Here is a 113,472-nt window from a genome sequence, read left to right as displayed (position 1 = left end):
GCTGGCCGAGGTGACGACGCTGGCTCTGCTGATCGTGTTTGCTATCGTCAACGCGGCGCTGATCGGGGTGAAGCGCAAGATGGGTCCGGCGGAGTTTTCGGTTTCCCCGCTATGGCCGTGGCTGGGGGTTGTTCTATCACTGGGCTGTTTCACGGCGGCCATTGCGGGAGACTTGTTGTGAGCATATCGCTTCTTCTGGGCTTTTTCTGGGTTCTGGCCGCGACCGTGGTCGCGATGCTGCCGATGCGGCGGCAAATGGTGCCGGGGCTCGTGCTTCTGATCGCGGCACCTGTGCTGATCGGGTTCATCGGCTATCAGCACGGTGCGATTTTCGCGGTGCTGGGGCTTTTCGCCTTCGTGTCGATGTTCCGCAATCCGCTGCGCTATTTGTGGAAGCGCGCGCGCGGGGAGCGGCCGGAATTGCCGCCGGAGCTGCGGCGATGAACGGCTCTCTGATCGCATTGTTCGTCTGGTTGCTGACCGCCAACGTGCTGGCGATGATCCCGTCGAAGGATAACCACTGGCGCCGGGCCTATGGGCTGATCGGGCTTGGGGTGCCGCTGCTGGTCTGGGTGTTCTGGGAAAACCCGGTCTGGGTCGGGCTGCTGGCCCTTTTAGCTGGGATGAGCGTGCTGCGCTGGCCGGTGATCTATCTCGGGCGCTGGGTGCGGCGCAAGGCTGGGCTGTGAGGCACCGGCCGGGGTCTCGGAAATCAGTTGCCCGACGGGTTTCGCACCTCCATATCTTGTTGTAAGAGGCGCAAAACGACACGAGCGGTGCCCCATGATGGAAATACCCGAGGTGAGGGGAAAGCTGATTCCCGGCAAGGCTCTGAGCGAGCTGACCTGGCTTCGGGTAGGTGGACCGGCGGACTGGCTGTTCTTGCCGGCGGATGTCGAGGATCTGGCCGATTTTCTCGAGGCGCTCGATCCCGGGGTGCAGGTGTTTGCGATGGGCGTCGGCTCGAACCTGATCGTGCGTGATGGCGGCCTGCGGGCGGTGGTGATCCGGCTGGGGCGCGGCTTCAGCGGGATCGAGATCGCGGGCAATCGCGTGACCGCAGGCGCCGCGGCGCTCGATGCCCATGTGGCGCGCAAGGCGGCCGAAGCCGGGGTCGACCTGACCTTCCTGCGTACCATCCCGGGCTCGATCGGTGGCGCGGTGCGGATGAATGCCGGTTGTTACGGTTCTTACGTGGCCGATGTGTTCGTCGAGGCCACGGCCGTGACGCGGGATGGCGAGATCGTGGCCCTCACCGCCGATCAGTTGAAGTTCCAGTATCGCCAGACCGAACTGCCCGAGGGGTGGGTGATCGTAGAGGCCACTTTCGAGGGGCCCGCTGGTGATCCCGAAGAGTTGCACGCGAAGATGGCGGACCAGATCGCCAAGCGTGATGCGACCCAGCCGACAAAGGAGCTTAGCGCCGGCAGCACGTTCCGAAATCCGGCTGGGTTTTCCTCGACCGGCCGCGCTGACGACACCCACGAACTCAAGGCCTGGAGGGTGATCGACGAGGCCGGTATGCGGGGCGCGACCATCGGTGGAGCGCAGATGAGCGAGAAGCACTCGAATTTTCTGATCAACACCGGGCAGGCGACCGCTGAAGATCTCGAAGCGCTCGGAGAAGAGGTGCGGAAAAGGGTTTACGAGAAAAGCGGGATCACGCTAGAGTGGGAAATCATGAGGGTCGGCGAACCGGCCCCGGATGAGTGACAGGCAAAACGACAAAAAATTTCAACGAAGGGCCACCAATAAGGCCCGTTGACGATGAGGCGGTGAAAACGGGTATGTCGGGCAGGGCAACCCCCAGTGTGGCAGTTCTGATGGGCGGCTTTTCGGCCGAGCGCGAAGTGTCGCTTGCGACCGGGACAGGCTGTGCCGAGGCGCTGCGCAGCGAGGGGTTCGACGTGACCGAGGTCGATGCCGGGCGCGATCTTCCCGCCGTGCTGGCCGAGCTGAAACCTGACGTTTGTTTCAACGCGCTGCACGGCCGCTGGGGAGAGGATGGCTGCGTGCAGGGGGTGCTGGAATGGATGGGGATCCCTTACACCCATTCAGGTGTTTTTGCCTCGGCGCTTGCGATGGACAAGGAGCGCGCCAAGGCTGCCTATGTCGCCGCCGGGCTGCCGGTGGTCGACAGCCGGCTTGCCTGCCGCGACGAGATCGCGGCGCGGCATGTGATGGAACCGCCTTACGTCGTCAAGCCTTATAACGAAGGCTCGTCGGTCGGCGTCTATATCGTGCACGAGGCGGCGAACGGGCCGCCGAAACTGGCCGCGGACATGCCGGAGATCCTGATGGTTGAGCAGTTCGCGCCGGGGCGCGAGTTGACGACGGCGGTGATGGGCGACCGGGCGCTTACGGTGACCGACATACTGACCGATGGCTGGTACGACTACGACGCCAAGTACAAGGAAGGCGGTTCGCGTCATATCTGCCCGGCCGAACTGCCGCAGGAAATTTTCGCGGCCTGCCTCGACTATGCCGGGCGCGCCCACGAGGCGCTGGGCTGCAAAGGTGTCAGCCGCACCGATTTCCGCTGGGACGAGGCGCGCGGGCTCGATGGGCTGGTGCTGCTGGAAACCAACACCCAGCCGGGCATGACGCCCACTTCGCTGGTGCCGGAGCAGGCCGAGGCCTGCGGCATGACCTTTGGCCAGCTGTGCACCTGGATTGTGGAGGATGCGTCATGCAACCGGTGAAAAGCGACAAGCGCGTGGCCAAACACGATCCGGCGCCGAGCCGCTGGGCCTATCGGTGGCACCGGCTGTGGCTGACGCCCTTGTTTCGCACGTTCGTTCGGGTCGGGGTGCCGTTCACGGCTGCGCTGATCGGAGGCACAGTCTATTTTTCGGACGAGACACGGCGTGACGCCGTCTTGCTGGCGATTGCCGATCTCAGGGCCGATATCCACACGCGCCCCGAATTCATGGTGCAACTGATGGCCGTGGACGGAGCCAGCGAGGGCGTCAATGAGGATATCCGTGACATCGTACCGGTGGATTTCCCGATTTCGTCCTTCGATCTCGATCTCGAGATGATCCGGCAGGACATCGTTGGTTTGAACGCGGTGAAAGAGGCAAGCGTGCGCATCCGCAACGGCGGCGTGCTGCAGATCGACGTGGTCGAGCGCCGGCCGGTGGTGCTGTGGCGGCACCGCGACGGGCTTGAGCTGGTCGATGCCGAGGGCGTGAGCCTCGGTTTGCCGGAGGAGTCGCGGCCCGACCTGCCGTTGATCGCCGGTGACGGAGCCGACCAGGCGGTGGACGAGGCGCTGCGGATCGTTGCGGCAGCGCGGCCGCTGGCGTCGCGGCTGCGCGGTTTGGTGCGCATGGGCGAGCGACGCTGGGACGTTGTGCTGGATCGCGGCCAGCGGATCATGCTGCCCGAGCAGGAGCCGGTGCAGGCGCTGGAGCGGGTGATCGTGCTGTCGGCGGCTCAAGACATGCTGGCGCGTGACCTGGTGGCGGTGGATATGCGCCTGAAACAGCGCCCGACCATTCGGATGAACCAGGGCGCGCTTGAGAACTGGTGGAAAATCCGTGAGATAGCGGTAGGGACAGACTGAAAATGATCGAGCTATACGAATCCCAGCGGGCGATGCGTAACATGCGCAAAGCGGCGATGCAGCGTGGCGTGGTGGCGATTCTGGATGTTGGCAGTTCCAAGATTGCCTGCCTGGTGCTGCGGTTCGATGGCGCCGAGCCGGCCAGCGGTGAGGTCGGGTCTCTGGCGGGGCAGGCCGGGTTCCGGGTGATCGGGGCGGCAACGACACGGTCGCGCGGTGTGCGCTTCGGCGAGATCGAAGCGATGGTCGAAACCGAGCGCGCCATCCGGACCGCCGTTCAGGCGGCGCAGAAGATGGCGCAGGTGCGGGTGGATCACGTCATCGCCTGTTTTTCAGGTGCCGAGCCGCGCTCTTATGGGCTGGCTGGTGAGGTCGATCTGGAGGGGGCCGTCGTGACCGAACAAGATGTCAGCCGCGTGCTGAGCGCCTGCGACGTGCCGGATTACGGCCATGGTCGGGAAGTGTTGCATGCCCAGCCGGTCAATTTCGCGCTCGACCATCGCTCGGGACTGATCGATCCGCGCGGTCAGATGGGGCTGCGTCTGGCGACCGACATGCACATGGTGACGGTGGATGCCGTCGCGGTGCAGAATCTGGCCCATTGCGTGCGACGCTGTGATTTGGAACTGGCCGGGATCGCGAACTCGGCCTACGTGTCGGGCGTGGCGTCGCTGGTCGAAGACGAGCAAGAACTGGGCTCGGCATGTATCGACATGGGGGGCGGCTCGACCGGTTTGTCGATCTTCATGAAGAAACACATGATCTATGCCGATGCAGTGCGCCTGGGCGGCGATCACGTGACATCGGACATTTCCATGGGCCTGCAGGTGCCGTTGACGACGGCGGAGCGGATCAAGACGTTCTATGGCGGGGTGGTGGCCACTGGCATGGATGACCGCGAGATGATTGACCTTGAAGGCGACACCGGCGACTGGGAACATGACCGGCGCACGGTGAGCCGGGCTGAGCTGATCGGCATCATGAGGCCGCGGGTCGAGGAGATTCTGGAAGAGGTGCGCGCCAGGCTGGATGCTGCCGGGTTCGAGCATCTGCCGAGCCAACAGATCGTGCTGACCGGCGGTGGTTCGCAGATTCCGGGGCTCGACGGGCTGGCGTCGAAAATTCTAGGCCAGCAGGTGCGGCTGGGCCGGCCGATGCGCGTCCATGGCCTGCCGCAGGCGGCGACCGGACCGGGGTTTGCCAGCGCGGTGGGAATGTGTCTTTTCGCAGCCCATCCTCAGGATGAGTGGTGGGATTTCGAACTGCCGGTCGACCGATATCCGGCGCGGTCGCTGCGCCGGGCGGTGAAATGGTTCAAGGATAACTGGTGAAGGCTGGTGCAGCTGTATCGAACCGGTGCGCGGCGTGCGCTCCAGATCGCGGCAAAGCGCCTTCGACGCCGCTGACGCAGTTTTCTGCCAGCTTTCCGGGGTTCGATTTTGAGTGGTCTGAGGAAAATCTCCGTGGTAAGATAATTATAAGTCGCCCGTGATGAGGCGGCGAAGAGGGTCGAGCAGATGACCCCACAACATGAGATTGCGACTCGCGCGCGGGCGAACCGCGCCCGCGAGCTAAGGTGCTTTTTGTGTCATCAGGGGGAAATTCCGCAATATGTGGAAGGGTCGGCGAAATCCCGCGTGAATCGCTTGAAAATACCGCAATATTTTGTGGCTGAACTGTGTTTTTTGGGTGACGATTGCGCTGCCATTCGTTAAGAATAGACAGGACAAGGCAGACAATCCCTGTGCGTTCAGGGGCAGATATCAGGCGGACAGTATCTATGACATTGAACCTCACCATGCCCGGACATGAAGAGTTGAAACCCCGTATCACGGTATTTGGCGTGGGGGGGGCTGGCGGCAACGCGGTCAACAACATGATCGCCAAACAACTTGATGGCGTTGAATTCGTCGTCGCCAACACTGACGCGCAGGCGCTGCAGCAAAGCCATGCTGCGGCCCGGATCCAGATGGGTGTGAAGGTGACTGAAGGGCTGGGCGCAGGCGCCAAGGCCTCAATCGGCGCTGCGGCCGCGGAAGAGAGCATCGAGCAGATCGTTGATCACCTGGCCGGCGCGCATATGTGCTTTATTACCGCCGGCATGGGCGGCGGCACCGGCACCGGGGCGGCGCCGATCATCGCGCAGGCCGCACGCGAGCTGGGGGTGCTGACCGTCGGCGTCGTGACCAAGCCGTTTCAGTTCGAAGGCGGCAAGCGGATGAAGCAGGCCGAAGACGGGGTCGACGCGCTGCAAAAGGTGGTCGACACACTGATCATCATCCCCAATCAGAACCTGTTCCGCCTGGCCAACGAAAAGACCACCTTTACCGAAGCGTTCAGCATGGCCGATGACGTGCTTTATCAGGGTGTGAAGGGTGTGACCGACCTGATGGTACGGCCCGGCCTGATCAACCTCGACTTCGCCGACGTGCGCGCGGTGATGGACGAGATGGGCAAGGCGATGATGGGCACCGGCGAGGCCGACGGCGAAGACCGCGCAACCCAGGCCGCCGAGAAGGCGATTGCCAACCCGCTTCTGGATGAGATTTCGCTGAAAGGCGCCAAGGGCGTGCTGATCAACATTACCGGCGGGCACGATCTGACGTTGTTTGAGCTGGATGAAGCTGCCAACCGTATCCGCGAAGAAGTCGATCAAGACGCCAATATTATCGTCGGCAGCACGCTTGACATCGAGATGGAAGGTGCGATGCGGGTCAGCGTCGTGGCCACCGGCATCGACGCCAGCGAGATGGCGCATGACGTGCCGCTGCCGCGCCGGTCACTGGCTGAGCCGCTGAAACAGGTGGTGATGGCGGAAGCTGAGGAGATCGACGAGTTGCCCGCGGCACCGCAGGTGGCGGCGCGCGCGACTGAGGAGCCGTCGCTGTTCGAAGAGCTCGATGTCGAAGCCGCTGCCGCCGAGGATCAGATGGAAGACATCTTCGCCGAGGAAGCCGCGGAGGTTGCCGTGGCCGAAGATGACTTGCCGCCGCCGGCCTATCAGCCGCAGGTCGCAGCGTTCCGGCCGCAGCCGGATGCACTCGACGCCGAGCCGGAAGAGTTCGTCGCGCCGAAGTCGCCGGCACCGGGGACCCCGAGCCCGGACGCGATGGCCCGGCTGCGGGCCGCCGTTCAGCGCGCACCGGCCTCTTCGGGCCGGGTTGCTGAGCCCCAGCTGCAACCGCAGGAACAGCAGGCTGAAACCGCCGAACGTCCGCGTTTCGGAATCAACTCGCTGATCAATCGGATGACCGGTCACGGCCAGGAGCAGCAGCCGCAACAACCGCGGCAACAGCCCGCGGTACAGGCGCAGCCGCGGCAGCAGCCGAGCGTCCAGGCCCAGGCCAGACCCGCCAGCGCGGCGGATGAAGCAGAACAGGAACGGATCGAAATTCCCGCCTTCTTGCGCCGACAGGCGAACTGATTACAGCGTCTGACCCCGCGTCACGGTTTACAGACAACCCGCCCGATTCTGGGCGGGTTTTTGTTTCATTACAGTCGGTTATGCGGTGCAGTGGCGGTAAATCGCCGAGTGTCGCGGACACTGTTTCAGGGCCGTTACAAAGCGTGAATTGAGGCAGGCAGCTGCTTCCCTTAGATTTACGGCAAATGCGGAATGGGGACCGCGCAGAACAGAGGTTCTTCGTGCAGACGACGATCAAATCACCGGCCGCCTTCGAGGGCATTGGCCTGCATTCCGGCAAGCCGGCTCGGATGGTGATTCATCCCGCCTCGGCGGAACACGGCATCTGGTTCAAGCGCACGGATATCCGCCTGGGCGACGCCTTGGTGCCGGCGCGCTGGGATGCGGTGCATCAGACACCGCTCTGCACCAAGGTCGAGAATTCCCGTGGCGTCAGTGTTTCGACCATCGAACATGTGATGGCGGCGCTGGCTGGGTGCGGTGTGCACAACGCCCTGATCGAGATCGACGGACCGGAAGTGCCCATCCTCGACGGTAGTGCTGCGGCGTTTGTCCGCGGCATTCTGGCACGCGGCGTGCTGCGACTGGTGGCTCCGGTACGTGCGATCGAAATTCTGCAGCCGGTTGAGGTGCGCCGCGGCGATGCCTGGGCACGGCTGGATGCGAGCGACCGGCTGAGCATCGATTTCTCGATCGAGTTCGCGGATGCCGCCATCGGGACGCAGCAAAAACGACTGGACATGTCGAACGGATCGTTCGTGCGCGAACTGAGCGACAGCCGGACTTTTTGCCGTCGGGCCGATGTGGACGACATGCGCGCCAATGGTCTGGCGCAGGGTGGAACGCTGGAAAACGCGGTCGTGGTTGAAGGGGACAGGGTGTTGTCGCCCGGCGGGCTGCGCCATGCCGACGAGGCCGTGCGCCACAAAATGCTGGACGCGCTGGGCGATCTTGCGCTGGCCGGTGCGCCGATCCTAGGCGGCTATACCGGGCACCGCGCCGGCCACGCGCTTACCAACGATCTGCTGCGAAAGCTTTTCGTCACACCGGCGGCGTTTCGTATGGTGGTCTGCGATGCCGTAACCACGGCGCGCCTGCCCGGAGTCGGGGTCCATGCCGGCGAAATTCCGGCAGTTGCCTGAGTCAGGCTGCGGTTTTCGCGCATCGCCCCACAAGATTTTGCGATCCCACGGCAATTTGACCACAGGGAGATGCTTCAAAGGCGTTTTGCCCCGGAATATTCTGTGCTAGGAGAAGCAGGACAAGAAAGGGCGGACGGCCCAAGGGTTTGTTCGAACGAAGGGTAAGATCGGGCATGACAGGCGGTAAAGGCAGCATTTTCCGCAAAGGTTTGCTTGGTGCAGCGGCAATTGCGCTTGCGGTGTCGAGCCTGTCGGGCTGCGGCACCGCGGAAGCGGTACGCCGAGGCGATATTCCGATCGAGAATTACTCGGCCGAGCAGATCTATGAGAGGGGCGAGTTCGAGCTGAACCGGCGCCAACCGTCGGAAGCGGCGCATTTCTTCGGCGAGGTCGAGCGGCTCTACCCGTATTCCGACTGGGCCAAGCGCAGCCTGATCATGCAGGCCTATGCTTATCACCAGGCCAAGGACTACGAGAACAGCCGCGCGAGCGCGCAGCGGTACATCGATTTCTATCCAACCGACGACGATGCCGCCTATGCCCAGTATCTGCTGGCGCTGAGCTATTATGACCAGATCGATGAGGTCGGCCGTGATCAGGGCCTGACTTTCCAGGCCCTGCAGGCGTTGAGGGTGGTGATCGAGCGTTACCCCAACAGCGAATTTGCCCGTTCGGCGGTGCTGAAATTTGATCTTGCCTTCGACCACCTGGCGTCGAAGGAGATGGAGATCGGGCGCTATTACCTGCGGCACAAGCACTATGCCGCGGCGATCAACCGGTTCCGTGTGGTGGTCGAGGATTTCCAAACCACGACCCACACCGCCGAGGCGCTGCACCGGCTGGTCGAGGCCTATCTGTCGCTGGGGCTGACCGACGAGGCGCAGACCGCCGGCGCGATCCTTGGCCACAACTTCCGCAGTACCGACTGGTACGAGGACAGCTACAAGCTGCTGACCGGCCGGGGGCTTGAGCTCAAGGCGGCGGGCGACAACTGGCTGCGCAAGGTCTATCGCCAGATGATCAAGGGGCGGTGGCTCTAGGGAATGGTGGGTTTCACCCACCCTACGGGGCGGTCTGATGCTGCGCAGCCTTGAAATCCGGAACATGTTGATCATTGACCGGCTGGCGCTGGAGTTCCAGCCGGGCCTGAACGTCCTGACCGGCGAGACCGGAGCGGGTAAATCCATCCTGCTCGATTCTCTGGGGTTTGTTCTGGGCTGGCGAGGTCGCGCCGATCTGGTCCGCACTGGTGCTGAACAGGGCGAGGTAATGGCGGTATTCCAGCTGCCGCCTGACCATGACGCTCACCCCATTCTGGAAGAGGCAGGGCTGCCGGCATGCGACAGCGGCGAACTGATACTGCGGCGGGTAAATGCCCGCGACGGGCGCAAGACCGCATGGGTCAATGACCGGCGCGCTACCGGAGAAGTGCTGCGGCAGCTTTCGGAGGTGCTGGTGGAGTTGCACGGCCAGCATGACGATCGCGGGCTTCTGAACCCGCGCGGGCACCGGGCGCTTCTGGACGAATTCGCCGGGGCAAGCGACGCACTGGCAGAGGTGCGCAGGGCCTGGAGAGATCTCGGTAACGCACGGAAAAGGCTTGAGAAAGAGAAAGCTGCAGTGGAGGAATTGCGGGCCGAGGAGGAGTTTCTGCGGCACGCGGTGGGCGAGCTTGATGAGCTCGATCCGCTGCCTGGCGAGGACGAGGCCCTGGATGCGCAGCGTCGACGAATGCAGGCCGCCGAGAGGGTGCGCGCCGATATCGGCAAGGCGCTTGACGCTATCACCGGCAGTGACGGCGGAGCCGAAGCCGCCGCTGGCGATGCGCTGCGCTGGCTGGAAGGGGCGGCGAGCGAGATGGAGGGACTGCTCGATGACCCGATGGAGGCTCTGGCGCGAGGCCTGAATGAGCTGGCTGAGGCCGGCGACGGGATCGCCCGGGCGCTGGAGGCGCTGGAGTTCGAGCCTTATGCGCTGGAGCAATGCGAGGAGCGGCTGTTTGCGATCCGGGCGTTGGCCCGCAAACACGGGGTGCAGCCGGACGATCTGGGCGATTTTGCCGGAAAGCTGCGCGCGCGGCTCGATGCGCTGGACCGGGGGGACGCCGATATCGCGGAGCTGGAGAAGGCGGCCAATGCGGCACAGTCTGTTTATGACCGGGCAGCCGAGGCCTTGAGTGCGTTGCGGAAAACGGCGGCTGCGGCGCTGGATCGGGCTGTGATGGCCGAACTGGCGCCGCTGAAGATGGAGCGCGCGATCTTCACCACCGAAATCGGGGCAGCCGAGCCCGGTCCGGAAGGCACGGATGCGGTTGGTTTTTCCGTAGCGACCAACCCGGGAGCGCCGGCCGGGCCGATTGCACGGATTGCTTCGGGAGGGGAACTGAGCCGGTTCCTGCTGGCGCTGAAGGTCAGTCTGGCGCAGGAAAGCAGCGGCGTGACGATGATTTTTGACGAGATCGATCGCGGTGTCGGCGGTGCGACGGCGGATGCGGTCGGTCGCCGTCTGGCTGCGCTGGCTGAGGGTGGGCAAGTGCTGGTTGTGACCCATTCGCCGCAGGTCGCGGCACAGGGCGGGCACCACTGGCGCGTGGAAAAACGCGTGGTGGGTGAAGCGACACTTTCAACCGTGGTGCCGCTTGATGCAGCGCAGCGGGTGGATGAGATCGCCCGGATGCTGTCAGGTGACACGGTCACCGACGAAGCCCGGGCGGCGGCGGAGCGGCTGATCGGCTGAAACCGGCACAGGGTCAGCCCGACTCGCCTAAAAAAGCCCCGCAGCGGATGCCGCCAATACATCGCGACAGCGCCGTTGCGGGGCTCACACACTCACGGTCGGAGACCTGTTTGGAAATACGCGCTCCGGCTTGAACCGGGCCGCTGTCTGAATGAAACGGTTTCGGGCCGCTTGGACCAATCAAATTTCTTACGATTCGCAACATGCCAAGGACGCGGTGATCTGTCATACCCCAAATGGGGTAAAAGGCTGAAAATCAGAGGTTTTTCTCTGTCAGATCAAGCACGTCGCGCCACTTTCTGAAAAACAAAAGCTGCCCTGCGTCCGTATAGGTTGAGAAATCGATCCAGGGATAGTCGTTTCCAAGTTCTGCCAGCGTGGCCGGCGGGGTCTGAGGATCCTGCGTGCCGTTGAGGAAGAAGACCGGACTGCGTCCGGCGGTGCGTCTGATCGGTCCCGACCAGTCGGTGGTTTCCTGTTCGGTGACCTCGGCGGCAAAGGCGGCATGCGCGGAATGGTCTTGCGACAGGCAGACTTCCGATCCGACCACCATGGCCTCGAACACTTCGGGCATTTCGAAGGTTTCGACATCGGCGGGCGACCCGCCATAGACTGCATGAATGAATTTTCGCTTGCCGAGCCGACGGGCGAGCGCGAATCCGGCCTTGACCATGAAGGGCAGCAGATGCGGTGTATAGCGCGCGCCAGCGAGGATGAAGCGATGCCACTTGTGCATCCGCTCGTATTGTTCGGCGCGGGTCAGCGGTAAAATGCCAGAACAGGCGATCAGAGCGGTGACGCGTTCAGGGTAGGCATCGTGGAAATGCGCCGAGAAATAGAAATCACCGCCGAGCGAGATGAACGGGCAGGAGGCGACTCCTAGATGGTCGAGCAGGTGCCGATAGTCGTCGATAATCGTGGTGGCGAGGTTAGTGCCGCGGGGCAGGGGCGTGGATTGGCCGAATCCGGCGCGGACCGGCACGATCACTTTGATGCCACGGCGGGCGGCCTCGGCCTCTGCCGATGCGGGCCAGCGGGTGAGGCCGTAATCCTGTGGCCCGAAAAAGCAGGGCCGACCGGCCGGATCGCCAAGGATGAGATAGTCGAACCGCCGGCCGTCCGGCAACATCAGCGTGTGATAGGGGCGGGGCAGCAGGGTCTCGAACCCCTTGCTTTCGGCCGGGGCCTTGGCGGCGGCATCCTGGGTATAGGTGGCGATGTCCATGGTCGCGAGCGTGAGCCGCACGAGTTCGGCCTGGGAGCGGGTTTCGGTCTTACCGAGGATCGACTTGATCTGGGCGCGCACCGTATCGACGGAGCGGCCGCGCTGGTCGGCGATGTCCTTGATCGAGTGGCATTCCGACAGGGCGCGCAGCACCTGGGCCTCGGCATCGGTGAGATTGAAAACCGACTTGAGGAAGGCGTCGAAACCGGTTGGCCAGATCAGCTCGGAGGTGACGGCGACGATGAAGGGTTCTTCACCTTCGGGGCGCAGCAGCCGTAGCTGGAACACCACGAGCCGGGATCGGCCCCGCAGCCTGGCGCGGAACAGGAGGGCGGGGTCTTGATTCGAAGCGAAAAGCTGTCGGACCTGCTCGGTCATCGCGCCGAGGTCTTCGGCCTCGAGCGGCAGCTCGGAAAGGGACGTTCCTGGGTTGAGGCGCAGCACCTGGGCCGCCGGCGAGTTGAGAGCACCGAGGGTGAGATCGCGCTTCACGGTGAAGGCGGCCGCAGTTTCGAACTGCTTGAGAAAACCTTCGGGACTGGTGTCAGTGACGCTACTGGCGGACAAGCTGTCGAGCACCTTCGAGGCCCGGCGGAAATGGCTTTCAAAGTCGATGGCGGTGAATGCGATCGGCTGATCCAGTCCATTTGCCCGGCGATAGGGGCTGATCATGGTTTCCCACTGGTCGAGCAGGTCCTCATAACGGCCGGGATCGATCGCGACTTCGTAGAGCCGGTCGATCACGTCCTGGGCCAGGACGTTGGGTTTGGTATCGTCCTGTGCGTTTGCTGGCGGCTTCACGTTCATGCCTTGCGGTTCCCGATTTGACCTTTTGGTAAGATATCGAGGTGACGCGGGGCGTCAAATCCGGTTTTCCTTACCCAGAGGTCCGGCGGAGGATACGCCCGCTTTTCAGGCAGTTGGTCGGATCAGTTGCGCGGCGGAACCATCTTGCCGGGGTTCATGATGTTCAGCGGGTCGAGCGCCTGCTTAATCGCCCCCATCACCTGCCAGCCGTCACCATGCTCAGAGGTCATGTAGTTCAGCTTGCCCATGCCGATGCCATGTTCGCCGGTGACCGTGCCGCCCATCGCCAAGGCTCGCTCGACCATGCGGTTCGAGGCCTCTTTCACGCGGGTGAACTGCGCCTTGTCTTCGGCATCGAACATGATGACCGAATGGAAATTGCCGTCGCCGACATGACCGAGGATCGGACCGAATAGGCCGGACGCGGCGAGGTCGGCGGCGGTTTCGTTGACCGCGTCGGCGAGCCGCGAGATCGGAACGCAGACATCGGTGACCAGCGATTTCCATCCCGGTCGGGCGGCGTAGATCGCATAGGCACCGTTGTGGCGCATGGTCCATAGGGCGTGGCGGTCCTCGGGCTTAGTGGCCCAGTTGAAGCCGTGGCCGTCATGGTCGGTGATGATATCACTGAATGTTTCAGCCATTTCTGCGACGCCTGTCTTGGAGCCGTGAAACTCGACCATGAGGTGCGGGCATTCTGGCATTTCGGCCCCGGCATAGGCGTTGAACGCCTTAACGGTTTCGGTATCGAGCAGCTCGATCCGGGCCATGGCCAGGCCCATTTGGATGGTGTCAATCACCGCGTGGACGGCGTCGTCCACCGTGTCAAAGGCGCAGATCGCCGCGGTGATTGCCTCGGGCTGGCCGTGCAGCTTGAGTGTAAGTTCGGTCACGAGCCCCAGCGTGCCCTCGGAGCCGACCATGAGGCCGGTTAGGTCGTAACCTGCCGAGCTCTTGCGGGCGCGGCTGCCGGTGCGGATGATACGCCCGTCGGCCAACACCACTTCGAGCCCCATGACGTTGTCGCGCATGGTGCCGTAACGCACCGCCGTGGTTCCCGAGGCCCGCGTCATTGCCATGCCGCCCAGCGAGGCATTGGCGCCGGGATCGACCGGGAAGAACAGGCCGGTGGCGCGCAATTCCTCGTTCAGCTCCTCGCGCGTCAGGCCGGGTTGCACGGTAACGTCCATGTCGCCCTGACGGACCTCGATCAGCTTGTTCATCCGCGCGAAATCAACGACGATTCCACCCTGCACCGCCTGCGCTTGGCCTTCGAGCGACGTGCCTGTACCCCAGCCGACAACCGGCACGCGATGGCGAGCGCAGATCCTGACCAGTTCGGCGACCTCGGCTGTGGTTTCTGGATAGGCCACAGCGTCGGGCGGTGTCAGGGGAAAGTAGGTTTCCGAGCGGCCGTGCAGCTCGAGATCGGACTTGGAGCGCGTCAGGCGTTGGCCTAGTAATGTGGAAAGCTCGGCAAGGGCATCCTGGATCTGCATCGTTCCCCCCGGTTTGACGCTGTCCGGAAAGCCTATGCCAAGCGTGGGCCGTGGGAAAGAGGAGGCCGTTCCAATTTGATTAAAATGCGGGATATCAGAACGATATGACGCGCTTTCTCTCGTTCCTGCGTCAGCGCTTCGAGGCCGCCCGGGTCGATCTGGGCCGGATCGTCATGGTGTTGCGCGCCAAGGGGCCGAGCCAGGTGCAATTTTGGTTCCTGGCGCTGCTGATCGGGATCGGCGCGGGATTCGCAGCACTGTTCTTTCGCAAGGGGATCGAGGCGTTGCAGGCGTGGGCCTATGGCACCGGCGACACTGCGCACATTCATTCCTTTGCCGCAACCCTGCCGTGGTACTGGCTGGTAGTGATCCCGGCGGCGGGCGGACTGGCGGTGGGGCTGTTGATGCATTTCTTCACAAATGACGGGCGGGTGCGCTCGGTCGCCGACGTGATCGAGGGGGCCGCGATGTACCAGGGCCGGGTCGAGCGCCGCGCGGGTCTGGCGTCGGTCGCGGCGTCTCTGATCACGCTTAGCACCGGCGGTTCGACCGGGCGCGAGGGGCCGGTGGTGCATATGGCGAGCCTGATCTCTACCTGGGTAAGCAACCGTATTCATGCCGGCGGGATCACCGGGCGCGACCTTTTGGGCTGTGCCGTGGCCGCCGCGGTGTCGGCGAGTTTCAACGCGCCGATCGCCGGCGCGCTCTTTGCGCTTGAGGTGGTGCTGCGGCATTTTGCGGTGCATGCTTTTGCGCCGATCGTGATCGCCAGTGTGGCCGGCACCGTGATCAACCGGTTGGCCTTTGGCGACGTGACCGAGTTCACGCTGCCGGGCACATCGGCGCTGGAGTTCTACGTCGAGCTGCCGGCCTATCTGATCCTGGGGGCGGTCTGCGGGTTGGTGGCGGTGGTGTTGATGCGGGGGATCTTTCTGGCAGAAAGCGTCGCGAGCCATTTGCAGGGGCGGATAGGGTTGCCGCGATACCTGCGTCCGGCAGTGACCGGCGTGATGCTGGGAGGGATTGCGATCTGGTTCCCGCATATCATCGGGGTGGGCTACGAGACGACCTCGGCCGCGCTGACCGGGCAACTGGTGCTGCACGAGGCGGTGGTGTTTGCCGTGCTCAAGGTGATCGCGTTGGCGATCACCATGGCCGGCCGGATGGGCGGCGGGGTATTTTCACCCTCGCTGATGGTCGGCGCCCTGACCGGGCTGGCCTTCGGGCTGATCGCGACGGCGATCTTCCCCGAGGTGTCGGGATCGCACACGCTATACGCGCTGGCTGGCATGGGGGCAGTGGCGGCCGCGGTCCTGGGGGCACCGATTTCAACAACGTTGATTGTGTTCGAGATGACCGGCGACTGGCAGACCGGACTTGCGGTGATGGTCGCCGTGTCGATCTCGACCGCACTGGGCACGCGGCTGGTGGACCGGTCGTTCTTCCTGACCCAACTGGAGCGGCGCGGTGTGCACCTGGCCGCCGGGCCGCAGGCCTATCTGTTGGCGATGTTCCGGGTGGCGAGCCTGATGAAGCCGCTGGACGACCGCGAATGCCCCGAGGAAGAAGTGCTGTGGGAGATGGTTGAGGACGGAACCTACGTCGATGCCAATGCCACGCTTGAGGCCGCAATGCCGATTTTTGAACGGTCCGGGGCGGTCTTTCTACCGGTGCTGAGCATCACCGGGGAGGATCGCAAGCCGGAACTTTGGGGCGCGCTGTGGCATGTTGATTCCCTTAAGGCGTACAACCAGGCGCTGGCCGCGACTGCGGCAGAGGAGCATTCTTGAGTTCTTGCATCTTCTGATTGCGATTATAGGCTTAACTTCAGGTTGTTCGGTCTTGGTTCATTGAGGGGTGCCAAATGGATGGAAAAGAATCAATTTCAAACCAAGTGAATTTCGGCGCGGTCGGTGTTGCCGTGTTCGTTGACGGTGAAAATGTGAATACGGGACCGGCCGCCGAGATATTGCGAGGTGTTGGGGGAGCCGCCAAGGCAGCGATCCGACGTGTCTACGGCAATGCCCAGCAATTGGCGAAATGGTGTGATGCGCCGGGTTTCAGAGCGGTGCACACCGGCAGCGGCAAGAACTCGGCCGACGTCCGGCTGGCAATCGACGCGGTGCATGCTTCACATCAGGGCGGCATCGCGACTTTCGTGATTGTCACATCCGATGGCGATTTCAGCCATCTGGCGCATCACCTGCGGGAACGCCATTTCACGGTGATTGGCATCGGTGAGCCTAAAACGCCCAACAGCTTTCGCGCGGCCTGCAGCCGGTTTATCGAGATAATTCCCATAGGCAGTGCTGCGTCTGGAGAAAAGAACCTCGACGCGATGGACAGGAAAGTGCGCGACGCCATCCAAAAGAACGGTGATCGGCATGGCTTGCCGATTCACAGGTTGGGCCCGTTGATGAGTAAGCATGGCACGAAGATCAGCACGCATCCCGACCGGACTTGGCGCAATTACCTGACGAAAAGAACAGATATTTACCATTGCGATAAAAGGGGGCCCAAGGCGAAAGTCAGGTGGATCGGTGGCTAGACCCGCTCTACCGTCACCTGATCGCCGGTGTAGAACGCTAGGTGATCCTTGATGCGGGCAACCTCTTCGGTGGGGTTCTCATAGCTCCACACGGCATTTTCCAGGGTGGTCGACTTGGTGACGATCGAGAAATAGCTGGCGTCGCCCTTCCACGGGCAATGGGTGCTGTGGTCGGTGGCGTCGAGGAAGGCCATGGCAATGTCTTCGCGCGGGAAATAGATCACCGGCGGGTAATCGCCTTCTACCAGTTCCAACGCGTTTTTCGTCTCGCCAAGCACGGCGCCGCCAGCGCGGACGACCCAAGTGCCGGGTGCGGCGGTGACGGTAATTTTCGGTGCCATGTGGCGTCTCCTCCCCAATAGGTGCCACTCCGGTTCGCGCGGGATTGTCGCGCAAACATGTCAGAGGGGCTGCGTGGCTTGCTCCAACCATAGCCGAGCGGATTCGGAAACCCGAGGGCTGATTTTGTCGCGGCAGGCCGCGTGATAGCGATTGAGCCAGTCAATCTCGCCCGCGTCCATCATCGCCGGCAGGATCAGACGGCGGTCGATGGGCACCCAGGTGAGGGTCTGGAAATCAAACATCTCACGGTCTGGATCGGCGCCGTCGAGGGACGCGGCTTCCTGCACCACGATCAGGTTTTCGATGCGGATACCGAAGGCGCCTTCGCGGTAGTAGCCGGGCTCGTTCGACAGGATCATGCCGGGTTTCAGTTCGACATGGGAAATCCGCGAAAGCCTCTGCGGGCCCTCGTGGACACAAAGATAAACGCCGACGCCATGGCCAGTGCCGTGGTTGAAATCCTGGCCGGCGAGCCAGAGGTGGTAGCGTGCCAGAGGGTCGAGATCGCGGCCGGCCAGCCCCTTTGGGAAGCGGGCGCGGGAAATCGCGATCATGCCTTTCAGCACGCGCGTGAAGGCGCGGCGCTCCTCGTCGCCGGGCGGGCCCACGGGCAGCGTGCGGGTGATGTCGGTGGTGCCATCGATATATTGCCCGCCACTGTCCACCACGATCAGCTGGCCCTGTTCCAGCCGGCTGTTCGATTGCTCGGTCACCCGGTAGTGCATCACGGCGCCGTTGGGTCCGGTGCCGGCGATGGTTTCGAAAGAGATGTCGAGCAAGGCGTTGGTGGCGCGGCGGTAGCCTTCGAGCGCGGTCACGACGTCGATTTCGGTCAGGGACCCGACGGGCTGCGCATCGAACCAGGTGAGGAATTCGACCATCGCGGTGGCGTCGCGCAGATGCGCCTCGGTTGTGGCGGTGATCTCGGCCCGGGTCTTGCAGGCCTTGGGAATGAGGCAGGGGTCTTCGCCGAGGCTGATGGGTTTGTTTTCTTCCTGCAGGGCGTGCAACACGGCGACTGGCGCGGTCTTGGGGTCGAGCCGGGCAGAGCCGGTGAGCGAATGCAGGGCCGGCAGAAATGCCGATGGCGGGCGGATCGTCACCTCGGGCCCAAGATGGGCCCTAAGGGAATCGTCGACCTTGGCCTGGTCAGTAAAGAACGCGACATGGCCGTCATTGCGCAGGATGGCAAATCCGTGCGGCACCGGATTGCGGGGTATGTCGGTGCCCCGGATGTTGAGCAGCCAGGCGATGGAATCGGGCAGGGTGATGACCGCGACCGAAACGCCGGAGTCGCGCAGAGTCTCAGCCAAACGGGCGCGCTTGGCCCCGTGGGGTTCGCCGGCCAGTTCGGCGGGATAGGGGGTGATACGGCCCTGCGGTGGCGCGGGTTGATCGGACCAGATGCGATCGACCAGGTTTTCGACGGGTTTGAGCGTGATGCCCTTGGGCGCGCAGGCTTTTTCCAGGGCCTCGATCTCGTCGGGCGTGTGCAGCCACGCATCATAGCCGACGGTGCCGCCCTGCGGCAGGTGCTGGATCAGCCAGTCTTTGAGCTTCGTCTCGGGCCAGTTCACGGGGGTGAAATGCTCGAGATCGACCTGGCGTTTGACCTGTGTGCGATAGCGCCCATCGACGAAAACCCCAGCGATATCGCGCAGCACGGCGCAGAAACCGGCCGAGCCGGTGAAGCCGGAGAGCCAGACCAGCCGCTCATCATGCGGGGCGACGTACTCGCCCTGGTGGGCATCAGCTCGGGGCACGAGGAAACCAGATAGATGGTCACGGGCCATCTCGGTCCTGAGCGCGGCCAGCCGCGGCGGACCCTGGTCAGGGCGAGCGGTATCCTGGAACGTCTGAAACATCGGGCCTCCCTTGCCGTTTCGCGGTATTGAGCCGGGAATGCCGGGCTGGTGCAAGGGCGAATACCACCATGCGGGGACAATAGGCGCCGACGCGGATCATGGCAGACCGCTCGCTGTCGTCGGTTTACATCGGCACTGGATTAAAGTCCGTCCGCCGGCGGTCCAAAGGGGTTTTCGGTGTCGTGTGATGGAGAGCGGCGTGACAGCGGGATCATTCTGGGCGGACCGCGCCTCGAAGGTTGTCGCACGCGTCTGCGTCAGATCGGCTGGGCGCCTTCACAACTTTCTGGCTCAGCTCGCCTTCCTGATGCCGAGGAAGCGGGCGCGGGCGCGCGGATCGTGGTCGAAGAGCGCGGCAAGCTGTTCGGTCATGGCACCGGCGAGCTGTTCGACATCGGTGATGGTTACCGCACGATCATAATAGCGCGTCACGTCATGGCCGATACCGATCGCCAGAAGCTCGACCCATTTCTTCTTCTCGATCATCGCGATCACGTCGCGCAGGTGTTTCTCCAGATAGTTGGCGGGGTTCACCGACAGGGTCGAATCGTCCACCGGGGCGCCGTCGGAGATCACCATCAGGATCTTGCGGGCCTCGGGCCGCATCGCCATGCGGCGATGCGCCCATTCCAGCGCCTCGCCGTCGATGTTTTCCTTCAGCAGCCCTTCCTTCATCATCAGGCCGAGGTTCTCCCGGGCCCGGCGCCAGGGGGCGTCGGCGCGCTTGTAGATGATGTGTCGCAGATCGTTCAGGCGCCCGGGTTGCTGCGGCCGGCCCGTGCCCAGCCATTTCTCGCGACTCTGGCCGCCTTTCCAGGCGCGGGTGGTGAAGCCGAGGATCTCGACCTTGACGTCGCAACGTTCCAGCGTCCGCGCCAGCACGTCGGCGCAGATCGCGGCGATCGAGATCGGCCGGCCACGCATCGAACCGGAATTGTCGAGCAGCAGGGTCACCACGGTATCGCGGAACTCGGTATCCTTCTCGATCTTGAAGCTGAGCGGTGTGGTCGGGTTGGCGACGACGCGGGCCAGCCGGCCGGCGTCGAGGATACCTTCCTCGAGGTCGAACAGCCAGGAGCGGTTCTGTTGCGCCTGCAACCGGCGCTGGAGCTTGTTGGCGAGCCGTCCGACCGCGCCCTTCAGTGGTTCGAGCTGTTGGTCGAGATAGGCGCGCAGCCGTTCCAGTTCGGCCGGTTCGGCCAGATCCTCGGCGGCGATTTCCTCGTCGAACTCGGTCTCGTAGGCGCGATAGTCGGGATCAGCGTCGGAAAGCGGCGCGGGCGGCGGTGGCTCGAGCGGCGCCTCGCCGTCGGGCATGTCGGCCTCTTCGCCCATCTCTTCGTCGGCCATCTCGTCCATCGAGACCTGGGCCTCGGCGGCGTCCTGTTGTTCGTCCTGGGTCTGCTCCGGGTCGGCTTCGCCGGTCTGGTCCTGCGACTGTTCTTCGCCGCCCTCTTCGTCCTGCTGGTCCTCTTCGGACTGATCGTCCTCGGAGTCGTCCTCGTGGTCTGGCGCGTCGGGATCGTCACCCAACTGGTCGCCATAGCCGAGGTCCTCGATCACCTGGCGGGTGAAGCGGGCAAAATCGGCCTGGTCGGCGAGTTTCGCCTTGAGTCCGTCCAGCGTGCCGCCGGCCTGTTCCTCGATAAACCCCTGCCAGAGATCGACAATGTTCTGCGCCCCGGGGGGCAGGTCACGACCGGTGGCGAGCTGTCGAATGAGGTAACCGGCGGCATTGGCCAGCGGCGCCTCGGCCCGGTCGGTGATCTGGTCGAAGCCGGCGCGGGCGGCGTCATTGGAAATCTTGACGTCGATATTGCTGGCGGTGCCGGGCATGTCGCGGGCGCCCATCGCCTCGCAGCGGGCGGTTTCCATCGCTTCGAAAATATCGCGTGCCATGTCGCCCGCGGGGGCATAGCGGGCATGGGTGGCGTTGTCGTGATACTTGTGCCGCAGCGCCAGCGCGTCGGCCGTGCCGCGGGCCAGCAGCACCTCGTCACGCGTCATCCGGCGGCTGACCTGCGGCAGGCGCATGGCGTCGCCACTGAGCCCCGACGGATCGACCGTGTAGGACACCGATAGCTCGGGATCGTCGGCCATCACCTTGGTGGCCTCGGCCAGCGCCTTTTTAAACGGATCGGCGGGGTTTTCGGTAGGCTTTTTCATTCCGCTCACCAATCATTCCCGTCGAATGCCGAGGATACCATCCCTATGGCATAGTCGTGCAGATCAAATTTCTTAACCCGCGGTCCGTTGTCAATCTGGCCTACCTGATCGCGAAACCCGAGTACGGGTTTGAAGGGCTTTTCGGACAAACGGATTCGGCCCTGATCGAATATCATGGCCAAACAAAAAACCGCCGTCTCGATGAACGGCTCTGCCTTCTTCTCTGACATACCGTTTTCGACAAGCGCTTTCTTCAAATCGAGTGCATAGGTTTCTAAGAATGCCATGCAGAGATGCTCATAGTCGGGCTTGGTATCTGTTTTCCAATCTACCATGCGCCACTCACCCCAAACTCACGCTGGCGGCGCTTTCGGGCAGTTCCTCGTCGAAGCAGCGCTGGTAGAATTCGGCCACGGTCTGGCGTTCCAGCTCGTCGCATTTGTTCAAGAAAGTCACCCGGAAGGCATAGCCGACATCGCGGAAAATCTCGGTGTTCCAGGCCCAGTTGATCACCGTCCGCGGCGACATCACGGTCGACAGATCGCCGTTCATGAAGGCGGTGCGCGTGAGGTCGGCGACGGTGACCATCTGGGCGACGGTCTGGCGGCCCTTCTCGGTGTTGAAATGCGGTGCCTTGCCAAGCACGATCATCGTCTCGGCATCGTGGCTGAGATAATTGAGCGTGGCCACGAGCGACCAGCGGTCCATCTGCGCCTGGTTGATCTGCTGCACCCCGTGATAGAGCCCGGTGGTGTCGCCTAGGCCCACCGTGTTGGCGGTGGCGAAGAGGCGGAAATACCTGTTCGGCGTGATCACCTCGTTCTGGTCCAGCAGCGTCAGCTTGCCGTCATGCTCCAGCACCCGCTGGATCACGAACATCACGTCGGCGCGGCCGGCGTCGTATTCGTCGAACACGATGGCCGTCGGGTTCCTGAGCGCCCAGGGCAGGATGCCCTCGTGGAACTCGGTCACCTGCTTGCCGTCCTTGAGCTTGATCGCGTCCTTGCCGATGAGGTCGATCCGGGAAATATGGCTGTCCAGGTTGACCCGCACGCAGGGCCAGTTAAGGCGGCTCGCCACCTGTTCGATATGGGTCGATTTGCCGGTGCCGTGATAGCCCTGAATCATCACCCGGCGGTTGTGGGCGAAGCCGGCGAGGATCGCCAGCGTGGTGTCCGGGTCGAACTTGTAGGTGGTGTCGAGATCGGGCACACGCTCGCTGCGGTCGGCAAAACCCTTTACTTTCATGTCGCTGTCGATGCCAAAGACATCGCGGACCGAGATGTCCTCGGTCGGTTTCGCTGCTGGGTCGATCATGCCGTCCGCCATGTTCCGTCGTTCCTCGTCGGTCGCGTCATCAAAAAACTGCGCCCGTGGTGCAACAATTCCGGGCCAAGGGCAAGGGGCGGGCCGAAATGACGCGGGGGCGGGACCCGACCGGGCGCCGGACGGGTCGTCGCGGCCCATGTCTGCGGACTGGAAACTTTCTCCGAAGTCAGGTCTTATCCACCGACCAGGGCGTGTGCAGGGAAACGACATGGCGCAAAGGTTGGACCGTTTGCGGGAGCTCTACGAAGGCCACAGCGCCGCGGCGCACAGGTTCCGCTATGGGCTTCTGGTTTTCGACATGGTCACCATCCTGTTCGTGATCGTGACTTCGTTTTTCGAGCACACAAGGGCGGTCGAACTGGCTGATCTGGCGTTCGGGGTGCTGATCCTTGCCGATTTCGTGTTGCGTTTCCTGATCGACCGGAAAAAGAAGAGCTTTTTCCTGCGACCGGTGATCTGGGCCGACATGGTGGCGATGGTCAGTTTCATCGCCCCGATCGCCGGTGAGGGGTTCGGTTTCCTGCGGATCCTGCGCACCCTCAGACTGTTTCATACCTATCAATTGGCCTCGCGGCTGAGGCAGGATTTCAGCTATTTTCGGCGGCACGAAGACGTCATTCTCGCGACCGTCAACCTGACGGTTTTTCTGTTCGTGATGACCGGGCTGATTTATGCCACGCAATATGGGGTAAACCCGGAAATCCGCAACTATGCTGACGCGCTTTACTTTACCGTGACAACGTTGACCACCACCGGGTTCGGCGACATCACCCTGCACGGTACTGGCGGGCGGCTTTTGGCGGTGGTGGTGATGATCGTGGGCATCACGCTGTTCCTACGGCTCGCCACGGCGCTGTTCCGGCCGCCCAAGGTACGCCACAGCTGCCAGACTTGCGGGCTGAGCCTGCACGACCCCGACGCGGTCCACTGCAAACACTGCGGCGCCACGCTTAAGATCGAGACCGAGGGAGTGCTCTGAGACCCTTGCCGCTCGCGCCGGCTCACGTTCGCGCGATTTTGACCGTCGCCCTGTTGTCAGGTTGCGTTGGCGTGTTGACAGTGCGGCCAAGTGAGGGAGATGTGTCCATGAACAGACGGTTTCTGGTTGGCAGCGCGTTGGCGGGATCTGCATTGACGATAATGGGCCTGAGCCCGCAGCGGGCGCGGGCCTTCGAGGTGACGCGGACCGACGCCGAGTGGCGTGCGATGCTGACGCCGCTTGAATACAAGGTGATGCGACGGGAAGGTACCGAACGCGCCTTCACCTCGCCGCTCGACAAGACCTATGCGGCGGGCACCTATCACTGCCGCGGGTGCGAGCTGCCGCTCTATTCCTCGAAGCACAAGTTCGACAGCGGCACCGGTTGGCCGAGCTTCTGGCAGGCGCTGCCCGAGGCCATCGGCACCAAGCCCGACCGCACCATCTGGGGCGTCCATACCGAATGCCATTGTCGCCGCTGCGGCTCGCATCTGGGCCATATTTTCGACGATGGACCGAAACCCACCGGCAAACGGCATTGCATCAACGGCGTAAGCCTCGTGTTCCGGCCCGCGTGAGAACATCGACGAAAATACTGAAGAAATCCGAAGGCCACCGTGCGGTGAGGGGTACGTGTCGCAGAGCCACCCGTGTCGGTCTTGGTGGCGGCCGCCCGGGTCGACGCTCCGTGTGACGACCGCAGCAGAACATCCACGTTGGTTTCGGGCAGAAACGGACCGGCATATTCCATTGGTTTAGGACGTTGAGCCTAAGTTTATAGAATTATTCCGGCCGGCGGGCGATGCTGGAAAGGTCATTGTCCTGACCCTTTAGGCCGTGACCCATTGGCGGCAGGATGCCGGGCTGATCCAACGGCTGTCCCCCAAACAGCCTGACCGGGTGTCCTGTCGCCATCCCATTACCCGGCACAGATCAACAGGAAGCACCGGCTTGCGCGGCGGTAGACCCGCGCGTTTTCAGAGCATGCTGCTCGGGAGGCGCCGGGCGCACCACGGCGCCGTAGGATGGTGGTGCCAACCCTACTTGAAGTTGCGGCTGTCCTTGATCTGGTCCCAGGCCCAGACGACCTCTTGCAGCTGCTCTTCCTGGCTGCGATCACCGCCGTTCATGTCCGGGTGCAGCACCTTGATCAGCGCCTTGTAGGCCTTGCGCACCTCGACCTTGGTGGCGGTGTCCGCCACTTCCAGGATCTCGACGGCGCGGCGCTCGGTCGGGGGCAGGCGGCGGGAACCGGTGCGGGTTTTGCCGGGGTTCTGCGTGGCGTTGCCGCCCAGCACCTGGTGCGGATCCTCGATTCCGAGCCGCGCCCAGGCGCGTGCCTCGGGGTCATTCATTGGCTTTGTTTCACGCTCCCAGACCTTGTCCTTCGACATCTGGGCGTTGAGTTCGGCCTCGGTGGTGCCGTCGAAGAAATTCCATTTCAAGTTATATTCGCGGACATGGTCCTTGCAGAACCAGAAGAAATCGTCGAGTACGTCCGGAGCTTTGGGCGCTCGGTACTGGCCGGGCTCGGTGCAGCCGTCCTTCTCGCAGACGCGCGTCGAGGTTTCCGAGGCGCCGGACATACCGCGGCGGCCGCGCGGGTTCTTTTTCTTGGCCGTCGAAACGGACATATCGAAACCGAATGGATCGGGTTTGGATGGCATTTTCTGACACCTTTGCGACGCGCTTTTAGACTCGGACCCGGGAGTTTAGCCTAAATGGCGGAAACCGGAAGAGGGGAAAGGGAAAAAATGGGGAAGGATTCGGAGATCCGCAAGGCCCTCGAGGCTGCGTTTTCGGTGCAGTCGCTTGAAATCGTGAATGAATCGCACCGTCATGCCGGCCATGCCGGCGATGACGGTTCAGGCGAGAGCCATTTCGCGGTGCGCCTGCGTGCGCCGGAACTTGCCGCGATGAGCCGGGTTGAGCGGCACCGGGCGGTGCACCGGGCTCTGGGGCCGGATCTGGTGGCCTCGATCCACGCCCTGGCCCTCGACCTCGGCTGAGCCGGGTCAGTCGCGACGGCTGGTTTCGAAAGCCGTGGCTTCTTCCGGCTCGGGCGCGGGTTCGCCTTCTGACCAGGCGCGGGTTTCGTCTCCGGCGGCCGCCTCGGCCTCGGATGGCGTATCGGTGTCGGGTGCGGGGCGGTCGGCCGTATCGCTGGGCGCCGGGTCGTCATCGGGTGTGACCGACTCTGTCACCGCGAGGTTAACCGCGGCTTCGGGGTGCGCGCGGGGGCGGCGGAAGACCAGCAGGTCGCGGTAGACGGTCTGGGCCGAGGCGAGCCCGTGGCGCTCCTCGGAGGCGAGTGTTTCGGCCCGCAGGAATTCCCACCCGGCGCCGGCCATGTCGTTCATAAGCGTCTGAATTGCATAGGCAAACCGCGCCTCGGCGCTTCTCACGCCTTTGCTCTTGAGCCCTTTTCTCGGGGCGGGGACGACCTTGTATTCGTACTGCGTCATGCTGGCAGACCCATCAATTGCGACCGCGGTGTCATAGCAAGGCCCGGCGGTTAAGGAAAGCAAAGGTTAAACCGGCGGCCCGGCGGGTTAACGTGCCATGATCCGCGAAACCCGGCGGTATGGCGCCCTAGCTGGCAGGCTGGCTGGCACCCTGTCTGGCGCGCGGACGCGTAACGGTTTGGTCAGAGGTGGGTTAACCCGGCGCACGGCGGACGGGCGCGGTGATCCGGTCCTCGGCGGCAAGGCGCGTTTTCAGGTGTCTGCCCGCAGTCGGCGCGGTGAGGTGGCCGCCAACCTACGTGCGCCGGATGCCGATCGGGTGGCCGACATGCTGCGGGCGGGGGAGTTGGCTGTGCTCGGCGAAGAGCGCCTCGAACTTGGCGTGGATGTCGGCGGGCATTGGCACGACTTTCGGCCCGGACTGGTCGACATGCAGGCCGAGGCCTTCGCCGGTGGCGGAAATCCAGCCGTCGTCGTGGATGAGCTCCTGGTAGAAGTGGAAGCTCTTGGGGCTCCAGTCGAGCAGTTGGTAGGAGACACGCACGCGGTCGCCGGCATGCAGTTCGCGCACGTAACGCATGTGGTACTCGGCGGAATAGGTGGTACAGCCGGTGCGCTCGCGATAGTCGGGGCCGAAACCCAGCCGGTCCCAGAGCTGGTCGACGCCGCGATCCATCAGCACGTTGTAGAAGGCCATGTTGAGATGGCCGTTGTAGTCGAGCCACTGGGTCTCGACCTGCATCGGTTCGGACAGGAAAGGTTTTGCCATGGGTTGCCTCAGAACGGTTTGACGACCACCGCCCAGAGGATGGCAATGGCGGCGATGACCGAGACCTCGTTGAAGATGCGCAGGAACAAGTCGGATTCGCGGAACTCGCCGCGTTTGGCGCGGATCACGAGGACGCCGGTCCAGATGTAGTGGACGGCCAGCAGCGCGACGAGTCCGAGCTTGACCAGCGTCCAGGGTGCAAAGCTCCAGATCGACCAGGCCAGCCACAGGCCGGTGATGACGCCGATCACGGCGAGCATGGCGGAGAAGCGGTAGAGCCGGATGGTGAGATCGCCCAGCGGGCCGAACTCCGCCACACGGGCATATTCGCGCTTCCAGTAGATCAGGGCGCGGGGCACGGCGAAAACGCTGGTCATCCAGCCCATGACGCAGAGGATGTGAATGATCTTCAGCCAGTCCATGGCCGCATGAATGACCCAAGCCCGGGCCGCACGCAAGAGCCGGTGCCGAGGCCGGCGCGAGACCGGCGGATTTTTCGATTCATTTAAGCAATTTTTCACGCCTCGAGTCGCAAGCTGGGGATGGAACGAATGACGACCTCAGAAGGAGTGACGGAGATGCAGGCCTTGATTCTGAACGATGACCGCAGAGCGCAGGCGGCGACGGCGATGGCGCTGTTCAAGCGCAATTTCCAGGTGGTGACGGCCGAGGATGTCGACACCGCGTCGGCCTATGCCGATCTGGGGGTATTCGACCTGGTGGTGATGGCCGAACGGGTCGGGGATCGGTTGAGCCACGCGGTGGCGCTGTCGGCCGAGCTGCGCAACCCGGACGTGACCACGATGGTGGTGACGCCGCGGGCGGATGCGGACGTGGACGAACTCTATGATCTTTTACCGTCGCTCTATTGCCTGCTGGGCGAGGACCTGTCGCCGGAGCTGATGGCGAAGATGGCGGTGGCCGGCGTGGTGGGCAGCCTCGCGGTGGCCGACCGCGGGCGGTCGGGCGTCGATCTCGCGGGTCGGGACGCGGCGGCAGGGGCCGGTGCCGGTCCGGATCGGGCGGTTGATCGGACGGGAGCGATGACTTCGGCAAAGGTCGCCGGGTCGGACGCCGACAACCGCGTGGTTGTCGCCGCCTGAGCGGCGGTGTCGGCGCGGCCGCGTATCATGTTGCGGCCGGCGCGGTCCGGCGGGAGGCCGGCACGGCGCTCGCGCTGGCGCACATCGCCCCGCCCGCCGTCCCGCAGGGTGCGTCACCGCCTTGGGATTGGCCGTGCCGAAAGTCCGGGTCACCATTGATTTGCGTCATGTAGCGTCACGACCGGGCATGGTAAATTAGGGTTTTGGAAGGAGGCGAGACATGAGACGGACATCAATCCTCGGTCCGACGCGATATTTCGGAGAAACCTCTGACATTTCGGATGGTTGGGCGGCAGTCCGCCGGATTGTTGCGGTTTCGGTCCTGGCGGTCTTGCTGCCGTTGGCAGTGTTTGCCGAGACCCGAACTTATGACCTTAACGGGTTCAACGCGGTCTCCGCGGCCGAGGGCATTCAGGTCTTTGTCGACGTCGGAGAGGCGTTTTCTGTGGTCGCGGAAAGCGACGATGTCGCCCAGCTGGACCGTCTGGACCTGAGCGTGAAGCAGAGGGTCCTGGTCGTTCAGATGGAGAGCAAGCTGTTCACGCTGCGGCGCAAAAAAGGCTGGAAAATCACGGTTCGAATATCCATGCCCGAGATGATCACGGCCAATTCGTCATCGGGAGCAAGTCTGACGGTTGATGACATGGAAGGTTCGGCCCTCGAACTTGTCGCATCAAGCGGTTCGAAGCTGCAGGTTGCCAGGCTTTCGGGAGATCGGCTTGTCGTTACATCTTCCAGCGGCTCGTCGATCGAAGGCGATGCCGGGTCCTGTGAAACGCTCAAAGCGGTGGCATCCAGCGGGGCAAAGATAGATCTCGAGGGCGTCGAATGCGGTAAGGCCGAAGCGATCGTGAGCAGTGGCGCCCGGGCCGTCGTCTTCGCTGACGATGCGATTGAAGCCAACGCGTCGAGCGGTGGAACGGTTGTCGTGCACGGTGCGCACACGAGTATCGACATCAACGCGACCAGCGGTGGCGACGTGGTTTTTCCTTAGATCCTTAGAAGGCCAGCCGGGTCGATAGAGCGCAGTTACCCGGCTCACAATCCGAGTTTCTGCTGCACCAGCTGGTTGACCGCCTTGGGATTTGCCTTGCCGCCGGTGGCCTTCATCACCTGGCCGACGAACCAGCCGGCGAGCTTGGGGTTGACCTTGGCTTTTTCCACCTGGGCGGGATTGTCGGCGATGATCTGGTCGAGCGCGGCTTCGATCGCGCCGGTGTCGGTGACCTGTTTCAGGCCTTCGGTCTCGACGATCTCTTTTGGATCGCGGCCCGATGTATAGGCGATTTCAAAGACGTCCTTGGCAATCTTGCCAGAGATCGTGTCAGCCTTAATGAGTCCGATGATGCCGCCGAGCTGGGCGGGTGAAAGCGGGCTTGAGGAGATTTCTTTCTCGTCCGTCTTGAGACGGCCGAAGAGCTCGTTGATGACCCAGTTGGCGGCGAGTTTGCCGTCGTCACAGGCGGCGACCACGTCTTCGAAATACCCAGCCGAGTCGGTATCGGCGGTGAGCACCGAGGCGTCATATTCGGTCAGGCCGTAATCCCCCATGAAGCGGGCCTTCTTCTCGTCGGGCAGTTCGGGGAGGTTGGCGGCGATGTCATCGACCCAGGCCTGTTCGATCTCCAAAGGCAGCAGGTCGGGGCAGGGGAAGTAGCGGTAATCATGCGCCTCTTCCTTCGAGCGCATCGAGCGGGTCTCGTTCTTGTCCGGGTCGTAGAGGCGGGTTTCCTGCTCAACCGTTCCGCCGTTCTCGACGATCTTGATCTGGCGGCGCGCCTCATACTCGATCGCGGCCTGGATGAAGCGCATCGAGTTCATGTTCTTGATCTCGCAGCGGGTGCCGAGATGCGAGAAATCCTGGGTCTCCATGTATTTTTCATACTGGCCGGGGCGGCAGATCGAGACATTGACGTCGGCCCGCAGGTTGCCGTTCTGCATGTTGCCGTCGCAGGTGCCGAGGTAGCGCAGGATCTGGCGCAGCTTGGTGACATAGGCCGCCGCCTCTTCCGGGCCGCGGATGTCGGGGCGCGAGACGATTTCCATCAGCGCGACGCCGGTGCGGTTGAGATCGACGAAGGACATGTTGGGGTCCATGTCGTGGATCGATTTGCCGGCATCCTGTTCGAGGTGGATGCGCTCGATGCGGACCTTGCGGGCCACACCCGGCCCCATGTCGACCAGGATTTCGCCTTCGCCGACGATCGGCTCGTAAAGCTGGGAAATCTGGTAGCCCTGCGGCAGGTCGGGATAGAAATAATTCTTGCGGTCGAAGGCGGACTTGAGGTGAATCTGCGCCTTCAACCCCAGACCGGTGCGCACCGCCTGTTCGACGCAAAACTCGTTGATCACCGGCAGCATGCCGGGCATCGCGGCATCGACGAAGGCGACGTTCGAATTGGGCTCGGCGCCGAATTGGGTCGAGGCGCCGGAGAACAGCTTGGAGTTCGAGCTGACCTGGGCGTGCACCTCCATCCCGATCACCAGTTCCCAGTCGTGCTTGGCTCCGGAAATGACCTTGGGCTTGGGCGGTTCATAGGTGAGATCGAGCATCTGTCAGGCCTCTTCGCTGTGACGAGACGCCTTCTAGGACAGGGGCGGGTTCGGGGCAAGGGGCGGGGACGGTTTCACCGAGCCGCAGCGTCGATTTCAGCGCCATTTTCGCCGAAACGGATGGTGGCACCGGCCTGGAGCTCGTCGGAGAAGGCCTGGGCCACATACCACAAGGTTTCGTCCTCGCCGCCCCAGACGGCCGGAAGGCCGATATGCAGGTAGTCGGAGACCACCATGCGGAAGCCTTCGCCCAGTCGCGCCCGCAGCGCGGTGACGGCGCGGGCGGTGTCATCGTTGTCAGGGGCGATTGGCCGGGTCTTCCACGCTCGGTGGAGCTGCCAGGCGACGCGGTTGACGAGATGCTGTGACGGCGTGCGCTCGAGCAGGTCGCGCAGGCCGTCGAGGAAGAGATCGGCGTCGCAACGGGCGAGCACCTCGGCGTCGGCCTCTTCCATCGTGCCGAGATAGAGCAGGGGATAGGCGGCGCGGCCCAAGGTGTCTTCGGACCCGGCCACCGCCCGCAGTGCGGCGTGGTCGAGTGCAGCGGCGTCGGCGCCGAACCAGCGCGGCAGCAACTGGAAGCCGTGCAGCAGGTAAGGGTTGATCGATTGCGGATCGAGATCGGCCCAGTCGGCGAACCAATCCTCGATCAGCGTGCCGGCCTGCGGATGGCAGGCGAACAGGTGGTATTGCGCCAACGCCAGCGCCGGGGAATAGCGTTCGATGGCATCGAAGGGGGCCAGCACCTCGGCGGCGCGGGTGAAATGGCCGATGAAGCGTTGTTCGTCGATTGGAGAGATGTCGACGGCGTAGCCTTCGCCCCGCCAGTGCCAGCCGAGCCCGATATGGGCCATGGCAACCGTCGCCGCCATCAGGTGGTTGTCGGGGTGGTCGTCGAGCCCATCCTCGAAGGCGTCGATCAGGTCTGAGCGGACAACGACCGCGCCGGGGTCGGGGGTGGCCACCTCGCGGATGGTCAGCAGGGCCTCGGTGACGAGGCTTGACCGGCCGGGGGTCTGGCGGCGCGCGCCTTCCCAGGCTTCGAGGCGGGCCAACAGGGTGTCCCAGTCGTGCCGGTCGACCAGATCGCGGATCTCGTCCAGGCGCCGTTTGCGGTCCTGCGCCTCGGTGTCTTCGGCCAGCGGCAGCAGCAACTGCGCGCGCAGCTGGTCGGCATCCGGTTCGTAGTTCGTATCGGTGACGATCAGGCGGATGGTGCGATAGATCACGACCGGTAGCACGATCAGGTTGCGCGCCAGGCGCGCCAGGTATCGGGTGATGGCGACAAGGGTCCAGGCGGTTTGGCGGGCGGCTGTCAGCATGGTCCGGTCCGGGATTCGGTTTTCGTCGTGAAGACCATGCCCGCAGGATGTGGCGACATTCGGGCCGGGATCGGGCGTTTTTCTCTATGGTGGAGCGGCGACGGGTGGGCGCTCGCCCTGATTGCGAAGCATGGGGGTTTCGGCAGCCGGATGCGGCCACGGGGCAGGAATTCCAGACTGTCCCACCCGCGCCGCAAATGGTGAAATGGGGACATTGTCTGGAAGGATAAGCCCATGAAATTTCATCACAAGGTCATTGCGACAGCTTTGGGGTTCAGCTTGATCGTGGCCGGGGCGCGGGTGCTGGCCGGGGGACCGGACATCATGGAAGACTTGACCGACCCGGGATTCTGGGTGGCGTTGGGTGAACACCTGGTCGGCGCGCAGGTGCACGGCTGGTGCCGATGCTCATAAGTTGTCGCGGTTCAAACTGGTTTTCATTTCGATAGTTGATTCAGGTTGCGCCATTCACATCGGGGTGTAGAAGCGCAGCCCGTGGGGCGAGAAGGCAATGGTCGTGCCGCGCATGATCTCCTCGGCGAAGTGGCGGGCGATGGCGTGGCGAGCGGTGACCAGCCCGCGCCGCATCAGCGTCTTGCGCATCGGCAGCGGCGCGCGGGCATCGGGCCCCATCGCTGCCTGCGCCCAGACTAGCGGGTGCAGCTCGTAGAGGTATTCGGACAGGATCCAGTCGAGAGTTGCGTGCACGTGGCGGCGGATATCGCGTTGGATGTCGGGGGCGCCTTCGGGTAACCGGTCGGGGGACATCGAGATCGCCGCATAGGCCGCCAACAGGTTGGCGAAATGCTGGCCCGGGCGGTTGGCGAGGATGTCGCGCATGCCGTCGAGGAAAAAATCGGTGTCGACGATCCGAGCGGCGCTGGGATCGACGGTGAGCGCGTCCATGAACACCCAGGCATAGGCGCCGTTGCCCCAGGTCGACTGGGTCGCGGCGGCAATGCGGCGGGCCTCGAGTTCGAGCTGGTCATAGGCGCCGTGCCAGCGCGGCAGCAGGTGCACGCCGAGGGCGCGCATCGGCCGCGGGTTGCCGGGATCGAGGGTGATGAGCTGTTCGTATCGGTCGGCGAGCTTGACCGCCGGCAGCGGCCGGCCGGCCAGCAGGGTACAGCGAGCCGCAGCGAGCAGCGGGGCGTCGGGAATGACCGAGTCATACGCGCCGAGGATCTCGGCCGCCCGATGGAAATGGGCCTCGAAGAGACGCAGGTTGCGCTCGGGGATCTCGTGCGGCCAGTCGCCGCCGCGCCAGACCCAGCCGATATCGGCATGGGTCAGCGCCACGATCACCGCCAGTGGGTATTCGTCGGGGTATTCGCTGAGCATCTCTTCGAAGGCCTCGATGCCGTCGAGCACCGGGCTGGCGCCGTCGAAGATCGCGTCTTCCATATAGTGCACCACGTCGGCGCGGGCGCCGTAGCACAGCAATTCGGCGTGACTCATGGCGCAAGGGGTGGCGTCGCGGTTGCGGTCGACCTCGCGGATCAGCCGGGCAAGCTCGTCCCAGCGGTCCTGGCGGGCGAGGAACTGGCCGTAATCCTGCACGGCGGCGCGTGAGGTTTCCTCGTCGCTTTCGCTTGCGCAGGGCAGGATGAGCTGGCGTTCGAGCCGTTCCTGGAGTTGCTTGTCGAGCTTGTCGCCGGCGCTGAGCGCATCGCCCAGCTTCTGGCTGGGATCGCGGGTGCGGCGGCCGGGAAGGCGCTCCTGCAGACGGCCCGGCACGGATTTCAGCGCGCGCGTCAGGCTGTCGGGCAGGGGCAGGGATTTCATACGGGTCTCCGGGATACCGTCTACGGAGCGTGACTCTGCCGTTCCATTCGGGCCAAAAAGCGGCGCGGCGATGGGATTTTCCGGGAAATCCTTGTGCAGTCCTGAGGCAGCGCTGGTTTCGCTCTGCCCGGGGCCTTTGTCCGGGGCACGCCGACGCGCGGCGCGGGAGCGGCGTTTGAACGAAAACAAGAGGTTAATGCAGGCTCTGAGCCGCCTGCGTTAAAATATTGCAATTGCGTGGAAAATCGGTCTTGATGGGGCGATGATCTGGGGGATCGACATGCTGCGGGCCAGCCTGACGGCGGCCTGGGTGGCGCTGTTGCTGCCAGCGCCCGTCTTGGCCGAGGCCGTAGACGGGCACGACGTGTTGCGCACCGAAACCAAACCCGGGACACAGGGGCAAGGTGCCGCCCTGGCCACGGCCGGCCGGATGCTGGCGGCGGAACCGGAGGCCCGCGCGGTGCTGCGGCCGCGCCAGCGTCGGGACGCGGTGCCGCAGACCCGCTGGATGCACCGGCCCGAGGCGACGCTCTGGACCCGGGCGGCGCTGTCGGCGATGAAGGATCACGGGACGCCGCTGGTCGAGATGGTGCCGGGCGACATCGGGTATTGGTGCCCGGCCTACCGGCAGGCCGGGCCGGATCAGCGTGGCGCGTTCTGGGTGGGGTTCCTGTCGGCGCTGGCCAAGCATGAAAGCACCTATCGCCCGGACGCGGTGGGCGGCGGCGGGTTGTGGTACGGGCTCATGCAGATCCTGCCCTCGACGGCGCGCCTCTATGGTTGCCGGGCGCGCTCGGGCGCGGCACTCAAGGACGGGGCGGCAAACCTGAGCTGCGCCATCCGGATCATGGCGCGCACGGTGCCGCGTGACGGGGTGATCCACGCCCATTCGACGAGGTTCAAGCGCCGCTGGCGCGGCGTGTCGGCGGACTGGGGGCCGATGCGGTCGGTAAGGAAACGCGACGACATCGCGGTCTGGCTGCGGCAGCAGAGCTATTGCCGGCCGCTGGAAAGTCTGCGACCGCGCCTGCGGCCGGCGGGATTCAGCGCCGTACCCGCGAGCAAGGCGCCAGGCCGCGGCGGGGTGCCGGGCTGACGCGGGTCGGGCGGCCAACTCCGCGGCGTTTCTGGACATCCGGTGCGGCTTGTGAGAAAGGGCGCGCAAGACCCAATGGAGGCAGTCATGGTCACCACACGTTTTGCCCCGTCGCCCACCGGTTACATCCATGTTGGCAACCTGCGCACCGCCTTGATGAACTTCCTGATCGCCCGCAAGGCCGGCGGGCAGTTCATCCTGCGCATCGACGACACCGACCCTGAACGGTCGCAGGAGAAATTTGTTGACGCGATCAAGGAGGACCTCGACTGGCTGGGGCTGCACTGGGACCGGGTCGAGCGGCAGTCGGCACGGCTGGATCGCTACGAGGCCGCGGCGGAAAAGCTGCGCGGCATGGGACGGTTCTATGAGTGTTTCGAGACCCCGACCGAGCTGGATCTGAAACGCAAGAAGCAGCTCAACATGGGTAAGCCGCCGGTCTACGACCGCGCCGCGCTGGCGCTGTCGGACGAGGAGAAAGACCGGTTGCGCCAGGAGCGCGGCGGCTATTGGCGGTTCAAGCTAGCTCACAAACGGATCGAGTGGCAGGACGGCATTGCCGGGCCGACCTCGATCGACGCGGCCAGCGTGTCGGACCCGGTGCTGATCCGGGCGGATGGACAGGTGCTTTATACTTTAGCGAGCGTGGTCGATGACACCGAGATGGGGGTGACACATGTTGTCCGCGGCGCCGACCATGTGACCAACACCGCGACGCAGATCCAGATCATCGAGGCGCTGGGCGGCAAGGTGCCGGAATTTGCCCATCACAGCCTGCTGACCGGGCCGCAGGGCGAGGCGCTGAGCAAACGTCTGGGCACGCTGGCGTTGCGCGACCTGCGGGCGCGGGGGGTGGAGCCGATGGCGCTGCTCAGCCTGATGGCGCGGCTGGGGTCGAGCGACCCGGTGGAGTTGCAGACCGATATGGGGGCGCTGATCGACGGCTTCGACATTTCCCGGTTCGGCACCGCGCCGACGAAATTCGACGAGGGCGACCTGTTCCCGTTGACCGCCAAGGTGCTGCATACATCCGGTCTGGACGAGGTGGCCGAGGACGTGGCGGCGGCGGGCGTTCCCGGCGACCTGGCCGCACCGTTCTGGGCGGCGATCCGCGAGAACGTGGAGACGCGGGCCGACATTGCGACCTGGTGGGCGCTCTGTCGGGATGGAGCGGAGCCGGTGATCGACAAGGAGGATTCCGAGTTCGTGGCGCAGGCGCTGGAGATGCTGCCCGACCGGCCGTTCGATGGCACCACCTGGGGGCAATGGACGGCGGCGGTAAAGGAGGCCACGGGGCGCAAGGGCCGGGGCCTGTTCATGCCGCTTCGGAAGGCGCTGACGGGGATGGATCACGGACCGGACATGGGCGCGTTTCTGCCGCTGATGCAGGTGATCCGGGCACAGGGCCGACAAGCCAACTGATCGAGAACACTGGAAAGCGCAGGGTGATGAACTCCGCGCTTTCCGAGCTTTTACGGCAGGAAGACCTGGCGAACCCGGATCGGTGAATCAACGATGCCGACCATTTTTTCGTTCCCATCGAAAATATCGGCAAGCTCGGCAATATCGCTGGTCAGGTTCATCGTTCCGGACAGCGGCTTGCCCAGCCCCGTGCTCATTACCACGTCCATCAACTGATCATATTCAAAGATCCGCGAGACGGTGGGGTCGGCATTGGAGAACATTCGCGTCTTGGCGTTCTGCCAGACCGGACGGCCCGACGTGAAGGTCAGTGTCATTTCGAGTTTGGTGCCGTCTCCCAGGGCCACGGACCAGTTTTCGCTCCTGTCACGCCCGGCATTGGACGGACCCGAAGTTGAAGACATACGCGAAATATCGGCGACCGATGCGTTCCTGTACGGGTCGTAATCCGGGTTTGTCGTATACAGTCGGAGAATGTACAGGCGCACACTGTCTCCCTGTTTGGCCAACCCAAGAAATGCAAGGCCACGGTGGGTGAACAGATCAAGTGGCTTACCCTCGGCATCGCGCCCGAGCACGCGGTCTTCAAAGATCATGAGAAGATTGGCACCTTTCAACGCGCCGTTGGGAAACGACACTGAGGTCCACCCTTCCGGAAGCCGTGACTGCACGTCTTCTGCATCAACCTCGAAACCGACTAGCACACGGCTGTCGATATTGGAGCCCTCCAGTGTTTGCGCGGCAAGACCGGTGGCAATCGCGGCGAGGGCGAAAAACCCGGTCACCAAGCCGGTCAGTATTTTTTGTTGAACGCGTTTCATGACATTTCCTCCCGAATAGACATTCTCCGCCTAACCCCCCAAGAACCCTGATCCGGTTGCCGTTATCGTTAAACCGCCCGCCGGTTAGACTGTAGAAAAATTCTAAGCCTCGCGGCTGCGGCCTGTCGTTGACATGGCGCAAGGCGCGGTTTTTCGGTGCCGCGCCACGCGGAAGTGACTTGCCTTTCGGGTTCCGAGCCGCCTTGCTGGCCAGAACAGGCGGGGCGATGGCGGAACACCGGCGGGGCGATCGTGAACGAAAAGGCCAAGTTTCTCGAAGGGTCGCTGATGCGGCATATCGCGGTGATGGCGCTCACATCGTCGGTGGGGCTGATGGCCGTGTTCCTTGTCGATCTCGTCGACATGGTGTTCATCTCGTGGCTGGGCCGCGACGAACTGGCGGCGGCCGTGGGTTATTCCGGGGCAATCCTGTTCTTCACCACCTCGTTCGGGATCGGCATGGCAATCGCGGCCGGTGCCCGGGTGGCGCGGGCGGTCGGGGAGGGCGATATCGCGCTGGCGCGGCAGCGGGCCGCGACCTCGCTGATCTATGCTTTCGGGCTGGGAGCGGTCTTCGCGGCCGTAGTCTGGTGGCAGATCCCGGCGCTGGTGGCGCTTCTCGGGGCGAGTGGGACGACATTGGCGCTGGCCCAGGGCTATCTGTCGATCATCGTGCCGAGCCTGCCCTTCCTGATGTTGGGCATGGTGGGCGGCGCGATCCTGCGGGCCTATGGCGATGCGCGCCGGTCGATGATGGCCACGCTTTACGGCGGGGTGGTGAACGCAGTGCTCGACCCGATCCTGATTTTCGGGCTGGCTCTCGACCTGAAGGGGGCGGCGCTGGCGACGGTGGCGGCGCGGCTGACGATCGCGGCGACGGCGCTGATTCCGGTGTTCCGCCATCATGGCGGGCTGGAACGGCCGACGGCGCGGGCCTTCACGGTGGATTTCGGCGGCCTGGCGGCGATTGCCGGGCCGGCGGTGTTGACCCAACTCGCCACGCCGATGGGGCAAGCTTATGTCACCCGCGCCATGGCCGCCTTTGGCGAGGATGCGGTGGCGGGGCTGGCGATTATCAGCCGGCTGCTGCCGGTGGCCTTCGCCGTGATCTTCGCGCTCAGCGGCGCGATCGGGCCGATCATTGGCCAGAACTACGGCGCCCGAAAGATGGGCCGGGTGCGGCGGGCCTTCCGCGACGGGGTGTTGTTTGCCGGCGCGGTGGTGCTGGCGGTTGCGGCGCTGTTGTTCCTGCTGCGCGCCCCGATTGCCGACCTGTTCGGCGCGGAAGGCGAGGCGCGACGGCTGGTTTACCTGTTCTGCGGGCCGATTGCGCTTTTGTATTTCTTCAACGGCGTGATCTTCGTGGCCAATGCCGCCTTCAACAACCTGGGCCGTCCGTTCCTGTCGACCTGGGTGAACTGGGGGCGACATACGCTGGGCACGGTACCCTTCGTGATGGCGGGCGCCGCTTTGGTCGGGGCGCCGGGGGTACTGATCGGGCAAGCCGTGGGCGGCATCGTGTTCGGGGCGCTGGCGTGGCTGCTTGCACGGCGGATCATGGCCCGCGAGCGCGGTCGCGCCGCGCCGGGTGACGACTATGCGCGGCAGGGACGGTTGCTGGCGCTGTTCAGTTTCAAGCGGTAGGGGCTTGGCCGGATGACCGGTCAAGGCTTGAACGGGGGTCGGAGCGCCCGGGCCCGGCGCCGATGGACGGCGCCGGACTGTTCTCGTACGCGATTCGCGGGATCAGCCCAGAAGAGCTTCGAACGCGTCGAGGTGATAGACCGACCCTTCCAGCAGGTTTTCGTAAACGCTGGCCAGCTGGGTCCCTTCGACGTTGTCGATGGCGGCGGCGATGTCGATCATGTCTTTTTCCTCGATGATCACGCCGACCTCGAGCGCGGCGGTCAACGACTCGCTGCCCATTTCGATCAGTGAATCGTAGAGCTCTTGAAGTTCCTCGTTCTCGAAGCTGCCGGCCTCGGCGAAGACGAAGTCATCGACGTCGATCCCGAGTTTCTCGGCCTGCTTGATCAGCGCCTCGAAATGGCGGTCTTCCGACTCGGCGATGTTTTCGAAGATCGGCAGGCCGTAGAGATCATAGAAATACTCGTAGACATCGCCCGCGAGTTTCTCTTCCTCGATCATGTAGATCAGTTCGGCGATGGCTTCGTCGCTGTAGGTGACCGATGTGATTCTTGCGGTCGTGTCGGTCGTGTCCGTGGTGACGGTCACGATCTTGTCGGCCGTCTCGGTGTCGTCAGTGGAAGAGCCGAATCCGGTTTGCCTGTCCTGGATGCCGTACTGGCTGTATTGACCGTACTGATACAGGGCGCCGGCTTTGTTCATTACTGCCATAGTCATTGGATTACCTCTTTGATTCCTTTCGGCAATCGCGCGTTTCCTGATATCTCGACTTTCTAATGTGTTGGCTTGGCGGCTGAAAAGCTGATGATCCGTAACTGCGCCGGAATCCGCTTTTTGCTCGGCGGGAACAAGCCGAGGCAGGGTCGAGTCTTATCGTCGCAGGAGGAGAAACCGGCAGTCAGTGGCGAGGGGTATCAGACCGGGTGTTGGTCGATAATCCGCACCTTCAGGCGGCGGAGATGGGCATCGACAAAATCGCGTTCCTCGGCGGTCAGCTGCTGGTGGCGGGGATAGACCGGGGCGGCGCGGTCGTCCATGACCGGGGCGTCCCAGCCCGCGGTGGTGTCGAAGAAGCGCCGGGCCCCGGCTTCGCCGAACGCCCGCAGATAGCCCTGCACCACCACGTCGACATAGCTGAGCAGCACCGGGTGGGCTTCGTCGGGGCGGCCGTGGGCGTCGTTCGGGATGGCATAGATCGCCAGGGTCGGGCGGTGGTCGAGCGCGTGGTCCACATCGTCGCAGGCGCGTACCCTGGCATAGGCGTGTTCGCGCATGTCGAGCGCCGCCCAGTCGTCGCCCGGCACATGGGCGATCATGCCATCGATCACGCACTCCGGATCGCGCACCGCGGTGAGAAACGCCACCGGCCGCAGATTGGTGTGTCGCCAAGCCCGGCGCCATCCGCGGGCGCGGGCAGGATGGGCATCGGCGTAGTCGTGCGTAGCGAGGTTCACCAGCGAGCCGTAGCCGAAGAAATAGGCGTGTTGTGCGTCAGACATGCGGCCAATTTGCCCATGGATTGATCCATGTCAAACAGGTATGCGATTAAAACACGTATGACTCCTTCACCTTTTTCTCATCGACGGAGGCCGGCCGCGTGCGGATCACCAAGAGAACCAATATCGCCATTCGCGTCCTCATGTTCTGTGAGGTCAATCGTGGGCGATTGGTGACCAAGGCCGAGATCGCCGAGTGCTGCAACACGTCCGAGAACCACTTGGCGCAGGTGATCAACCAGCTGGGGCAGTTGGGCTATCTGCATACCCAGCGCGGCCGCAACGGCGGGCTGGAGCTGGGCCGGCCATCGCGTGACATCGTGATCGGTGACGTATTCCGGGCGCTGGAAAGCCATGTGCCGCTGACCGAGTGCTTTGCCGACGTCGACAATACCTGTCCGCTGATTGATGCCTGCCGGCTGCGACTGGCCATCCAGGATGCCGCCGAAGCGTTCTATGCCCATCTCGACGAGGTGACGCTCGATACGCTGGTTTGCGACAACGATCCGCTGAAGGCGATCATGGCTTCGGGCGGCTGCAGTGCGGCGCGGACGGGCAAGCGCGCGTCGGAAGCGCAAGCCGACTGAAATTTGCCCGCGTGCGTCGATGAGGGCACGCGCAAGTTCAACATGAAGCAAACGATAATTGTCGGGAACGCATCGCCCTTGCGGGACGGTGTGCGGTATACTAGTGTATGCGCGACCGCAGGATCGGGAGAACCGTGACCGCACGGTGCCGAAGGAGCAACCGCCCCGGAAACTCTCAGGCCAAAGGGACCGGCCCTGCGTATCGAGACTCTGGAGAGATCCCGGGCACGGCCGGGGCGCCGAAGGGATAACGATCTCAGGCGAAGGGACAGAGGGGGCATCGGGTTGCGCCGTCACGGGACGCAGGAAGGATGCCGGATGAATGACCACGACGAGACTGACCCGGCCCGGAAGGGAGCGATGAGCGATGTCTGAGCTGCGGCGGACCTGCCTGCACAATCTGCACCTTGAGCTGGGAGCCAAGATGGTGCCGTTTGCCGGTTACGAGATGCCGGTGCAGTACCCGATGGGCGTGCTGAAGGAGCATTTGCATACGCGGGCCGCGGCCGGGCTGTTCGACGTCAGCCACATGGGCCAGGTGATCGTCCGGGGCGACGGCGAGAACGGCGCCGCAGCGTTCGAGGCGCTGGTGCCGCAGAGCATTGCCGGGCTGGCCGAGGGGCGGCAGCGCTATGCATTCTTTACCGATACATCTGGTTGTATATTAGATGATCTTATGATTGCCAATCGCGGCGATCATCTGTTCGTGGTGGTCAATGCCGCCTGCAAAGACAACGACATTGCCCACATGCGGAAACATCTGACCGGCTGTACGGTCGAGGAAGTGACCGACCGGGCGCTGCTGGCGCTGCAGGGACCGCGGGCGGAAGAGGCGCTGGAGGCAATTGCACCGGCGGTGAAGGGCATGCGCTTCATGGACGTGATCGTGACCGACAGCGTGTTCGACGAGCTGTGGATATCGCGTTCGGGTTATACTGGCGAGGACGGGTTCGAGATCTCGGTGGCTGAGGGCCATGCCGAGAACTTGGCGCGGGTGCTGTTGTCGGAAGACGGTGTCGAGCCGATCGGACTGGGGGCGCGGGATTCGCTGAGGCTGGAGGCAGGGCTCTGCCTGTACGGCAGCGACATCGACACCACCACCAGCCCGGTCGAGGCAGCTCTGGAATGGGCGATCCAGAAGGTGCGGCGCCGGGGCGGCGACCGCGAGGGCGGTTTTCCCGGCGCGGCGCGCATTCTGGACGAGCTGGAAGCCGGTGCCGCGCGGCGCCGGGTCGGGCTGCGGCCCGAGGGCCGCGCGCCGATGCGGGCGGGTACCCAGCTTTTTGCTGCCGCCGAGGGCGGCGAAGCGATCGGCGAAGTGACCTCGGGCGCCTATGGCCCGACCATCGAGGCGCCGATGGCGATGGGCTATGTGCCCAGCGATCTTTCCGGAATCGGCACGGCCCTTTACGGTGAGGTCAGGGGCAAGCGCCTGCCCGTGGCGGTGGCCGAGCTGCCGTTCACGCCGGCGACTTTCAAACGGTGAACCAAGGGGGACCTTTGCCAAATGAAATATACCGAAGAACATGAATGGCTGCGGGAAGAGGACGGGCTGATCGTGGTGGGCATCACTGAACATGCCAGCGAACAGCTGGGCGACGTGGTGTTCGTGGAACTGCCCGAGGTCGGCGCCGAAGTCGCCAAGGACGATGAGATCTGCGTGATCGAAAGCGTCAAGGCGGCCAGTGACATCCTGGCGCCGCTCGACGGCGAAATCGTGGAAATCAACGACGCCATCGTCGACGATCCCGGCAAGGTTAACGAGGACCCGCTGGGTGATGCCTGGTTCTTCAAGATGAAGGCATCCGACCTGTCGCCCATGGACGATTACATGGACGAGGCCGGGTACAAGAAGTTCATCGGCTGAGCCATGGCCGTCGTCAGGATCGTCGCCGATCTGGAAGCGGCGCGGCCAGCGGAGGTGGCCGCGTTCTATCAACAGGTGTTCGGACTGGAAACCGCGATGGACCAAGGCTTTTTCGTCACGCTGGCGGGCCGCGGCGCAGGGCAGCGGGTTCAGCTGAGCCTGGCCAGCGCAGGCGGCTCGGGCACCCCGGTGCCGGCGCTGTCGATCGAGGTCGACGATCTGGCCGACACGATGGCGCGGGCGGCGGCGCTGGGGGTGGAACCCGAATATGGCCCCGTCGACGAGCCCTGGGGCGTGCGCCGTTTTTTCCTCCGCGATCCCGCGGGGCATCTGATCAACGTTTTGACCCACGCGCCGGAAGGCGCCGACTGACCGGAGGCAAGCGATGCCGTTCACACCGACCGATTACCTGCCCTACGATTTCGCCAACCGCCGCCATATCGGGCCGAGCCCGGTAGAGATGGCCGAGATGTTGAAGGTTCTGGACGTCGAAAGCCTCGACGCGCTGATCGAGCAGACGGTGCCGAAGGCGATCCGGCAAAAGGAGCCGCTGGAGATCGGCAAGGCCAAGTCGGAGCGCGAGCTTTTGCATTTCATGCGCATCACCGCGGCCAAGAACAAGGTGCTGAAGTCGCTGATCGGCATGGGGTATTCGGGCACGGTGACGCCGCCGGCGATCCAGCGCAACATCCTGGAGAACCCGGCCTGGTACACCGCCTACACCCCCTACCAGCCGGAGATCTCGCAGGGTCGTCTGGAGGCGCTGCTGAATTTCCAGACCATGGTGAGCGACCTGACCGGGCTCGAGATCGCCAACGCCTCGCTGCTGGACGAAGCCACCGCCTGTGCCGAGGCGATGACCATGGCGCAAAGGGTAGCGAAGTCGAAGGCAACGGCGTTTTTTGTCGATCGCGATTGCCACCCGCAGAACATCGCGGTGATCAAGACGCGGGCCAAGCCGCTGGGCATAAAGGTGATCGTTGGCAACCCCGACAAGATGGACGCCAGCAAGGTGTTCGGTGCAATCTTCCAGTATCCCGGCACCTATGGCCATGTGCGCGACTTCTCCGCGCAGATCGAAAAGCTGCATGAAAACAAGGCCATCGCCATCATGGCTGCCGACATTCTGGCGCTGACGCTGCTCAAGGAGCCGGGCGCGATGGGCGCAGATATTGCCGTCGGAAACACTCAGCGCTTCGGCGTGCCGATGGGCTATGGCGGGCCGCACGCGGCCTATATGTCCTGCCGTGACGTCTATAAGCGCGCCATGCCCGGTCGTCTGGTGGGGGTGTCGATCGACAGTCACGGCAATCGCGCCTACCGGCTGGCGCTGCAGACCCGCGAACAGCATATTCGGCGGGAAAAGGCGACCTCGAATGTCTGCACGGCGCAAGCGCTCTTGGCGGTGATGGCGGGGATGTATGCGGTCTATCACGGCCCCGAGGGGCTGAAGGCCATCGCCCAGCGGATTCACCGCAAGACCGTGCGGTTGGCCAAGGGGCTGGAAGAAAACGGCTTCAAGGTCGACCCGAAGGTGTTCTTCGACACGATCACGGTCGATGTCGGGCCGCTGCAGGCGGCGGTGATGAAATCGGCGGTCGACGAAGGCGTGAACCTGCGCGCCGTCGGCGAGCGGCGGGTGGGCATCTCGCTCGACGAAGCGGTGCGGCCCGAGGATATCGAGGCGGTCTGGCGGGCCTTCGGAATCGTGCGCAAGGATGACGATTTCACGCCGGAATACCGGGTTCCGCAGGCGATGCATCGTGCGACCGATTACCTGACACACCCGGTGTTCCACATGAACCGGGCCGAGACCGAAATGATGCGCTACATGCGGCGGCTGGCTGACCGCGACCTGGCGCTCGACCGGGCGATGATCCCGTTGGGATCGTGCACGATGAAGCTCAATTCCGCAGCCGAAATGATGCCGGTGAGCTGGCGCGAGTTCTCGATGATGCACCCGTATTGTCCAGATGATCAGGCGCAGGGCTATCACGAGCTGATCGGCGATCTTTCGGCCAAGCTGTGCAAGATCACCGGCTACGATGCCTTCTCGATGCAGCCCAATTCCGGCGCGCAGGGCGAATATGCCGGGCTCTTGACCATCGCCGACTATCACGCGGCGCGCGGCGAGGGGCACCGCAAGGTCTGTCTGATCCCGATGAGCGCGCACGGCACCAACCCGGCGAGCGCCCATATGGTCGGCTGGGACGTGGTGCCGGTGAAATCGGCCGAGAACGGCGATATCGATCTCGACGATTTCCGCGCCAAGGCTGAGAAACACTCGGACAACCTGGCCGGCTGCATGATCACCTATCCCTCGACCCATGGCGTGTTCGAGGAAACCGTGATCGAGGTCTGCGAGGTCACCCACAAACATGGCGGCCAGGTCTATATCGACGGCGCCAATCTGAACGCCATGGTCGGGATCTCCCGCCCCGGCGATCTGGGGGGCGACGTCAGCCACCTCAACCTGCACAAGACCTTTGCCATCCCGCATGGCGGCGGCGGCCCCGGCATGGGGCCGATCGGGGTAAAGGACCACCTGATCCCGCACCTGCCGGAGAGATCCGGTGTGGTGAGTGCTGCGCCCTACGGCTCGGCCTCGATCTTGCCGATCTCCTGGGCCTACATCCTGATGATGGGCGGCGCCGGGCTGACCCAGGCGACGCGGGTGGCGATCCTCAACGCCAACTACATCGCCAAGCGGCTGGAGGGGGCCTATGAGGTGCTTTACAAGGGGCCCGGCAACCGCGTGGCGCATGAATGCATCATCGACACGCGACCTTTTGCCGAGAGCGCCGGGGTGACCGTTGATGACGTCGCCAAGCGGCTGATCGACAACGGCTTTCATGCACCGACGATGAGCTGGCCGGTAGCCGGTACGCTGATGATCGAACCCACCGAAAGCGAGACCAAGGCCGAGCTCGACCGGTTCTGCGACGCGATGCTGGCGATCCGCGAGGAAATCCGCGCCATCGAGGACGGCCGCATGGATCGCGACAACAACCCGCTGAAAAACGCGCCACACACGATGGAGGACCTGGTCAAGGACTGGGACCGGCCCTACTCGCGCGAAGAGGGCTGCTTCCCGCCCGGCGCTTTCCGGGTCGACAAGTACTGGCCGCCGGTCAACCGGGTCGACAACGCCTGGGGCGACCGTCACCTTGTGTGCATCTGCCCGCCGGTCGAGGCCTATGGCGAGGCGGCGGAGTAGCGCCGAGCGTGGTGCCGGTGGACAGCGCCGGAGCGAGGGGCCTGCCCCTCGCGCTCCCCGAGGTATTTGAAAACAGAAGAAGCCCGGCGGCGTCGGTGCGGCAAGCCGGGGTTTCTCGGCGCGATCAGACGTCAGTGGTGCGGAGGTTGCCTGCTTCTTCTGTTCAAAAAATACCTCGGGGGTTTGGGGGCAGAGCCCCCAAGGCCGGGGCGGCGCGCGCCAAATCAGACTTGCCCGCGTCAGCGCGCCTCTGGATCAGGTGGTGTCGCGGCTGAGACCCGGCGCGATCACGTCGCGCACCGTCAGCCAGGTGGTCTCGTTGGCGGCGGTGAGCAGGTAGCCTTCCGTTACCGAGATGTCGTAATCGCGCCCGTCGAGGAAGCGGGCGACGCCGCCGGCGCGGGTGGCAATGAAGGCGCCGGCGGCGTGATCCCATGGGTTGAGGACGCCCGACAGCACGAAATCCACCGCGCCCTGGGCCATCAGCCGGTACTCGTGGCAGGAACAGCGTAGGCTGTTCAGGCGCGCAAAGGCCGGGATCACCGGGGCGAAGGCTTCCTGGTGGTCCTGCGGCATCAGCGGGACATGTGCGATGCCCGAGAGTGCTGAAAGCGCGCCGCCGGCGGAGGTGGCGAGCCGTTTTGACGGCGCAGCGATTTCCGATTGCCAAGCGGGGCCATCTTCGGAGGCGGTGATCCAGTCGTCGGTGATCGGGTCGTAAAGCAGGCCGAAGACAGGCCGGCCATAGCGGGTGGCGGCGAGGATCACGCCGAACAGCGGCACGCCATGGGCGAAGTTCCAGGTGCCGTCGACCGGATCGACGATGATCGCCAGCTCGGCGCTGGCGGCGCTGTCGCGCAGCGACGGGTCGGCGGCATAGGCCTCTTCGCCGAGCACGACGGCATTGGGAAAATGCTGCAGGACGCTGCGGGCGATCAGCGCCTCGGCGGCGGTGTCGGCCTCGGTCACCAGGTCCTGCGGTCCGCTTTTCTGGGAAATCTGCCCGGCGGCGAGGTTGCGGAACCGCGGCAGGATCTCGGCCCTGGCGGCGCGGCGGACGGCCTGGATCAGGCTGGTCTCCTGTGCCGGTGTGAGGCGCGGGGCGGGCAGGGGCAGGGTTTCGGGGGGCATGGGCGGCGGACCTTCCGTCGGGGACATGATGCGGGCATCGCCAAGGGATGACACCGCGGGCGCGGGGCTTCAAGGCGGAACGCCGGTCGCGATCAGTCGCGGGCCCGTAGCGTGCGGGCGGGACGCGAGGCCAGCGCGCGCAGCGCGAAGCCGACCGAGGCCAGGAGCGTGGCCGCGACGCCGCCCAGCACGATGGCGAGGCCGGCGGTCCAGATCACGTCGAAGCCGGTGTCGAACAGAAACCGGCTGACCGCCCAGCCGCCGGCGATGCCGGCCGCGAGCGCCACGGCGCCGGCGGCCAGGCCCAGCAGTGCGGCGCGGGCGAGGAAGCTGAGCAGGATGCGAGCGCGGGAACTGCCCAGGGTTTTCAGAACTGCGGCCTCGTGAGCGCGGGCCTGGCTGCCTGCGGCGGCGGCACCGATCAGCACCAGAAAGCCGGTGAGCAGGGTCGCCGAGGCCCCCCAGGCGGTGGCGGCGGCGAGGGAGGCGAGCATCTCGGAGACCCGCGCGATGGCGTCCTTGACCCGGATCGCGGTGATGTTGGGAAAGCTTTGCGAGAGGTCACGCAGTATGTGGGCCTCGGCCTCGGGCTTGGCATAGACCGTGGCGATGAAGCTGTGCGGCGCGGACGAGATCGCGGCGGGGTTCATCGACATGATGAAACCGATGCCGGCGGTGGAGAAATCAACCTCGCGGAAGCTGGAGATGGTGGCGGTGATGTCGCGGCCCAGCACGTTGACGGTGAGGGTGTCGCCCAGGCTGAGGCCCATTTCCTCGGCCTCCTCGGCGGCGAAGCTGACCAGCGGCGGGCCGGTGTAATCCTCGGCCCACCAATCGCCGGCGGTCAGACGAGTGTTCTCGGGCAGGGTGGCGGAATAGGTGATGCCGCGGTCGGCCTGGATGACCCAGTGATCGCCCGCGATCTCGCGCGCCGGGCGGCCGTTGATCTCGGTGATGACGCCGCGCAGCATCGGCGCGTGCTCGATCTTGCTGACGCTGTCGTCGGTTTTGAGCGCGCCGAGAAAGCCCGGCATCTGGTCCTTCTGGATGTCGACGAAGAAGAAGGACGGCGCCACCTGCGGCAGGTCGCGAGCGATGGCGCCGCGCAGGTTGCCGTCGATCTGGCCCACAGCCGCCAGCACCGACAGGCCGAGCCCCAGCGACAGGGTGACGGGCAAAGCCTCGGAGCCAGGGCCGGAAATGGCGGCGAGCGCCCAGCGCAAGGCCGGACGGCCGCGGCTGAGCGGGCGCAGGCGACGGGCGAGCAGGCGGGCAAGCAGGGCGGCGACGGCTAGCATGAGCAGCGCGCCCAACAGGCCCGCTGCAGTGTAGCCGGTGAGACGGAAGGAGCCGGAGAAGACGCCTGCGGCGGCGATCAGCAGTGCCAGAAGGAAGGCCGTGGCGAGGATGTAGCGGGCGCGGGGCAGCCGGCGCGCACCGGACAGCGCATCGCGAAACAGCGTGGCGGCGCGGATGGTTTCGGTGCGTGCCAGTGGCCAGAGGGTGAAAAGGGTGGCGGTCAGCGCGCCGTAAAGCGCGGCCTCGATCAGCGGGGCCGGGTAGAGCGAGAAGACGGCGGGGACGGGGAGCTGCGCCTGCAAAACCGGCGCAAGGGCGAGCGGGACCAGGCCGCCCAGCGCGAGGCCGATCAGAATGCCCAGCGCCGACAGCGCGGCGATCTGCAGAGCGTAGGCGATGAAGATCGTGGCGTTGGTGGCGCCCAGCGTGCGCAGCGTCGCGATGGTTTCGGTCTTGCCTGCGAGATAGGCGCGCACGGCGGCCGAGACGCCGACGCCGCCGACGGCAAGCCCCGAAAGGCCGACGAGGATGAGAAAAGCCGAGAGCCGCTCGACGAAGCGTGCCACGCCAGGCGCGCCGTTGCGGGCATCGCGCCAGCGCAGGCCGGACTGGGCGAGATCGGCCTTGGCCCGGGTTTCCAGCGCCGCGAGATCGGCGTCCGGCGGTAAAGCCATGCGATACCTGGTTTCGTAAAGCGTGCCGGGCGCCAGCAGACCGGTGCCATCGAGGGCGGTGGTGGCGACCAGTGTGCGCGGGCCGAGCCCGAAGCCGCCGGTGGCGTTGTCGGGTTCGCGCAGGAGCAGGGCCGACAGGCGCACCTCGGTGCCGCCGAGGCTGAAAGTCTCGCCCGGGGCAAGCGCGAGGCGATCGGCGAGGACGCGGTCCATGACCGCGCCGGGCACGCCGTTTTCGACGGCGAGGGCCCGGGCCAAGGAGATCGGCGGATCGAGTTCCACCCGGCCCACCAGGGGATAGGTGTCATCGACGGATTTCACCTGGGTCAGCGCGCGGTCATCGCCGGCCACGGCCATGGAGCGGAAATCGGCAATTTCCGAGATCGCGGTGGCGTGGCTTCGCATCCATTGCCATTCGTCCTCGCTGGCGAATCGGTAGGTGAGCTCGATCTCGGCATCGCCGCCGAGCAGGGCGGCGCCCTCGCGTTTCAGGCCGGCCTCGATCGCGGCGCGGACCGAGCCGATGCCGGCAATGGCGGCAACGCCGAGGGCGAGGCAGGCGAGAAAGATCGCGAAGCCGCGCAGGCCGCCGCGCAGCTCGCGGCGTGCAAGGCGAAGCGGTTGGGCCAGGATCATGGGTCCGCCTCGGTGCGGGGGAGCGTCGCACCCTGCCATGGGCAGGGGCGGTCGAGCCCGGGTGTGCGGTGCGGCCCGTGCCGGTCAGGCGGCAGCGGCAAGCCCGAGTTCATTGCGCCGCCTCGGCCCGGTCGGCGATCCGGCCATCGCGCAGATGCAGCACGCGGTCGCAGCGGGCGGCGAGCGCTGCGTCATGGGTGACCAGCACCAGGGTGGCGCCATGGGCGGCGCGCAGCCCGAAGAGAAGGTCGATAATCTGGGCACCGGTGCTGGTGTCGAGATTACCGGTGGGTTCGTCGGCCAGCAGGATGTCGGGTCGCGGTGCGGCGGCGCGGGCAAGTGCCACACGTTGCTGTTCGCCGCCGGAAAGTTGCGACGGGTAGTGATCGGCGCGCGACGACAGGCCGACGGCGGCAAGCTCGGCCTCGGCGCGGGTGAAGGCGTCGACATGGCCAGCGAGTTCCAGTGGGGTGGCGACGTTTTCGAGCGCGGTCATTGTGGGAATGAGGTGGAAGGATTGAAACACCACCCCCATATGATCCCTGCGGAAGCGGGCGAGCTCATCCTCGTTCATTGCCGACAGGTCGTGGTCGAGGGCGGTGATCGTACCGGAGCTTGCCAGTTCGAGCCCGCCCATCAGCATCAGGAGCGAGGATTTGCCGGAGCCGGAAGGGCCGACCAGGGCCAGGGTTTCGCCGCGGTTTACATCAAGGGTGATGCCATGGAGGATATCGACGGGGCCGGCATTGCCCTGAAGCGACAAGGATACGGATAACAGGGAAATGGCAGGCGGACTCATGACGATATTCGGACCCTTCTTGCGCTCTTTCACATATGGGGCAATGCGGCGGGCTGGCAAGGCGAGCGTTGCAGCAATTTTGGCGTTTGGCCTGGCCGGGCCGGCGATGGCGGAGAAAGTGCATCTCATCGCTTTCGGCGACAGCCTGACGTCGGGTTGGGGGCTTCTCGACCACGAGGGCTTCGTGCCGCAGCTGAGAAACTGGATGGCGGCCGAGGGCGAGGATGTGCGCATCGTTCTGTCGGGTGTGTCGGGGGAGACCACCGCGGGCGGGCTGGCGCGGCTTGACTGGGCGCTGAGCGATGAGCTGCAGGGGATTATCCTGGAGCTTGGCGGCAACGACATCCTGCGCGGTATCCCGCCGGACGAGGCGCGCACCAACCTGGCGGCGATGTTGGAGATCTGCCGCCAGAGAGGCCTTGAGGTTCTGCTTGTGGGGATGCCGGTGGCGGCGAATTACGGGCCGGATTACCAGGCCGAGTTCGCGGCGATCTGGCCGGATCTGGCCGCGGAGTTCGGAGTGGCGCTCTATCCGAACTTCCTGGCGGCGTTGGGCGACGCTCCGGCGGAGGTGGTGCGGTTCATGCAGGAAGATGGCATTCACCCCAACGCCGAGGGTGTTCGCCTGATCGTGGCGGATATCGGGCCCGAGGTGCGCGCGCTGGTGGCGCGGATCCGGGCGAAGTGAGGGAGACGGGGCCGGTCGGGTGACGCTCCCGCGGGTCGCGGATCGCCCCACCCGCTGTCCCGCAGGGCGGCCGAGAGGGAGGTAAGCGCATGCCAGCGCGGCTGTTTCTGCAAAAGCCAATGCGAGAGGTGCCGGTCTGGCGGACCGGCGATGCCGGCGCGGCAAGGGCGCAGTGCCGACCTTGGCCCGAGGGTCGGCTGGCGATCGAAAAGGCGGATGACATGGACTGGAGCGAGGCGTGAGCGGCACTGGCAAGACGGCGACGACCAGGCTTTTGCGGGGTGTTTCGACCGGAGATGTGGAGACGGTGCGCGATGCCTGGCGCGATCTGCTGGCGCTGGGCGCGGCAGCGGTTGCGGACATCGAGGCGCGCCTTGAGAGCGATGCCTGGGCGCAGCCGCCGAAGGGTCCGTCGGGGAAATATCTGGGTGTGTTGCTGGCGTTGTTGAGCGAGCTTGACGGGACGGCATTTGCCGCCGCGATCCACCGGCTGCAGGCCGGGAAGCTGCATCCGCTACATGCCCGCACGGTCAAGATCATGGCGGGGCGGCTGGCAGAAAATCCGCTGTTGAGCGTGGATCCGGGCGTGCCGGTTTACGTGGCGGATGACCTGCCGGGCAGGACAGGGATCGCGGCCGAGATCGCGGGTTGGTGTGACACGCCGGGGCTGGAACTGGACACGGTGAGCCGGATCGACGTGATCGGCCATGTGCCGGGGATGGACTACCTCGGGCGCTACAACCTGTTCTTTTCCGGCATTGTGCTGGTCTGGCCGGGGATCGAACTCGGGCCGCGCTGGCTGAGGCGGCTGAGCCGCGAGCACACATTTTACCACGAAGTCGGGCACCATGCATGCGGTCATGTCGAGGGTGGGCAGGTGACCGAACAGGAGCGCGAGGCCGACGCCTATGCCGCAAAGATGATGCGGGCGGCGCATCCGGTGATGGTCCCGGTCGGACGATTTCTTTTTTGGCCGTTCAAGGGATGGGCCCGGCGCAAACGTCTGCACAGCGAGCGGCTGACGGAATGAAAACGGGCGCCGCAGAGGGCGCCCGTTTCGAAATCAGATCGCTGAAAGGCTCAGGCGAGCTGGATGTTCACCGCAGATTCGCGGCCGTCGCGGCCGGGCTCGATGTCGAAGGTCACCTTCTGATCGTCGGCCAGGCCGGTGAGGCCCGAGCGTTCAACGGCCGAGATGTGCACGAACACGTCCTTGCCGCCGCCTTCCGGCGCGATGAAGCCATAACCTTTGGTGGTGTTGAACCATTTGACGGTGCCATTTGCCATCGTCGTTTCTCCTTTTCGTTTCCTGCCCGCGGGAGTGCGGCAGGCCGGCGTAGTCAGTGCAAGATCGAGTGACTGAGCCGTAGAAGGAGCAGTGGGTCGATAGTGGTAACGTCGCGTGGTGGATATGAGGGCGAGCCGGGAAAAAATCAAGAAAAAGTTTTGTAACGCAGAGCGATCGGCGGGGCTGTGCCGGGTGTGCGGGGGCACGCGGCCGGGAATAAGACTTAACGCGAGGGGCGAACGGACCTAGGGTCGGGAAACCGGACAACCCCACCGATGCGAGGCAAGACCATGAAGAAGCATGTATCCGTTCACGGCCATGACATGGCCTATGTCGAGATGGGGCAGGGGCGGCCGATTGTCCTGCTGCATGGTAATCCGACGTCCTCGTTTCTGTGGCGCGACGTCATGCCTGCTTTGGCGCCGCTGGGCCGATGCATCGCGCCCGATCTGATCGGCATGGGGGACAGTGCGAAGCTGCCAGACCCGGATGCAGCGACATACACGTTCGCCACCCACCGCCGTTTTGTGGCGGGGTTCATGGCGGCGCTGGGGCTGGACGAGGACGTGTTGCTTGTGGTGCATGACTGGGGTTCGGCGCTGGGCTTTGACTGGGCCAACCAAAACCGCGACGCGATGCGCGGCATCGCCTACATGGAGGGGATCGTGCGGCCGCTGGCCGGTTGGGAGGAATTTTCACCCGAGGCGACACCGATCTTTCAGGCGCTGCGGTCGGAGGCGGGGCTGGGCATGATCCTGGAGAAGAACCTGTTTGTCGAGCGTATCCTGCCCGGATCGGTGTTGCGCGACTTGACCGACGAGGAGATGAATGAATACCGGCGACCCTTTGCGGCCCGTGAAGACCGCTGGCCGACCCTGACCTGGCCACGACAGATCCCGATTGCGGGTGAGCCGAAAGATGTGTGCGCTCGGGTCCAGGCCTATGCCGACTGGATGGCGGAGAACACCGTGCCGAAGCTTTTCATCAATGCCGAACCCGGCGCGATCCTGATCGGCGCCGTGCGAGATTTCTGCCGCGGCTGGAAGAACCAGAGCGAAGTAACGGTGGCGGGCAGCCATTTCATCCAGGAGGATTCAGGCGATGAGATTGGAGCGGCCATTGCCGAGTGGATTAGTAAAGAAGGGCTGTGATTGTCTGATCGGTGTTTGTTGACCGGGACGGTGGTCTGGCACCCGCCTTACGTACCGTTCACAACCCGATTCGCACCAAGCGCATCGGCGAGCGACTGAAACCGGGCCTCGGCGACTTCGCCGAAGAGCGGGGCGGCCTCGGGCGACAGGGTGAGTTCGAGGACCTTTTTCTTGGGATAGAGCTTCAGCCGGCCCAGTTCGGCGTCCTTTTTCAGCCACAGCATTGCGCCGAAGCGCATCGCCTTGCCGATGACTTCGGCCGCGTTCTGGTCGGTCTCTGGCAGCAGGTCGAACAGCGGCTCGAACCGGGTGCCCTTGCGGGAATTGGAGTAGCGGTGCATCAGCGCGAGACCGAGGAAAATGCGCTCGGAATGCTTGAGGCCGCCGAGATTGGCGCGGGTGGCATTGTCGAAACAGAGCTCGGCGCGGTAGTCGGGATGGGCGCGCCAGGTCACGTCATGCAGCAGGCAGGCGGCCTTGATCAGGCGCAGCCTGTCGCGTGAGGCGGAATTGAACAGCGGCCGGATGAAATCGAACAGCGTGCGGCCGAAGCCGGGCAGGCGGGCATCCTTGGCCTCGGAGAAGTAGCAGGCTTCGATCAGCGGGTCGCGGTCGCGCAGGCGCTGGGGCATCTGTTCGTAGAGCATGCCTTCGCGGATGCCGTAGGAACTGATCGCGATATCGCGGGGACCGAAGGTTTTGACCACCTCCTTGAGCACCTCCACCGCGAGCGGCACCAGCGCCATACGTTGGGCGGAGACGCCGCAGCGGGTGCGCAGCTCTTCGGCGTCGTTCTCGGCGATGTATCTCGCGGTCGCAGCCACCGCCTTGCGGCTCATCCGGTATTCATGCAGGACATGCAGCGGGTAGTCACGGCGGTCCATGTCGATCCGCGCGATGGCGCGCCACGAGCCGCCGACCAGGAACAGGCGGTTGTGCTGATCTCCCATGGTTTCGTGCAGATCGGCCAGAACGGCGCGGATATGGGCCTTGCGGCCTTTTTTTCCGCCCTTGATGTTGCGCAGGCGCAGCGGTCCGAGTTGCGAGGTGACACGGCGACCGACCAGACCGTCGTTGATCTCGGCAAGTTCCATCGAGGCGCCGCCGATGTCACAGACCAGGCCGTAGGCGCCGGGCCAGCCCAAGAGCACTCCCTGGGCCGAGAGCCGGGCTTCCTCCAGACCGTCTATGACATGCAGCCGGAGCCCGGTTTCCTGTTCCACGAGGTCGCGGAACTCGGGGCCGTCTTCGGCATCGCGGACGGCGGCGGTGGCGACGGCGGTCAGCGGGCCGGTGTTCATGCCCTGGGCCAGGCGCTGGAAACGGCGGATGGCCGACAGCGCGCGCACCCGGCCCTGGGGGCTCAGACGGCCGGTTTCTGCCAGCCCGTCGCCCAGGGCGCACATGATCTTTTCATTGAAGAAATAGGCCGGCGAGCGGGCGGCGCCGTCAAATACCACCAGACGAACCGAGTTAGAGCCGACATCGACCACGCCGACGCGCGACAAGGCGCGGGCCGAGGGGTCATCGAAGATCGGTCGGCCAAAATGGCCCCAATCGGTTGATGCTGCTTGGTTTTCCGCGTCCATGCCATCGCCTTGGGGTCTGTTCGGCCCCGTTATTGCAAGGCCGGCTTCACGGGTCAACGTTCGTGCGTGGGATCGGCGGACTTGCCGCACCGGCGTGGGTTTTTGTGGAGCGGTTTCAGGGCGACGGGCAATCGAGGCTGGCAAAATCGGGGGCATCGGGGCCGATCCGGGCTGCATAGGTGATTTCGCCGACCAGGCTGTCGTCGATGCGGTTGATGTATTCCCAGAGGATGCGGCCATCGGCATCGACTTCGATCACCCGTCCGCGGTCGAATTCGGTGATCAGCCGGGTGTCGTCATACACCTCGTGCTGGCCGCGAATGACCGAGATCAGCTCCTCGCCGGGGCGGCCGCCATACCAGATCTGGTGCGCGCCGGTTTCAAGATCGTATTCGATGATGTTGCTGGTAGCCGGGCTGTCGGGACGGACGTGGCCGAGGGCATCTTGCCAATACCAATAGGCATTGTTGTTGAAGACAGACAGTTTGCCGTCGCCGGAAAACTCCGGATCATGCTGACGGATCCAGGGGCCGGTGGAATGCCATTTGATCTGCTTCGTGGACGGATCGAAGATGAAGATCAGGTTGAGTTTTCGCATCGACACCGCCAGATCGCCTGCCGCGAAAGACGGGTAGGCGGGGGCGAGGTCGCGTGTCAGTTCGGCGATTTTGTTGGTGTGCACGATTTCCGTGCGGGTGGCTCCGTCAAGCCGCAGGCCATCGGCGGTGAGCAGGGCCTCGAAGCCGTTGTCGATCAGCAGACGCGGCACCGAGGTGCTGTTGGCGACACGACCATCTTCGCCGACCTGGAGGACGAAATCCTCCTGGAAGGGGGCATCCTGCATCGTGTCCGGCCCGGTGAAGGGCGGCAGGTTCAACTCGGCCCCGGTGACGACGCGCCGCCCGAGAATCCAGTAGCCGCCGGCTTCGCGGCGCGTGATCGAGTGATGGGTATTGAGCGGCAAAGTCCAGAGCGGCGTGCCGCAGACATCGAGTTTGACCGTGCCGCAGTATTCATAGTTGAAGACCAGTTCGCCCATTGGCGTCAGTTCGACCCCGTGGATATCGACGTCGAGCGGGTGCATGGCCTGACAGGCGCGAGGTTCGCCCTTGGGGAAGTGTTCGGGAAAGGAGAGACCCCATTTGTGCAGGACCGTGCCGTCGCGGCGAAGGACCCGGGCCTGGTTTTCACCGTCGAAGAAACCGACGAGGAGCAGATTGTCGCCGGCCGCGCCGAATGCGTTCGTCACGACCCCGGCGCCCGCATCGCGGGCCGGCTGGACGTGTTCGGCCGCCCGCCCGAGCATCAGCATCTGCCAGCCGGATTTCGAGATCAGGCTTTGGGCGCGAGTCAGGGTTTCGGACAGGTGGCGGCTGAGGGCACTGTCGGAGTGGGAAACCCACCAGCCGGCGAAAAAGGCCACCACAATGAAGGACATGAGCCGGATGAATGCCTGAAGCTTGTCCTGCATGCTGCCGTTTCTTTCGTTCTTTCTCGTGGCTCCGGCCCGGTCGCTGCGGCGGTGCGAAACATGCCGGCGCGACAGGCACTTGGGTTGCGGCGAGAGTAGTTGCGGAGCCGGGCTTAGGCAAGCGAGGGATCGCGGCCGGATCAGGCCTTATGGGCTGCGGCTGGATATGCGGCCCGTGTTGACGATTGTGCGGTGTCGATACGCCACCCGTCTTGGGCGTGGGAGGTTCAGACCCGGTTTCGTGGACCGGTTCTACGCTTTTGGCGAAAACACGGCGGGCGGCGCCCGAAACGCTTTAAAGGTTCGTTTCATCCCCAGGCTGTCGCCGTATTGCCGGGCAACTCAGGCTATGATCGACGCGTACCCGGCTGCGATCGGCGCCTTGGTTCGGTCGACGGTGCCCCTAGTCCTCGCTGTGGGTCAATTTCGGCACGTCCGACGCGCCAGCCGAGCCGCGGCCGGAGAGCGAGGGGTGTTCCATGAAGAACCGGTGGGCCGAGAACGGGGTTTCGCCTTCCGGCACTTCGGCGCGGGTGAAGGAACCATCGGGCGACATCACCCAGCTTTGCGCCACGTCGGCCAAGTTGGCGGCCATGATCTGCTCGAGGATCTGGGCCTTGACGGTGGGGTTTTCGATCTCGACCAGGGTTTCGACCCGACGGTTCAAATTTCGACCCATCCAGTCTGCCGAAGAGATGAAGACCCGCGCCTTTTTATGCGGCAAACCCTTGCCGTTACCAAAGCAGACGATGCGGGAGTGCTCGAGGAAGCGCCCGACAATGGACTTGACGCGAATGGTTTCGCTGAGCCCCTTGATCCCGGGGCGCAGACCGCAGATGCCACGCACGACGAGCGAGATTTTGACCCCGGCCTGAGAGGCGGCATAGAGCGCGTCGATCACCTCGCTGTCGATCAGGGAGTTCATCTTGGCCCAGATTTCGGCCGGCTTGCCGGATTTGGCATGAGCGATTTCCGCGGCGATCATCTCGAGCAGCTTCGGCTTGAGACTGATCGGGGAGATGGAGAGGTTTTCCAGCCGTTCAGGCTGGGCATAGCCGGAGAGGTAGTTGAACACCTTGGTGGCGTCGCGGCTCAAGGCCGGGTCACAGGTGAACAGCGAAAGATCGGTGTAGATGCGGGCGGTGATCGGGTGGTAGTTGCCGGTGCCGAAATGGGTATAGGTCACCAGTTTTTCGCCCTCGCGCCGGACCACGGTGGAGATCTTGGCGTGGGTCTTGAGGTCGAGAAAGCCATAGACCACGTGGGCACCGGAGCGTTCGAGCCGGCGGGACTGGCGGATATTGGCGGCTTCGTCGAATCGGGCCTTGAGTTCGACCAGCGCTGTAACGGATTTGCCGTCCTCGGCGGCCTCGCACAGTGCCGAGACGATCGGGCTGTCGCGTGAGGTGCGGTAGAGGGTCTGCTTGATCGCCACCACGTTCGGATCGCGGGCAGCCTGTTCGAGGAAGCGGACCACCATGTCGAAGGTCTCGTACGGGTGGTGCAGCAGCATGTCCTTCTGGGCGATGGCGGCAAAGAGATCGCCGTCGAAATCCTGCACCCGTTCGGGCACGCGCGGGGTAAACGACGGCCAGAGCAGATCGGGGCGGGAGTCGAGCACCAGTTCGGAGAGGTCGGAGATACCGAGAAGCCCGTCGATCTCGACGATCTCGTCATCGCTGACGTGCAGCTCGCGTTTGATCATGTCGAGCAGCACCGGCGGGGCATCGACGGACAGTTTCATCCGCACCACCTCGCCGCGGCGGCGGCGCTTGAGGGCGGTTTCGAACTCGCGCACGAGGTCTTCGGCCTCTTCCTCGACCTCGAGGTCGCTGTCGCGCAGCACGGAAAAGGCGCAATGACCGGTAAGCTCGTAGCCGGGGAACAACGAGGAAATATGTTCGAGCAGCAGGTCTTCGAGCGGCAGGAAGCGGAGATGGCCTTCGGGGGCGGTCAGGGGCACGAACCTGTCGATCTGATGCGGGATCGGCAGCAGCGCGAGGAGTTGGCGTTTGTCGCGGGAGCGGCTCAGCTGGAGGGCCAGGGCGAAGCCTGTGTTGGGGATGAAGGGGAAGGGGTGCGCCGGGTCGATAGCCAGCGGCGACAGCACGGGGAAAACCTGCGACAGGAAGACCTCGCGCAGATGGGCGCGGTCATCGTCCGTGAGCGTGGCCCTGGCGCAGATCGAAATCCCGGCGGCCTGCATTTCACCGGCGAGCCGATCGAGCGTTTTCTGCTGATGTGCCATCAGGCGGCGGGCATCTGCATGGATGAGCACGAGTTGCTCGGCCGGGGAGAGCCCGTCGGCGGCGGGCGTGGTAACGCCTTCGCGCGCAAGCTCGCGCAGGCCGGCGACACGGACGGTGTAGAATTCGTCGAGGTTGGTGGCCGAGATTGAGAGAAACCGCAGCCGTTCCAAGAGCGGCACCCGAGTGTTGTCGGCCTCCTCCAGTACCCGCCAGTTGAAGCCCAGCCAGCTGAGCTCGCGGTTGAAGAACCGGCCCGGGCCGGTGATGTCGAGGTCCGGCATGGTGACGGTTGCGGCGAAGGGGGTGTCGAGGAAGTTGGCGTTCGTCATGAGATCGCTAGGGGGTTGGAGTGCAACAGAATTCCGCGGATGCGAGGCGGGATTGTGCGCCGTGTTCCTAAGGATGTCCAGATGAGATGGTTTTCAGCATAACCGCAGACCTGGCGGTTGCATTTGATCGGAGTCAAGTTCACGTCATGGCGATTGCCTATTGTTGAACAGATGCGGGGAGCACGAGCAAACGACATGGTCACGGACATCGCGGAAAAAGACCGGAACACGGGCCTGAGTTCAGCGGAGGCTGCGCGCCGGCTGGTCGAGGTTGGGCCCAATGCGCTGGCCGAGGTCAAAATCACGCCGGCCTGGCGAATTCTTCTCCACCAGTTCACAGGCACACTCGTCGTTCTGCTGATCGTGGCGGCTGTCGCGGCGCAGCTGCTTGGCGAACGCGTCGACGCCCTGGCGATCTGGCTCGTGGTCATCCTGAACGGGGTTCTCGGGTTTTTGCAGGAATGGCGGGCGGAAAACGCCCTGGCCGCGCTGCGCAACATGCTGTCGGCCACCGCGCGCGTGATCCGTGACGGCCGGGCGCAGGAGATCGACACCCGGGAGATCGTTCCCGGCGATCTGGTCATGATCGGCGCGGGCGATCGCGTTCCGGCGGACATGCGCCTGATCAACGCCCTGGAGGTCCGGGCCGATGAAAGCGTGCTGACCGGCGAGTCGTTTCCGGTCGAGAAATCGGTCGGTGGCGAGGACGGGCGGGGCGGGTTGATGATGGGCACCGCTGTCGTTGCCGGGCGTGGCGAGGGCATCGTCACCGCAACCGGCGGTCGGACGGCGTTCGGTCAGATCGCTGTTCTGGCCGGGTCGATCGAAGATAAGGAAACCCATCTGTCACGCCAGCTTGGCCGGTTGGCGCGCCAACTGGGTCTTGCTTCGGTAGGCATCGGTGCCGCCATTGCCGTCGCAGGCATCCTGGTTGGCCGCAGCATCATCGAAATGGTCATGGTCGGGTTGTCGCTGGCGGTTGCGATCGTGCCCGAAGGATTGCCGGCCGTCGTCACGATCAGCCTGGCGCTCGGGGCGGCGGCGATGGTCCGTCGCCAGGCGCTGGCCCGTCACTTGCAGGCGATCGAGACCCTGGGCGCGGCCTCGGTGATCTGTTCGGACAAGACCGGAACGCTGACCGAGAACCGCATGACCGCGCAATTCGTCTGGATCGGCGGGCGGCGCTACGAGGTCAGCGGCACGGGATATGACCCAGCCGGGCGGATCACGCTGAACGGGCAGCCGGTTCGGCACGCCGACGATGCCGACCTGGCGGCACTTCTGGAGGTGGCGGTTGGCTGCACCAACGCGTCGCTTCATCGTGAGGGGTCGGATTGGGAGATGGTGGGCGATCCGACCGAGGGGGCGCTGGTGACGCTGGCCTACAAGGGATGGACCCCGTTGCCGAAAACGCCGCCACTGGTCGAGAAACCGTTTTCCTCGGAGCGCAAGCGGATGGGCATGGTGCGCCGCATCGGCGACGACATCCATCTTCTGGTCAAGGGGGCACCGGAGCGGATTCTCGACGCTTGCACGACTTGGCGCGGCCCGGATGGGCCCAAGCCGCTCGACAGCGTGGCACGGCAGCAGATCCTCGAGGCGCTGGCGCAGCTGACCGGACAGGGTCAGCGGGTTATCGCACTGGCCCGCAAACCCGACGCGAACGCGGAGGCGAACGAGGAGGAGCTGGAATTTCTCGGGCTGGCGAGCTTGATCGATCCGCCGCGTCCGGAAGTTGCCGAGGCGATCGCGGATTGCGGGCGCGCCGGAATCCGGGTGATCATGATCACCGGCGACGACCCAAACACGGCGCGGGCAATTGCCCAGTCGGTGGGACTCGAGGTCGATAAGGTGGTCACCGGGGCCGAGCTGGACGAAATCGACGACGCGGCGCTCGAGAAGCTGCTGCGCCGACACGTGCTGTTCGCCCGGACCGCGCCGCAACACAAGATGCGGCTGGTGCAGGCGTTGCAGGAGACCGGCAAGATCGTCGGCATGACCGGCGACGGCGTCAATGACGCACCGGCCTTGAAACGGGCCGATATCGGGATCGCGATGGGTATTCGCGGCACCGACGTGGCCAAGGACGCCGCCGATCTTGTGCTCATGGACGACAATTTCGCGACCATCGCCGCCGCGATCCGGGAAGGGCGGCGCCAGTTTGAAAACATCCGGCGCTTCGTCCGATACCTGCTGTCGTCGAATGCCGGGGAGGTTCTGGCGATCATCGCGAATGTCGCCTTCGGGGGGCCGTTGATCTTTCTGCCGACTCAAATCCTGTGGATGAACCTCGTGACTGACAGCGTCACCGCGCTGACCCTCGGGTTGGAAAAGGCGACGTCCGAGCAGATGCGTGTTCCGCCGCGGCCGCTGAGCGCGGGCATTCTCGACCTACACGCGTTGCTGATGATTCTGGCATTTGGCTCCTACACCGCGGCGGCGAGCCTCTATGTGTTCTACGAGTTCCTGCCGCAAGGAGAAGAGATCGCCCGGACGGCCGCCTTCACGGCGATGGTCTTGTTCGAGAAATCCAGCGTGTTCGCATTCCGCTCGTTTACGCGCAGTTGTACCAGGCTGGGCTGGTTCTCGAACCCGTGGTTGATCCTCGCGCTGGTGGCGATGATCGGAGCGCAGCTTGCCGCCGTCTACTTTCCGCCGCTGCAAAGCTTGTTGCGGACGCAACCGCTGGGCTCGGAGCACTGGCAGTTGATCGGGCTGCTCTGCCTGCCGCTCATCCTGGTGCCCGAAGGCATCAAGATGGTTTGGAGAGGGTCAAACAGGCAAGAGGCGAGCGAGTAAACGGCGACGCGCCAGGCGCGTCAAACCATCAGTCCGTCCAGCACCTCGCCGGCGAGCTTGCGGTTGATCTCGCGGCCCTTGGCCAGCGCGGCATCGTCGAGCGCAGTGACGACGCGGCGCGCCATGTCGAAGCTGCGGTCGATACGGCGCACGAGATAGGGGACGGTGTCGGGAGTGGGCGAAAGCTGGCGGTCGGAGAACAATTTCATCAGCACGGCGGCCAGCAGGTCGTCGTCGGGGGTTTCGACGATCACCGAAGCGGTGCCTTCGACCCGGCTTTTCAGGTCGGGAAGGATGAGGCCCCAGCGCGTGGGGGCCAGATGCGCCGTCATCAGCAGCGAATGGCCTTCGGAAAGTGCCAGGTTGTGGAGATGAAAGAGTGCCACTTCAGCCTCGGCATTGCCGGCGATCACCGGCACGTCCTCGACCGCGATATTACCTTTTGCCAGGGTCGGGATGTCGAGCCGCGGCAAGGCAGCGGCCGGCACGATCTGGGCTCGGGCCGCTGCCGCCCAGACATGGACGAGATGGGTCTTGCCGGCACCCGACGGCCCTATCAGCGCCAGTTTGCGCCCCGGCCAGTCGCCCCAGGCTTCGATCATGGCGACGGCGTGGGCATTGGCGGGCGAGACGAAGAAATCCTCGCGCCCCAGCGCCGTCTTGGCCGGCAGGTTGAAGGAAAGCTGTCGTGGCATTATTCGGCGGCGTCCTCGCGCGCTTCACGCTCGACCAGGCCGCGATAGAGGCGGCTGTTGCGATAGCGGTTAGCGAAGAAGCGGGCAAGAACGCCGAGCGCGGCGGCCAGCGGCACGGCCACCAGCATTCCGACGAAGCCGAACAGCGAGCCGAAGACCGAGAGGGCGAAGATCAGCCAGACCGGGTGCAGACCGACCGAACTGCCCACGAGCCTCGGAGTGAGAAGATTGCCTTCGACCACCTGGCCGAGCACGAAAATGCCGCCCACCAGCCCAAGCGACACCCAGTCACCCCAGAACTGGAATAGCCCCAGCCCGATAGCGAGACCGCCGCCGAGGATGGCGCCGACATAGGGGATGAAGGTGAGCGCGCCGGCGAGGAAGCCGACGACGAGACCGAATTGAAGGCCAACCATCATCAGCGCCACGGCATAGTAGGTGCCGAGGATCAGGCAGACCGTGCCCATGCCGCGGATGAAGGCGGCGAGCGTATCGTCGATCTCGCCGGCAAGTTTCCGGATGACCGGTGCGTGGTCGCGTGGCAGCAGGCCGTCGATGGCGGCGACCATGCGGTCCCAGTCGTACAGCAGGTAGACGGCCACCACCGGCACGATGACGATGAGCAGGGCGAGGTTAATGATGGAATAGGCCGAGGAGAGAACCGCCTCGAGCAGCTGGCCGCCGCGTTCCTGCACCTTCTCGCCGACGGCAGTGAGGGAGTGGCGCAGGGTGCTGTCGGCGTCCATCAGGTCCGGAAAGCGCTCGGTCAGGAAGGCTTGGAGGTCGCGGGCGAGCTGCGGCGCGGTATCGAACAGCGCCACCGCCTGCTCGACCAGAAGCGGCACAACGAGAAGGGCCATGACGATGAAGACCAGCACGGCGACGAGCGCGATGATCCCGGTGGCGACGGCGCGCGTGCAGCCGAGCTTTTGCAGGCGGTCGGCGATTGGATCGAGCGCATAGGCCACCGCTCCGCCCAAAACGAAGGGCAGGATCACATCGCCCAGGTACCATAGCGCCAGCACCAGCAAAAGCGCGGCGATGCCCCAGTATTTCAGTTGGTCGCGGACCGGCAGAGCCATAGACGAACGCCCCTTTCCTATCCTATGTCGCCGCTCAGCCAGGCCAATTCAAGTCCCGATTTCCCGGCGGGCTTTTCTGGCGAACGAGCGGACAACCGCCCGGATGCCGCCTTGAAATCTGCATAATCTCGGGCCGGTTGCGTGATAGATGCGAGGGCCTGATTGCCATTTGCCGAGGGATGATCCTGAAATGCCCACGTTTGTATCCGACTATACCGCCATCGTGTCGGGATGGAGCTGGTCCGAGACCGAGGGCACGCCGACCGTGGTCACGTATTCCTTTGAAACCTCGGCTCCGGGCTATCTGTCCGACAGTTATTCGCAGGCGTTCATCGACAGTTTCGTGCCCTTCACCCAGACCGAGATCGGTTATGCCCGGCAGGCGTTGGCCATGTGGGCGGCGGTGAGCGGTATCGTTTTTGTCGAAGTGTCGGCGGGCGAAGGTGACATCCGCTTCGGCAACTACGATCTCGACTATTCCTCGCATGCCGGCTCGGGCGCCTTCGCTTACTACCCGGGGCGCAGCCTCTACTCCTACAACACCTACGACTCGGAACTGGCCGGCGACGTGTTCATGGGGGTCCACATGATGAACAGCTCATGGGTGTTGCATGGGCTTTTGCACGAGATCGGTCATGCGATCGGGCTTGAGCATCCGCATGGCGGGGAAATCCAGCTGGAAGATGCCTATGACAACGGCACCTATACCGTGATGTCCTATTCCGGTCAGCGCCAGGAGCTTGGCGAATTCGACGATGACGCGGTGACGTTCATTTATGGCCCGGCAACTTTCACCGCCTCGACCACCGGCGGGATCGAGGCGTTTGCGGTCGATGAGGCGGCGTTCACAACGACCCAGACCTGGGGCCATGCCGGATCGGAGATCGCCGGCACCAGCCTGCATGATTCAATCATGGCGGGCGGCGGGAACGACCTCGTCGGCGGCTTCCGCGGCGATGATCTGCTGCATGGCGGCGGCGGGCAGGACACGCTGATCGGCAGCGAGGGGGCCGATACGCTGATCGGCGGGGCAGGAGATGACCGGTTGATCGGCGGCCCGAGCAGCTCGTCGCGCAGCGGCACTGATTGGGTGAGTTTCGCCGGAACCGCGGCGGATGTGGTCATCGACCTCGGCGTCTACGAATCCGGAGACTATGTTTCTGGCCAGGCCACCGGCAGCGCCACCGGGACCGACAGTCTTTACGGCATCGACAATGCGATCGGCGGCGGCGGCAGCGACGGGATCACCGGCAACGGCTGGAATAACGTGCTGGAAGGGCGGGCCGGCAATGACACACTATGGGGCTTTGGCGGCGATGACACGCTGCGCGGCGGATCGGGCCGCGACCGACTGCTTGGCGAGGCCGGCGACGACGTACTAGTCGGCGGTGGTTGGCATGACACGATGCTAGGGGGCAACGGCGAGGATCGCCTCGAGGGCGGTCCGGGCAACGATGTGCTGCGCGGTAACGGCGGCTTCGACACCATCATCGGCGGATCCGGCAGCGATGTGGTCTATGGCGGGGTTCAGGCCGACCGAGTGCTGGGCGGGCTGGGTCAAGACAGGCTGTTTGGCGGCGACGGGCGCGACACAATCGAGGGCGGGGCAGGGAACGACCTGCTGCGCGGCGAGGTCGGGCATGACAGGCTCAATGGCGGCCTCGGCGATGATTCCGTCTATGGCGGCACTCAGGATGATGTGGTGATGGGCGGGCCCGGCAATGACCTGGTTGCGGGCGGGAGCGGATACGACCGTGTTGCCGGCGGCGCTGGAAATGACGTGTTGACAGGCGGGTCCAATGCCGACCGTTTCCTGTTCAGCGACGGGCATGGCGATGACACGATCACCGACTTCAACGCGACGAATGACGCAGAGAAGATTGACTTGTCGGCCGTGTCCGCGATCGACTCGCTTGCCGATCTCGACCTCAGCGATCCCTCCAACGGGGCGGCGACCCAGGTCGGGGCGGATGTCTTGATCGATACCGGCGCCGGCAATTCGATCACCCTTGAAAACGTGTTGCTTGCCGATCTCGACGGCAACGATTTCATCTTCTAGGACAAACCCACGGCAATCGCCCAGGCCTTGACGACGTTGGGGCCTGACCCAGGTCATGGTGGTCGAGCCAGGTGGCGCGAACGTCGCGGCGCCGGCTCTCTGGGGCATGCCGCCTTTCAGTGCGGAAGATCCTTCGGGCCCCATCGCGGACGCGAGATGGGGCCCGGTCGGATCGCTGGTGCGGGGTCAGTGGCAGGCCGGCCGCGTGCCCGGCAGGAGAACCTTGTCGATGACGTGGATCACGCCGTTCGAGGCCTGGATGTCAGCGATGATCACGTTGGCGGAGTCGCCGGTGCCATCGGCGATGCTGACGCCGGACGCATCCTTGGTGATGCACAACCGTTCCGAAGCGAGCACCGGTTTGAAATAGTTCGACCCCGACGGGATCATCGCGGCGCCGAGGTTGCGGTCGTCGACATGGTAGAGCAGAACATTAGTGAGTTGCCCCTTGTTTTCGGGTTTAAGCAGCGTCTCGACCGTGCCGTCGGGCAGGGCGGCGAAGGCATCGTTGACCGGGGCGTAGACCGTGAACGGACCCGGACCGGCCAGCGTGTCGGCAAGGCCGGCGGCCTGAACCGCGGCCACCAATGTGGAGAAGCGTTCGTCACCGGCGGCGATGTCGACGATGGTGTTGCTGGCCTGTGCGGCGGCGCCGGTGGCAGCAAGGGCCAGGGCGGCGAGGGTGGATTTCAACTTGGTCTTCATAGGATACCTCCTGTCGGGGTTTCTGCGTGTCGATCCAATCGATCGTGGAAAGGCTACGGGCCAATGCAGGCGGCCGATCACCGGCTTCACGACGCCGTGACGGTGCGTGAGGACGGTGCCGGCTGGCGATCGGTCAGGAGGTCGACGCTTGCGGTGGTTCAGGTGAGACCTGCCAGCTGTCGCGTGCGCCGCGAGCCGCCGGCGGACGCAGACCGACCACGATCCCTTACAGGTTCTCTGCCCGGTCTGCTGCGGGGCCGATCGGAAATGCGACGCCAAGCATTGCCTGACGGCGCCAATTGGGCTAGCTCAGGCCGCAGCCAATTCTGCAGGATGAAACGCCATGCGCTTGACCCGCTATTTCCTTCCCGTTCTGAAAGAAAACCCCGCCGAGGCGCAGATCGTCAGCCACCGGCTGATGCTGCGGGCCGGGATGATCAAGCAGGCCAGCGCGGGGATCTATTCCTGGCTGCCGTTGGGCTTCAAGGTGCTGCGCAAGATCGAGAACATCGTGCATGAAGAGCAGATGCGGGCCGGTCATATTCCGATGCTGATGCCGACGCTGCAATCGGCTGATCTGTGGCGCGAGAGCGGGCGCTACGATGACTATGGCGAAGAGATGTTGCGCATCACCGATCGGCATGGGCGCGACATGCTGTACGGACCCACCAACGAAGAGCTGATCACCGATATCTTCCGCGCCCATGTCAGCAGCTATCGCGACCTGCCGCTGACGCTTTACCATATCCAGTGGAAATTCCGCGACGAGATCCGCCCGCGCTTCGGCGTGATGCGGGGCCGCGAGTTCCTGATGAAGGACGGCTACAATTTCGACCTGACCAAGGAGGATGCGCTGCACGCCTACAACCGCCATCTGGTGTCGTATCTCAGGACCTACGAGCGGATGGGACTGCAGGCCATTCCGATGCGCGCCGACAGCGGACCGATTGGCGGCGACGACACCCATGAGTTTCTGGTGCTGGCCGAGACCGGCGAGTCGGAGGTGTTCTATGACAGTGCCGTCACTGATATCCAGCTGGGCGAGCGTGAGATCGACTATGACGATGTCGATCAGTGCCGGGCGGTGATGGAGGAGTTCACCGCGCTTTACGCGCGCACCGATGAGACTCATGACGAGGCCAAGTTCAACGAGATTCCAGAAGAGCGGCGGCGCTCGGCCCGGGGGATCGAGGTCGGGCAGATCTTTTACTTCGGCACCAAGTATTCCGCCGCGATGGGGGCCACGGTGCAAGGGCCGGACGGCAAACCGGTCGAGGTTCATATGGGGTCGCACGGCATCGGCGTGTCGCGCCTGCTGGGGGCGATCATCGAAGCCAGCCACGACGACAACGGCATCATCTGGCCCGAGGGCGTGACGCCGTTCCATGCCGGGATCGTCAACCTGAAACAGGGCGACGCCGAGGCCGACGCGGCCTGCGAAGCGATCTATGCCGCGATGACGGCGGTGGGGCTGGAGCCGCTCTATGATGACCGTGAGGAACGTGCCGGCGCCAAATTCGCCACCATGGACCTGATCGGGCTGCCCTGGCGGATCACCGTCGGGCCGCGGGGGTTGAAGAACGGGGTGGTGGAGCTGACCTCGCGCCGGACGGGCGAGAACGAGGAGTTGCCGCCTGAAGAGGCGGTGCAGCGGCTGGCGGCGATATACGAGGGCCACATGGTGCGGGGTATCTGATCAGGCCTCACCCAGCGCCGTCTCAAGATCGAGCGGCGAAGTCTCGCCGCGCAGTTCGGCCATAAGGTCATGGCCGAGGATCGGCACATCGAGGCCGCGTTTGGCCATCGCGGCCCGCAGGGCGGTGATGAACAGGCCGTTGCCCGGTTCGACCAGTGCCGAGATCGTCGCATTCTGCGCTTCGCGGGTAAGCGTTGCGGGATCAAGCGCGGCGAAGGCCGCTACCGCGGCGCGCAAGCCCACCGTCTGTCGCACGCCGCAGCTGGGCGAACCATCGACCCCGACGATGCCGACAACCTGCCAACCCGCGGCCGAATAATCCTGTATCTGCTGCGCCACACGGCGGGCCAGGCGGCGAGCCTGGTGGCGCGTCAGTACCCCCGCAACTTCCGCGAGCGCAGCCATGGCGAACCCGGGCAGGTGCCAGCGCCGCGACAGGCCGTAAAGCTGCAGGAACCGGCGCTTGAGAACCCCGCCCCAGGCTAATTCCTCGGGGCAGGGCATCTGGATCATGCTGAGATCGAGCGCGATGCATTGCTGAACGATTTCCTGCACGCAGCAGGACCGGCAGGCCCCGCCGAGATAACGCGTGTGCTGGTTGAGCAGGCAATGCGAGAGAAAGACCACGCGGCCGCTGCGCTGGTCGGCGAGTTGAGGGAAGGGGTGGTGGTGCGGCATCTGATGAACGGTCTTCGGCGGGTGTCGGGCAGTATAGCCTATGGCGGGTGCGGTCTCAAAGCGTCGGGATGTCCCTTGCGGGCCCGGCTGCTGAGCGAACCGTCGCTGGACGCGAAGGAGCCCCCACCCTACAATGTCGAAAAACCAAGAGGCAGAGCAGATGCTTCTGAGAGCGATCACATTGGCCGGCGGGCTGGCCGGGGCGGCGGCGATGTCGCAGTTCCCGGAGGTTTCCCAGCAATACGTGCAGCGTCTGGGCGGCGCAGTGGACGAACTGAGCCGGTTCGTCACCGAGTTCAATGCCGACGCCGCCGCGCTGGGGCTGAGCCGCGAGGAGGCGCTGGAGGACCTGGCGCAGGGCGGCGCGATGGGGGCGAAACGGGCCGAGACGATGGGCCGGGTTCTGGCGCGGCATGAGCGGTTGAGCGCCGATCTGAGCGCGTTGCAGGCGGTGGGACCGTTTACGCGGGCCTATCGTGTGCCACATCTGATCGACCGCGAGATCGCGTCAAAGGTCTGGGCCGCTTACAAACCGGCGGTGCCGCTGACAATCGAAGGTGTGGCGTTTGCCGGGCTTGGCTTTCTGGGCGGGGTTGCCGGGATGGGTCTGATCCTGCGGCTCCTCGCGGCGCCGTTCCGGCGGCGAAAACCCCTGCAGGCCGCCCCGGCCGCTTGACCTGACGGTCACTGCGGCGCAGATTGCGCGCAATCAAGCGCCAGGAGCAGAAATGGCAGGCACCACCCCCCCGTTTGCGCGGTTCGAGTTCATGATCGCCTGGCGTTACCTGCGGGCCCGGCGCGCCGAGGGCGGGGTCAGCGTGATGACCTGGATCAGCCTCATCGGCGTCACGCTCGCCGTGATGGCGTTGATTGCGACGCTGGCGGTGCGGGCGGGATTCCGGGCCGAGTTCGTTGACACGATTCTGGGCGCCAATGCCCACGTGACGGTCTACAACACGGCGGAGGTCGGTGCGACCGGGCGGATCGAGCGCACCATCGCTGATTACCACGCCATGTCCGCGCGGGTCCGCGAGGTCAATGGGGTGACCAGAGTTGCGCCCTTGATCAAGGGACAGGTGATGGCCAATGTCCGCGATCGCAACGCCGGCATCGAGGTGTTCGGCATCAGCCCCGACGATCTGAAAACCATCCCGCGCGTCGCCGACCCGCAGGAGGCGCATGGCGACATCGACCGGTTCATCGATAGTCCCGAGGGCAGCGACGTGATCGCCATCGGGTCCGGCGTGGCGCGCGAGCTGGGGGTGGCGGCGGGCGACCGGATCAAGGTCATCAGCCCCAACGGGGTGAAAACCGCGTTCGGCACGAGCCCCCGCGTCAAGGCCTATGACGTGGTCTATGTCTTCACGGCCGGACGCTATGATATCGACCGGACGCGGGTCTACATGCCATTCACCGAGGCCCAGCTTTTCTTTAATCGTGAAGGCGTAGCAGACGAACTTGAAGTGATGGTCGAAGATCCCGAAGCGATCGACGCGATGGCACCCGGGCTGATCAAGGCGGCGGGTGACCGGGCCATGCTGTGGACCTGGCGGGATTCGGCGGGCTCGTTCCTGAGGGCGCTCGACATCGAGGACAACGTAATGTTCATCATCCTGTCGATCCTGGTGCTGATCGCGGCGATGAACATCACCTCGGGGCTGATCATGCTGGTCAAGAACAAAGGCCGCGACATCGGGATCCTGCGCACGATGGGCTTGACCGAGGGGGCGGTGCTGCGAGTCTTTTTCCTGTGCGGCGCTTTTACCGGCGTGATCGGGACACTGTTCGGCGTGGCTCTGGGTTGTCTTTTCGCAATCTATATCGATCCGATCTTCGGCTTTGTGAACTGGGCTTCCGGTGGGCAGGCCTGGGATCCGTCGATCCGCGGTATCTATTACCTGCCGGCCAAGCTGCAATGGGGCGACGTGCTGAGCGCGGTGGCGCTGAGCCTGGGACTGAGTTTTGTCGTCACCATCTTTCCTGCGCGGCGGGCAGCGCGGATGAACCCGGTGGAGGCCCTGAGATATGAGTAGGGCCGAGTTGAGTGAGCCGGTGCTGGAGCTGAAGGGGATTGCCAAGACCTACAACAAAGGCAAGCCCAACGCGGTCGAGGTGCTGTCCGGTGCCGATCTGAGCGTGGCTGCAGGGGAACTGGTGGCGCTGGTGGCGCCGTCCGGTGCCGGCAAGTCGACGCTGTTACACATCGCCGGGCTGCTGGACGTGCCCGACAGCGGCGAGCTACGGATTTGCGGCCGGGGGATGACCGGGCTGAGCGACCGGCGGCGGACGGCGGTGCGGCGGCAGGAGGTCGGTTTCGTCTATCAGTTCCATCATCTTCTGCCCGAGTTCACCGCGCTGGAGAATGTGGTGTTGCCGCAACTGGCCAACGGGGCGGGGCGCAGCGAGGCCGCGCTGCGGGCGGCGGACCTGTTGGCCCGGGTCGGGGTCGGCAACCGTGCCGATCACCGTCCGGCAGCGATGTCGGGCGGCGAACAGCAGCGGGTCGCCTTCTGCCGGGCGCTCGCCAACGAGCCGCGGCTGCTGCTGGCCGATGAACCCACCGGCAATCTCGATCCTGCGACCTCGGACACGGTTTTCAAGACCCTGATCGAGCTTGCCCGCGGTACCGGGCTTTCAGCGCTCATCGCCACCCACAACATGGACCTGGCGGGGCGGATGGACCGGGTCATGCGGCTGGAGAACGGCCGGTTGACGGTGGGCTGAGGCCGCCGCCTCAGCCGCTCTCCGGCCCGGCCCGACCGCGTTGCCGAGATGTGGCTGTGCGTCGGCCATGCGGCTATTTTGCGGGTTACCCGATCAGGGAGAAATGGTGCCGTTCGGTGGCGAGGCCTCGCGCCTTCAACTCGTCCTCAAAGCGGCGATTCGGCGGGTTGCAGGCATGGGGCAGGCGGATCCTGCGGCCGTCCTTGAGCAGCAGCGTGATCTTCACCGAGAGATCGAGGCGAGTGTCGAACCGGACTTTCTGGATCATGGCGAGCGGTACCGTGTCACCGGTGCGGGCGCTGTGCCAGGTGAGTTCGGTTTCATCGAGATCGAGGGTTGAGCACGTGTCGATGAGGAATTCCCAGGCTGCCGGCAAGGTGAAAAGGAAGATTGCCGCGGCGATCCAGGGCGATAGGTCGATGATCCGGATCCCGAGCAGAAGCGCGCCCCAGATCAGCGCCAGGGCCACGGCGGCCCGGCGCGAGCGGCCGCGGTTCTCGAACCGGTAGCTGGTCATCGTCCGCCGGAGACGTCGAGAATGGCGCCGGTGACATAGGAAGCGGCGTCCGACAATAGCCAAAGCACGGCCTCGGCGACTTCCTCGGCGGTGCCGGGGCGGCCCATGGGCACGGTCCGGCCCAGCCGGTGGGCGCGGCCGGCCTCGCCGCCTTTGGCGTGGATGTCGGTGAGGATGAGGCCAGGACGGATCGCATTCACGCGGATTCCTTCCGGGGCTAATTCCTCGGCAAGGCCCTTGGTGAAGGTGTCTATGGCCCCTTTCGAGGCGGCATAGTCGAGATAGAGATTGGGCGAGCCGAGCCGGGCAGCGGCCGAGGAAATGTTGACGATATGGCCCGATGCGGGAGCCGCACGCATGTGCAGCACGGCGTGCTTGGCCACCAAAATGGCCCCTACGGCGTTGGTGGCGAAGATACGGGTCACGCGCGCTGCGTCGAGATCGGCGATCGAGGCCGTTGGGCCGACGATGCCGGCATTGTTGACCAGATCGAGGGGCAGATCCGGATCGATCCCCTCAAACAGCGCCTCTATCGAGGTGGGATCGGAGACGTCGCATCGCACGATCTGGGCCTCGCGGCCTGCCGCGGCGATCTCGGCGGCAACCGCCCGGGCGGCCGCCGCGTCGGAGTGGTAGGTGAGGATGACATCGCGGCCGTTGTGGGCGGCGAGACGGGCACAGGCTGCGCCGATACCGTTCGAGCCGCCGGTGATCAGGACGGTGTTGGCCATGGACATGCCTTTCAGGAAATGCGGAAGGCGCGCTTGACGTCGTCGAGCGCCTCTTTCTGTCGGGTGTTGATCGAGGTGGAACTGGCAGTCAGCGTGGCGTTGAGGATGGTCAGCAGCGGCGTGAAGCTTTCTCGGCCGGCAAGTCGAACCAGCTTGCGCGACAGGCGTGAGACGGCGGCCTGCGAGGTTCCGCATTCATTGGCCATCCATCGGCCGAGGATGGTAAGCTCGTCGGCGTCTTGGCGCGCTAGGTTGAGGGTTTCGGCCATGGCGCGGGTGAGGGCGCTGCGCTGGGTCGAGGTGGGCAAGTCGTCAAGCTCGAGAAAGGCGTTGGCGATGCCGGCGATGGCGATCGAGGGATCTTCGATCGACTCGGCCGGGTGGATGTCGGTACGGCGACGGAAGCCGAAGCGGCGCGCGGCGAGGCGCACGTCTTTGGCCATGTCCAGCAGGTCGGACGCCACGCCGGCGGCATTGCGGGCCCGGACCACGAAAAACAGAACGGCGACACACAAGCCGACGACGGCGAGAAGAACTGGCATGACTTGGCCCTTGCACCCGAATTGATATCTTGAAGGGTATGCGGCCAAACCCGCCGCGGCAAGACGCCAAGAAGTTGCACTGGCGGCGTCCGATCACAGGGGACAAACACAGGCGTGCACCGGTGTCGCGAAACCGCCGCTTCGAAGGGACCGGGCCGAGCCTCAGCCGAGGATGCGGGTGATCATCTCGGTGGTGTCGCGGCTGAGGTCGGGTGCGGCGAGAATGCGATGCAGCTGGGTTTCGATCTTTGCCTGCCGGTCGGTATCGTAGCGCTTCCAGGTTTCGAAGGCGGTGCACATCCGCGCCGTGGTCTGGGGGTTCAGCGGGTCGAGCTTGATCAGCCAGTCGGCGAGCAGGTCGTAACCGTCGCCCGAGGCGTGGTGGAAGCCTGCGCCCGACATCGCCAGTGCGCCTAGGGTGGCGCGGAAGCGGTTGGGGTTTTTCATCGTGAAGTCAGGGTGTTGCGTGAGGGTCTTCGCGATGGCTGCGGCGTCTTCCGGCCGGGCATGCACGATCTGGGCCGAGAACCACTTGTCGATGACCAGCCGATCGTGCCGCCACTGTTGGTAGAAGCGCGCGACGGCGGTTTCGCCCTTGTCGGCAGCGATCAGGGCCGACAGGGCAGCGAGTTGCTGGGTCATGTTGTCGGCGTCGTCGAACTGCTTTTGTGCCAGCGCGCCACCGTCGAGGCGGTTGAGCATCGACATCGCCGCGTTTGCAAGGCTGCGCGCCGCGGACTGTTCGGCGGTGGGGGCGAAGGGTTCGGTCACCTGATAACGGGCATAGAGCCTCGTTGCCGTGTCCTGATATGCCTCGGCACGGACCTGTTTCAGGGTTTCCAGCGCCTCCCAGATCGCTTGCGGGTCCGGCGTTTCGCAATGGTCGTGGAGCATCTGGGCCAGCTCGTCCTGACTGGGCAGGCCGAGGGCGAGAGCGCGGAAAGCCGGGTCCTGGGTGTCGTCGCGGATGAGCGTGTGGAGCGCGTCGAGATAGTCCGTGCCTGGCACAGCGCCGTCGCGGATCATGTTGAGCAGCGTGTCAAGAGCGAGGTCGCGCCCAGCCTGCCAGCGGTTGAACGGATCGGTGTCGTGGGCAAGCAGAAAAGCCCGCGTAGCATTCGAGACCTCGTGTTCGAGGATCACGGGGGCGGAGAAATCGCGCAGGATCGAGGGCACGGGTTTGCTGGCCAGCCCCTCGAAGGTGAAGCTTTGTTCGGCCTCGGTCATCTCGAGGATCGTGGTCGGTTGCACCTCATCACCATTGGGGTTGAGCAGTCCGACGGCGATTGGAATGATGCGCGGAGCCTTCCGCGTCTGACCCGGCGTCGCGGGCGTTTCCTGTTTAATATTTAGGATATAGGTGCCATCTTTGAAGTCGTCGGTCACGCTCAAGCGTGGCGTCCCGGCCTGGTCGTACCAGCGTTTGAACTGGCTCAGGTCGCGACCCGTGGCATCCTCGAAAACCGTGAGCCAGTCTTCGATCGTGGCGGCGTCGCCATCGTGGCGATCGAAATAGAGATCGAGCGCCCTGTAATAGGCGTCATGCCCGACCAGCGTTTTCAACATGCCGATGAGCTCGGCGCCTTTTTCATAGACGGTCGCTGTGTAGAAGTTGTTGATCTCGACGAAACTGTCGGGGCGGACAGGGTGCGCCAGCGGGCCGTTGTCCTCGCGGAATTGGCGGCCGCGCAGCATGATCACGTCCTCGATCCGCTTCACCGGCGCGCTGCGCATGTCAGCGGTGAACTGGGCGTCGCGGAAAACGGTGAGCCCTTCCTTGAGGCAGAGCTGAAACCAGTCGCGGCAGGTGATGCGGTTGCCGGTCCAGTTGTGAAAATACTCATGCGCGATGATCGCCTCGATCCTTTCGAAATTGGCGTCGGTCGAGGTTTCCGGGCTGGCCAATACGCAAGAGCTGTTGAAGATGTTCAGTCCCTTGTTCTCCATCGCGCCCATGTTGAAGTCGTCAACCGCGACGATGTTGAACACGTCGAGGTCGTATTCGCGGCCATATGTGGCCTCGTCCCATGCCATCGATTTTTTCAGCGCCTCCATGCCGAAGGCGCATTTTCCCTCGTCGCCGGGGCGGACCCACACGTTAAGCTCGACCTGTTTGCCGGACGCGGTGGTAAAGCTGTCGGGATGGGTAACCAGATCACCGGCGACCAGTGCGAAGAGGTAAGCGGGCTTCGGCCAAGGATCGTGCCAGTCGGCAAACCCGTCGCCCGAGGCGCCGGGGTTGCCGTTCGATAGCATCACCGGTTCGGACCCTTCGATGCGGACGGAGAAGGGGGCCATGACGTCGGGACGGTCGGGATACCAGGTGATCTTGCGAAACCCCTCGGCCTCGCATTGGGTGCAGTACATGCCGTTCGACATGTAGAGCCCTTCGAGCGCGGTATTGGCGGCGGGGTTGATTTCGACCTCGGCTTCGAAGGTGAAGGGGGCGTCGGGGACATCGAGCTCGATCCCGCCGGCGACCGCGCGGGGGGTGGTTTCGGACCCGTCGATCCTGGTCGAGATCGGGTCGAGGTTTTCACCGTGTAGAAAGAAGCGCTGGTCGGGCGCGTCCGGGTTAGGCGCGAAACGGATCTTCGACAGCACCCGGGTGGCCGAGGCGGCAAGCCGGAAGGTGAGATACACGCTTTCGACCCGCCAGCCGAAGGGCGTGTAATCCTTGAGATAGATGGTCTGAGGGGCGGCGTCTTTCATGGGTCACTCCGGCGCAGGGGTCCGGCGGAGGTTAGGCGCGCGGTGGAGTGGCTGCAAGACGCGATAACGGAGGGTTTGGTCCGTTGGGTTGATCAACTAGCGTGGGCGCAAAAAAACGCGGCAGGTCGGGGAACAACCGGACCTGCCGCGCCGATGGAAAGGGCCGGACTGACCGGCGACCGTTTCCACCTGTCCGAGCGCGACACGATTGGGGAGATGGACAGCTACCCAATGTCGCGACGGGAAGCGGCTGAGGTCTGCGGGATGTTTCCCGCGCCTTTCCGAGGGTGCGCGCGGTCCCGAGAAGAGAACCGCGCGCAGGGGGACACAATTAGCCCTGCGGCGGCAGGATCACCTTGTCGATCACGTGGATCACGCCGTTCGAGGCGGCGATGTCGGCTTGCACCACTTTGGCGTCGTTGACCATCGCGCCGTTGTCGAGGTCGATCGTAATGTTGCCGCCTTGAACGGTTGCCGCCTGCATGTCGTCGGCGAGATCGGTCGACATTACCTTGCCCGGTACGACGTGATAGGTCAGCACGGCAATCAACTGGTCCTTGTTCTCGGGCTTGAGCAGGGTTTCGACCGTGCCTTCGGGCAGGGCTGCAAACGCTTCGTCAGTGGGCGCGAAGACCGTGAAGGGGCCGTCGCCCTTGAGCGTGTCAACCAGATCGGCGGCAGTCAGAGCCGCGGCCAGCGTGTTGAAGCTGCCGGCCTTGACGGCGGTGTCGACGATGTCGGCCTTGCCATAGCCGCCGGCGGTGGCGGCGACGGGGGCAAGGGCGATGCCTGCGATGAGGGCGAAGTCTTTGGCGCTGGGGATCTTGAAGGTCATGGTCAGTCTCCTTTCAGAAGGGTTGAGCGACCGGTGGCCGCTGGTGGGATTTATCTGGGTGAAATATTTTTTCCTACAATGCACGATTTCGTGAAGTTAGAAAAATTTGAATAATAGGAAAGCGACTGCTAGGTCTGTTTCGTCAAAAGAAAGATTGGGGACGCCAATGTCGGAAAATGTGCCGGATACGCTGAGCGCGGGGTTGGAGACCTATCGGATCGGGCCGAAGCTGCGGGCACTGCGGCAGGCCAAGGGCCTGGCCCTGGCGCAACTGGGCGAGCATACCGGCCTGTCGGCGGGGATGCTGTCGAAGATCGAGCGCGGTCAGGTGTTCCCGACATTGCCGACGCTGCTGCGGATTGCGCTGGTCTTCGGCGTGGGGTTGGATCATTTCTTTGCCGACGGCGCCGAACGGCCGGTGTTGGAGGTGGTGCGGGCGCGGGACCGGCTGAAACTGCCTAACAAACCCGACGGGACGCCGGCTTTCTTTTTCGAAAGCCTCGATTTCCCGGTTTCGGATCGCAAGCTCGAGGCTTATCTGGCCGAGTTTCCCGCCGGTGCGGAGCCGTCCGATGCGCACCGTCACGACGGCGTGGAACTGATCTATGTCATGCGCGGGACGCTGGAATTGTTGATTCATGATGGCGTGGAACGACTCGGGCCGGGGGATTCGGTTTATTTCGATTCCGGCTTCGACCACGCCTATCGCGCCGGAGATGCGGCCGGTGCGCAGGCGATGGTGGTGGTCAGAGCAGGATGATTGCCTGCGAAACCGGCATTGTGCGGCGGCGCAGGGTCGCGCCGCACGCTTTGGTGTTTCCTTCATGCGTCTGTCATATTATTTTCAGGCGTAAAGCTTGAGAGAGGCCCATATGAACCGCCCCGTCGTTGGCATTATCGGCAACCAGCACATGATCAATGACACCTACGAGGTGCATGCCGGCGGCTCGATGAATTCGGACGCGGTGGCGAATGTGGCCAAATGCCTGCCGCTGCTCATTCCGTCAGACCCGCGATATGTCACGGTGGACGAACTGCTGGAGGTCTGCGACGGGTTCGTGCTGACCGGCGGACGGCCGAACGTTCATCCCGAAGAATACGGTCACGAACCGACCCCGGCGCATGGTGATTTCGATCGCTGCCGCGACGCCATCACCCTGCCGTTGGTGCGCCGATGCGTCGAGACTGGCCAGCCGTTCTTCGGCATCTGCCGTGGTTATCAGGAAGTGGCGGTGGCGATGGGGTCCACCCTGCATCCGGAGATCCGCGACTTGCCGGGACGAATGAACCACCGCATGCCGCCCGATGGCACGCTGGAGGAAAAGTTCGCCCTACGCCATTGCGTAACCTTCACCGAAGACGGGCCGTTCCACCGTGTGCTGGGGGCGCGCGAGGTGATGACCAACACGCTGCACGGCCAGGGCATTTGCCAGGCCGGTGAACGGGTGGTGGTCGATGGTTTTGCCCCTGATGGCACTCCCGAGGCGATCTATGTCGAGGACGCGCCGGGGTTCACGTTGTCGGTGCAATGGCACCCGGAATACAACGCCACCAATGATCCGGTGTCGCGGCCGCTGTTCGAAGCTTTCGGCGCAGCCGTGCGGGCCTGGGCGGAGGGACGCCGGGCAACACCTATGCTGAAATCGGCGTGATTTCGAAACGCGACACCCCGGATCCGATGACTCTTCAGGTTTTGTGAATGGCGTCCGATCTAGGCGGCGAGCGCCGTGGTGTCGGGTTTCCGCGGGAACATGCGGCCGAGCAGGGCGCGCGCTTCATGCGCTTTGAGGCTGCGCCGGGCGGTGGGCCCGTGGGCGGCAAGGTTGTCCCGCATCTCGGGATAGGCGGCGAAAAGCTCGTCTTGGGCCTGCGGGTGCAGCGCCTTGAGCCCTTCCTCGGCGAGATGGAAACTCTCGGTTTCAGCGCCTTCCGCATAGATCACCTGGTGGCGGTCGAACATCAGGTGGATGTAGGTGACCTGCGCGGCCGGTGCGGACGCGGCGCCGTCGAAATCGAGCAGGTGCACGGCGGGCACGAAAACCTCGGCGTCGCCGAAGAGCAGTTCGGCGCGCCAGTCCTCGATCAGCATGCGGTGCTGCGGCGACACCGTGAGCGGGCGGCGGGCGCCGGTCAGCCCGGGATCGAGCCTGATCGGTGCGTGGTGGCCCAGCCCCGGCACGTTGGAATGGCCAACCCAGCCCAGCGGCTGCGGACCGTCATCTTTGGTCAACACCAGGTCGCCAGGGCGCAGGGCTTCGACCGGACGCTCACCGTCGGGCGTGGCGATCATCGTTCCCGGGGTGAAGCAGATGATGTTCTCGATATTGCTGAAAGTGACCACGGTGCCGTCGAGCAACGTGACGGACCCGTCGAACGCGTCGGGGTCGCCCGCCGAAGGAGTGAAGGTCAGGGTGGTCCGGTCGGCGATACCGTTCAGATCCAGCGTGTCGCCGCCGGGCTCTCCGGTGGTGCCGCCGTCGATGACGATGGAGCCAGCGCCAACCTCGCCTAGATCAGCCAGGATGAACAGATCTTCGCCGTCATTGCCTGCGGCGAGGTCGTTTTCGGAGACATAGATGACATCGTTGCCATCGCCACCCAGCAGGCTGTCGGCCCCGATCCCGCCGAGGAGCGTGTCGTCGCCCGCTTCTCCATAGAGAGTGTCGCTGCCGGCGCCACCGTCGATGGAGTCGTTGCCGCCTGGGGCCGCCATCGTGTCGAAATGCACGTCGCTGACCCACAGTGCCTGACCGCCGGGTTCCCCGTTGGCATAGATGATCTCGATCGAGGCGACCGGCCCGGCGATCGTGACGACCGCGTTGCCGGCGGCATCGGCCGCGGATTCGGCAGTGGGGCCGGCGGTGATCGTGTTGCCCGAGACGGTGTCGTTGCCGCTGGGCGTTATCGTCACCGGCACCGGGTTTCCGTCGGCATCGTAGGCATTGATCGTCACGATGTCTTGCCAGCTGCCCGATGTGAAATCGATGTCATTGAGCTGGAAGGTGACGTTTTCCACTTCGTTGGCGATGCCGGCGGTCGTGGAGGAGAAACTCACCGTGGTGGTGACATTGCTGCCGGCACCGTTGCCGGTGAGCGACAGATTGGAGAACGGATCGAACGGGTCACCCCCGGCGACATAGGTTGTGTCGGTGCTTTCAACCGTAACGCCCGTGGTCAGCGGGGTGGTCGTGAAACTGACGGTGACGTCGATATCGCCGGTGTTCTGGCTGAACCCTCCGGAAATGTCGGATTCGTCCGGGCCGACGGCGCTCCAGTCGAGGAATTCCGAGCCGGTGGCGACCGTGGCGTTGAAATCGCCGAACAGCAGGTCGTCACCGGCTTCGCCGAGAAGCGTATCGTCGCCGGCGCCGCCATAGGCGGTATCGTTGCCGGCGCCGGCTTCGATCGAGTCGTCGTCGGCGGTGGCGCCAGCGCCGACGCCATCATCGATCTGGTCGGTTTCACTGTCGAAAAAGTTGGCATCGATCAGGTCGTCGCCCGCCGTTCCCGATACGGTGCCGTCGGCCCAGCCCTCGGAAAAATCGGTCGACGAGAATGCCGGATCGCCCGCGGTGACGTCGGGGTTACTGTCATAGGCCAGGATTTGATAGGTGTGGCCGGGGATCAGCGGCTGTTCGGAGAGCGTGTAATCGCCGGAGGCAGCGCCGAATTCAACATCAAACTCGGCAATCTCAAAGATCTCACCGGTTGTCATGTCCATCACGGTCCAGACGCGTTCGGCGTCGACGGTCGTGCCGGTTGAGGTCACGCCACCAACGCTGACATCCGCCGTAGCGCTTTCTCCACCGGCGTTGTCATCGTCGAGGGTCAAGCCCTCGACGCCGCTTTCCGGGTCGTAGACCGTTGCCGTGCCGTCGGCGGTGGCGGGGCCGGTATAGGTGAAAGTGCTGCCTGTCCTCGTGGGGATCACGCCCCAGGGGTCGAAATCGTAAAAAAGGACTGTGTAAGTTGCCATCGTCCTGACCCGCGTCCTTTCCCAACCCTCCGGTCCGAGCCCGGCATTTTGCTATCGACCCGCGTCCTGGCCGATTGTTTCGAGTACGGATACAGAGGCGCTGCGGCGGGATTGCGGGGGGTTTTAGGAAAATTCGTGCCGAATTGAGGCGATTGCGGCGGAAAGCGGGCGCCTCACGCATCGCGCGGGCATTCGGCTAAGGGATGTGCGACCGCTGTGGGTCCAGGGTCTCCGGGCTAGTGGCAGCCTCATGACGGAGTGTCACAGCGGAGTGCGCAGCGACCAGAGTTCCGGGAAGTGCATGACCGCGAGCATGCGCCGGAGGTGGCTTCTCCCGCTGGTGCCGCCCTTCGGGTCGATCGTCTGCTCAGAGGAGACGAGAAGGTTGAAGCGCCAGAAATAGAAAAAGTCTTCGATATCAAAGAGTTTTCCGGTGAAGCCGTAGGGTTTCTAGTGGGTTTGGCAGGCGCGGTAGAGCTTTGTCCAGCCGGCCGCGACGGACTTGCCGCATCGGTCGTAGGGGGCAGGGTTGCGTGCTTTGAGAACCGACGGCAGGTCCGCCGGTTTCATGTCACTCGTGCCCGGGTCTTGTATTCGGGTGTATCCCAGAGGCGGTTTGTCATCACCTCGGCGAGGGTATCGACGGCGCGGGTGACATCGTCTGCGTCGATGTAGAGCGGAGTGAAACCAAAGCGCATAATGTCCGGCGCGCGGAAATCGCCGATCACGCCGCGGGCGATCAGCGCCTGCATCGCGGCATATCCGTGTTCGAATCGGAACGACACCTGGCTGCCGCGCCGGGCCGGATCGCGCGGGGTTGCGAGGCAGAGGTCTGGGCAGCGTTTTTCGACCTCGTCGATAAACAGCCGCGTCAATTCGACCGATCTCGCGCGGACCTCCCGCATTGTCGTCATGTCCCAGATGTCGAGCGCGGCTTCCAGAGCCGAAAGGGCCAGCACCGGCGGGGTGCCGACGCGCATCCGTTCGATGCCCGGGCCGGGGCGGTAGCCGAGTTCGAAGGCGAAGGGGGCGTCGTGGCCGAGCCAGCCCGAGAGCGCGGGGCGGGCGGCGTCGGCGTGGCGCGGGGCGACATAGATGAAGGCGGGCGCGCCGGGGCCGCCGTTGAGGTATTTGTAGGTGCAACCCACTGCGAAATCCGCCTGTGCGCCGGAAAGATCGACGGGCGTGGCGCCGGCCGTATGGGCCAGATCCCAGACCGTGAGGGCGCCCTTATCATGGGCCAGTGCCGTCAATGCCGTCATGTCGTGCAGACGGCCGGTGCGGTAATCGACCTCGGTCAGCAGGGTGACGGCGATGTCGTCGGTGATGTTGGCAGCGATGTCCTCGGGGGCGACGACGCGCAGCTCGTGGCCGGCGTTCAGCGATTTGATCAGGCCTTCGGCCATGTAGAGATCGGAGGGAAAGTTGCCGCTGTCGCTGAGAATGACTTTGCGGTTCGGGTTCATCTCGAGTGCCGAGGCCAGCGCCTGGTAGACCTTGATCGAGAGCGTGTCCCCCATCACCACGTGGCCCGGCTCTGCCCCGATCAGCCGCGCGATGCGGTCGCCGACGCGGGCGGGTTGCTCCATCCAGCCCGCCTTGTTCCAGCCGGTGATCAGCATCTCGCCCCACTCGTCCTGCAGCGCGGTCTGCATCCGGGCCGGTGCCGCCTTGGGCAGCGGACCCAGCGAGTTGCCGTCGAGATAGATGACGCCTTCGGGCAGGTGGAAAAGCTTCTTGGTTTGGGCGAAATCGGTCATGGCGATGGTCCGGCGTTCGGGGGCTGACGTCCACCCTAGGCTGTGATTTGCGGTGCGCAAGGGGCGGTGCGCTTTCGGGTTGCGAACCATTTGGCGGGCAGGGTGCGGACTAGGCGCCGCAGGCGGGGCGCCTCGGGCAAAGTTGGCCGGGTCAGACCTGGCCGCCGGCGATACGGACCTCAGTTCCGTTGGTGCTTTCCGAAACCGGGTTGCACAGCCAGAGCGCCGCGGCGGCAACCTCTTCGGGCGTGATCAGCCGCTTGTGGCGGTTCATCTGCACCATCATGTCGCGCGCCTGATCCGGCGTGGCGCCGGTGCGGGCGGCAATGGCATCCATGTTGCGCGTGACGATGGGAGTATCGACGTACCCGGGGCAGATTGAATTGAAGGTGTAGGGCGCGCCCATGAAATCTTCGGAGAACGAGCGGATCATGCCGATCACGCCGTGCTTGGACGCGGCATAGGCGCCGGCGCCGGGTGTGCCGCGCAGGCCGGCGATCGAAGAGATCGCGATGACGCGCCCCCAGTCGGTTTCGAGCATCGAGCGCAGACTTTCGCGGATGGTAAAGAAGCAGCCGTCGAGGTTGATCGACATGATCCGGCGCCAGAGCTCGGTATCGGTCTTGTGCAGCTTGCGGCCCTCGGCGATGCCGGCATTGGCGACGCAGATCTGGATCGGGCCGCGGCGGTGCACCGCTTCGTCGATTACCGTCGCGGTCTGATCCTCGTCGGAGACATCCATCGCCATTGGGTGCATGCCGTTCTCGGCCACCTCTTCAAGCACAGACAGCCGGCGGCCGGTGATGGTGACTTCGGCCCCTTCGGCGGCCAGCGCGCGGGCGATGGCCAGCCCGATGCCGGTGCCGCCGCCGGTGACGAATGCGTGTTTTCCTGCAAGCATGGCCATGATCTCCTCCCATTTGTGGCCGGCCGGTTTCGTGATGGCCCGGGCCGGTTCAAGGGGACGATATCAAGCCCGGTGCGGCATCGGGAAATGACGCCGCGTCCGCGAGACTGGTATCAAGGCAGAAGCTTGGTGCGGCGCGTTTCGACTTCCTCGGGCGTGCCAGCGTAAGTCGGCAGGCCGCGTGGCAGCCAACCCTTGCCGCGAGGTCCGCCGGCGATGCCTTCCGCGACATCGACGAGGCCGGGGAAGCCCTGTTTGGCCAGCGCCTTGACAATGAAACCCGAGCGGTTGCCAGTGCGGCAGATCAGGGCGATGGGTTTGGCGGCATCGGCCGCGCGCAAGGCAACGAGCGCCTCGAGGAAGCTCTCCTGTTTTGTCATGTCCAGAGCCAGAGCACCGTCAGGCACGCCGGTCTGGGCCCATTCCTCAGGCGTGCGAATGTCGATCAGAGTGATCTCGTCGGCAAGCGCCTTCATGTAGGCCTCGTCGGCGGCCATGACGGCGCTGGTCGCCGCCTGGGCGCGGGCCAGGCCCGGCAGGGTGGTAAGGCCGAAAGCGGCCGTGGCCGACAGGACGAGGGCGCGGCGGGACAGAGTTGCGATCACGGGCGCAACTGCGCGCAAATCGTTGGCTGGCATCATAGGACTCCACATGTCATTTCCGGAATATGATAGGCTCCGGAAAGCGGTTTGGGTAGGCCGTCCCCATGCTCTGCGACCAAATGCCGATGCACATCTTCGTGACTGACCGGGCCGGACTTTGTTCGGTTTCGTCTGGACAGTGCACGGGTCCGGATGGGAAAAGCTTGCAGAGGAAGAAGGACGTGCGATGACCCTGAAGCATTGGATCGACATCCCGCCTGTTTGGCTGGCCCTTTGCCTTTGCGTCGCCTGGGGTCAGGCCGCTTGGTTCCCGATGGGGCTGAGCTTCGGCGGGCCAGTGGCGGATTTCATCGGAGGCATTCTTGCGGGCGGCGGTCTGGTGCTGATGGCACTGGCCGTTTACGAGATGCGGCGGATGCGTACGACATTAATCCCGCACCAGGAGGCAAGTGCTCTGGTTCAGTCCGGGATCTTCTCGCGCACACGTAACCCGATTTATCTGGGCGACGCGATGGTGCTGGCCGGGCTGATCCTCTATTGGGACGCGGTGCTGAGCCTGCCTCTGGTCCCGGTTTTCGTCTGGTGGATCGAACGCCACTTCATCATTCCCGAAGAAAACCGGCTGCGGCGCAAATTCCGCGCCGATTTCGCGCGATATTGCCAGAAGACGCGGCGTTGGATTTGACTTGCGCCGTTTCAGCGTTATGGCAGAGGGGATTTCAGGCGCCGTACGGTCTGAAAACGCCTTGTCTGCGACATTCGGGCAATCGAACATGCAGCTGGGATGTGACATAAAGTGCGGTAACCACGCCGAAAGGATCGGTCGGAGCGGTTCGCCCGGCAGGTTCACGATGTCAAAGGGACGCGAAAGAAGGGAACGACAGACGTGATAATCGGAACCCCAAAAGAAATCTTCGAGGGGGAGGCGCGCGTCGCCATGACCCCGGAGTCGGCGCTGCAGCTGCAGAAGCTGGGCTATGACTGTATGATCGAAACCGGCGCGGGCGAGGCCGCCGGGTTCTCGGATGCGGCCTATAAAGAGGTTGGCGTGACGGTGAAAAAGACCGCCAACGCGCTGTGGAAAGACGCTGACATCATTGCCAAAGTGCGTCCGCCCAGCGACGAGGAACTGAAGCGGCTGACCAAGGGCAAGACCCTGATTTCCTTCTTCAATCCGGGCGGCAATGAGGCCGGTCTGGACGCGGCCAAGGCCAAGGGCGCCAATGTGATCGCGATGGAGATGGTCCCGCGGATCAGCCGCGCCCAAAAGATGGACGCACTGTCGTCGATGGCGAATATCGCCGGCTATCGGGCGGTGATCGAAGCGGGCAACAACTTTGGCCGGTTCTTCACCGGGCAGATCACCGCCGCGGGCAAGGTGCCGCCAGCCAAGGTTCTGGTGGTGGGCGCTGGCGTCGCCGGACTGGCCGCGATCGGTGCGGCCACCTCGCTGGGCGCGATCACCTATGCTTTCGACGTGCGGCCGGAAGTGGCCGAACAGGTGGAATCAATGGGCGCCGAGTTCGTCTACCTCGATTTCGAGGAAGAACAGCAGGACGGGGCCTCGTCCGGCGGTTATGCCAGCGTGTCGTCACCCGAGTTCCGCGAGGCGCAGCTGGCCAAGTTCCGCGAGTTGGCCCCCGACATGGACATCGTGATCACCACCGCGCTGATCCCGAACCGCGAGGCGCCGAAGTTGTGGCTCGAGGACATGGTGAAATCGATGAAGCGCGGCTCGGTCATCATCGATCTGGCGGCCGAGAAGGGTGGTAACGTCGAAGGCACGGTGATGGACGAAAAAGTGGTGACCGACAACGGCGTCACCATCATCGGCTATACCGACTTCCCGAGCCGGATGGCAGCGCAATCATCGTCGCTTTATGCCACCAACATCCGCCACATGATGACCGACCTCACACCCGAGAAGGACGGTCAGATCAATCACAACATGGAAGATGACGTGATCCGCGGCGCGACGGTCACATTTGAGGGCGAGATCACCTTCCCGCCACCGCCGCCCAAGGTGCAGGCGATTGCGACGCGGCCCAAGACCGAGGTCAAGGAACTGACGCCGGAAGAGCGCAAAGCGCAGGAACTGGCCGCGTTCAAGGCGCAGACCAGGAGCCAGGTGACCCTGTTGGGGGTTGGCGGGTTGCTGATGCTGCTGGTCGGGCTTTATGCGCCGGCGAGTTTCATGCAGCATTTCATCGTCTTCGTGCTGGCCGTCTTCGTCGGCTTCCAGGTGATCTGGAACGTCTCGCACAGTTTGCATACGCCGTTGATGGCGGTCACCAACGCGATCTCGTCGATTATCATCCTGGGCGCCCTGATGCAGATCGGGTCAGGCTCGTTCCTGGTGATCCTGCTGGCGGCGGTTTCGGTTTTCATGGCCGGGATCAACATCTTCGGCGGTTTCCTCGTCACCCGGCGCATGCTCGCCATGTTCCAGAAATCGTAAGGAGGCCGGGGATATGGAATACGGTTTTACGACGGCAGCCTATGTGGTTGCAGCAGTTCTGTTCATCCTGTCGCTCGGCGGCCTGAGCGGGCAGGAAAGCGCGAAACGCGCGGTTTGGTATGGCATTGTCGGCATGGCGCTGGCGGTGTTCGCGACGCTGGTCGGGCCCGGCAGCGGCCTGTGGTTGCTCTCGATCCTGCTGATTGCCGGCGGCGGGGTGATCGGTACCTACGTGGCACAGCGTGTCCAGATGACCGAGATGCCACAACTGGTGGCGGCGATGCACTCGCTGGTCGGTCTGGCGGCGGTGTTCGTCGGCTTCAATGCTGATTTCACTATCGGTGCGGTCGAAGCGGCCCATGCGGCCGGCGAGGATGTCGTCGGCACCTTTGCCAACCTGGTGGCGCACAAGACGCCGGTCGAAATTAACATCCTGCGGGTCGAGTTGTTCCTCGGCGTGTTCATCGGGGCGGTGACCTTTACCGGGTCGGTGATTGCCTATGGCAAGCTTGCCGGCAAGGTGACCTCGAAGGCCGAGAAACTGCCGGGCGGGCACATGCTGAATGCCAGCGCTGCGGTCATTTCGGTGCTCTGCCTGATCTGGTATTTCAACACCGGCGGGTTGCTGCCGCTGATCATCATGACCGCGATGGCGCTGTTCATAGGATATCATCTGATCATGGGGATTGGCGGCGCGGACATGCCGGTGGTGGTCTCGATGCTCAACTCCTATTCGGGCTGGGCCGCGGCGGCGATTGGTTTCTCGCTGGGCAACGACCTCTTGATCGTGGTCGGCGCGCTGGTGGGTTCGTCCGGTGCAATCCTGAGCTACATCATGTGCAAGGCGATGAACCGGTCGTTCATCAGCGTGATCCTGGGGGGCTTCGGAAACACCACCGGTCCGGCCATGGAAGTCGAGGGTGAACAGGTCGCGATCGACGCCGAGGGCGTGGCGTCGGCACTGAACGAGGCCGATTCGGTCATCATCATCCCTGGCTACGGCATGGCCGTTGCCCAGGCGCAGAATGCGGTCAGCGAACTGACGCGCAAGCTGCGCAGCAACGGCAAAGAGGTGCGGTTCGCCATCCATCCGGTGGCAGGCCGTCTGCCGGGGCACATGAACGTGCTCCTGGCCGAGGCCAAGGTGCCTTACGACATCGTGATGGAAATGGACGAGATCAACGAGGATTTCCCGGATACCGACGTTGCCATCGTGATCGGTTCCAACGACATCGTGAACCCCGCGGCACAGGAAGATCCCAACAGCCCGATCGCCGGCATGCCGGTTCTGGAGTGCTGGAAGGCGAAGCAGGTGTTCGTGTCAAAGCGTGGTCAGGGTACCGGCTATTCCGGGATCGAGAACCCGCTGTTCTACAAGGAGAACACGCGGATGTTCTTCGGCGATGCGCGGGAAAGTATCGACAAGCTTCTGGGCCTGATCGATTGATTGCCTAGCCGTTCGGTCAATGAGAGGGCGTCCTGCGGGGCGCCCTTTTTCTTGGCGAACTCGCTGCACACGCTCACCCGTTCCCGATAGGGAATGCCGCAAGGATCTGACGTGGGCGCGGGGAGCGGAACGGGCGGACGTCTCCGGTCGGTGAACACTAGGTCAGATAACGGGACTGCCGCCACGGAACAGGGCCAGGCGCGTTGATCGGATCTCGGGGCTGGGGTAGGGCTCGGACAGGCGACAGGAGGAAGACATGAGCGAGAATATCCGGATCGGCCGCGAGGGTCGGGTGGTGACCTTGACCATCGCCCGCGAGGACAAGAAAAACGCGCTGACGCAGGCGATGTACGGCGCGCTGGCCGACGCGCTGCTGGCCTATGGCGAGAGCGACAATGACCGGGCGCTGGTGATCACCGGTGCGGGCGATATGTTCACCGCCGGCAATGACCTGAAGGATTTCGCGCGCGGCGATCGTGAGATCGAGGAGCCGCCGGTGTGGCGATTCCTCAACGCCATCCGCGACTGCCCCAAGCCGGTGATCGCGCAGGTAAACGGTCCGGCGATCGGGGTGGGGCTGACCATGCTCCTGCATTGCGACCTGGTCTATGCCGGCCGCAGCGCCACGTTCAGCGCGCCGTTCGTGAAACTGGGCGTGGTGCCCGAGGCTGGATCGTCGGTACTGCTGCCGGCGGCAGTGGGTATGGCGATGGCCAATGACATCCTGTTGGCGGGGCGCGTTCTGGACGTTGAGGAGGCGCTGCGCGCCGGGCTTGTGGCGCGGGTCTTTGACGACGCGGCGCTGGACGCAGAGGTCGGTCGGGTTGCCGCCGCCGTGGCGATGGCGGCGCCAAGGGCGATGCGGCTGTCCAAGGCCCTGATCCGGTCGGGCCGGGACGCGGTAGCCGAGCAGATGGCGCGCGAGGCGAAGCATTTTGCGGCCCAGTTGCAGGGTCCGGAATTCGCCGAAAGCGTGGCCGCGATGGCCGAGAAACGCCTGCCCGATTATGGCTGAGGGGCGGCGGCAAGCTTGGCATGGGCTGCGATGCACGCGGTCGGCCGAGAGATCTGGGCCCGCGCGGATTTGGCAATTGCGGGCGTAGACGGGCGGGGTATCTTGGGGCCGAACAGCAGCAAGGCACCGGGGGCCATGGAAGATCATCCGCTGAGATACGAGCTTGCCAACGAGATGCATGCACGGCCGTTCATGGCGCTGGATGTGCCTGCGACCGTGGTCTTCCTGGCCCTCAAGCAACCGGGCAATGCCGCCGGGCGTGACCGGGCGGCGGACATGGCGCATCTTTGTGCGCTGCTTGACCGCCACGGTGCACCGCACCCGCAGCCAGGGGCGACGCATTACGTCGGCCAGATTGGGCGGCATTGGCTGAAATGGGAGAGCCATACAGAGGTGGTCACCTATACCGCCTTTTTCGACGGGCTCAGCCCGCGTGCCTTCGATCCGGCGGATTTCGAGGTGTTTCCGGATGACTGGCTGGAAACGGCGCCCGGCATGCGCCTGACCTCGGCACTGATCCGGGTGGACCGGATGAGCCAAGACGCTGATATGTCCGGGCAACTGGCCGAATGGTTCGTGCCCGAGAGCGTCGCCGCGAGCCGGGTGCTGGACAACGCCGCGGTGATGGCGGGCGATTTCCGGATCGACCCGTCAGGGCAGCTGCGCTTTACCGTGTTCGTGGGGGAGGGTGTGGGCCAGCGCCGGGTCGGTCGCATCGTACAGCGGCTGTGCGAGATCGAAACCTACAAAGCGCTGGCGCTGCTCGGCTTTGCCCGCGCCAGTAAACTTTCGCCCGAACTGGCGAAGGTCGGGGCCGAGCTGACCCGGCTGGTCGAACAGATGGGGCGTGGCGAGATGCCGGCCGAAAAGACGCTGGAAGCGTTGCTTCACGTGTCGGGGGAACTTGAGCAGATCTCGGCGCAGACCTCGTTCAGGTTCAGCGCGACGCTGGCCTATGAGCAACTGGTGCATGAACGGGTGGGGGTGATGCGCGAGGCGCGGTTCGAGGGGCGTCAGACCTTTGCCGAGTTCATGCTGCGCCGGTTCGATCCGGCGATGCGAACGGTGAAGGCGACCGAGGCGCGGCTGAAGACGATGGTGGAGCGGGCGGCGCGAGCCGGGGACCTGCTGCGCACGCGGGTGGACGTCGAGCGCAGCGCGCAGAACCAAGCGCTGCTGGAGAGCATGGACCGCCGCGCCGATTTGCAGCTGAGGCTGCAACGCACGGTCGAGGGGCTGAGCGTGGTGGCGATTTCGTATTACGCGATCAACCTGGTGACCTATGCGCTTTATCCTGCGGCCAACCTGGCCGGGCTGGAAAAGACCATGCTGACCGCGATGGCGACGCCGGTGGTGGTGTTCGCCGTCTGGTTGGTGGTGCGCAGCATCCGCAAGAAGCACTAAGGCGCGGGCGTCCTTTTGTCCCCATTACCGGCCCTCCGTCATCCCTGAAGCGAGGCGGCGGCGGGACTGGGCATTCCCGGGGGCGCGTCCCGCGCGAGCATCCGTTCGGTGCGTTTGACCCGCAGGACGGGCAGGGCGGGGGCCTTCTCGACCTGGGTCCCGTCCCCGGAGGGGCCGACCCGGTGCGGCAACACATCCCGCAGGCTCAATGCTTCGCGCCGAGTCAGGCCGTGCAGGACCATCGGGCCGAAAAACAGTGACTCGGAGACGCAACCTTCGGCCAGAAGCAAGTCATGCGTGTCGAGTGCCAGGTGATACCAGACCACCTGCCGTTTGCCGCGCATGATGCGCACCCGCCGAAGGGAGATCAGCGCCTTGGCGGCGACAAGGCAGGGGGTGGCAAACATTCCCTGCAACTGGCGATAGGCGCCCACGGCGATCCGGTGCTGGGCCGATACCACGAGATCCCGCGCCGGGCGCCCGGGCCCAAGCGCATTGGCCGCGATCAGGATGGGGCGGTGTTCTTCGGGCGTGTCACGCAACGACACCGCGCGGCATTGCACCCAGCGGATTTCACGGGCCGCGCCCGAGGCGGTCAGAACCTCGTCTCCGATCTTGAGCGTTTCGATCCTGCGCGCGCCCCCGGGCGTCGCGATACGGGTGCCAAGCGCGAAACAGGGGATGGTGCCCGGGTTCTGAGTGGATTGAGTGGAATAGCTGGCCCCGTCATCAGTGGTCTCGAACGAACTGCCGAAGGTGCCATTGCCGATATTGGTGCTGGTCATGCCCGCCGCCGGGCCGACCGAGGGGCTGACGGTATTGCCGTTCCATGACAAGAACTGGATCACCGTGCCGGCATGGTCGACCAGGGCAATGGCGTCGGTGTTGTCGAGATTGACCAGCCCGTCATCGGCGGGATCGAGCAGATAGACATCATCGCCCGCTATCGTGGTGACCGGCGGATCAAGCGACAGCGTTTGGCGGATCGCTCCGGCGCCGTCGTAGATGACGACCGAATAGGACGAGGTATCGGTGCCTGTCGGAATGGTCAGCTCGATAAACTCGCCTGCGCCGCCATAGATGTTGAATTCCGAGATGTAGCCGGGCATCGCGCTCTCGATGTCGTTGCAATGCCAGCGTTACTTCCAAATCGCTAAAAGAATGTTTTCAGGCTGTGGCGGACACGAGGCAAAGCAACACTGGCGCGCGCCGACGCCTATCGGCAGCGCGCTGCCGACCCGCCCGGAGGGAACGGGCCGTCTTAGCGACCGCGGATCCGCGGGTCGAGTGCGTCGCGCAGACCGTCGCCGAGATAGTTCACGCTGAGCACGGTGAGCGAGATCGCCACGCCGGGCAGCATCACGCGTTCGGGAAACTCTTGCATCCGCGGCACCGCGTCGGCAAGCATCTTGCCCCAAGTCGGAAAGTCCGACGGGAAGCCCACGCCGAGGAAGGAAAGCGAGCTTTCGGTGATGATGGCCGTGGCCAGCCCGAGCGTCGCGGAGACCATGATCGGCGACAGCACGTTGGGCAGCAGATGGCGGAAGATGATGCCGCGCGACGTGGTGCCCGAAGCGCGGGCGGCAAGCACGAATTCGCGTTCCTTGAGCGCCAGGATGTCGCCGCGCACGATGCGGGCGGTCTGCATCCACGAGGTCACGCCGATGACCCCGACGATCAGGATGAACATACCAGTCTCGACCCCGAACTGCGCCCGCAAGGGTTGCCGGAAGAGGGTCACCGCCACCAGCATCAGCGGCAGGATCGGCAGCGAAAGGAACAGGTCGGTGAGTCGCATCAGCGGGCCATCGATTTTTTTGAAGAAGCCCGCCAGCACACCGATCGTGGTGCCGATCAGCATAGTCAGGATCATCGCGGCCCAGCCTACCGCCATCGACGTACGGCCGCCCGCGAGGATCTGCGCCAGGTGATCGCGGCCGAGGTTGTCTGAGCCCAAGGGATGCGCCCAGCCAACCTTGGCGTCGCTGTTCCAGAGCACGGTGTAGATCGGACGGAAATCCTTGGCACGGATGTCGAGTTTCTTGGGGTCCACTTGCCAGAAGAAGTCGCCGAACATAACGGCCAAGGTGATGAACACGAGGAAGCCACCCCCCATCAGCGCGCCCTTGTGGTGGCTGAACTGATCCCAGACATCGCGCCATTGCGACCGAGGCGGGCGGGTGATTTCAGGCTCTTCCAGCGCGTTGAGCGGCGTGTTGGCCGGATCAGTCATAGCGGACCCTCGGATCGAGTACGCCGTAGAGGATATCGGCGATCAGGTTGAAGAGCACGATGAGCAGCGCGAAGATGAAGGTGATGGTCATCACCATCGGCATGTCATTGGCGAAAAGCGCGGTGATCAGCAGCTGGCCGATGCCGTTCACGGAAAAGACCACCTCGGTGATGATGGCGCCGCCGAAGATGCCGGGCACCAGCAGCGCGATGACGGTGACGACCGGGATCATCGAGTTGCGCAGCACATGGACCATGACCACCACCGCCTCGCCCAGGCCCTTTGCGCGGGCGGTGCGCACGTAGTCCTGGTTGAGATTGTCGAGCATTGCCGAGCGCATGAAGCGGCTGATCTGGGCGGTGACCTGCAGCGCCAGCACCATCACCGGCATGATCATCTGGCGCAGCTGGTAGATGAAGCTGTCCCAATCGGTGACTTTGTGGGTGGTGTCGTAGATGAAGGGGAACCAGCCGAGCTGCACCGAGAAGATCACGATCAGCAGCGGCCCGGTAAAGAAGGGCGGGATGGAAAAGCCGATCATGGTGATGAAGGTGCCGGCCTGGTCGAAGACCGAATATTGCCGGTAGGCGGAATAGATGCCGATCGGGATGGCGATCAGCACGCCCACCACATAGGCCATGCCCACGACCCAGAGCGTCTGCGGCAGGCGCTGGACGATGATGTCCATCACTGGCGCACCACGTGCCACGGACCATGACACGACGCGCTGGTCACAAACGCCCTCGGCGAGCGCTCCGCAGGGCGTGTAGAAATCCGTATCGGGCAACCAGCCGAAAAGCGTGCTCGTGTTGGTCAGGTAGTCGATCAGAACCCGCGGTTCGACCCAGAAGACCTGCCGCAGCCATTTCAGGAACTGGATATAGAGCGGCTGGTCAAAACCCAGGGCCTCGCGGATCTTGGCCTTGACCTCGGGCGGGATGGTCAGCGGCAACTGCGCGGTGGGATCGCCGGGGGCGAGTTTCAGCAAGAGGAAAATTACAAGAGCAATGAACAAAAGCGTCGGTATGGAGAGCACCAACCGGCGGATCGTGAAGGTCAGCATGGAGCGACGCCTTTGTTTATTGCTTTTAGGCGGGAAGCCGATGAGGCCGCAGCCCCGGATCCGGTCCGGGGCTGCGCGAAAATCCCGAAGGATTACTTAATGCGATGCCAGTCGGCCGCGTTCCAGAGCTCGTTATCCCAGGTGTTCAGGATGAAGCCACCGAGGGTGTTCGACACACCGGTCACACGACCGCGGTCTACGAGCGGGACGATGGTGTAGGTGTCCTTGGTCAGCATCTCGTTCATCTTCTTGGCCAGCGCCGCACGCTCGTTGATGTCGCCGGTGGCGGCAAGCTGGTCGATCAGCTTGTCATATTCCGGGTCGCAGAAGCGGTTGATGTTCTGGCCGTTCCACTGGTTGTCCGGCTGCGGTTCGTTATCGCAGCGATACATCGACAGGTAGGCTTGCGGGTCGGTGCCGTCGAAGTTGTTGGCGTACATTTCGACGTCGGCATAGAACTTTTGGAAAGTGTCGGGCGAGCCCGGGTCACCGCCGAAGAACACCGATGCGTTGATGTTGCGCAGTTCGGTCTCGACGCCGATCTCGGCCCACCACTGCTTGATCAGCGCCTGGAAGTCCTGACGCACGGCGTTGGTCGAGGTCTGGTAGAGGATCGATAATTTCATGCCGTCCTTGTCACGCACGCCATCGCCGTCGCTGTCGGTCCAGCCAGCCTCGTCCAGCAGCGCCTTTGCGCCTTCGATGTCCTGGGTCAGGCACTCGGTGTTGTCGCTGGCATAGATCGCCGGGTTCGGCACCAGGTTGCAGGTCGCACGGCCAGCCTTGCCATAGCCGATTTCGACCAGCAGGTTACGATCGATGGCCATCGAGAGCGCCTTGCGCACGCGCATGTCGGTCAGGAACGGGTGCGGTTCTTCCCGGGTCGACCGGGTTTCCGGCGGCAGTTTCGGATCGGGGTTCGTCAGGTTCATTTCCAGACGTTCCACCAGTGTACCGAAGGCCGAGCGGGCCTCGCCTTTGCCGCCTTCGGCCATCTTGGCCAGAACGTCCGGCGCCAGCTGCAGGTTCCAGGCGATGTCGTATTCGCCGGTCTCCATCACCGCGCGGCCCGCACCGGTGGCGTCGCCACCGCCTTTGAGCGTCAGCGTGGCGAAGGCAGGCTTGGCCGGATCACGGTAATTCGGGTTCGCGACGTATTGGATCACGTCGTTGGGTTTGAATTCCTTGACCATGAACGGCCCGGTGCCGATCGGATAGAAGTTCTGGTCGGTGCATTCCTGCGCCTTGGCCCCCATGCAGTTTGCGAACTGTGCCTTCTGAATGATTGGCGTTTGACCGCCAACAAACGGGCCGTAGGGGTTCGGCATCGGCTTTTTGAAGGTGATTTTCACAGTCAGATCGTCGAGCGCTTCCACCTTGTCGACGCCATCGAAACTGGCGAGCTGCGCGCAGCCGCCTTCGGGGTGCATGCAGTATTCGGCGGTGAACTGAACGTCGGCTGCGGTGAGATCCGAACCATCCGACCACTTGATGCCGGATTTCAGTTTCCAGGTGACGGACATGAGGTCTTCGGCGACGCCGCCGTTGGCTACAGTCGGGATGCCCTCCGCGAGGAACGGCACCATCTCGCCATTTTCATTGTAGCGGGCAAGCGGTTCGATGACCACCGAGGCGGCATCGCCATCCTTGGTGCCGCCCGAAAGATAGGGGCTCGGGATCGACGGGGCCTGCCAGTAAATCACACCGACATGGCCGTCCGCGCCGCGCTCTGCCATGGCCGCGGGGGCCACAGCAAAGGCCGCTGCTGCGCCGAGTAGAATCGTCTTGAGTTTCATGTTTCACTCCTTGTTGGTCGGGCTCACGCCTCGAATTTATTATTGTGGCGGAACCCGCGTGGTTTTTTGAAGGTCGGGACATGTCATCGACAGCGGCCGGATCGGTCTTGTCGTATGCACCCCCCAAAACCAGACCCCGGTATCGAAAACCGAGTTTTTTCAAATTGCAAGCCTTGCCTGCAGGTCAATCGCCGATTTTTCATGCGCGGGCGGGCTCACGCCCCGGTTAAGTGTTCAATTGTTTGACACGGGTAAAACGCTGACATTAGCGTTCGGCAGTCATGCATGAGACATGATGCCAACTCGACGGGGAAATGCGATGCTCGACCAGCCGATTGCCAGGATCGAAAACCTGCGGGTGGAGTTCCAGACCAAAGACGGCCCCGTGCTGGGGGTCGAGGATGTGTCTTTCGAGGTCAAACCCGGCGAAACCGTTTGCATCGTTGGTGAATCGGGGTCCGGCAAATCCGTGTCCAGCCTGTCTCTGATGCGGCTGGTGGAATACGGCGGCGGCGAGATTGCCGGCGGCCGGCTGATCTTCGACCGGCGCGACGGTCGCGAGGTCGATCTGCGTGGCGCCGACCAGAGCCTGATGCGAACGATTCGTGGCAACGAGATCGGTATGATCTTCCAGGAGCCGATGACGGCGCTCAATCCGGTTTTCACCGTAGGTCGGCAGCTGACCGAAGGGCTGCGGCTGCACCGGGGCATGAGCAAGAAAGCCGCCGCGGCGCGAGCCCTGGAGCTGTTGAAACAGGTGCGTATTCCCGAGCCCGAACGACGCCTGCAACAGTACCCGCACGAACTCTCCGGCGGCATGCGGCAGCGGGTGGTGATCGCCATGGCATTGGCCTGCGAACCGCGCCTTCTGATCGCCGATGAACCGACCACGGCGCTGGATGTCACGATCCAGGCCGAGATCCTCGCTCTGGTGGATCGGCTCAAGCGCGAGACCGGTACGGCGGTGATGTTCATCACGCACGACATGGCGGTTGTGGCGCAGATGGCGGACCGCGTCGTGGTGATGTACCGCGGCCACAAGGTGGAAGAGGGTCCGGTTGAGAAAATCTTTGCAAACCCCCAGCATGATTACACAAAAGCCCTGTTGAGCGCGGTGCCGCGCTTGGGCGAGATGACCGGCAAGGATTTACCCGAACCGATGAAACTTCTCGGTGTCGAAGGCCATTCGACCGATCCGATCGAGGGCAGCGATGACGTGCTGCTGGAGGTGAGAAACCTGGTCACCCGCTTCCCGGTCAAGGGCGGGTTTTTCCGCCGGACGGTGGCACAGGTGCATGCCGTCGAGGATGTATCGTTCACGCTCAGAAAGGGCCGGACACTAAGCCTCGTTGGCGAGTCGGGGTGCGGCAAGTCGACCGTGGGTCGGTCGCTGCTGCGGCTGGTCGAGCCGGACAGCGGGCATGTGACGCTCGACGGCGTGGATGTGATGGCGTTGGACCACCGCGGTCTGCAGCGGGCGCGCAAGGATATGCAGATGGTTTTCCAGGACCCGTTCGCATCGCTCAATCCTCAGATGCAACTGCTGGACCAGGTGGCCGAACCCCTGCGCAACTATGGCATGACCAACCGGAAGGAGTTGCAGGACCGGGTGACGCATCTGTTTGACCGGGTGGAGTTGCCCCGGTCGTTCCTGCGGCGGTATCCGCACGAACTTTCCGGCGGGCAGAGGCAGCGCGTGGCGATCGCCAGAGCGCTGGCACTGAATCCAAAGCTGATCGTGGCAGACGAGGCAGTGTCGGCACTGGATGTGTCGGTGCAGGCGCAGGTTCTGAACCTGATGATGGAACTGCAGGCCGAACTGGAACTGTCCTATCTTTTCATCAGCCATGACATGGCGGTGGTGGAACGCGTCAGCCACGATGTCGGCGTTATGTACCTGGGGCGAATCGTCGAAATGGGGCCGCGACGGGCGGTGTTCGAAGACCCGCAGCACCCCTATACCCAAGCTTTGATGAAGGCGGTGCCGATCGCCGATCCACGTCAGCGAAAATCCGAGAAAGACTTGAATTTCAAGCCGATTCCGTCACCGATTCATGGACTCGACTATGATCCGGCGCCCTCGGAGTACCGCGAGATCAGTCCGGGTCATTACATCTTGACCACCGATAGCGGCTACTGAGCGGTTTTCCACCCATCGCGAAGTGGGGATTTATTCCATGGAAAAAACCTGTTATCGTCCGCCAGCGATCTGAAAGAGGTGTTCGCACGCTTTGGGCGTGTTAGCGCTGAAAGACCACAGTGAAAGGGACCTGAAATGAAGAAACTTGCACTTGCTGCAACCGTCGCGGCCTCGATGGCTGCGGCTCCGGCATTCGCCGACGAAACCACCAAGGCTGATCCGTTTGTGTCGACCCAAGGCGGTCTGGGCGCGGGCGTGGGCATGGCCGTGGTCGGCGTGGTAACCGTGGTGACCCTCGCGGCCGCCGCCAACGGCACCTGATCCGCTCCGCTCCGTTCGGAGCAGCGAACCGTATGAAGCCGGGCGTCGTTTGACGCCCGGTTTTTTTCATGCCGGGCGAACTGGCAATTGCGTCCGCACGGACGCCAAGCTAGCGTAACGATGATCCGGCCCGGCTGCGCCCAGGGCTGGGAATAGCGAACAGGGCCGGACCGAATGCGAACATTGTCGCCGTTGGAACTCATGGAAAAGCTGGTGAGCTTTCCGACGGTGAGCCGGGATTCGAACCTGCCGCTGGTGGACTGGGTCGAGGATTATCTGACCGGCCACGGCATCACCTGTCATCGTCACTATCGCGAAGACAACGTGCAGGCGGCGCTCTTTGCCCATGTCGGACCGGAGGCGGAAGGCGGCGTGATCCTGTCCGGACACACCGACGTTGTGCCGGTGGACGGTCAGCCCTGGACCTCGGACCCGTTCACGGTGGCCGAGCGCGACGGGAAATATTTTGGCCGCGGCACCTGCGACATGAAAGGGTTCGATGCACTGGCGCTCTGGGCGCTGGTCGAGGCGCATCGCACGGGGGTGAAACGACCGCTGCAGATCGCGCTTTCCTATGACGAGGAGGTCGGCTGCACCGGAGCGCCGCCAATGATCCGGGCCATGCAGGGGCCGTTGCCCAAGGCGAGCGCCGTAATCGTGGGCGAGCCGTCGGAGATGCGGGCGGTCACCGGCCACAAGGGCGGGATCGGGATTGCCACGCTCGTTCAGGGATTCGAGGTGCATTCGTCGCTTCAGCACACCGGCGTCAGCGCGATCATGGAGGCAGCCCGCCTGATCGACTGGGTCAACACGGTGAACGCCGAGGAAATGGACAAGACGCCGGACCCGGTGGCGGCGATGTTCGATCCGCCCTGGACACTTGGCCATGTTGGGACCATCGCCGGCGGCACGGCCAACAACATCACCGCCAAGGACTGCAAGTTCGTCATGGGTTATCGGGTTTTACCAAGTCAGTCCAAGGATTTCTGGCGCAATCTTTATCTTGAGAAAGTGCGCGAGGTGGAAGCAGGCATGCAGGCCATCCATCCAGATGCGAAGATCGTGACCGAGATGCCGTTCGACGTACCGGGACTGAAGCCGGAAGAGAACGGCGAGGCCGAGGCGTTGGCGCGCCGGATCACCGGTGACAACGGCACGCATGTGGTGAGCTATGGCACCGAGGCCGGCCAGTTCCAGGAGGCGGGTTACTCGGCGGTGATCTGCGGGCCGGGCAGCATCGAACAGGCGCATCAGCCCGACGAGTATATCTCGAAGGCGCAGTTCGATGCCGGGCATGGGTTCATGCAGGACCTCATCGCGATTCTGAAGGAAGGATAACCCGATGCCCGTGCGTAACAGAATTGCCGAGATGGCGGACGAGATGAGCGAATGGCGGCGCGATTTCCATGCTCATCCCGAGCTAAGGTTCGAAGAACAACGGACCGCGGCTCGGGTGTCGGAGCTGCTGCGGAACTTCGGCTGCGACGAGGTTGTCGAGGGCGTCGGCCGGACCGGAGTGGTGGGGGTGATCCGGGGGCGGAGGAATAGTTCGGACCGAGTGATCGGATTCCGGGCCGACATGGACGCACTGCCGATCGAAGAGGCGACAGGGCTGGAGCATGCGTCGCAGACACCGGGCAAGATGCATGCCTGTGGTCATGACGGTCATACGGCGATGCTCTTAGGGGCTTCGAAATACTTGTGCGAAACCAGGAACTTCGACGGCACTGTTGTACTTCTTTTTCAGCCCGCCGAAGAAGGCGGCGGCGGCGCGAAGCAAATGATTGCGGACGGGGTGATCGAGCGGTTTGACCTCGATGAGGTGTATGCGATGCACAACTGGCCCGGGCTCGCCGTGGGAAAATTCGCGACTCGTCCGGGGCCGTTTCTGGCGGCGCCTTCGGGATTCGAGATCACCATCACCGGCAAGGGCGGACACGGTGCGATGCCGCATCTGGCCTCGGACCCGGTGCTTGCGGGGGCGCATCTGGTGACGCAGCTGCAGTCGATCGTGGCACGCAACCTTGATCCGGTGAAAGCCGGCGTCCTGTCCGTCTGCGGTTTTCGCAGCTCGTCCGATGCCTTCAACGTGATCCCCGATGCGGTCTCGTTGCGCGGCACGGTGCGGACGATGGAGCCCGAGGTGCGCGAGATGATCCGCGACCGGATGACAGCGCTGGTTCAGGCGACGGCCGAGGGGTTCGATGTGCAGGCCGAACTGGCTTTCGACGCCGTCCGAGAGGCGCTGGTCAATGATCTGGACAGCACGATGCGGGCCGGCGAGGCAGCGCGTGCGGTGGCGGGAGAGGCTGCTGTGGATCTGGACGTGGACCCGGTCATGGGCAGCGAGGATTTCGCCGATTTTCTCGACGTGCGACCGGGCGCGTTCCTGATGATCGGGAATGGGTCCAGCGCCGGTCTGCACAACCCGGCCTATGAATTCAATGATGCGGCGATCCCCTTCGGTGCCAGCTTCTTTGCCGAGCTGGCCGAGCGTCGGATGCCCTTGGACTGAGCGAACAGGAGAAAGAGAAATGCCGGTAAAGAACCGATTGGCCGAACTGCACGACGAGATCACCGCGTGGCGCCGGGATATTCATGCCCACCCCGAACTGTTGTTCGACACGCACCGCACCGCGGCGCTGGTGGCGGAGAAGTTGCACGAATTCGGCTGCGATGAGGTGGTGACCGGAATCGGCCGCACAGGGGTCGTCGGTGTGATCCGGGGAAAGAGCGATAAATCCGGAAAGGTCATAGGTTTGCGCGCTGACATGGATGCACTGCCAATCGAGGAAGCGACCGGTGTGGACTATGCCAGCGAGGTGCCGGGCGCGATGCATGCCTGTGGCCATGACGGTCATACAGCGATGCTGCTCGGAGCGGCGAAATACCTGGCCGAGACGCGCAATTTCGATGGTACCGCCGTGGTGATCTTCCAGCCCGCCGAGGAAGGTGGCGGCGGCGGCAAGGAAATGTGCGACGACGGGATGATGAAGCAGTTCAACATCCACGAAGTCTACGGCATGCACAATTGGCCCGGCCGCCCGGTGGGATCATTCGCCATCCGGTCCGGCGCCTTCTTCGCCGCCACCGACCAGTTCGACATTACGCTGACCGGCAAGGGTGGCCATGCCGCCAAGCCGCATGAGACGATCGACCCGACGGTAATGGCGTCGCAGGCGGTGATGGCGTTGCAGACCATCGCCAGTCGCAACGCCGATCCGGTCGATCGCATCGTCGTGTCGGTGACGTCGTTCGAGACCTCGTCAACCGCCTTCAACGTTATCCCGCAAGCGGTGCACCTGAAGGGCACGGTGCGGACCATGTCGCCTGAGATGCGCGATCTGGCCGAACGCCGGATCAACGAAATCTGCACCGGCATTGCGGCCACGTTCGGCGGCAGCGCCGAGGTTCAGTATTTCCGTGGCTATCCGGTGATGGTGAACCATCCCGAGCAAACGGATTTTGCCATCGAGGTCGCCAAATCGGTCTCGGGCGATTGCGACGAGGCGCCTCTGGTGATGGGGGGCGAGGATTTCGCATTCATGCTGGAGGAGCGGCCGGGCGCCTATATCCTGGTCGGCAACGGTGACACGGCCCATGTCCACCATCCGGAATATAACTTCAACGACGACGCGATTCCGGCGGGCTGTTCGTGGTATGCCGAGATCGTCGAGAAGCGTTTGCCGGTGGCGTGATCCGCGACCCGGACCTGATCACCTGAGGGTTTCGTTGGCGACGATTTCGGCCACGTCCGGAGACTCGGCCAGAGCGTCGAGTGTGCTTCGGTCAACAGCGGCCAGAAGGCTTGAGGCATTCGGCAAGCGGCGGATCAATGCGCCGCCGTGCCGTTCCAAAAGGTCTGCGACCGACTGTTCCGCCGCCTCTTTCCGCGCCTGGCTGACGTCTGTCGAGTCGCTTTCGGCCGATGGTGACACCAGAAAGCTCAGATCCGGTTGCGGCACGTCGAGGACCACGAGGACCTGAAGCGCGTCGTCGGGGTGCTCGGCAAAGAACCGGCGAACCGGAGCCGCGATCTTGGCCTCCGGTTCACGGGGTTTAGAAGAGGTCGGGCCGGCAGCCGGCATGTCACATTCTCGCGTTACTTCGAGGAGCAAAGGATCAGAAATCGCGTTTCCTGGCTTCGTCAATCGACTTTAGCACGTTGATGGCGCCATAGCCAAAGCGCTGGTCCTGTCCAGCCTCGCCGAGGTCGGCGACACCGCCAAGCAGGAAGTCCTTGGCGGTCAGGGCCTGTTTCAGAGGTTGCAGCCCCGAGAAGTCGACTGCCGCCAGCAGGAGCGCGGCGGCCCCGGCAACATGCGGCGTGGCCATCGAGGTTCCGTTGAACCTCTCGTAGGTGCCGCCCGGAACCGAAGACTTCACCGCGACGCCGGGCGCCGAGACATCGGGCTTGGTGTAGACGAGGGGCAGGAAATCATCGTTGATGAAGTTCGATTGCTGCAGGATATGGGTGCGGCCCGCGCTGAACCCGGCGCAGCGCGAGTGGATGTCGTGCGCCCCGACCGCAAGCGAGAAATAGTCGTTTCCCGGTGCGCCGGTGGTTTGATGACCGTCATTGCCGATGGCGGCCACCACCAGGACGCCGTTGACCAGGGCATCGACCAGGGCGCGCTGATAGGGCGTATCGACGGACGGGTCGAACGTGAGACCGCCGAGTGACATGTTGATCACCGACGCGCCCGAAGTGACAGACCAGTCGATGCCGGCGATGACCTGGGCCAGCGTGCCGCCCTTGTCGCCGTCGAGCACCAGACCGGCGATCAGTTCGGCGTCGGGCGCCATGCCGATCCAGCCACCGCTGGCGTTGCCGCCGACAATCGTGCCGGCGACATGGGTGCCATGGCGGCCGCTGTCGCGCGCATTGGCCACGCCCTGCTGGTTGATATTGCCGGTGGTGTCGAATTCCGCAAAATCGGCTACCTTCCCGACCAGGTCGGGGTGGGTGGCGTCGATCCTTGTGTCGAGAACGGCGACGCGTACCGGGTCGCCATTTGCCCGCTTTCCTCGCGTTCCGAACGCACTCCAGGTGCTGAGCGCCTTGGTGCGTTCCAGCCCCCATGTCGCACCGAGATATTCGCCCTCTCTGCCGAGCGTGTCTTCCTGTGCAGGGCTGACTCGCGGCGCTTTGATCGCGGCGTTTTCATAGACGCCCTCGACCGCGTCGATGTGCTCCCCGACGATGCCCGGCAGATCGCTACGTCGGACCATGATCCTCGCACCGGCAATGTTGTTGAGACGGCTGGGCCGAGCTTCTTGTTCGCGGGTCTTGTATTTGCGCACTTCCGCAACCGCGGCAGAGACGATTTGTGACGACAAGAAGCCGGAAATCAAACCGCTGGTGTCGGTCAGCGCCGCAGCCGCGAACGACCGAAGCGCCACCTGCGCCGACAGGCTGGCGTTCTGCTGGCGCAGGATACGACGGGTGGGCTTGGCCTTTTCCATCTCCTTGCGGGGTGGCGGCAGCATGTTCATCGGATCGACCATCAGAGATCGCGACCGCTCGGTATCGACCGCGGCTTCGAGAAGCTGCTCCAGCGTTGTGCTTTTTTCCGATTTGAACTGGACGATCACATCTGCGCAACGGCCGGTGGTCTCGTCCATGAGTTTCTCAAGTTGCCGTCCGACTTTTCGATCCATGACATAACTCCCGGAAAAATCGCACTTACTGAATGCTCAAACCATACAGGAAAGCGCCCGGATTTTCTATTCCGAGGTGCGCGGCTTTCCGCCAAGTCATCTTTTGGGTGTGTCTATCCGCCGGTGTGGCTCATGTGACGGGTCATCTGACCGCTAACCGTCTGGCGCGAATAGTCGAAGTCATGTCCTTTGGGCTTGCGGGCGATGGCGGCACGGATCGCCTCCTCCAGCAGGTCGTCGTCGCTGGAGGCCCGCAGAGGCGCGCGCAGATCGGCACGGTCTTCCTGGCCGAGGCACATGTAAAGCTCGCCGGTGCAGGTCAGCCGCACCCGGTTGCAGCTTTCGCAGAAGTTATGGGTCAGGGGGGTGATGAAGCCGATCTTTTGGCCGGTCTCTTCCAGCCGCACATAGCGGGCGGGGCCGCCCGACCGTTCGGCAAGGTCGGTCAGCGTATAGGTTTCGGCCAACCGGGCGCGCAGGTCTTTGAGTGGCCAATACTGACCCAGCCGGTCATCGGTGCCGAAATCCTCGCCCATCGGCATGACCTCGATCCAGGTAAGGTCCATGTCACGCGACCCGGCCCATTCGGTCATCGGGATCAACTCAGCCTCGTTGAAGCCCTTGAGCGCGACGGCATTGATCTTGACGCGGAGCCCGGCCGCCTGGGCGGCGTCGATGCCGCGCAGGACGTTGTCGAGCCGGCCCCACCGGGTGACACGAGCGAATTTCTCGGCATCGAGCGTATCAAGCGAGATGTTGACGCGGCGTACGCCGGCATCGGCGAGGTCCTGCGCGAAGCGATGCAGCTGCGAGCCGTTGGTGGTCAGTGTGAGTTCCTTGAGCGCCCCGCTTTCGAGGTGGCGCGACATGGCGCGGAAATAGGTCAGGATATCGCGGCGCACCAACGGTTCGCCACCGGTGATTCGCAGCTTCTCGACCCCGAGCCGAACGAAGGCCGAGCTGATGCGATCGAGCTCTTCCAACGTCAGCAATTCCTTCTTGGGCAGGAAGGTCATGTTTTCCGACATGCAATAGGCGCAGCGGAAATCGCAACGGTCGGTGACCGAAAGGCGCAGATAGGAAATCGGGCGCGCGAAGGGGTCCATCAGAGGGGCTGTCATGACGGAATGAAGGTAAGGGTCGGCAGGGCGCCGCGCAAGAGAGATTGTTGCACGTTGATGCTTTGGTCGGAGGCGAATAGGTTGCCGCCATGAAACGGGTATGCATTGCACTGGGTGCGGTGGTTTTGGGCGCCGGTTGCGCGCAACAGCCAATGGGAAATCAGACTATCGGGCCGGAGATCGCGGGCAGCGGTCAGATCCGGCCGGTGGCGCGGCCTGGCGAGGGTTCTACAGTAGCCAGACCACCGGCGGGCGCGCGGACGGTTTCCGAGTTCGACACCACCAGTGCAGCTGAAAAACAGTCTGCCGCGGCGGCGGCGACAGCGGCGCAGGCAAGCGGTGAAGGGCGACTGCTCGGGCGGACCGTGGCCTCGCTGGGCGATCCGACGGAACCTGGTCTTTGGATCAGGACACCACTGGTGTCCAGGCCTGGCAAGGGTAGGGTTGTCTATCCGGTCAATGGCAAGGCGGTGCAGCTCGACCTGATTCCGATCGACGCGCCGGTCACGGCAGGCAGCCGGATGTCGCTGGCGGCCCTTCGCGTGATCGAGGCACCGCTGACCGACCTGCCAGAGGTTGAGGTCTATGCCGAATAATTTACTGGCCTGCTTGATGCCGTTGAAACCAGCGATGTGCCTGGCTCAGAGGTATTTCCCGGCTTCCTTTCGGGCGAAGGGTTTCATCCGGTCGCCGTGGGTGGTCAGAAACGCGCGAGTGCGGGCAGGGTCATGTTTCGATAGGTCGCGCAACCACCAGGCCACCGCCTTCTGGATGAACCAGTCGGGATCGTCCACATAGGTCGCCGCCCAGTCCAGTACGCGGTCACGGATTTCGAGATCTTGCGGCTTGGGATGGTTCTGCTTTGTCCAAGGCAGAGTGATGACCAGCGCAGCTCGGCGAGTCCACAAGTGATCCGAGCGGGTCCAGGACTCCACGTCGGCGATGCGGGTTGAATCGGCCATCAGCCGCTTCTGACCGGCCATGCAGGCGTGATCGGCGATCGCCCAGCTGTCGAACTCAGGCACCCACCTCTGGATCAGCGTCCAGACCGCGTCATCCGGGCGGATGCGCGCCTGGGTCAGTAGCTTGGCGGCGGCGATGCGAGCTTCAAAGATGTCGGTTTTCCAAAGCTGATCGGCGAGCGCGACGCGCTCTTCGACCGTCAGCGACTGGCGCCAAATCTTGGTCAGATCGTTAAGGGCAGGGTTGGGGACGCCGAGAACCTCGCGGCTCTGCTTATGGTATTTCGCCTGGCCCTCGGCGCGGCCAGGTTCGATCAAGTCGCGGAGGGCGGCGAGCGCGTCATCCAGCGTCATCGTGTCGGAGCGCCGTCGATAGTCTGGCCGTTCTTCTTGTCCCAATAGGTGCGGATTCCGTCTGCGCCGCGGTCCTCGCTCCAAATATCGAGCGTGTCGCGGTCAGCGCGGAAATCCATGAGCGGCACGGCGTAGCCGCAGGAGGTCTGTACCAGGTCGATCGCCATGTCATAGACCTGCCGGGCGCCGATATGGGGCGGGAAATGGCTGTTGAGCTCGACCCACTCGGGGTCATCGCTATGAATGGTTCGGGCAGCGCCATAAGCGCGCAGAATGAGCGGTCGGGTGGTGAAGGCGCACCACATCAACGTCATGCGGTTGGCTTGCATCAGGTGGCCGGCGGTTTCGTTGCCCGAGCCGGTCAGGTTGCGCCACAGGATTCGGTTTGGCCCGGGCACGCGCAGGCTGTCAGAACCCTTGGGCGAGAGGTTTACACGTCCGTCTGGGGCTGCGGTGCCGACGAAAAAAATGTGTTGTTCTTCGATGAAGGCGATGTGCTGGGGCTCAAAGGCGGGGAACTGTGTGGCCATTATTCCACTGTCACCGATTTGGCGAGGTTGCGGGGCTGGTCGACATCCGTGCCCTTGGCCACCGCCGTGTGATAGGCGAGAAGCTGGGCTGGCAAGGCATAGAGGATGGGAGCGAGCAGAGGTGGAACCTGTGGCATCAGCAGGGTGATCCAGGCATCTTCCGCGGCCTCGGCGGCACCAGCCCGGTCGGTGATGAGTACGACGCGACCGCCCCGAGCGATCACCTCCTGCATGTTCGAAGCGGTCTTGTCGAAAAGCCCGTCCTTCGGGGCCATGACGACCACTGGAACGTGTTTGTCGATTAGGGCGATAGGGCCGTGCTTAAGCTCTCCGGACGCATAAGCCTCGGCATGTATATAGCTGATTTCCTTTAGTTTCAGCGCTCCTTCCAGGGCGAGAGGATACATCAGGCCGCGCCCCAGGAACAGGATGTCGCTGGCCTCGGCCAGCTTGCGCGCAGCGGCGGCCATCGGCTGTGCTTGCTCCATCGCCGTATTGAAGGCGGAGGGCAGCGCGCGAAGCTTCGATAGGTGATCGGCCAATGCTTCGTGATCGAGCGCGCCGCGATCATGCGCGGCCTTGAGCGCGAGCATCAACAGAACGGTGAGCTGGCACGTGAAGGCCTTGGTCGACGCCACCCCAATTTCGGTACCGGCGAGGATCGGGAGGGCGAGGTCGCTTTCGCGCGCGATCGAACTTTCCGGCACGTTGACCACCGACAGGATGGTCGCGGCCTTGCCGTCGCAGAAGCGCAGGGCGGCGAGCGTGTCTGCGGTTTCACCGGACTGGCTGACGAACAGCGCTGCCGTGCGGGCCGGGATCGGCGGTTCGCGATAGCGGAATTCGGACGCGATATCGACATCGACCGGCAGGCCGGCCAGTTGTTCGAACCAGTATTTCGCGGTCAGGCAGGCATAGAAAGCCGTGCCGCAGGCGACCATGGTAAGGCGGTCGATTTTGGTGAAATCGATGCCTTTTTCGGGCAGGACGATAGAGCGGCCATCGGCGGAGAGGTAGTGCATGATCGCCTCGCCGATCACACGTGGCTGTTCGGCGATCTCCTTGGCCATGAAGTGCTTGTGTCCGCCCTTGTCGACTTGGGCCGCGTCGATGGCGACGGTGCGGATCTCGCGGTTAGCGGGGCTTCCAGCCTTGTCGAGGATTTCAGCTGAGGTTCTTGAAATAACGGCGAAATCGCCCTCTTCAAGATAGGTTATCCGGTCCGTCATGGGAGCCAGCGCGATGGCGTCGGAGCCGACAAACATCTCACCTTCGCCATAACCGATGGCCAGAGGCGAGCCTTGACGGGCGGCGATCAGCAGGTCCGGTTCGCCGTCGAACAGAAAGCAGAGCGCATAAGCGCCTTCAAGGCGTTTGACCGTCTCGTAAGCAGCGTCGCGCGGGGAAAGCCCCTGGTCCATGTAGCATTGCGCCAGCAAGGCCACGGTCTCGGTGTCCGTCTCGGTGCTGAAATCAATACCCTTGGCCGCGAGCTCGGCGCGGATCTCGCGGAAATTCTCGATGATGCCGTTGTGGACCACGGCCACCGGACCGGCGCGATGCGGGTGGGCATTGTCGACGGTAGGGGCGCCGTGGGTGGCCCAGCGGGTGTGGCCGATGCCGGCTTTGCCGGGCAGCGGCTCATGCACCAGAAGGTCGGAGAGGTTCACCAGCTTGCCGACAGCGCGGCGGCGGTCGAGAGCCCCATCGTTCAGCGTAGCGATGCCGGCGCTGTCATAACCGCGATACTCCAGCCGCTTGAGTGCCTCGACCAGCAGGGGGGCAGCTTCGTGATCGCCCAAGACGCCAACGATTCCACACATTTACTTGCTCTCCTTCAAGCGCTTGGCTTTCTTGGCCCGGAGCATGTCCATCAGCTTGCGCGCCATGCCCGGCTTGTTGACCTGGTCGGCGCGGCCGATCGCCATGGCGCCATCGGGCACGTCCTTGTTGACCGTGGTGCTGGTGGCGGTCATCGCCTCGTCGCCGACCTTGACCGGCGCGATCAGCATGGTGTTCGAGCCGATGAAGCTGCGCGCGCCGATCTCGGTGCGGTGTTTCATCACGCCGTCATAGTTGCAGGTGATGGTGCCGGCGCCGATATTGGTGTCTTGGCCAACACTGGCGTCGCCGAGATAGGTCAGATGATTGGCCTTGGCGCCCTCGGCAAGTGTCGCGTTCTTGATTTCGACGAAATTGCCAACATGGACGTTTTCGGCAAGTTCTGCCCCAGGACGCAGGCGGGCGAACGGGCCGACAACGGCGCCGCGGCTAACGTGACAGCCTTCGAGATGTGAAAAGGCACGGATCCGGGCGCCGGACTCAATGGTCACCTCGGGTCCGAAGACGACGTTTGGCTCGATCAGCGCATCGCGGCCGATCACGGTGTCATGCGCGAAAAACACCGTATCCGGGGCCTGCATCGTGACGCCGTTGTCCAGCGCTTCGGCGCGGGTGCGAGCCTGGAAGGCCACCTCGGCCTCGGCCAGCTGAGCGCGGGAATTGACGCCCAAGGTTTCGGTCTCGTCGCAGGTCACGGCTGTGGCCGAAAGGCCGCGGGCGCGGGCGATGGCGACGATGTCGGTAAGGTAGTATTCGCCGCTGGCATTGTCATTGCTCACGCCTTCGAGTAATCCGAACAACGTCTCATTCGAAGCGCAAACAACCCCGCTGTTACAGAGGTTTATGGCGCGTTCCTCAATCGATGCATCGGCGTGCTCGACAATCGCTTCCAGCACGTCTCCGGCCATGATCAGCCGGCCGTAACGTCCCGGATCGGAGGCTTTGAACCCCAACACCACGACATCGTGGGTTTGCCGCGCCTCGGCCATTTTCTCGAGCGTTTCAGGGCGGATGAAGGGCGTGTCGCCATAAAGCACGATAACGTCGCCGGTGAAGCCTTGGAGCGCATCGCGGGCGCAGAGCACGGCATGGCCGGTGCCATGCTGTTTCTCCTGAAGCACGACTTCGGCGCGGTCATCGAAGTCGCGCGCGACCGCGGCGACCTGCTCGGCGCCATGGCCGGCCACAATTACGGTTCGCTCGGGGTCGAACCCGGCGCCGGATTTCATCGCATGCACCAGCAGCGGTGCATGGGCGACCTCGTGCAGAACTTTCGGGAGATCGGATTTCATCCGCGTGCCTTGCCCCGCGGCGAGAATGATCAAAGCGGTGCTCATCAAGGTTTCTCTTGTTATTGCCTTGGCGGACGTTTTATCCGGTTGGAGGCGCGAGGCAAGGGTGGCCGCGTTCAATATAGATTGCGGAATGTGACGGGCGGCGGCAGGTTCGTGCCGAAAGGGGCAGGCATGAAGACAGTGATTTTCGATCTCGATGGGACGCTGGCCGATACCAGTGGCGATCTGATTGCCGCGGCAAATGCCTGTTTCCGCGAGATGGGGGTGGGCGACATGCTCGATGCGGGGCGGGATGCAGGCACCGCGTTGCGCGGTGGCAAGGCGATGCTGCGTCTCGGGCTTGAACGACTCGGCGCGGCCGAGGATGCGGTGATCGAGCGCTGGTATCCACGGCTACTGGAGGCCTATGCCGAGGACATCGATCGCCACACGGCGCTTTATCCCGGCGCCATGGAGGCGGTCGAGACGTTGCGCGGAGCCGGGTTCGGCGTTGGCATCTGCACCAACAAGCCCGAGGCGCTGGCCGAAAGGTTGCTGCGCAGCCTTCGGGTGCGCGAGGCGTTTGCGTCGCTGGTCGGGGCCGATACGCTGCCGCAGCGAAAGCCCGATCCCGAGCCGCTCTTGGAGGCGGCGCGGCGAGCCGGGGGGCGGCCAGAGCTGACCTGCCTGGTGGGCGATAGCGACACCGATCGCAAGACCGCGCGGGCAGCGGGTGTACCCTGCATCCTGGTCACATTTGGGCCATCAGGCGAAGACATGGCGGCGCTGCAACCCGAGGCGCTGATCGCGGCGTTCGGTGAGTTGCCGGGCGTGGTCGCGAGATTGCTGGCACGGGGCGCATGACAGCCGGCACCTGACGGCAACGTTGACGCCAGCGCGCGGGCAACGCAGAACAGAAGCCATGGAAAAGTTCACCGGCAACTTCACCCAGCAGGAGCCGATCCCCGACGAGGCGATCGAGGCGGCGGTTGCCGTGATGAAGAGTGGACGACTTCACCGCTACAACGTCGTGGGCGACGATCCTGGTGAAGTCGCCCTGCTGGAACAGGAGTTCGCCGCCGCAATCGGGGCGACGTACTGCGTCGCAGTGGCCTCGGGCGGCTATGCCCTGGCTTGTGCCCTTCGGGCGGTTGGGGTCAAGCCCGGCGACCGGGTGTTGACCAATGCCTTCACCCTGGCCCCGGTGCCGGGGGCGATCGCCAGCATCGGCGCGATGCCGGTTTTCGTCGGGGTCACGGAGCAACTGGTGATCGATCTCGACGATCTGGCCGGCAAGGCAGGACAGGCGGATGTGTTGATGCTGAGCCATATGCGTGGGCATCTCGCGGACATGGACCGGCTGATGGCGATCTGCGATGCGGCCGGCGTGAAGGTAATCGAGGATTGCGCCCACACGATGGGGGCAAAATGGCGGGGGCGGTTCAGCGGTACGGACGGTCTCGTGGGGTGTTACTCGACCCAGACCTACAAGCATCTCAACTCGGGCGAAGGCGGCTTTCTGGTAACTGATGACGACGAGATCGCGGCGCGGGCCGTGATCCTTTCGGGGTCCTACATGCTTTATGGTCGACACCTTGCCGCGCCCGGGCCGGAGGTGTTCGAACGGGTAAAGTACCACACACCCAATGTTTCAGGCCGGATGGATAATTTACGGGCAGCGATCCTGCGACCGCAGCTGAAGCGCCTGAAAGCGCAATGCGAGGCCTGGAACGCGCGCTACCGCGCGGTGGAAGCCGGCCTGCGAGGCGCCCCGGGGCTGACGGTTGTCGAACGGCCTGAGCAAGAGTATTTCGTCGGGTCGTCGATCCAGTTCCTGCTGTTCGATTGGGCCGAGGAGAAAATCGCCGCGGTGATGGAGCGCTGTGCGGCCCGCGGGGTGGAGCTGAAATGGTTCGGTGGGGCGGAGCCCAGCGGGTTCACCAGCCGCTATGACAGCTGGCGCTATGCGCCAAGCACACGGATGCCCGCCAGCGACCGGGTGTTGAAGGCGATCCTCGACATGCGCTTGCCGTTGACCTTCAGTCTCGAGGATTGTGCACTGATCGCCCGGATCATCCGGGCCGAAGTCGGCGCGGTCTACCAGGGCGAAACGGCTTGAGCCGGATCGTCGCGCTCGATCTGGCGCGCAGCGCCGCGTTGCTGGCGATGGTGGTGTTCCATTTCACCTTTGATCTCGAGATGTTCGGGTTGATCGCACGGGGAACGATCGGCTCGCCGCCGTGGCAGCTTTTTGCGCAATGCATCGCTGGGAGTTTTATTTTCCTGTCCGGGGTCAGCCTGTGGCTGGCCCATAGCGGCGGAGTGCGGCCGCGGGCATTTCTTCGGCGGCTGGCGCTGGTCGCCGGGGCGGCGGCGCTGGTGACGCTGGCCACCCGTATAGCGGTGCCCGAAATCTTCGTCTTCTTTGGCATTTTGCACTGCATCGCGGTGGCGGGAGTGGTTGGGCTGGCCTTTTTGCGGCTGCCGTCCGGAGTGACGCTCGCCGCTGCGGCGGCGGTATGGGTGGCGCCTGGGTTTCTGACGGGGCCGGGGTTCGATCATCCCTGGCTGATCTGGACCGGACTCGCGACGCAAGTGCCGCCGACGCTCGATTTCGTACCGGTGTTTCCCTGGGCGGGGCCGGCGCTGGCGGGGCTCGCGGTTGCCCGGCTGGCGGATCGCGGAGGCTTGATTGAACCGTTGCGGCAGGCTGGTCCGCCCCAGGCGGTGATGCGGTGGCTGGCCTGGCCGGGGCGGCACAGCCTGATTGTCTATCTCGTTCACCAGCCGGTCCTGATGAGCCTGGTCTGGCTTCTGGCTCGGCTGCGCCCGCTCGGGTGATGCCGAAGCTGTTGATCCGAATCGGGCGATCGGCTAGGAAATGAACAACTGTTCAATAAACTGGAGGGCAACCCATGTTCATGGGGGCGATGAAATTCGATCTGGGCGAGGACATCATGGCGATGCAGGAGATGGTGCATCGCTGGGCGCAAGAGCGGATCAAGCCGATGGCGGCCGAGATCGACGCTGCCAACGAATTCCCCAACGAACTGTGGCGTGAGTTTGGCGAACTGGGTCTTCTTGGCGTCACCGTGCCGGAAGAATATGGCGGCGCGGGGATGAGCTATCTCGCGCATGTCATTGCGGTGGAAGAGATCGCGCGCGCTTCTGCCTCGGTATCGCTGTCCTATGGGGCGCATTCGAACCTCTGCGTCAACCAGATCAAGCTCAACGGCAGCGAGGAGCAGAAGCACAAGTACCTTCCCGGCCTGATTTCCGGCGAACATGTCGGCGCGCTGGCGATGAGCGAGCCCGGCGCCGGGTCGGACGTGGTCAGCATGAAGCTGCGCGCCGACAAGAAGAATGACCGCTTCGTACTCAACGGCAACAAGTACTGGATCACCAATGGTCCCGATGCCGATACGCTGGTGGTCTATGCCAAGACCGACATGGAGGCGGGCTCGAAGGGCATTACCGCTTTCATCGTCGAGAAGGAGATGAAAGGGTTCTCGACCTCTCCGCATTTCGACAAACTGGGCATGCGCGGCTCGAACACCGCCGAACTGATCTTCGAGGACGTGGAGGTGCCGTTCGAGAACATCCTGGGCGAGGAAGGCAAGGGCGTGCGCGTGCTGATGTCGGGGCTCGACTACGAGCGCGTGGTGCTCAGCGGCATCGGCACCGGCATCATGGCGGCCTGCCTTGACGAGGTGATGCCCTACATGAAGGAGCGCCAGCAATTCGGCC

The 113,472-nt window shown here is 64.0% G+C and carries 102 protein-coding genes and 1 riboswitch (2 of these 103 only partly in view); of the genes, 54 read left to right on the top strand and 48 right to left on the bottom strand.

The window, feature by feature from the left end:
- From NO357_RS16775 to recN, 11 genes are all read left to right on the top strand, one after another.
- On the top strand, positions 1–181 hold the 3' end of the coding sequence (locus NO357_RS16775) for an APC family permease (protein ID WP_306736860.1). 1,013 nt of this gene lie to the left of the window's left edge; 181 of the gene's 1,194 nt are visible here — the last part of the coding sequence; its start codon lies beyond the left edge, outside the window; its stop codon occupies positions 179–181.
- Positions 178–444: a DUF2484 family protein gene (locus NO357_RS16770; RefSeq protein WP_306736859.1), complete on the top strand. Its 267-nt coding sequence runs from the start codon at positions 178–180 to the stop codon at positions 442–444. The genes NO357_RS16775 and NO357_RS16770 overlap by 4 nt, the downstream gene beginning before the upstream one ends.
- A complete protein-coding gene (locus tag NO357_RS16765; RefSeq protein WP_306736858.1) occupies positions 441–689 on the top strand; it encodes a DUF2484 family protein in 249 nt (82 codons plus the stop codon). Before NO357_RS16770 ends, NO357_RS16765 begins: the two co-directional genes overlap by 4 nt.
- A 94-nt stretch (positions 690–783) precedes the next feature.
- Entirely contained in the window at positions 784–1,713 is a 930-nt protein-coding gene (gene murB, locus NO357_RS16760; RefSeq protein WP_306736857.1) for a UDP-N-acetylmuramate dehydrogenase, read from the top strand.
- A 74-nt stretch (positions 1,714–1,787) separates the two neighbouring features.
- Complete coding sequence (locus NO357_RS16755; RefSeq protein WP_306736856.1) at positions 1,788–2,702, top strand: D-alanine--D-alanine ligase; 915 nt, start codon at positions 1,788–1,790, stop codon at positions 2,700–2,702.
- Positions 2,690–3,568: a cell division protein FtsQ/DivIB gene (locus NO357_RS16750; protein ID WP_306736855.1), complete on the top strand. Its 879-nt coding sequence runs from the start codon at positions 2,690–2,692 to the stop codon at positions 3,566–3,568. Before NO357_RS16755 ends, NO357_RS16750 begins: the two co-directional genes overlap by 13 nt.
- Positions 3,569–3,570: 2 nt before the next feature.
- Positions 3,571–4,899: a cell division protein FtsA gene (gene ftsA, locus NO357_RS16745; protein ID WP_306736854.1), complete on the top strand. Its 1,329-nt coding sequence runs from the start codon at positions 3,571–3,573 to the stop codon at positions 4,897–4,899.
- 449 nt (positions 4,900–5,348) lie between these two features.
- Entirely contained in the window at positions 5,349–6,992 is a 1,644-nt protein-coding gene (gene ftsZ, locus NO357_RS16740; RefSeq protein ID WP_306736853.1) for a cell division protein FtsZ, read from the top strand.
- Positions 6,993–7,213: 221 nt separating this feature from the next.
- Positions 7,214–8,134 carry a UDP-3-O-acyl-N-acetylglucosamine deacetylase gene (lpxC, locus tag NO357_RS16735; protein ID WP_306736852.1) on the top strand — a complete coding sequence of 307 codons (921 nt, stop codon included), beginning with the start codon at positions 7,214–7,216 and terminating at the stop codon, positions 8,132–8,134.
- Between the two features lie 173 nt (positions 8,135–8,307).
- Positions 8,308–9,174: an outer membrane protein assembly factor BamD gene (locus NO357_RS16730; protein ID WP_306736851.1), complete on the top strand. Its 867-nt coding sequence runs from the start codon at positions 8,308–8,310 to the stop codon at positions 9,172–9,174.
- Positions 9,175–9,211: 37 nt separating this feature from the next.
- Entirely contained in the window at positions 9,212–10,870 is a 1,659-nt protein-coding gene (recN, locus tag NO357_RS16725; protein WP_306736850.1) for a DNA repair protein RecN, read from the top strand.
- Positions 10,871–11,126: 256 nt separating this feature from the next.
- Here recN and NO357_RS16720 read toward each other — a convergent pair whose 3' ends face one another.
- The gene (locus NO357_RS16720; protein ID WP_306736849.1) at positions 11,127–12,902 is read right to left on the bottom strand and encodes a bifunctional helix-turn-helix transcriptional regulator/alpha/beta hydrolase; all 1,776 of its coding nucleotides are present in this window, start codon (positions 12,900–12,902) and stop codon (positions 11,127–11,129) included.
- Positions 12,903–13,024: 122 nt separating this feature from the next.
- Entirely contained in the window at positions 13,025–14,401 is a 1,377-nt protein-coding gene (locus NO357_RS16715) for an FAD-binding oxidoreductase (protein WP_306736848.1), read from the bottom strand.
- Positions 14,402–14,574: 173 nt separating this feature from the next.
- Between NO357_RS16715 and NO357_RS16710 the strand changes: the two genes are divergently transcribed.
- A complete protein-coding gene (locus tag NO357_RS16710) occupies positions 14,575–16,191 on the top strand; it encodes a chloride channel protein (protein ID WP_306736910.1) in 1,617 nt (538 codons plus the stop codon).
- 74 nt (positions 16,192–16,265) lie between these two features.
- Positions 16,266–16,949 carry an NYN domain-containing protein gene (locus NO357_RS16705; protein ID WP_306736847.1) on the top strand — a complete coding sequence of 228 codons (684 nt, stop codon included), beginning with the start codon at positions 16,266–16,268 and terminating at the stop codon, positions 16,947–16,949.
- Here NO357_RS16705 and NO357_RS16700 read toward each other — a convergent pair.
- The 5 genes from NO357_RS16700 to cobS all read right to left on the bottom strand — a co-directional run bounded on the left by NO357_RS16700 (position 16,946) and on the right by cobS (position 22,651).
- The gene (locus NO357_RS16700) at positions 16,946–17,290 is read right to left on the bottom strand and encodes a DUF427 domain-containing protein (RefSeq protein WP_306736846.1); all 345 of its coding nucleotides are present in this window, start codon (positions 17,288–17,290) and stop codon (positions 16,946–16,948) included. The genes NO357_RS16705 and NO357_RS16700 overlap by 4 nt on opposite strands.
- A 60-nt stretch (positions 17,291–17,350) precedes the next feature.
- Complete coding sequence (locus tag NO357_RS16695; RefSeq protein WP_306736845.1) at positions 17,351–19,156, bottom strand: aminopeptidase P family protein; 1,806 nt, start codon at positions 19,154–19,156, stop codon at positions 17,351–17,353.
- Between the two features lie 291 nt (positions 19,157–19,447).
- Entirely contained in the window at positions 19,448–21,322 is a 1,875-nt protein-coding gene (cobT, locus tag NO357_RS16690) for a cobaltochelatase subunit CobT (protein ID WP_306736844.1), read from the bottom strand.
- A gap of 5 nt (positions 21,323–21,327) precedes the next feature.
- Positions 21,328–21,657, bottom strand: a complete 330-nt coding sequence (locus NO357_RS16685; RefSeq protein ID WP_306736843.1) for a hypothetical protein — start codon at positions 21,655–21,657, stop codon at positions 21,328–21,330.
- Between the two features lie 7 nt (positions 21,658–21,664).
- Entirely contained in the window at positions 21,665–22,651 is a 987-nt protein-coding gene (gene cobS / locus NO357_RS16680) for a cobaltochelatase subunit CobS (protein WP_306736842.1), read from the bottom strand.
- Between the two features lie 208 nt (positions 22,652–22,859).
- On the opposite strand from cobS, the gene NO357_RS16675 reads away from it, so the two are divergent.
- Positions 22,860–23,630 carry an ion channel gene (locus NO357_RS16675; RefSeq protein WP_306736841.1) on the top strand — a complete coding sequence of 257 codons (771 nt, stop codon included), beginning with the start codon at positions 22,860–22,862 and terminating at the stop codon, positions 23,628–23,630.
- A gap of 107 nt (positions 23,631–23,737) precedes the next feature.
- Entirely contained in the window at positions 23,738–24,208 is a 471-nt protein-coding gene (gene msrB / locus NO357_RS16670; RefSeq protein ID WP_306736840.1) for a peptide-methionine (R)-S-oxide reductase MsrB, read from the top strand.
- Positions 24,209–24,670: 462 nt separating this feature from the next.
- Here the strand turns inward: msrB and NO357_RS16665 are convergent, their stop codons facing one another.
- Entirely contained in the window at positions 24,671–25,297 is a 627-nt protein-coding gene (locus NO357_RS16665) for a J domain-containing protein (RefSeq protein WP_306736839.1), read from the bottom strand.
- Positions 25,298–25,384: 87 nt separating this feature from the next.
- Between NO357_RS16665 and NO357_RS16660 the strand changes: the two genes are divergently transcribed.
- On the top strand, positions 25,385–25,639 hold the full coding sequence (locus tag NO357_RS16660) for a BolA family protein (protein ID WP_306736838.1): 255 nt from the start codon (positions 25,385–25,387) through the stop codon (positions 25,637–25,639).
- 6 nt (positions 25,640–25,645) lie between these two features.
- Here the strand turns inward: NO357_RS16660 and NO357_RS16655 are convergent, their stop codons facing one another.
- The 3 genes from NO357_RS16655 to NO357_RS16645 form a co-directional block, all read right to left on the bottom strand.
- Positions 25,646–26,095 carry a DUF4177 domain-containing protein gene (locus NO357_RS16655; RefSeq protein ID WP_306736837.1) on the bottom strand — a complete coding sequence of 150 codons (450 nt, stop codon included), beginning with the start codon at positions 26,093–26,095 and terminating at the stop codon, positions 25,646–25,648.
- A 295-nt stretch (positions 26,096–26,390) separates the two neighbouring features.
- Positions 26,391–26,864: a thioesterase family protein gene (locus NO357_RS16650; RefSeq protein ID WP_306736836.1), complete on the bottom strand. Its 474-nt coding sequence runs from the start codon at positions 26,862–26,864 to the stop codon at positions 26,391–26,393.
- An 8-nt stretch (positions 26,865–26,872) separates the two neighbouring features.
- Positions 26,873–27,286 carry a CopD family protein gene (locus tag NO357_RS16645; protein WP_306736835.1) on the bottom strand — a complete coding sequence of 138 codons (414 nt, stop codon included), beginning with the start codon at positions 27,284–27,286 and terminating at the stop codon, positions 26,873–26,875.
- A 156-nt stretch (positions 27,287–27,442) separates the two neighbouring features.
- On the opposite strand from NO357_RS16645, the gene NO357_RS16640 reads away from it, so the two are divergent.
- Both NO357_RS16640 and NO357_RS16635 read left to right on the top strand, forming a co-directional pair.
- Complete coding sequence (locus NO357_RS16640; protein WP_306736834.1) at positions 27,443–27,967, top strand: hypothetical protein; 525 nt, start codon at positions 27,443–27,445, stop codon at positions 27,965–27,967.
- A gap of 346 nt (positions 27,968–28,313) precedes the next feature.
- Entirely contained in the window at positions 28,314–28,961 is a 648-nt protein-coding gene (locus NO357_RS16635; protein WP_306736909.1) for a GIN domain-containing protein, read from the top strand.
- 44 nt (positions 28,962–29,005) lie between these two features.
- On the opposite strand, the gene gatB is transcribed toward NO357_RS16635, so the two are convergent.
- The gene (gene gatB, locus NO357_RS16630) at positions 29,006–30,520 is read right to left on the bottom strand and encodes an Asp-tRNA(Asn)/Glu-tRNA(Gln) amidotransferase subunit GatB (protein WP_306736833.1); all 1,515 of its coding nucleotides are present in this window, start codon (positions 30,518–30,520) and stop codon (positions 29,006–29,008) included.
- A gap of 74 nt (positions 30,521–30,594) precedes the next feature.
- Positions 30,595–31,842 (bottom strand): hypothetical protein, encoded by a 1,248-nt coding sequence (locus NO357_RS16625; RefSeq protein WP_306736832.1) that lies wholly within the window; start codon positions 31,840–31,842, stop codon positions 30,595–30,597.
- Positions 31,843–32,076: 234 nt separating this feature from the next.
- Here NO357_RS16625 and NO357_RS16620 point away from each other — a divergent pair, with 234 nt between their 5' ends.
- On the top strand, positions 32,077–32,256 hold the full coding sequence (locus NO357_RS16620; protein WP_306736831.1) for a hypothetical protein: 180 nt from the start codon (positions 32,077–32,079) through the stop codon (positions 32,254–32,256).
- A 54-nt stretch (positions 32,257–32,310) separates the two neighbouring features.
- Here NO357_RS16620 and NO357_RS16615 read toward each other — a convergent pair whose 3' ends face one another.
- Positions 32,311–33,627, bottom strand: a complete 1,317-nt coding sequence (locus NO357_RS16615) for a hypothetical protein (protein ID WP_306736830.1) — start codon at positions 33,625–33,627, stop codon at positions 32,311–32,313.
- 262 nt (positions 33,628–33,889) lie between these two features.
- Between NO357_RS16615 and NO357_RS16610 the strand changes: the two genes are divergently transcribed.
- On the top strand, positions 33,890–34,723 hold the full coding sequence (locus tag NO357_RS16610; RefSeq protein ID WP_376744396.1) for a transglycosylase SLT domain-containing protein: 834 nt from the start codon (positions 33,890–33,892) through the stop codon (positions 34,721–34,723).
- An 87-nt stretch (positions 34,724–34,810) separates the two neighbouring features.
- Positions 34,811–36,145, top strand: a complete 1,335-nt coding sequence (gltX, locus tag NO357_RS16605; protein ID WP_306736829.1) for a glutamate--tRNA ligase — start codon at positions 34,811–34,813, stop codon at positions 36,143–36,145.
- Positions 36,146–36,195: 50 nt separating this feature from the next.
- Here gltX and NO357_RS16600 read toward each other — a convergent pair whose 3' ends face one another.
- Positions 36,196–36,966, bottom strand: coding sequence for a hypothetical protein (locus tag NO357_RS16600; protein ID WP_306736828.1), 771 nt, complete (start codon positions 36,964–36,966; stop codon positions 36,196–36,198).
- Positions 36,967–37,215: 249 nt separating this feature from the next.
- Here NO357_RS16600 and NO357_RS16595 point away from each other — a divergent pair, with 249 nt between their 5' ends.
- Positions 37,216–38,610 (top strand): MATE family efflux transporter, encoded by a 1,395-nt coding sequence (locus tag NO357_RS16595; RefSeq protein ID WP_306736907.1) that lies wholly within the window; start codon positions 37,216–37,218, stop codon positions 38,608–38,610.
- A gap of 102 nt (positions 38,611–38,712) precedes the next feature.
- On the opposite strand, the gene NO357_RS16590 is transcribed toward NO357_RS16595, so the two are convergent.
- A complete protein-coding gene (locus NO357_RS16590; RefSeq protein WP_306736827.1) occupies positions 38,713–39,330 on the bottom strand; it encodes a DUF2202 domain-containing protein in 618 nt (205 codons plus the stop codon).
- A gap of 197 nt (positions 39,331–39,527) precedes the next feature.
- On the bottom strand, positions 39,528–40,112 hold the full coding sequence (locus NO357_RS16585) for a gamma-glutamylcyclotransferase (RefSeq protein ID WP_306736826.1): 585 nt from the start codon (positions 40,110–40,112) through the stop codon (positions 39,528–39,530).
- Between the two features lie 98 nt (positions 40,113–40,210).
- Between NO357_RS16585 and NO357_RS16580 the strand changes: the two genes are divergently transcribed.
- The 5 genes from NO357_RS16580 to gcvP all read left to right on the top strand — a co-directional run bounded on the left by NO357_RS16580 (position 40,211) and on the right by gcvP (position 45,780).
- Positions 40,211–40,696: an RrF2 family transcriptional regulator gene (locus tag NO357_RS16580; RefSeq protein WP_306736825.1), complete on the top strand. Its 486-nt coding sequence runs from the start codon at positions 40,211–40,213 to the stop codon at positions 40,694–40,696.
- Positions 40,697–40,810: 114 nt separating this feature from the next.
- Positions 40,811–40,898: riboswitch (glycine riboswitch) on the top strand.
- 165 nt (positions 40,899–41,063) lie between these two features.
- A complete protein-coding gene (gene gcvT / locus NO357_RS16575) occupies positions 41,064–42,182 on the top strand; it encodes a glycine cleavage system aminomethyltransferase GcvT (RefSeq protein ID WP_306736824.1) in 1,119 nt (372 codons plus the stop codon).
- Between the two features lie 21 nt (positions 42,183–42,203).
- Complete coding sequence (gene gcvH / locus NO357_RS16570) at positions 42,204–42,563, top strand: glycine cleavage system protein GcvH (protein ID WP_306736823.1); 360 nt, start codon at positions 42,204–42,206, stop codon at positions 42,561–42,563.
- Positions 42,564–42,566: 3 nt separating this feature from the next.
- Positions 42,567–42,935, top strand: coding sequence for a VOC family protein (locus NO357_RS16565; protein ID WP_306736822.1), 369 nt, complete (start codon positions 42,567–42,569; stop codon positions 42,933–42,935).
- A 13-nt stretch (positions 42,936–42,948) separates the two neighbouring features.
- On the top strand, positions 42,949–45,780 hold the full coding sequence (gene gcvP / locus NO357_RS16560; RefSeq protein ID WP_306736821.1) for an aminomethyl-transferring glycine dehydrogenase: 2,832 nt from the start codon (positions 42,949–42,951) through the stop codon (positions 45,778–45,780).
- A gap of 255 nt (positions 45,781–46,035) precedes the next feature.
- On the opposite strand, the gene NO357_RS16555 is transcribed toward gcvP, so the two are convergent.
- From NO357_RS16555 to NO357_RS16545, 3 genes are all read right to left on the bottom strand, one after another.
- On the bottom strand, positions 46,036–46,911 hold the full coding sequence (locus tag NO357_RS16555; RefSeq protein ID WP_306736820.1) for an inositol monophosphatase family protein: 876 nt from the start codon (positions 46,909–46,911) through the stop codon (positions 46,036–46,038).
- A 92-nt stretch (positions 46,912–47,003) separates the two neighbouring features.
- Positions 47,004–49,520: an ABC transporter permease gene (locus NO357_RS16550; protein ID WP_306736819.1), complete on the bottom strand. Its 2,517-nt coding sequence runs from the start codon at positions 49,518–49,520 to the stop codon at positions 47,004–47,006.
- Between the two features lie 109 nt (positions 49,521–49,629).
- Entirely contained in the window at positions 49,630–50,319 is a 690-nt protein-coding gene (locus NO357_RS16545; protein WP_306736818.1) for an ABC transporter ATP-binding protein, read from the bottom strand.
- Between the two features lie 106 nt (positions 50,320–50,425).
- Between NO357_RS16545 and NO357_RS16540 the strand changes: the two genes are divergently transcribed.
- From NO357_RS16540 to NO357_RS16530, 3 genes are all read left to right on the top strand, one after another.
- Positions 50,426–51,007 carry an arylesterase gene (locus tag NO357_RS16540; protein WP_306736817.1) on the top strand — a complete coding sequence of 194 codons (582 nt, stop codon included), beginning with the start codon at positions 50,426–50,428 and terminating at the stop codon, positions 51,005–51,007.
- A gap of 89 nt (positions 51,008–51,096) precedes the next feature.
- A complete protein-coding gene (locus tag NO357_RS16535; RefSeq protein ID WP_306736816.1) occupies positions 51,097–51,249 on the top strand; it encodes a hypothetical protein in 153 nt (50 codons plus the stop codon).
- Positions 51,246–52,037, top strand: a complete 792-nt coding sequence (locus NO357_RS16530) for a M48 family metalloprotease (protein WP_306736815.1) — start codon at positions 51,246–51,248, stop codon at positions 52,035–52,037. Before NO357_RS16535 ends, NO357_RS16530 begins: the two co-directional genes overlap by 4 nt.
- Positions 52,038–52,087: 50 nt before the next feature.
- Here NO357_RS16530 and NO357_RS16525 read toward each other — a convergent pair whose 3' ends face one another.
- Entirely contained in the window at positions 52,088–52,294 is a 207-nt protein-coding gene (locus NO357_RS16525) for a cold-shock protein (RefSeq protein WP_306736814.1), read from the bottom strand.
- 291 nt (positions 52,295–52,585) lie between these two features.
- Between NO357_RS16525 and NO357_RS16520 the strand changes: the two genes are divergently transcribed.
- Positions 52,586–53,446, top strand: a complete 861-nt coding sequence (locus NO357_RS16520; protein ID WP_306736813.1) for a haloalkane dehalogenase — start codon at positions 52,586–52,588, stop codon at positions 53,444–53,446.
- A gap of 47 nt (positions 53,447–53,493) precedes the next feature.
- On the opposite strand, the gene NO357_RS16515 is transcribed toward NO357_RS16520, so the two are convergent.
- The 3 genes from NO357_RS16515 to NO357_RS16505 all read right to left on the bottom strand — a co-directional run bounded on the left by NO357_RS16515 (position 53,494) and on the right by NO357_RS16505 (position 59,084).
- Complete coding sequence (locus tag NO357_RS16515; protein ID WP_306736812.1) at positions 53,494–55,035, bottom strand: Ppx/GppA family phosphatase; 1,542 nt, start codon at positions 55,033–55,035, stop codon at positions 53,494–53,496.
- Between the two features lie 115 nt (positions 55,036–55,150).
- A complete protein-coding gene (locus NO357_RS16510; RefSeq protein ID WP_306736811.1) occupies positions 55,151–56,506 on the bottom strand; it encodes an arylsulfotransferase family protein in 1,356 nt (451 codons plus the stop codon).
- A 403-nt stretch (positions 56,507–56,909) separates the two neighbouring features.
- Entirely contained in the window at positions 56,910–59,084 is a 2,175-nt protein-coding gene (locus tag NO357_RS16505; RefSeq protein ID WP_306736810.1) for an RNA degradosome polyphosphate kinase, read from the bottom strand.
- A 195-nt stretch (positions 59,085–59,279) separates the two neighbouring features.
- On the opposite strand from NO357_RS16505, the gene NO357_RS16500 reads away from it, so the two are divergent.
- Entirely contained in the window at positions 59,280–61,883 is a 2,604-nt protein-coding gene (locus tag NO357_RS16500) for a cation-translocating P-type ATPase (protein ID WP_306736809.1), read from the top strand.
- Positions 61,884–61,903: 20 nt separating this feature from the next.
- On the opposite strand, the gene NO357_RS16495 is transcribed toward NO357_RS16500, so the two are convergent.
- A complete protein-coding gene (locus tag NO357_RS16495; RefSeq protein ID WP_306736807.1) occupies positions 61,904–62,578 on the bottom strand; it encodes a P-loop NTPase family protein in 675 nt (224 codons plus the stop codon).
- Complete coding sequence (locus tag NO357_RS16490; protein WP_306736805.1) at positions 62,578–63,660, bottom strand: AI-2E family transporter; 1,083 nt, start codon at positions 63,658–63,660, stop codon at positions 62,578–62,580. Before NO357_RS16490 ends, NO357_RS16495 begins: the two co-directional genes overlap by 1 nt.
- A gap of 190 nt (positions 63,661–63,850) precedes the next feature.
- Here NO357_RS16490 and NO357_RS16485 point away from each other — a divergent pair, with 190 nt between their 5' ends.
- Positions 63,851–65,719 (top strand): matrixin family metalloprotease, encoded by a 1,869-nt coding sequence (locus tag NO357_RS16485; RefSeq protein WP_306736804.1) that lies wholly within the window; start codon positions 63,851–63,853, stop codon positions 65,717–65,719.
- A gap of 186 nt (positions 65,720–65,905) precedes the next feature.
- On the opposite strand, the gene NO357_RS16480 is transcribed toward NO357_RS16485, so the two are convergent.
- Complete coding sequence (locus NO357_RS16480; RefSeq protein ID WP_306736803.1) at positions 65,906–66,424, bottom strand: fasciclin domain-containing protein; 519 nt, start codon at positions 66,422–66,424, stop codon at positions 65,906–65,908.
- 343 nt (positions 66,425–66,767) lie between these two features.
- On the opposite strand from NO357_RS16480, the gene proS reads away from it, so the two are divergent.
- Positions 66,768–68,120: a proline--tRNA ligase gene (gene proS, locus NO357_RS16475; protein WP_306736802.1), complete on the top strand. Its 1,353-nt coding sequence runs from the start codon at positions 66,768–66,770 to the stop codon at positions 68,118–68,120.
- On the opposite strand, the gene NO357_RS16470 is transcribed toward proS, so the two are convergent.
- Positions 68,121–68,798 carry a 2-thiouracil desulfurase family protein gene (locus tag NO357_RS16470; protein WP_306736801.1) on the bottom strand — a complete coding sequence of 226 codons (678 nt, stop codon included), beginning with the start codon at positions 68,796–68,798 and terminating at the stop codon, positions 68,121–68,123.
- Positions 68,799–68,931: 133 nt separating this feature from the next.
- Between NO357_RS16470 and NO357_RS16465 the strand changes: the two genes are divergently transcribed.
- The 3 genes from NO357_RS16465 to NO357_RS16455 are packed head-to-tail and all read left to right on the top strand — an operon-like array spanning position 68,932 to position 71,522.
- On the top strand, positions 68,932–69,474 hold the full coding sequence (locus NO357_RS16465; RefSeq protein WP_306736800.1) for a DUF2937 family protein: 543 nt from the start codon (positions 68,932–68,934) through the stop codon (positions 69,472–69,474).
- Positions 69,475–69,526: 52 nt separating this feature from the next.
- Positions 69,527–70,831 carry a lipoprotein-releasing ABC transporter permease subunit gene (locus tag NO357_RS16460; RefSeq protein ID WP_306736799.1) on the top strand — a complete coding sequence of 435 codons (1,305 nt, stop codon included), beginning with the start codon at positions 69,527–69,529 and terminating at the stop codon, positions 70,829–70,831.
- Between the two features lie 7 nt (positions 70,832–70,838).
- Positions 70,839–71,522, top strand: a complete 684-nt coding sequence (locus NO357_RS16455; RefSeq protein WP_306736906.1) for an ABC transporter ATP-binding protein — start codon at positions 70,839–70,841, stop codon at positions 71,520–71,522.
- Positions 71,523–71,607: 85 nt separating this feature from the next.
- Here the strand turns inward: NO357_RS16455 and NO357_RS16450 are convergent, their stop codons facing one another.
- From NO357_RS16450 to NO357_RS16430, 5 genes are all read right to left on the bottom strand, one after another.
- The gene (locus NO357_RS16450; protein ID WP_306736798.1) at positions 71,608–72,039 is read right to left on the bottom strand and encodes a hypothetical protein; all 432 of its coding nucleotides are present in this window, start codon (positions 72,037–72,039) and stop codon (positions 71,608–71,610) included.
- On the bottom strand, positions 72,036–72,770 hold the full coding sequence (locus NO357_RS16445) for an SDR family oxidoreductase (RefSeq protein WP_306736797.1): 735 nt from the start codon (positions 72,768–72,770) through the stop codon (positions 72,036–72,038). Before NO357_RS16445 ends, NO357_RS16450 begins: the two co-directional genes overlap by 4 nt.
- An 11-nt stretch (positions 72,771–72,781) precedes the next feature.
- Positions 72,782–73,312 (bottom strand): hypothetical protein, encoded by a 531-nt coding sequence (locus NO357_RS16440; protein WP_306736796.1) that lies wholly within the window; start codon positions 73,310–73,312, stop codon positions 72,782–72,784.
- A 162-nt stretch (positions 73,313–73,474) separates the two neighbouring features.
- A complete protein-coding gene (pepN, locus tag NO357_RS16435) occupies positions 73,475–76,024 on the bottom strand; it encodes an aminopeptidase N (RefSeq protein ID WP_306736795.1) in 2,550 nt (849 codons plus the stop codon).
- A 331-nt stretch (positions 76,025–76,355) separates the two neighbouring features.
- Positions 76,356–76,859 (bottom strand): fasciclin domain-containing protein, encoded by a 504-nt coding sequence (locus tag NO357_RS16430; protein ID WP_306736794.1) that lies wholly within the window; start codon positions 76,857–76,859, stop codon positions 76,356–76,358.
- A gap of 166 nt (positions 76,860–77,025) precedes the next feature.
- Here NO357_RS16430 and NO357_RS16425 point away from each other — a divergent pair, with 166 nt between their 5' ends.
- Complete coding sequence (locus NO357_RS16425) at positions 77,026–77,619, top strand: helix-turn-helix domain-containing protein (RefSeq protein ID WP_306736793.1); 594 nt, start codon at positions 77,026–77,028, stop codon at positions 77,617–77,619.
- A 112-nt stretch (positions 77,620–77,731) separates the two neighbouring features.
- A complete protein-coding gene (locus NO357_RS16420) occupies positions 77,732–78,511 on the top strand; it encodes a gamma-glutamyl-gamma-aminobutyrate hydrolase family protein (RefSeq protein ID WP_306736792.1) in 780 nt (259 codons plus the stop codon).
- A gap of 59 nt (positions 78,512–78,570) precedes the next feature.
- Here NO357_RS16420 and NO357_RS16415 read toward each other — a convergent pair whose 3' ends face one another.
- The 4 genes from NO357_RS16415 to NO357_RS16400 form a co-directional block, all read right to left on the bottom strand.
- Complete coding sequence (locus NO357_RS16415; protein ID WP_306736791.1) at positions 78,571–80,835, bottom strand: Hint domain-containing protein; 2,265 nt, start codon at positions 80,833–80,835, stop codon at positions 78,571–78,573.
- Positions 80,836–81,401: 566 nt separating this feature from the next.
- On the bottom strand, positions 81,402–82,595 hold the full coding sequence (gene kynU, locus NO357_RS16410) for a kynureninase (protein ID WP_306736790.1): 1,194 nt from the start codon (positions 82,593–82,595) through the stop codon (positions 81,402–81,404).
- Between the two features lie 151 nt (positions 82,596–82,746).
- A complete protein-coding gene (locus NO357_RS16405) occupies positions 82,747–83,496 on the bottom strand; it encodes an SDR family NAD(P)-dependent oxidoreductase (RefSeq protein ID WP_306736904.1) in 750 nt (249 codons plus the stop codon).
- 119 nt (positions 83,497–83,615) lie between these two features.
- Positions 83,616–84,140, bottom strand: a complete 525-nt coding sequence (locus NO357_RS16400; protein ID WP_306736789.1) for a rhodanese-like domain-containing protein — start codon at positions 84,138–84,140, stop codon at positions 83,616–83,618.
- A 190-nt stretch (positions 84,141–84,330) separates the two neighbouring features.
- Here NO357_RS16400 and NO357_RS16395 point away from each other — a divergent pair, with 190 nt between their 5' ends.
- The 5 genes from NO357_RS16395 to NO357_RS16375 all read left to right on the top strand — a co-directional run bounded on the left by NO357_RS16395 (position 84,331) and on the right by NO357_RS16375 (position 90,428).
- Complete coding sequence (locus tag NO357_RS16395) at positions 84,331–84,789, top strand: methyltransferase family protein (protein ID WP_306736788.1); 459 nt, start codon at positions 84,331–84,333, stop codon at positions 84,787–84,789.
- A 201-nt stretch (positions 84,790–84,990) separates the two neighbouring features.
- Positions 84,991–86,562 carry a Re/Si-specific NAD(P)(+) transhydrogenase subunit alpha gene (locus tag NO357_RS16390; protein ID WP_306736787.1) on the top strand — a complete coding sequence of 524 codons (1,572 nt, stop codon included), beginning with the start codon at positions 84,991–84,993 and terminating at the stop codon, positions 86,560–86,562.
- A gap of 13 nt (positions 86,563–86,575) precedes the next feature.
- The gene (locus NO357_RS16385; RefSeq protein ID WP_306736786.1) at positions 86,576–88,009 is read left to right on the top strand and encodes an NAD(P)(+) transhydrogenase (Re/Si-specific) subunit beta; all 1,434 of its coding nucleotides are present in this window, start codon (positions 86,576–86,578) and stop codon (positions 88,007–88,009) included.
- A gap of 256 nt (positions 88,010–88,265) precedes the next feature.
- Positions 88,266–89,024 carry an enoyl-CoA hydratase-related protein gene (locus NO357_RS16380; protein WP_306736785.1) on the top strand — a complete coding sequence of 253 codons (759 nt, stop codon included), beginning with the start codon at positions 88,266–88,268 and terminating at the stop codon, positions 89,022–89,024.
- 135 nt (positions 89,025–89,159) lie between these two features.
- Positions 89,160–90,428: a DUF3422 family protein gene (locus NO357_RS16375; RefSeq protein WP_306736784.1), complete on the top strand. Its 1,269-nt coding sequence runs from the start codon at positions 89,160–89,162 to the stop codon at positions 90,426–90,428.
- A 38-nt stretch (positions 90,429–90,466) separates the two neighbouring features.
- Here NO357_RS16375 and NO357_RS16370 read toward each other — a convergent pair whose 3' ends face one another.
- The 4 genes from NO357_RS16370 to NO357_RS16355 all read right to left on the bottom strand — a co-directional run bounded on the left by NO357_RS16370 (position 90,467) and on the right by NO357_RS16355 (position 95,520).
- Positions 90,467–91,537, bottom strand: coding sequence for a Hint domain-containing protein (locus NO357_RS16370; RefSeq protein WP_306736783.1), 1,071 nt, complete (start codon positions 91,535–91,537; stop codon positions 90,467–90,469).
- A 152-nt stretch (positions 91,538–91,689) separates the two neighbouring features.
- Positions 91,690–92,661, bottom strand: a complete 972-nt coding sequence (locus NO357_RS16365) for an ABC transporter permease (protein ID WP_306736782.1) — start codon at positions 92,659–92,661, stop codon at positions 91,690–91,692.
- Complete coding sequence (locus NO357_RS16360; RefSeq protein ID WP_306736781.1) at positions 92,654–93,724, bottom strand: ABC transporter permease; 1,071 nt, start codon at positions 93,722–93,724, stop codon at positions 92,654–92,656. The genes NO357_RS16365 and NO357_RS16360 overlap by 8 nt, the downstream gene beginning before the upstream one ends.
- 92 nt (positions 93,725–93,816) lie before the next feature.
- Positions 93,817–95,520, bottom strand: coding sequence for a peptide ABC transporter substrate-binding protein (locus NO357_RS16355; protein WP_306736780.1), 1,704 nt, complete (start codon positions 95,518–95,520; stop codon positions 93,817–93,819).
- Between the two features lie 319 nt (positions 95,521–95,839).
- On the opposite strand from NO357_RS16355, the gene NO357_RS16350 reads away from it, so the two are divergent.
- The 5 genes from NO357_RS16350 to NO357_RS16330 all read left to right on the top strand — a co-directional run bounded on the left by NO357_RS16350 (position 95,840) and on the right by NO357_RS16330 (position 101,679).
- The gene (locus tag NO357_RS16350) at positions 95,840–97,660 is read left to right on the top strand and encodes an ABC transporter ATP-binding protein (protein WP_306736779.1); all 1,821 of its coding nucleotides are present in this window, start codon (positions 95,840–95,842) and stop codon (positions 97,658–97,660) included.
- Between the two features lie 135 nt (positions 97,661–97,795).
- Complete coding sequence (locus NO357_RS16345; RefSeq protein WP_306736778.1) at positions 97,796–97,981, top strand: hypothetical protein; 186 nt, start codon at positions 97,796–97,798, stop codon at positions 97,979–97,981.
- 174 nt (positions 97,982–98,155) lie between these two features.
- A complete protein-coding gene (gene argE / locus NO357_RS16340) occupies positions 98,156–99,319 on the top strand; it encodes an acetylornithine deacetylase (protein ID WP_306736777.1) in 1,164 nt (387 codons plus the stop codon).
- Positions 99,320–99,323: 4 nt separating this feature from the next.
- The gene (locus NO357_RS16335) at positions 99,324–100,496 is read left to right on the top strand and encodes a M20 aminoacylase family protein (RefSeq protein WP_306736776.1); all 1,173 of its coding nucleotides are present in this window, start codon (positions 99,324–99,326) and stop codon (positions 100,494–100,496) included.
- A 19-nt stretch (positions 100,497–100,515) separates the two neighbouring features.
- A complete protein-coding gene (locus NO357_RS16330; protein ID WP_306736775.1) occupies positions 100,516–101,679 on the top strand; it encodes a M20 aminoacylase family protein in 1,164 nt (387 codons plus the stop codon).
- Between the two features lie 18 nt (positions 101,680–101,697).
- Here NO357_RS16330 and NO357_RS16325 read toward each other — a convergent pair whose 3' ends face one another.
- The 3 genes from NO357_RS16325 to moaA all read right to left on the bottom strand — a co-directional run bounded on the left by NO357_RS16325 (position 101,698) and on the right by moaA (position 104,763).
- Complete coding sequence (locus NO357_RS16325) at positions 101,698–102,069, bottom strand: hypothetical protein (protein WP_306736774.1); 372 nt, start codon at positions 102,067–102,069, stop codon at positions 101,698–101,700.
- A 34-nt stretch (positions 102,070–102,103) separates the two neighbouring features.
- Positions 102,104–103,642: a S8 family serine peptidase gene (locus tag NO357_RS16320; RefSeq protein WP_306736773.1), complete on the bottom strand. Its 1,539-nt coding sequence runs from the start codon at positions 103,640–103,642 to the stop codon at positions 102,104–102,106.
- Between the two features lie 113 nt (positions 103,643–103,755).
- A complete protein-coding gene (gene moaA, locus NO357_RS16315; protein WP_306736772.1) occupies positions 103,756–104,763 on the bottom strand; it encodes a GTP 3',8-cyclase MoaA in 1,008 nt (335 codons plus the stop codon).
- Between the two features lie 152 nt (positions 104,764–104,915).
- Between moaA and NO357_RS16310 the strand changes: the two genes are divergently transcribed.
- Entirely contained in the window at positions 104,916–105,359 is a 444-nt protein-coding gene (locus NO357_RS16310) for a hypothetical protein (RefSeq protein WP_306736771.1), read from the top strand.
- A 45-nt stretch (positions 105,360–105,404) separates the two neighbouring features.
- Here the strand turns inward: NO357_RS16310 and NO357_RS16305 are convergent, their stop codons facing one another.
- From NO357_RS16305 to glmU, 4 genes are read right to left on the bottom strand one after another with little or no spacing between them, the layout of a single operon-like run.
- Positions 105,405–106,079 carry a DNA alkylation repair protein gene (locus NO357_RS16305; RefSeq protein ID WP_306736770.1) on the bottom strand — a complete coding sequence of 225 codons (675 nt, stop codon included), beginning with the start codon at positions 106,077–106,079 and terminating at the stop codon, positions 105,405–105,407.
- Complete coding sequence (locus NO357_RS16300) at positions 106,076–106,609, bottom strand: pyridoxamine 5'-phosphate oxidase family protein (RefSeq protein WP_306736769.1); 534 nt, start codon at positions 106,607–106,609, stop codon at positions 106,076–106,078. Before NO357_RS16300 ends, NO357_RS16305 begins: the two co-directional genes overlap by 4 nt.
- A complete protein-coding gene (gene glmS, locus NO357_RS16295) occupies positions 106,609–108,432 on the bottom strand; it encodes a glutamine--fructose-6-phosphate transaminase (isomerizing) (protein WP_306736768.1) in 1,824 nt (607 codons plus the stop codon). The genes NO357_RS16300 and glmS overlap by 1 nt, the downstream gene beginning before the upstream one ends.
- Positions 108,433–109,788 carry a bifunctional UDP-N-acetylglucosamine diphosphorylase/glucosamine-1-phosphate N-acetyltransferase GlmU gene (glmU, locus tag NO357_RS16290; RefSeq protein ID WP_306736767.1) on the bottom strand — a complete coding sequence of 452 codons (1,356 nt, stop codon included), beginning with the start codon at positions 109,786–109,788 and terminating at the stop codon, positions 108,433–108,435. It lies immediately after the preceding gene.
- Between the two features lie 129 nt (positions 109,789–109,917).
- On the opposite strand from glmU, the gene NO357_RS16285 reads away from it, so the two are divergent.
- The 4 genes from NO357_RS16285 to NO357_RS16270 all read left to right on the top strand — a co-directional run.
- Positions 109,918–110,589 carry an HAD-IA family hydrolase gene (locus NO357_RS16285; RefSeq protein WP_306736766.1) on the top strand — a complete coding sequence of 224 codons (672 nt, stop codon included), beginning with the start codon at positions 109,918–109,920 and terminating at the stop codon, positions 110,587–110,589.
- 58 nt (positions 110,590–110,647) lie between these two features.
- Entirely contained in the window at positions 110,648–111,844 is a 1,197-nt protein-coding gene (locus NO357_RS16280; RefSeq protein WP_306736765.1) for a DegT/DnrJ/EryC1/StrS family aminotransferase, read from the top strand.
- Positions 111,841–112,566, top strand: coding sequence for a heparan-alpha-glucosaminide N-acetyltransferase (locus NO357_RS16275; RefSeq protein ID WP_306736764.1), 726 nt, complete (start codon positions 111,841–111,843; stop codon positions 112,564–112,566). Before NO357_RS16280 ends, NO357_RS16275 begins: the two co-directional genes overlap by 4 nt.
- A 74-nt stretch (positions 112,567–112,640) precedes the next feature.
- A protein-coding gene (locus tag NO357_RS16270; protein ID WP_306736763.1) for an isovaleryl-CoA dehydrogenase crosses the window boundary here: on the top strand, positions 112,641–113,472 show its 5' portion. The gene runs 332 nt beyond the window's last position; 832 of the gene's 1,164 nt are visible here — the first part of the coding sequence; the start codon lies at positions 112,641–112,643; its stop codon lies off the right edge, out of view.

The organism is Marimonas arenosa (assembly GCF_030848945.1).
Lineage (GTDB): Bacteria > Pseudomonadota > Alphaproteobacteria > Rhodobacterales > Rhodobacteraceae > Marimonas > Marimonas arenosa.
Note: the sequence above shows the minus strand (reverse complement) of the source record. Positions and strands in the feature narration are given on the sequence as shown.

What these genes read in the sequence shown, in the direction of transcription:
- recN (WP_306736850.1), top strand. Translation starts at nt 9,212, where the DNA reads ATGCTGCGCAGCCTTGAAATCCGGAACATGTTGATCATTGACCGGCTG.
- NO357_RS16300 (WP_306736769.1), bottom strand. Translation starts at nt 106,609, where the DNA reads ATGGCCACACAGTTCCCCGCCTTTGAGCCCCAGCACATCGCCTTCATC.
- NO357_RS16710 (WP_306736910.1), top strand. Translation starts at nt 14,575, where the DNA reads ATGGTGTTGCGCGCCAAGGGGCCGAGCCAGGTGCAATTTTGGTTCCTG.
- NO357_RS16695 (WP_306736845.1), bottom strand. Translation starts at nt 19,156, where the DNA reads ATGTTTCAGACGTTCCAGGATACCGCTCGCCCTGACCAGGGTCCGCCG.
- cobT (WP_306736844.1), bottom strand. Translation starts at nt 21,322, where the DNA reads ATGAAAAAGCCTACCGAAAACCCCGCCGATCCGTTTAAAAAGGCGCTG.
- NO357_RS16525 (WP_306736814.1), bottom strand. Translation starts at nt 52,294, where the DNA reads ATGGCAAATGGCACCGTCAAATGGTTCAACACCACCAAAGGTTATGGC.
- pepN (WP_306736795.1), bottom strand. Translation starts at nt 76,024, where the DNA reads ATGAAAGACGCCGCCCCTCAGACCATCTATCTCAAGGATTACACGCCC.
- NO357_RS16620 (WP_306736831.1), top strand. Translation starts at nt 32,077, where the DNA reads ATGAAATTTCATCACAAGGTCATTGCGACAGCTTTGGGGTTCAGCTTG.
- murB (WP_306736857.1), top strand. Translation starts at nt 784, where the DNA reads ATGATGGAAATACCCGAGGTGAGGGGAAAGCTGATTCCCGGCAAGGCT.
- NO357_RS16705 (WP_306736847.1), top strand. Translation starts at nt 16,266, where the DNA reads ATGGATGGAAAAGAATCAATTTCAAACCAAGTGAATTTCGGCGCGGTC.
- NO357_RS16425 (WP_306736793.1), top strand. Translation starts at nt 77,026, where the DNA reads ATGTCGGAAAATGTGCCGGATACGCTGAGCGCGGGGTTGGAGACCTAT.
- gltX (WP_306736829.1), top strand. Translation starts at nt 34,811, where the DNA reads ATGGTCACCACACGTTTTGCCCCGTCGCCCACCGGTTACATCCATGTT.
- NO357_RS16310 (WP_306736771.1), top strand. Translation starts at nt 104,916, where the DNA reads ATGGGAAATCAGACTATCGGGCCGGAGATCGCGGGCAGCGGTCAGATC.
- NO357_RS16380 (WP_306736785.1), top strand. Translation starts at nt 88,266, where the DNA reads ATGAGCGAGAATATCCGGATCGGCCGCGAGGGTCGGGTGGTGACCTTG.
- NO357_RS16485 (WP_306736804.1), top strand. Translation starts at nt 63,851, where the DNA reads ATGCCCACGTTTGTATCCGACTATACCGCCATCGTGTCGGGATGGAGC.
- NO357_RS16415 (WP_306736791.1), bottom strand. Translation starts at nt 80,835, where the DNA reads ATGGCAACTTACACAGTCCTTTTTTACGATTTCGACCCCTGGGGCGTG.
- NO357_RS16465 (WP_306736800.1), top strand. Translation starts at nt 68,932, where the DNA reads ATGTCGAAAAACCAAGAGGCAGAGCAGATGCTTCTGAGAGCGATCACA.
- NO357_RS16675 (WP_306736841.1), top strand. Translation starts at nt 22,860, where the DNA reads ATGGCGCAAAGGTTGGACCGTTTGCGGGAGCTCTACGAAGGCCACAGC.
- kynU (WP_306736790.1), bottom strand. Translation starts at nt 82,595, where the DNA reads ATGACCGATTTCGCCCAAACCAAGAAGCTTTTCCACCTGCCCGAAGGC.
- NO357_RS16430 (WP_306736794.1), bottom strand. Translation starts at nt 76,859, where the DNA reads ATGACCTTCAAGATCCCCAGCGCCAAAGACTTCGCCCTCATCGCAGGC.
- NO357_RS16370 (WP_306736783.1), bottom strand. Translation starts at nt 91,537, where the DNA reads ATGCCCGGCTACATCTCGGAATTCAACATCTATGGCGGCGCAGGCGAG.
- NO357_RS16545 (WP_306736818.1), bottom strand. Translation starts at nt 50,319, where the DNA reads ATGAGTCCGCCTGCCATTTCCCTGTTATCCGTATCCTTGTCGCTTCAG.
- gcvH (WP_306736823.1), top strand. Translation starts at nt 42,204, where the DNA reads ATGAAATATACCGAAGAACATGAATGGCTGCGGGAAGAGGACGGGCTG.
- NO357_RS16400 (WP_306736789.1), bottom strand. Translation starts at nt 84,140, where the DNA reads ATGCCAGCCAACGATTTGCGCGCAGTTGCGCCCGTGATCGCAACTCTG.
- NO357_RS16350 (WP_306736779.1), top strand. Translation starts at nt 95,840, where the DNA reads ATGCTCGACCAGCCGATTGCCAGGATCGAAAACCTGCGGGTGGAGTTC.
- moaA (WP_306736772.1), bottom strand. Translation starts at nt 104,763, where the DNA reads ATGACAGCCCCTCTGATGGACCCCTTCGCGCGCCCGATTTCCTATCTG.
- NO357_RS16365 (WP_306736782.1), bottom strand. Translation starts at nt 92,661, where the DNA reads ATGACTGATCCGGCCAACACGCCGCTCAACGCGCTGGAAGAGCCTGAA.
- NO357_RS16325 (WP_306736774.1), bottom strand. Translation starts at nt 102,069, where the DNA reads ATGCCGGCTGCCGGCCCGACCTCTTCTAAACCCCGTGAACCGGAGGCC.
- NO357_RS16505 (WP_306736810.1), bottom strand. Translation starts at nt 59,084, where the DNA reads ATGACGAACGCCAACTTCCTCGACACCCCCTTCGCCGCAACCGTCACC.
- NO357_RS16750 (WP_306736855.1), top strand. Translation starts at nt 2,690, where the DNA reads ATGCAACCGGTGAAAAGCGACAAGCGCGTGGCCAAACACGATCCGGCG.
- NO357_RS16440 (WP_306736796.1), bottom strand. Translation starts at nt 73,312, where the DNA reads ATGCCAGTTCTTCTCGCCGTCGTCGGCTTGTGTGTCGCCGTTCTGTTT.
- NO357_RS16305 (WP_306736770.1), bottom strand. Translation starts at nt 106,079, where the DNA reads ATGACGCTGGATGACGCGCTCGCCGCCCTCCGCGACTTGATCGAACCT.
- proS (WP_306736802.1), top strand. Translation starts at nt 66,768, where the DNA reads ATGCGCTTGACCCGCTATTTCCTTCCCGTTCTGAAAGAAAACCCCGCC.
- NO357_RS16685 (WP_306736843.1), bottom strand. Translation starts at nt 21,657, where the DNA reads ATGGTAGATTGGAAAACAGATACCAAGCCCGACTATGAGCATCTCTGC.
- NO357_RS16655 (WP_306736837.1), bottom strand. Translation starts at nt 26,095, where the DNA reads ATGACGCAGTACGAATACAAGGTCGTCCCCGCCCCGAGAAAAGGGCTC.
- NO357_RS16515 (WP_306736812.1), bottom strand. Translation starts at nt 55,035, where the DNA reads ATGGACGCGGAAAACCAAGCAGCATCAACCGATTGGGGCCATTTTGGC.
- NO357_RS16395 (WP_306736788.1), top strand. Translation starts at nt 84,331, where the DNA reads ATGACCCTGAAGCATTGGATCGACATCCCGCCTGTTTGGCTGGCCCTT.
- NO357_RS16385 (WP_306736786.1), top strand. Translation starts at nt 86,576, where the DNA reads ATGGAATACGGTTTTACGACGGCAGCCTATGTGGTTGCAGCAGTTCTG.
- NO357_RS16765 (WP_306736858.1), top strand. Translation starts at nt 441, where the DNA reads ATGAACGGCTCTCTGATCGCATTGTTCGTCTGGTTGCTGACCGCCAAC.
- NO357_RS16665 (WP_306736839.1), bottom strand. Translation starts at nt 25,297, where the DNA reads ATGCCATCCAAACCCGATCCATTCGGTTTCGATATGTCCGTTTCGACG.
- NO357_RS16330 (WP_306736775.1), top strand. Translation starts at nt 100,516, where the DNA reads ATGCCGGTAAAGAACCGATTGGCCGAACTGCACGACGAGATCACCGCG.
- NO357_RS16640 (WP_306736834.1), top strand. Translation starts at nt 27,443, where the DNA reads ATGCAGGCCTTGATTCTGAACGATGACCGCAGAGCGCAGGCGGCGACG.
- NO357_RS16355 (WP_306736780.1), bottom strand. Translation starts at nt 95,520, where the DNA reads ATGAAACTCAAGACGATTCTACTCGGCGCAGCAGCGGCCTTTGCTGTG.
- glmS (WP_306736768.1), bottom strand. Translation starts at nt 108,432, where the DNA reads ATGTGTGGAATCGTTGGCGTCTTGGGCGATCACGAAGCTGCCCCCCTG.
- NO357_RS16495 (WP_306736807.1), bottom strand. Translation starts at nt 62,578, where the DNA reads ATGCCACGACAGCTTTCCTTCAACCTGCCGGCCAAGACGGCGCTGGGG.
- NO357_RS16450 (WP_306736798.1), bottom strand. Translation starts at nt 72,039, where the DNA reads ATGACCAGCTACCGGTTCGAGAACCGCGGCCGCTCGCGCCGGGCCGCC.
- NO357_RS16470 (WP_306736801.1), bottom strand. Translation starts at nt 68,798, where the DNA reads ATGCCGCACCACCACCCCTTCCCTCAACTCGCCGACCAGCGCAGCGGC.
- NO357_RS16285 (WP_306736766.1), top strand. Translation starts at nt 109,918, where the DNA reads ATGAAGACAGTGATTTTCGATCTCGATGGGACGCTGGCCGATACCAGT.
- ftsZ (WP_306736853.1), top strand. Translation starts at nt 5,349, where the DNA reads ATGACATTGAACCTCACCATGCCCGGACATGAAGAGTTGAAACCCCGT.
- NO357_RS16565 (WP_306736822.1), top strand. Translation starts at nt 42,567, where the DNA reads ATGGCCGTCGTCAGGATCGTCGCCGATCTGGAAGCGGCGCGGCCAGCG.
- gcvP (WP_306736821.1), top strand. Translation starts at nt 42,949, where the DNA reads ATGCCGTTCACACCGACCGATTACCTGCCCTACGATTTCGCCAACCGC.
- NO357_RS16345 (WP_306736778.1), top strand. Translation starts at nt 97,796, where the DNA reads ATGAAGAAACTTGCACTTGCTGCAACCGTCGCGGCCTCGATGGCTGCG.
- NO357_RS16650 (WP_306736836.1), bottom strand. Translation starts at nt 26,864, where the DNA reads ATGGCAAAACCTTTCCTGTCCGAACCGATGCAGGTCGAGACCCAGTGG.
- NO357_RS16550 (WP_306736819.1), bottom strand. Translation starts at nt 49,520, where the DNA reads ATGATCCTGGCCCAACCGCTTCGCCTTGCACGCCGCGAGCTGCGCGGC.
- NO357_RS16280 (WP_306736765.1), top strand. Translation starts at nt 110,648, where the DNA reads ATGGAAAAGTTCACCGGCAACTTCACCCAGCAGGAGCCGATCCCCGAC.
- NO357_RS16520 (WP_306736813.1), top strand. Translation starts at nt 52,586, where the DNA reads ATGAAGAAGCATGTATCCGTTCACGGCCATGACATGGCCTATGTCGAG.
- NO357_RS16625 (WP_306736832.1), bottom strand. Translation starts at nt 31,842, where the DNA reads ATGCTGACAGCCGCCCGCCAAACCGCCTGGACCCTTGTCGCCATCACC.
- NO357_RS16600 (WP_306736828.1), bottom strand. Translation starts at nt 36,966, where the DNA reads ATGAAACGCGTTCAACAAAAAATACTGACCGGCTTGGTGACCGGGTTT.
- ftsA (WP_306736854.1), top strand. Translation starts at nt 3,571, where the DNA reads ATGATCGAGCTATACGAATCCCAGCGGGCGATGCGTAACATGCGCAAA.
- NO357_RS16320 (WP_306736773.1), bottom strand. Translation starts at nt 103,642, where the DNA reads ATGGATCGAAAAGTCGGACGGCAACTTGAGAAACTCATGGACGAGACC.
- NO357_RS16590 (WP_306736827.1), bottom strand. Translation starts at nt 39,330, where the DNA reads ATGACTATGGCAGTAATGAACAAAGCCGGCGCCCTGTATCAGTACGGT.
- NO357_RS16405 (WP_306736904.1), bottom strand. Translation starts at nt 83,496, where the DNA reads ATGCTTGCAGGAAAACACGCATTCGTCACCGGCGGCGGCACCGGCATC.
- msrB (WP_306736840.1), top strand. Translation starts at nt 23,738, where the DNA reads ATGAACAGACGGTTTCTGGTTGGCAGCGCGTTGGCGGGATCTGCATTG.
- NO357_RS16375 (WP_306736784.1), top strand. Translation starts at nt 89,160, where the DNA reads ATGGAAGATCATCCGCTGAGATACGAGCTTGCCAACGAGATGCATGCA.
- NO357_RS16610 (WP_376744396.1), top strand. Translation starts at nt 33,890, where the DNA reads ATGATCTGGGGGATCGACATGCTGCGGGCCAGCCTGACGGCGGCCTGG.
- glmU (WP_306736767.1), bottom strand. Translation starts at nt 109,788, where the DNA reads ATGAGCACCGCTTTGATCATTCTCGCCGCGGGGCAAGGCACGCGGATG.
- NO357_RS16700 (WP_306736846.1), bottom strand. Translation starts at nt 17,290, where the DNA reads ATGGCACCGAAAATTACCGTCACCGCCGCACCCGGCACTTGGGTCGTC.
- NO357_RS16715 (WP_306736848.1), bottom strand. Translation starts at nt 14,401, where the DNA reads ATGCAGATCCAGGATGCCCTTGCCGAGCTTTCCACATTACTAGGCCAA.
- cobS (WP_306736842.1), bottom strand. Translation starts at nt 22,651, where the DNA reads ATGGCGGACGGCATGATCGACCCAGCAGCGAAACCGACCGAGGACATC.
- NO357_RS16360 (WP_306736781.1), bottom strand. Translation starts at nt 93,724, where the DNA reads ATGCTGACCTTCACGATCCGCCGGTTGGTGCTCTCCATACCGACGCTT.
- NO357_RS16420 (WP_306736792.1), top strand. Translation starts at nt 77,732, where the DNA reads ATGAACCGCCCCGTCGTTGGCATTATCGGCAACCAGCACATGATCAAT.
- NO357_RS16555 (WP_306736820.1), bottom strand. Translation starts at nt 46,911, where the DNA reads ATGCCCCCCGAAACCCTGCCCCTGCCCGCCCCGCGCCTCACACCGGCA.
- NO357_RS16335 (WP_306736776.1), top strand. Translation starts at nt 99,324, where the DNA reads ATGCCCGTGCGTAACAGAATTGCCGAGATGGCGGACGAGATGAGCGAA.
- gatB (WP_306736833.1), bottom strand. Translation starts at nt 30,520, where the DNA reads ATGCTCGATCTCACCTATGAACCGCCCAAGCCCAAGGTCATTTCCGGA.
- NO357_RS16540 (WP_306736817.1), top strand. Translation starts at nt 50,426, where the DNA reads ATGGCGGAGAAAGTGCATCTCATCGCTTTCGGCGACAGCCTGACGTCG.
- NO357_RS16460 (WP_306736799.1), top strand. Translation starts at nt 69,527, where the DNA reads ATGGCAGGCACCACCCCCCCGTTTGCGCGGTTCGAGTTCATGATCGCC.
- NO357_RS16660 (WP_306736838.1), top strand. Translation starts at nt 25,385, where the DNA reads ATGGGGAAGGATTCGGAGATCCGCAAGGCCCTCGAGGCTGCGTTTTCG.
- NO357_RS16445 (WP_306736797.1), bottom strand. Translation starts at nt 72,770, where the DNA reads ATGGCCAACACCGTCCTGATCACCGGCGGCTCGAACGGTATCGGCGCA.
- NO357_RS16720 (WP_306736849.1), bottom strand. Translation starts at nt 12,902, where the DNA reads ATGAACGTGAAGCCGCCAGCAAACGCACAGGACGATACCAAACCCAAC.
- NO357_RS16500 (WP_306736809.1), top strand. Translation starts at nt 59,280, where the DNA reads ATGGTCACGGACATCGCGGAAAAAGACCGGAACACGGGCCTGAGTTCA.
- gcvT (WP_306736824.1), top strand. Translation starts at nt 41,064, where the DNA reads ATGTCTGAGCTGCGGCGGACCTGCCTGCACAATCTGCACCTTGAGCTG.
- NO357_RS16645 (WP_306736835.1), bottom strand. Translation starts at nt 27,286, where the DNA reads ATGGACTGGCTGAAGATCATTCACATCCTCTGCGTCATGGGCTGGATG.
- NO357_RS16510 (WP_306736811.1), bottom strand. Translation starts at nt 56,506, where the DNA reads ATGCAGGACAAGCTTCAGGCATTCATCCGGCTCATGTCCTTCATTGTG.
- NO357_RS16490 (WP_306736805.1), bottom strand. Translation starts at nt 63,660, where the DNA reads ATGGCTCTGCCGGTCCGCGACCAACTGAAATACTGGGGCATCGCCGCG.
- NO357_RS16615 (WP_306736830.1), bottom strand. Translation starts at nt 33,627, where the DNA reads ATGAAATCCCTGCCCCTGCCCGACAGCCTGACGCGCGCGCTGAAATCC.
- NO357_RS16585 (WP_306736826.1), bottom strand. Translation starts at nt 40,112, where the DNA reads ATGTCTGACGCACAACACGCCTATTTCTTCGGCTACGGCTCGCTGGTG.
- NO357_RS16480 (WP_306736803.1), bottom strand. Translation starts at nt 66,424, where the DNA reads ATGAAGACCAAGTTGAAATCCACCCTCGCCGCCCTGGCCCTTGCTGCC.
- argE (WP_306736777.1), top strand. Translation starts at nt 98,156, where the DNA reads ATGCGAACATTGTCGCCGTTGGAACTCATGGAAAAGCTGGTGAGCTTT.
- NO357_RS16755 (WP_306736856.1), top strand. Translation starts at nt 1,788, where the DNA reads ATGTCGGGCAGGGCAACCCCCAGTGTGGCAGTTCTGATGGGCGGCTTT.
- NO357_RS16535 (WP_306736816.1), top strand. Translation starts at nt 51,097, where the DNA reads ATGCCAGCGCGGCTGTTTCTGCAAAAGCCAATGCGAGAGGTGCCGGTC.
- NO357_RS16730 (WP_306736851.1), top strand. Translation starts at nt 8,308, where the DNA reads ATGACAGGCGGTAAAGGCAGCATTTTCCGCAAAGGTTTGCTTGGTGCA.